This is a genomic window from Micromonospora sp. WMMB235 (assembly GCF_001855515.1).
In the GTDB taxonomy this organism is placed as follows: domain Bacteria; phylum Actinomycetota; class Actinomycetes; order Mycobacteriales; family Micromonosporaceae; genus Micromonospora; species Micromonospora aurantiaca.
In genome coordinates, this window is record NZ_MDRX01000001.1 from 4,128,808 (window position 1) to 4,238,222 (window position 109,415).

117 protein-coding genes, 4 tRNA genes and 1 pseudogene (2 of these 122 only partly in view) are annotated in these 109,415 nt (G+C 72.8%); 63 read left to right on the forward strand and 59 right to left on the reverse strand.

Translation table 11 applies throughout. The annotated features are described in order from the left end of the window. The 9 genes from BFV98_RS17905 to BFV98_RS17945 all read right to left on the reverse strand — a co-directional run. Positions 1-334: the beginning of an ABC transporter ATP-binding protein gene (locus BFV98_RS17905; RefSeq protein ID WP_013283530.1), read on the reverse strand. The gene continues 368 nt to the left of window position 1, outside the view; only the first 334 of its 702 coding nucleotides appear in the window; it begins with the start codon at positions 332-334; its stop codon lies beyond the left edge, outside the window. Next, positions 331-867 (reverse strand): PadR family transcriptional regulator, encoded by a 537-nt coding sequence (locus tag BFV98_RS17910; RefSeq protein ID WP_013283529.1) that lies wholly within the window; start codon positions 865-867, stop codon positions 331-333. The genes BFV98_RS17905 and BFV98_RS17910 overlap by 4 nt, the downstream gene beginning before the upstream one ends. Before the next feature lie 73 nt (positions 868-940). Then, entirely contained in the window at positions 941-1,507 is a 567-nt protein-coding gene (locus tag BFV98_RS17915; RefSeq protein ID WP_013283528.1) for a TIGR03086 family metal-binding protein, read from the reverse strand. Positions 1,508-1,561: 54 nt separating this feature from the next. Continuing rightward, entirely contained in the window at positions 1,562-3,100 is a 1,539-nt protein-coding gene (locus tag BFV98_RS17920) for a SpoIIE family protein phosphatase (protein WP_013473506.1), read from the reverse strand. 2 nt (positions 3,101-3,102) lie between these two features. Next, positions 3,103-4,449: a sensor histidine kinase gene (locus BFV98_RS17925; RefSeq protein ID WP_013283526.1), complete on the reverse strand. Its 1,347-nt coding sequence runs from the start codon at positions 4,447-4,449 to the stop codon at positions 3,103-3,105. Then, positions 4,446-5,459, reverse strand: a complete 1,014-nt coding sequence (locus tag BFV98_RS17930) for a SpoIIE family protein phosphatase (RefSeq protein WP_013283525.1) — start codon at positions 5,457-5,459, stop codon at positions 4,446-4,448. Before BFV98_RS17930 ends, BFV98_RS17925 begins: the two co-directional genes overlap by 4 nt. Beyond that, positions 5,456-5,875, reverse strand: a complete 420-nt coding sequence (locus tag BFV98_RS17935; RefSeq protein ID WP_013283524.1) for an ATP-binding protein — start codon at positions 5,873-5,875, stop codon at positions 5,456-5,458. Before BFV98_RS17935 ends, BFV98_RS17930 begins: the two co-directional genes overlap by 4 nt. Then, the gene (locus BFV98_RS17940; RefSeq protein ID WP_013283523.1) at positions 5,872-6,282 is read right to left on the reverse strand and encodes an STAS domain-containing protein; all 411 of its coding nucleotides are present in this window, start codon (positions 6,280-6,282) and stop codon (positions 5,872-5,874) included. Before BFV98_RS17940 ends, BFV98_RS17935 begins: the two co-directional genes overlap by 4 nt. Beyond that, a complete protein-coding gene (locus BFV98_RS17945) occupies positions 6,282-7,142 on the reverse strand; it encodes an STAS domain-containing protein (protein WP_030273512.1) in 861 nt (286 codons plus the stop codon). Before BFV98_RS17945 ends, BFV98_RS17940 begins: the two co-directional genes overlap by 1 nt. A gap of 159 nt (positions 7,143-7,301) precedes the next feature. Between BFV98_RS17945 and BFV98_RS17950 the strand changes: the two genes are divergently transcribed. Next, complete coding sequence (locus tag BFV98_RS17950; protein WP_018789120.1) at positions 7,302-7,658, forward strand: STAS domain-containing protein; 357 nt, start codon at positions 7,302-7,304, stop codon at positions 7,656-7,658. 10 nt (positions 7,659-7,668) lie between these two features. On the opposite strand, the gene BFV98_RS17955 is transcribed toward BFV98_RS17950, so the two are convergent. Beyond that, complete coding sequence (locus BFV98_RS17955; RefSeq protein WP_071097146.1) at positions 7,669-8,937, reverse strand: MFS transporter; 1,269 nt, start codon at positions 8,935-8,937, stop codon at positions 7,669-7,671. Between the two features lie 49 nt (positions 8,938-8,986). Here BFV98_RS17955 and BFV98_RS17960 point away from each other — a divergent pair, with 49 nt between their 5' ends. From BFV98_RS17960 to BFV98_RS17980, 5 genes are all read left to right on the forward strand, one after another. Further along, complete coding sequence (locus tag BFV98_RS17960) at positions 8,987-9,670, forward strand: FadR/GntR family transcriptional regulator (protein ID WP_030273509.1); 684 nt, start codon at positions 8,987-8,989, stop codon at positions 9,668-9,670. A gap of 40 nt (positions 9,671-9,710) precedes the next feature. Further along, positions 9,711-10,181: a large conductance mechanosensitive channel protein MscL gene (mscL, locus tag BFV98_RS17965; RefSeq protein WP_013283518.1), complete on the forward strand. Its 471-nt coding sequence runs from the start codon at positions 9,711-9,713 to the stop codon at positions 10,179-10,181. A gap of 77 nt (positions 10,182-10,258) precedes the next feature. Next, positions 10,259-10,507: a hypothetical protein gene (locus BFV98_RS17970; RefSeq protein ID WP_013283517.1), complete on the forward strand. Its 249-nt coding sequence runs from the start codon at positions 10,259-10,261 to the stop codon at positions 10,505-10,507. Between the two features lie 29 nt (positions 10,508-10,536). Then, positions 10,537-10,902 (forward strand): hypothetical protein, encoded by a 366-nt coding sequence (locus tag BFV98_RS17975; protein WP_013283516.1) that lies wholly within the window; start codon positions 10,537-10,539, stop codon positions 10,900-10,902. Positions 10,903-10,981: 79 nt separating this feature from the next. Then, positions 10,982-11,719, forward strand: coding sequence for a DUF3800 domain-containing protein (locus BFV98_RS17980; RefSeq protein WP_071097148.1), 738 nt, complete (start codon positions 10,982-10,984; stop codon positions 11,717-11,719). Positions 11,720-11,772: 53 nt separating this feature from the next. On the opposite strand, the gene BFV98_RS17985 is transcribed toward BFV98_RS17980, so the two are convergent. Further along, positions 11,773-12,987: a benzoate/H(+) symporter BenE family transporter gene (locus tag BFV98_RS17985; RefSeq protein ID WP_071097150.1), complete on the reverse strand. Its 1,215-nt coding sequence runs from the start codon at positions 12,985-12,987 to the stop codon at positions 11,773-11,775. A 58-nt stretch (positions 12,988-13,045) separates the two neighbouring features. Between BFV98_RS17985 and BFV98_RS17990 the strand changes: the two genes are divergently transcribed. From BFV98_RS17990 to BFV98_RS18010, 5 genes are all read left to right on the forward strand, one after another. After that, complete coding sequence (locus BFV98_RS17990; RefSeq protein WP_013283513.1) at positions 13,046-13,609, forward strand: helix-turn-helix domain-containing protein; 564 nt, start codon at positions 13,046-13,048, stop codon at positions 13,607-13,609. A 93-nt stretch (positions 13,610-13,702) separates the two neighbouring features. Next, the gene (locus BFV98_RS17995; protein WP_013283512.1) at positions 13,703-14,422 is read left to right on the forward strand and encodes a PP2C family serine/threonine-protein phosphatase; all 720 of its coding nucleotides are present in this window, start codon (positions 13,703-13,705) and stop codon (positions 14,420-14,422) included. Between the two features lie 52 nt (positions 14,423-14,474). Next, entirely contained in the window at positions 14,475-15,674 is a 1,200-nt protein-coding gene (eis, locus tag BFV98_RS18000) for an enhanced intracellular survival protein Eis (protein ID WP_071097152.1), read from the forward strand. Between the two features lie 39 nt (positions 15,675-15,713). After that, on the forward strand, positions 15,714-16,463 hold the full coding sequence (locus tag BFV98_RS18005) for a ZIP family metal transporter (RefSeq protein WP_047893435.1): 750 nt from the start codon (positions 15,714-15,716) through the stop codon (positions 16,461-16,463). Between the two features lie 193 nt (positions 16,464-16,656). After that, complete coding sequence (locus tag BFV98_RS18010; protein ID WP_083395295.1) at positions 16,657-17,805, forward strand: hypothetical protein; 1,149 nt, start codon at positions 16,657-16,659, stop codon at positions 17,803-17,805. A gap of 398 nt (positions 17,806-18,203) precedes the next feature. Here the strand turns inward: BFV98_RS18010 and BFV98_RS18015 are convergent, their stop codons facing one another. Together BFV98_RS18015 and BFV98_RS18020 are read right to left on the reverse strand one after the other, a co-directional pair. Continuing rightward, positions 18,204-19,286 carry an NAD-dependent epimerase/dehydratase family protein gene (locus BFV98_RS18015; RefSeq protein WP_071097154.1) on the reverse strand — a complete coding sequence of 361 codons (1,083 nt, stop codon included), beginning with the start codon at positions 19,284-19,286 and terminating at the stop codon, positions 18,204-18,206. 37 nt (positions 19,287-19,323) lie between these two features. Continuing rightward, on the reverse strand, positions 19,324-19,623 hold the full coding sequence (locus BFV98_RS18020; protein WP_030273491.1) for a hypothetical protein: 300 nt from the start codon (positions 19,621-19,623) through the stop codon (positions 19,324-19,326). A gap of 183 nt (positions 19,624-19,806) precedes the next feature. Here BFV98_RS18020 and BFV98_RS18025 point away from each other — a divergent pair, with 183 nt between their 5' ends. Continuing rightward, positions 19,807-20,190, forward strand: coding sequence for a DUF6223 family protein (locus tag BFV98_RS18025; protein WP_071097155.1), 384 nt, complete (start codon positions 19,807-19,809; stop codon positions 20,188-20,190). Positions 20,191-20,221: 31 nt separating this feature from the next. On the opposite strand, the gene BFV98_RS18030 is transcribed toward BFV98_RS18025, so the two are convergent. Beyond that, positions 20,222-20,884 carry a response regulator transcription factor gene (locus BFV98_RS18030; protein WP_047894542.1) on the reverse strand — a complete coding sequence of 221 codons (663 nt, stop codon included), beginning with the start codon at positions 20,882-20,884 and terminating at the stop codon, positions 20,222-20,224. Next, complete coding sequence (locus BFV98_RS18035; RefSeq protein WP_071097156.1) at positions 20,881-22,035, reverse strand: sensor histidine kinase; 1,155 nt, start codon at positions 22,033-22,035, stop codon at positions 20,881-20,883. Before BFV98_RS18035 ends, BFV98_RS18030 begins: the two co-directional genes overlap by 4 nt. Before the next feature lie 132 nt (positions 22,036-22,167). Between BFV98_RS18035 and BFV98_RS18040 the strand changes: the two genes are divergently transcribed. Together BFV98_RS18040 and BFV98_RS18045 are read left to right on the forward strand one after the other, a co-directional pair. Continuing rightward, a tRNA-Lys gene (locus BFV98_RS18040) sits at positions 22,168-22,239 on the forward strand. 127 nt (positions 22,240-22,366) lie between these two features. After that, on the forward strand, positions 22,367-22,738 hold the full coding sequence (locus BFV98_RS18045; RefSeq protein WP_143025343.1) for a hypothetical protein: 372 nt from the start codon (positions 22,367-22,369) through the stop codon (positions 22,736-22,738). A gap of 15 nt (positions 22,739-22,753) precedes the next feature. On the opposite strand, the pseudogene BFV98_RS18050 reads toward BFV98_RS18045, so the two are convergent. The 3 genes and pseudogenes from BFV98_RS18050 to BFV98_RS18060 form a co-directional block, all read right to left on the reverse strand. Continuing rightward, a pseudogene (locus BFV98_RS18050) lies at positions 22,754-23,119 on the reverse strand (tyrosine-type recombinase/integrase); the annotation flags it as partial. 132 nt (positions 23,120-23,251) lie between these two features. Continuing rightward, on the reverse strand, positions 23,252-23,776 hold the full coding sequence (locus BFV98_RS18055) for a pyridoxamine 5'-phosphate oxidase family protein (RefSeq protein ID WP_030273482.1): 525 nt from the start codon (positions 23,774-23,776) through the stop codon (positions 23,252-23,254). Beyond that, on the reverse strand, positions 23,773-24,441 hold the full coding sequence (locus tag BFV98_RS18060) for a DUF899 domain-containing protein (RefSeq protein WP_013473487.1): 669 nt from the start codon (positions 24,439-24,441) through the stop codon (positions 23,773-23,775). Before BFV98_RS18060 ends, BFV98_RS18055 begins: the two co-directional genes overlap by 4 nt. Before the next feature lie 119 nt (positions 24,442-24,560). Between BFV98_RS18060 and BFV98_RS18065 the strand changes: the two genes are divergently transcribed. Both BFV98_RS18065 and BFV98_RS18070 read left to right on the forward strand, forming a co-directional pair. Continuing rightward, positions 24,561-25,064, forward strand: coding sequence for a helix-turn-helix domain-containing protein (locus BFV98_RS18065; RefSeq protein WP_013473486.1), 504 nt, complete (start codon positions 24,561-24,563; stop codon positions 25,062-25,064). Positions 25,065-25,199: 135 nt separating this feature from the next. Further along, positions 25,200-25,937, forward strand: coding sequence for a bifunctional 2-polyprenyl-6-hydroxyphenol methylase/3-demethylubiquinol 3-O-methyltransferase UbiG (locus tag BFV98_RS18070; RefSeq protein WP_071097158.1), 738 nt, complete (start codon positions 25,200-25,202; stop codon positions 25,935-25,937). 123 nt (positions 25,938-26,060) lie between these two features. Here the strand turns inward: BFV98_RS18070 and BFV98_RS18075 are convergent, their stop codons facing one another. The 3 genes from BFV98_RS18075 to BFV98_RS18085 all read right to left on the reverse strand — a co-directional run bounded on the left by BFV98_RS18075 (position 26,061) and on the right by BFV98_RS18085 (position 28,719). Further along, complete coding sequence (locus BFV98_RS18075) at positions 26,061-26,357, reverse strand: hypothetical protein (protein WP_255368354.1); 297 nt, start codon at positions 26,355-26,357, stop codon at positions 26,061-26,063. 164 nt (positions 26,358-26,521) lie between these two features. Then, complete coding sequence (locus tag BFV98_RS18080) at positions 26,522-28,000, reverse strand: endo-1,4-beta-xylanase (protein ID WP_071097161.1); 1,479 nt, start codon at positions 27,998-28,000, stop codon at positions 26,522-26,524. A gap of 290 nt (positions 28,001-28,290) precedes the next feature. Further along, entirely contained in the window at positions 28,291-28,719 is a 429-nt protein-coding gene (locus BFV98_RS18085; RefSeq protein WP_013283488.1) for a helix-turn-helix domain-containing protein, read from the reverse strand. 118 nt (positions 28,720-28,837) lie between these two features. Between BFV98_RS18085 and BFV98_RS18090 the strand changes: the two genes are divergently transcribed. Next, positions 28,838-29,752: an NADP-dependent oxidoreductase gene (locus BFV98_RS18090; RefSeq protein WP_071097163.1), complete on the forward strand. Its 915-nt coding sequence runs from the start codon at positions 28,838-28,840 to the stop codon at positions 29,750-29,752. Here BFV98_RS18090 and BFV98_RS18095 read toward each other — a convergent pair whose 3' ends face one another. Together BFV98_RS18095 and BFV98_RS18100 are read right to left on the reverse strand one after the other, a co-directional pair. Then, a complete protein-coding gene (locus BFV98_RS18095) occupies positions 29,753-33,856 on the reverse strand; it encodes a trypsin-like peptidase domain-containing protein (protein WP_071097165.1) in 4,104 nt (1,367 codons plus the stop codon). Between the two features lie 15 nt (positions 33,857-33,871). After that, the gene (locus tag BFV98_RS18100; protein ID WP_013283485.1) at positions 33,872-34,201 is read right to left on the reverse strand and encodes a CU044_2847 family protein; all 330 of its coding nucleotides are present in this window, start codon (positions 34,199-34,201) and stop codon (positions 33,872-33,874) included. 227 nt (positions 34,202-34,428) lie between these two features. Here BFV98_RS18100 and BFV98_RS18105 point away from each other — a divergent pair, with 227 nt between their 5' ends. Together BFV98_RS18105 and BFV98_RS18110 are read left to right on the forward strand one after the other, a co-directional pair. Next, positions 34,429-35,235 (forward strand): hypothetical protein, encoded by an 807-nt coding sequence (locus tag BFV98_RS18105; protein WP_255368153.1) that lies wholly within the window; start codon positions 34,429-34,431, stop codon positions 35,233-35,235. After that, the gene (locus BFV98_RS18110; protein WP_071097169.1) at positions 35,232-38,477 is read left to right on the forward strand and encodes a helicase HerA domain-containing protein; all 3,246 of its coding nucleotides are present in this window, start codon (positions 35,232-35,234) and stop codon (positions 38,475-38,477) included. The genes BFV98_RS18105 and BFV98_RS18110 overlap by 4 nt, the downstream gene beginning before the upstream one ends. On the opposite strand, the gene BFV98_RS18115 is transcribed toward BFV98_RS18110, so the two are convergent. From BFV98_RS18115 to BFV98_RS18135, 5 genes are all read right to left on the reverse strand, one after another. Next, positions 38,470-39,264: an ABC transporter permease gene (locus tag BFV98_RS18115; protein ID WP_071097170.1), complete on the reverse strand. Its 795-nt coding sequence runs from the start codon at positions 39,262-39,264 to the stop codon at positions 38,470-38,472. The genes BFV98_RS18110 and BFV98_RS18115 overlap by 8 nt on opposite strands. Then, positions 39,261-40,166, reverse strand: coding sequence for an ABC transporter ATP-binding protein (locus BFV98_RS18120; RefSeq protein ID WP_013283481.1), 906 nt, complete (start codon positions 40,164-40,166; stop codon positions 39,261-39,263). Before BFV98_RS18120 ends, BFV98_RS18115 begins: the two co-directional genes overlap by 4 nt. After that, positions 40,163-40,534 (reverse strand): hypothetical protein, encoded by a 372-nt coding sequence (locus tag BFV98_RS18125; RefSeq protein WP_071097172.1) that lies wholly within the window; start codon positions 40,532-40,534, stop codon positions 40,163-40,165. Before BFV98_RS18125 ends, BFV98_RS18120 begins: the two co-directional genes overlap by 4 nt. Further along, positions 40,534-41,130, reverse strand: a complete 597-nt coding sequence (locus BFV98_RS18130) for a helix-turn-helix domain-containing protein (protein ID WP_047892886.1) — start codon at positions 41,128-41,130, stop codon at positions 40,534-40,536. Before BFV98_RS18130 ends, BFV98_RS18125 begins: the two co-directional genes overlap by 1 nt. A gap of 77 nt (positions 41,131-41,207) precedes the next feature. Continuing rightward, the gene (locus tag BFV98_RS18135) at positions 41,208-41,669 is read right to left on the reverse strand and encodes a MarR family winged helix-turn-helix transcriptional regulator (RefSeq protein WP_071097174.1); all 462 of its coding nucleotides are present in this window, start codon (positions 41,667-41,669) and stop codon (positions 41,208-41,210) included. A gap of 94 nt (positions 41,670-41,763) precedes the next feature. Here BFV98_RS18135 and BFV98_RS18140 point away from each other — a divergent pair, with 94 nt between their 5' ends. After that, on the forward strand, positions 41,764-42,855 hold the full coding sequence (locus BFV98_RS18140) for an epoxide hydrolase family protein (protein ID WP_071097176.1): 1,092 nt from the start codon (positions 41,764-41,766) through the stop codon (positions 42,853-42,855). A 9-nt stretch (positions 42,856-42,864) separates the two neighbouring features. On the opposite strand, the gene BFV98_RS18145 is transcribed toward BFV98_RS18140, so the two are convergent. Further along, entirely contained in the window at positions 42,865-43,350 is a 486-nt protein-coding gene (locus BFV98_RS18145) for a carboxymuconolactone decarboxylase family protein (RefSeq protein WP_013283476.1), read from the reverse strand. A gap of 167 nt (positions 43,351-43,517) precedes the next feature. On the opposite strand from BFV98_RS18145, the gene BFV98_RS18150 reads away from it, so the two are divergent. Together BFV98_RS18150 and BFV98_RS18155 are read left to right on the forward strand one after the other, a co-directional pair. Next, on the forward strand, positions 43,518-44,399 hold the full coding sequence (locus BFV98_RS18150) for an RNA polymerase sigma-70 factor (protein WP_013283475.1): 882 nt from the start codon (positions 43,518-43,520) through the stop codon (positions 44,397-44,399). Positions 44,400-44,455: 56 nt separating this feature from the next. Then, positions 44,456-44,749, forward strand: a complete 294-nt coding sequence (locus BFV98_RS18155; RefSeq protein ID WP_071097178.1) for a hypothetical protein — start codon at positions 44,456-44,458, stop codon at positions 44,747-44,749. Between the two features lie 6 nt (positions 44,750-44,755). On the opposite strand, the gene BFV98_RS18160 is transcribed toward BFV98_RS18155, so the two are convergent. Continuing rightward, positions 44,756-45,529, reverse strand: a complete 774-nt coding sequence (locus BFV98_RS18160) for an SAM-dependent methyltransferase (protein WP_071097179.1) — start codon at positions 45,527-45,529, stop codon at positions 44,756-44,758. 115 nt (positions 45,530-45,644) lie between these two features. On the opposite strand from BFV98_RS18160, the gene BFV98_RS18165 reads away from it, so the two are divergent. Further along, positions 45,645-46,121, forward strand: coding sequence for a hypothetical protein (locus tag BFV98_RS18165; protein ID WP_013283472.1), 477 nt, complete (start codon positions 45,645-45,647; stop codon positions 46,119-46,121). Here the strand turns inward: BFV98_RS18165 and BFV98_RS18170 are convergent. Next, on the reverse strand, positions 46,100-48,469 hold the full coding sequence (locus BFV98_RS18170) for a glycoside hydrolase family 65 protein (protein WP_071097181.1): 2,370 nt from the start codon (positions 48,467-48,469) through the stop codon (positions 46,100-46,102). The two genes, BFV98_RS18165 and BFV98_RS18170, sit on opposite strands and share 22 nt — an antisense overlap. Before the next feature lie 108 nt (positions 48,470-48,577). Next, positions 48,578-49,354 carry an A24 family peptidase gene (locus tag BFV98_RS18175; RefSeq protein ID WP_071097183.1) on the reverse strand — a complete coding sequence of 259 codons (777 nt, stop codon included), beginning with the start codon at positions 49,352-49,354 and terminating at the stop codon, positions 48,578-48,580. A 559-nt stretch (positions 49,355-49,913) separates the two neighbouring features. Here BFV98_RS18175 and BFV98_RS18180 point away from each other — a divergent pair. Genes BFV98_RS18180 through BFV98_RS18235 form a run of 12 tightly spaced genes read left to right on the forward strand, consistent with a single transcriptional unit; the run spans position 49,914 to position 58,859 of the window. After that, positions 49,914-50,480, forward strand: coding sequence for a hypothetical protein (locus tag BFV98_RS18180; protein WP_071097185.1), 567 nt, complete (start codon positions 49,914-49,916; stop codon positions 50,478-50,480). Next, positions 50,474-51,427 (forward strand): hypothetical protein, encoded by a 954-nt coding sequence (locus tag BFV98_RS18185; protein WP_013283468.1) that lies wholly within the window; start codon positions 50,474-50,476, stop codon positions 51,425-51,427. Before BFV98_RS18180 ends, BFV98_RS18185 begins: the two co-directional genes overlap by 7 nt. Further along, the gene (locus tag BFV98_RS18190; RefSeq protein WP_013283467.1) at positions 51,424-52,092 is read left to right on the forward strand and encodes an SAF domain-containing protein; all 669 of its coding nucleotides are present in this window, start codon (positions 51,424-51,426) and stop codon (positions 52,090-52,092) included. Before BFV98_RS18185 ends, BFV98_RS18190 begins: the two co-directional genes overlap by 4 nt. Then, the gene (locus tag BFV98_RS18195) at positions 52,092-52,925 is read left to right on the forward strand and encodes a hypothetical protein (protein WP_013283466.1); all 834 of its coding nucleotides are present in this window, start codon (positions 52,092-52,094) and stop codon (positions 52,923-52,925) included. The genes BFV98_RS18190 and BFV98_RS18195 overlap by 1 nt, the downstream gene beginning before the upstream one ends. Next, complete coding sequence (locus BFV98_RS18200) at positions 52,915-54,456, forward strand: CpaF family protein (RefSeq protein ID WP_013473468.1); 1,542 nt, start codon at positions 52,915-52,917, stop codon at positions 54,454-54,456. Before BFV98_RS18195 ends, BFV98_RS18200 begins: the two co-directional genes overlap by 11 nt. Next, the gene (locus BFV98_RS18205; protein WP_369752094.1) at positions 54,399-55,352 is read left to right on the forward strand and encodes a type II secretion system F family protein; all 954 of its coding nucleotides are present in this window, start codon (positions 54,399-54,401) and stop codon (positions 55,350-55,352) included. Before BFV98_RS18200 ends, BFV98_RS18205 begins: the two co-directional genes overlap by 58 nt. After that, positions 55,349-56,212, forward strand: a complete 864-nt coding sequence (locus BFV98_RS18210) for a type II secretion system F family protein (protein WP_083395297.1) — start codon at positions 55,349-55,351, stop codon at positions 56,210-56,212. Before BFV98_RS18205 ends, BFV98_RS18210 begins: the two co-directional genes overlap by 4 nt. Positions 56,213-56,237: 25 nt before the next feature. Beyond that, complete coding sequence (locus BFV98_RS18215; protein WP_013283462.1) at positions 56,238-56,447, forward strand: hypothetical protein; 210 nt, start codon at positions 56,238-56,240, stop codon at positions 56,445-56,447. Further along, the gene (locus BFV98_RS18220; RefSeq protein ID WP_071098924.1) at positions 56,447-56,929 is read left to right on the forward strand and encodes a TadE family protein; all 483 of its coding nucleotides are present in this window, start codon (positions 56,447-56,449) and stop codon (positions 56,927-56,929) included. The genes BFV98_RS18215 and BFV98_RS18220 overlap by 1 nt, the downstream gene beginning before the upstream one ends. After that, positions 56,926-57,399, forward strand: coding sequence for a TadE/TadG family type IV pilus assembly protein (locus BFV98_RS18225; RefSeq protein WP_013473466.1), 474 nt, complete (start codon positions 56,926-56,928; stop codon positions 57,397-57,399). Before BFV98_RS18220 ends, BFV98_RS18225 begins: the two co-directional genes overlap by 4 nt. Further along, the gene (locus BFV98_RS18230; RefSeq protein ID WP_013473465.1) at positions 57,396-57,827 is read left to right on the forward strand and encodes a pilus assembly protein TadG-related protein; all 432 of its coding nucleotides are present in this window, start codon (positions 57,396-57,398) and stop codon (positions 57,825-57,827) included. The genes BFV98_RS18225 and BFV98_RS18230 overlap by 4 nt, the downstream gene beginning before the upstream one ends. Before the next feature lie 15 nt (positions 57,828-57,842). After that, positions 57,843-58,859: a LysM peptidoglycan-binding domain-containing protein gene (locus BFV98_RS18235; protein ID WP_013283458.1), complete on the forward strand. Its 1,017-nt coding sequence runs from the start codon at positions 57,843-57,845 to the stop codon at positions 58,857-58,859. 1 nt (position 58,860) lies between these two features. Here the strand turns inward: BFV98_RS18235 and BFV98_RS18240 are convergent, their stop codons facing one another. Beyond that, positions 58,861-59,712: a Rieske 2Fe-2S domain-containing protein gene (locus BFV98_RS18240; RefSeq protein WP_071097187.1), complete on the reverse strand. Its 852-nt coding sequence runs from the start codon at positions 59,710-59,712 to the stop codon at positions 58,861-58,863. Positions 59,713-59,795: 83 nt separating this feature from the next. Here BFV98_RS18240 and BFV98_RS18245 point away from each other — a divergent pair, with 83 nt between their 5' ends. Further along, positions 59,796-60,560 (forward strand): crotonase/enoyl-CoA hydratase family protein, encoded by a 765-nt coding sequence (locus BFV98_RS18245; protein ID WP_071097188.1) that lies wholly within the window; start codon positions 59,796-59,798, stop codon positions 60,558-60,560. Between the two features lie 4 nt (positions 60,561-60,564). Here the strand turns inward: BFV98_RS18245 and BFV98_RS18250 are convergent, their stop codons facing one another. Beyond that, on the reverse strand, positions 60,565-62,049 hold the full coding sequence (locus tag BFV98_RS18250) for an NAD(P)/FAD-dependent oxidoreductase (protein WP_071097190.1): 1,485 nt from the start codon (positions 62,047-62,049) through the stop codon (positions 60,565-60,567). A gap of 92 nt (positions 62,050-62,141) precedes the next feature. Here BFV98_RS18250 and BFV98_RS18255 point away from each other — a divergent pair, with 92 nt between their 5' ends. Next, the gene (locus tag BFV98_RS18255) at positions 62,142-63,242 is read left to right on the forward strand and encodes a serine hydrolase (protein ID WP_071097192.1); all 1,101 of its coding nucleotides are present in this window, start codon (positions 62,142-62,144) and stop codon (positions 63,240-63,242) included. 370 nt (positions 63,243-63,612) lie between these two features. Here the strand turns inward: BFV98_RS18255 and BFV98_RS18260 are convergent, their stop codons facing one another. Beyond that, positions 63,613-64,935: a deoxyribodipyrimidine photo-lyase gene (locus tag BFV98_RS18260; protein WP_071097194.1), complete on the reverse strand. Its 1,323-nt coding sequence runs from the start codon at positions 64,933-64,935 to the stop codon at positions 63,613-63,615. Beyond that, complete coding sequence (locus BFV98_RS18265; protein ID WP_013283452.1) at positions 64,932-65,858, reverse strand: phytoene/squalene synthase family protein; 927 nt, start codon at positions 65,856-65,858, stop codon at positions 64,932-64,934. The genes BFV98_RS18260 and BFV98_RS18265 overlap by 4 nt, the downstream gene beginning before the upstream one ends. 64 nt (positions 65,859-65,922) lie before the next feature. Here BFV98_RS18265 and BFV98_RS18270 point away from each other — a divergent pair, with 64 nt between their 5' ends. From BFV98_RS18270 to BFV98_RS18305, 8 genes are all read left to right on the forward strand, one after another. Beyond that, entirely contained in the window at positions 65,923-67,077 is a 1,155-nt protein-coding gene (locus BFV98_RS18270) for a polyprenyl synthetase family protein (RefSeq protein WP_047891875.1), read from the forward strand. Positions 67,078-67,106: 29 nt separating this feature from the next. Further along, positions 67,107-68,588: a phytoene desaturase family protein gene (gene crtI / locus BFV98_RS18275; protein WP_030273421.1), complete on the forward strand. Its 1,482-nt coding sequence runs from the start codon at positions 67,107-67,109 to the stop codon at positions 68,586-68,588. Beyond that, a complete protein-coding gene (gene idi / locus BFV98_RS18280) occupies positions 68,585-69,178 on the forward strand; it encodes an isopentenyl-diphosphate Delta-isomerase (RefSeq protein ID WP_071097195.1) in 594 nt (197 codons plus the stop codon). The genes crtI and idi overlap by 4 nt, the downstream gene beginning before the upstream one ends. After that, a complete protein-coding gene (locus tag BFV98_RS18285) occupies positions 69,168-70,115 on the forward strand; it encodes a MerR family transcriptional regulator (RefSeq protein ID WP_013283448.1) in 948 nt (315 codons plus the stop codon). Before idi ends, BFV98_RS18285 begins: the two co-directional genes overlap by 11 nt. Before the next feature lie 76 nt (positions 70,116-70,191). After that, positions 70,192-70,980 carry a polysaccharide deacetylase family protein gene (locus BFV98_RS18290; protein WP_071097197.1) on the forward strand — a complete coding sequence of 263 codons (789 nt, stop codon included), beginning with the start codon at positions 70,192-70,194 and terminating at the stop codon, positions 70,978-70,980. Positions 70,981-71,123: 143 nt separating this feature from the next. Next, positions 71,124-71,196: transfer RNA gene (locus tag BFV98_RS18295), tRNA-Glu, on the forward strand. A gap of 33 nt (positions 71,197-71,229) precedes the next feature. Further along, positions 71,230-71,303: transfer RNA gene (locus BFV98_RS18300), tRNA-Asp, on the forward strand. 76 nt (positions 71,304-71,379) lie between these two features. Continuing rightward, positions 71,380-71,453, forward strand: a tRNA-Phe gene (locus BFV98_RS18305). A 96-nt stretch (positions 71,454-71,549) separates the two neighbouring features. On the opposite strand, the gene BFV98_RS18310 is transcribed toward BFV98_RS18305, so the two are convergent. Continuing rightward, entirely contained in the window at positions 71,550-72,077 is a 528-nt protein-coding gene (locus BFV98_RS18310) for a hypothetical protein (protein WP_071097200.1), read from the reverse strand. 202 nt (positions 72,078-72,279) lie between these two features. On the opposite strand from BFV98_RS18310, the gene BFV98_RS18315 reads away from it, so the two are divergent. Then, complete coding sequence (locus BFV98_RS18315) at positions 72,280-73,200, forward strand: hypothetical protein (RefSeq protein WP_255368156.1); 921 nt, start codon at positions 72,280-72,282, stop codon at positions 73,198-73,200. 64 nt (positions 73,201-73,264) lie between these two features. Here the strand turns inward: BFV98_RS18315 and BFV98_RS18320 are convergent, their stop codons facing one another. Further along, positions 73,265-73,702: an ArsI/CadI family heavy metal resistance metalloenzyme gene (locus BFV98_RS18320; protein ID WP_071097203.1), complete on the reverse strand. Its 438-nt coding sequence runs from the start codon at positions 73,700-73,702 to the stop codon at positions 73,265-73,267. Between the two features lie 181 nt (positions 73,703-73,883). Here BFV98_RS18320 and BFV98_RS18325 point away from each other — a divergent pair, with 181 nt between their 5' ends. Both BFV98_RS18325 and BFV98_RS18330 read left to right on the forward strand, forming a co-directional pair. Further along, a complete protein-coding gene (locus tag BFV98_RS18325; protein ID WP_013283443.1) occupies positions 73,884-74,636 on the forward strand; it encodes a hypothetical protein in 753 nt (250 codons plus the stop codon). Further along, on the forward strand, positions 74,633-75,013 hold the full coding sequence (locus BFV98_RS18330) for a transcriptional regulator (RefSeq protein WP_013283442.1): 381 nt from the start codon (positions 74,633-74,635) through the stop codon (positions 75,011-75,013). Before BFV98_RS18325 ends, BFV98_RS18330 begins: the two co-directional genes overlap by 4 nt. 57 nt (positions 75,014-75,070) lie before the next feature. Here BFV98_RS18330 and BFV98_RS18335 read toward each other — a convergent pair whose 3' ends face one another. Beyond that, positions 75,071-75,829, reverse strand: a complete 759-nt coding sequence (locus BFV98_RS18335) for a hypothetical protein (protein ID WP_071097205.1) — start codon at positions 75,827-75,829, stop codon at positions 75,071-75,073. A gap of 258 nt (positions 75,830-76,087) precedes the next feature. Here BFV98_RS18335 and BFV98_RS18340 point away from each other — a divergent pair, with 258 nt between their 5' ends. Then, on the forward strand, positions 76,088-76,603 hold the full coding sequence (locus BFV98_RS18340; protein WP_030273417.1) for an SRPBCC family protein: 516 nt from the start codon (positions 76,088-76,090) through the stop codon (positions 76,601-76,603). A 25-nt stretch (positions 76,604-76,628) separates the two neighbouring features. On the opposite strand, the gene BFV98_RS18345 is transcribed toward BFV98_RS18340, so the two are convergent. Both BFV98_RS18345 and BFV98_RS18350 read right to left on the reverse strand, forming a co-directional pair. Next, positions 76,629-77,333 (reverse strand): DUF2786 domain-containing protein, encoded by a 705-nt coding sequence (locus BFV98_RS18345; RefSeq protein WP_013473449.1) that lies wholly within the window; start codon positions 77,331-77,333, stop codon positions 76,629-76,631. Between the two features lie 45 nt (positions 77,334-77,378). Continuing rightward, a complete protein-coding gene (locus BFV98_RS18350; protein ID WP_013283438.1) occupies positions 77,379-77,768 on the reverse strand; it encodes a hypothetical protein in 390 nt (129 codons plus the stop codon). A 166-nt stretch (positions 77,769-77,934) separates the two neighbouring features. Here BFV98_RS18350 and BFV98_RS18355 point away from each other — a divergent pair, with 166 nt between their 5' ends. Then, positions 77,935-79,272: an ABC transporter substrate-binding protein gene (locus BFV98_RS18355; RefSeq protein WP_013283437.1), complete on the forward strand. Its 1,338-nt coding sequence runs from the start codon at positions 77,935-77,937 to the stop codon at positions 79,270-79,272. Between the two features lie 63 nt (positions 79,273-79,335). Here the strand turns inward: BFV98_RS18355 and BFV98_RS18360 are convergent, their stop codons facing one another. Next, positions 79,336-80,079, reverse strand: coding sequence for an enoyl-CoA hydratase/isomerase family protein (locus BFV98_RS18360; RefSeq protein ID WP_013283436.1), 744 nt, complete (start codon positions 80,077-80,079; stop codon positions 79,336-79,338). Between the two features lie 52 nt (positions 80,080-80,131). Beyond that, positions 80,132-80,989 (reverse strand): 3-hydroxyacyl-CoA dehydrogenase family protein, encoded by an 858-nt coding sequence (locus BFV98_RS18365; protein WP_013473447.1) that lies wholly within the window; start codon positions 80,987-80,989, stop codon positions 80,132-80,134. 162 nt (positions 80,990-81,151) lie between these two features. Here BFV98_RS18365 and BFV98_RS18370 point away from each other — a divergent pair, with 162 nt between their 5' ends. Further along, positions 81,152-81,439: a hypothetical protein gene (locus BFV98_RS18370; protein ID WP_013283434.1), complete on the forward strand. Its 288-nt coding sequence runs from the start codon at positions 81,152-81,154 to the stop codon at positions 81,437-81,439. A gap of 53 nt (positions 81,440-81,492) precedes the next feature. Here the strand turns inward: BFV98_RS18370 and BFV98_RS18375 are convergent, their stop codons facing one another. Beyond that, on the reverse strand, positions 81,493-82,272 hold the full coding sequence (locus BFV98_RS18375) for a bifunctional 2-polyprenyl-6-hydroxyphenol methylase/3-demethylubiquinol 3-O-methyltransferase UbiG (RefSeq protein WP_013283433.1): 780 nt from the start codon (positions 82,270-82,272) through the stop codon (positions 81,493-81,495). A gap of 55 nt (positions 82,273-82,327) precedes the next feature. On the opposite strand from BFV98_RS18375, the gene BFV98_RS18380 reads away from it, so the two are divergent. Then, on the forward strand, positions 82,328-82,720 hold the full coding sequence (locus BFV98_RS18380) for a PPOX class F420-dependent oxidoreductase (protein WP_071097207.1): 393 nt from the start codon (positions 82,328-82,330) through the stop codon (positions 82,718-82,720). 71 nt (positions 82,721-82,791) lie between these two features. Here the strand turns inward: BFV98_RS18380 and BFV98_RS18385 are convergent, their stop codons facing one another. Together BFV98_RS18385 and BFV98_RS18390 are read right to left on the reverse strand one after the other, a co-directional pair. Then, positions 82,792-83,001 carry a BldC family transcriptional regulator gene (locus BFV98_RS18385; RefSeq protein WP_007073996.1) on the reverse strand — a complete coding sequence of 70 codons (210 nt, stop codon included), beginning with the start codon at positions 82,999-83,001 and terminating at the stop codon, positions 82,792-82,794. A 256-nt stretch (positions 83,002-83,257) separates the two neighbouring features. After that, on the reverse strand, positions 83,258-84,097 hold the full coding sequence (locus BFV98_RS18390; RefSeq protein WP_013283431.1) for a hypothetical protein: 840 nt from the start codon (positions 84,095-84,097) through the stop codon (positions 83,258-83,260). A gap of 175 nt (positions 84,098-84,272) precedes the next feature. Here BFV98_RS18390 and BFV98_RS18395 point away from each other — a divergent pair, with 175 nt between their 5' ends. Both BFV98_RS18395 and BFV98_RS18400 read left to right on the forward strand, forming a co-directional pair. Next, positions 84,273-85,355, forward strand: a complete 1,083-nt coding sequence (locus tag BFV98_RS18395) for a Glu/Leu/Phe/Val dehydrogenase (protein ID WP_047891887.1) — start codon at positions 84,273-84,275, stop codon at positions 85,353-85,355. A gap of 291 nt (positions 85,356-85,646) precedes the next feature. Continuing rightward, the gene (locus BFV98_RS18400; RefSeq protein WP_013283429.1) at positions 85,647-85,862 is read left to right on the forward strand and encodes a DUF3073 domain-containing protein; all 216 of its coding nucleotides are present in this window, start codon (positions 85,647-85,649) and stop codon (positions 85,860-85,862) included. Positions 85,863-86,012: 150 nt separating this feature from the next. Here the strand turns inward: BFV98_RS18400 and amcA are convergent, their stop codons facing one another. The 5 genes from amcA to BFV98_RS31550 form a co-directional block, all read right to left on the reverse strand. Next, on the reverse strand, positions 86,013-86,225 hold the full coding sequence (gene amcA, locus BFV98_RS18405) for a multiple cyclophane-containing RiPP AmcA (protein WP_013283428.1): 213 nt from the start codon (positions 86,223-86,225) through the stop codon (positions 86,013-86,015). Continuing rightward, positions 86,206-87,297, reverse strand: coding sequence for a cyclophane-forming radical SAM peptide maturase AmcB (gene amcB / locus BFV98_RS18410; RefSeq protein WP_174361756.1), 1,092 nt, complete (start codon positions 87,295-87,297; stop codon positions 86,206-86,208). The genes amcA and amcB overlap by 20 nt, the downstream gene beginning before the upstream one ends. Positions 87,298-87,424: 127 nt before the next feature. Then, the gene (purM, locus tag BFV98_RS18415) at positions 87,425-88,579 is read right to left on the reverse strand and encodes a phosphoribosylformylglycinamidine cyclo-ligase (protein WP_013283426.1); all 1,155 of its coding nucleotides are present in this window, start codon (positions 88,577-88,579) and stop codon (positions 87,425-87,427) included. A gap of 57 nt (positions 88,580-88,636) precedes the next feature. After that, the gene (gene purF, locus BFV98_RS18420; protein ID WP_013283425.1) at positions 88,637-90,154 is read right to left on the reverse strand and encodes an amidophosphoribosyltransferase; all 1,518 of its coding nucleotides are present in this window, start codon (positions 90,152-90,154) and stop codon (positions 88,637-88,639) included. 168 nt (positions 90,155-90,322) lie between these two features. Further along, positions 90,323-90,676, reverse strand: a complete 354-nt coding sequence (locus BFV98_RS31550) for a sterol carrier family protein (RefSeq protein WP_041798746.1) — start codon at positions 90,674-90,676, stop codon at positions 90,323-90,325. 160 nt (positions 90,677-90,836) lie between these two features. Here BFV98_RS31550 and BFV98_RS18425 point away from each other — a divergent pair, with 160 nt between their 5' ends. Next, complete coding sequence (locus tag BFV98_RS18425; RefSeq protein WP_071098926.1) at positions 90,837-93,149, forward strand: carboxypeptidase-like regulatory domain-containing protein; 2,313 nt, start codon at positions 90,837-90,839, stop codon at positions 93,147-93,149. Positions 93,150-93,240: 91 nt separating this feature from the next. On the opposite strand, the gene BFV98_RS18430 is transcribed toward BFV98_RS18425, so the two are convergent. The 4 genes from BFV98_RS18430 to purS all read right to left on the reverse strand — a co-directional run bounded on the left by BFV98_RS18430 (position 93,241) and on the right by purS (position 97,720). Beyond that, positions 93,241-93,990: a 2-phosphosulfolactate phosphatase gene (locus BFV98_RS18430; protein WP_030273407.1), complete on the reverse strand. Its 750-nt coding sequence runs from the start codon at positions 93,988-93,990 to the stop codon at positions 93,241-93,243. A gap of 10 nt (positions 93,991-94,000) precedes the next feature. Further along, positions 94,001-96,712 carry a phosphoribosylformylglycinamidine synthase subunit PurL gene (gene purL / locus BFV98_RS18435; protein ID WP_071097209.1) on the reverse strand — a complete coding sequence of 904 codons (2,712 nt, stop codon included), beginning with the start codon at positions 96,710-96,712 and terminating at the stop codon, positions 94,001-94,003. 64 nt (positions 96,713-96,776) lie between these two features. Next, positions 96,777-97,460: a phosphoribosylformylglycinamidine synthase subunit PurQ gene (gene purQ, locus BFV98_RS18440; protein ID WP_030273403.1), complete on the reverse strand. Its 684-nt coding sequence runs from the start codon at positions 97,458-97,460 to the stop codon at positions 96,777-96,779. Further along, complete coding sequence (gene purS / locus BFV98_RS18445) at positions 97,457-97,720, reverse strand: phosphoribosylformylglycinamidine synthase subunit PurS (RefSeq protein WP_013473439.1); 264 nt, start codon at positions 97,718-97,720, stop codon at positions 97,457-97,459. Before purS ends, purQ begins: the two co-directional genes overlap by 4 nt. 470 nt (positions 97,721-98,190) lie before the next feature. On the opposite strand from purS, the gene BFV98_RS18450 reads away from it, so the two are divergent. Together BFV98_RS18450 and BFV98_RS18455 are read left to right on the forward strand one after the other, a co-directional pair. Then, complete coding sequence (locus BFV98_RS18450) at positions 98,191-98,874, forward strand: trypsin-like serine protease (RefSeq protein ID WP_013473438.1); 684 nt, start codon at positions 98,191-98,193, stop codon at positions 98,872-98,874. 12 nt (positions 98,875-98,886) lie between these two features. After that, complete coding sequence (locus BFV98_RS18455; protein ID WP_174361687.1) at positions 98,887-99,462, forward strand: YbjQ family protein; 576 nt, start codon at positions 98,887-98,889, stop codon at positions 99,460-99,462. 103 nt (positions 99,463-99,565) lie between these two features. Here BFV98_RS18455 and purB read toward each other — a convergent pair whose 3' ends face one another. From purB to BFV98_RS18475, 4 genes are all read right to left on the reverse strand, one after another. After that, positions 99,566-100,990, reverse strand: a complete 1,425-nt coding sequence (gene purB, locus BFV98_RS18460; RefSeq protein ID WP_013283417.1) for an adenylosuccinate lyase — start codon at positions 100,988-100,990, stop codon at positions 99,566-99,568. Positions 100,991-101,078: 88 nt separating this feature from the next. Then, positions 101,079-101,825, reverse strand: a complete 747-nt coding sequence (locus tag BFV98_RS18465) for a hypothetical protein (RefSeq protein WP_013283416.1) — start codon at positions 101,823-101,825, stop codon at positions 101,079-101,081. Next, the gene (locus tag BFV98_RS18470) at positions 101,822-102,337 is read right to left on the reverse strand and encodes a SigE family RNA polymerase sigma factor (protein ID WP_013283415.1); all 516 of its coding nucleotides are present in this window, start codon (positions 102,335-102,337) and stop codon (positions 101,822-101,824) included. The genes BFV98_RS18465 and BFV98_RS18470 overlap by 4 nt, the downstream gene beginning before the upstream one ends. Before the next feature lie 93 nt (positions 102,338-102,430). Then, complete coding sequence (locus BFV98_RS18475) at positions 102,431-103,723, reverse strand: acetyl-CoA C-acetyltransferase (RefSeq protein ID WP_071097210.1); 1,293 nt, start codon at positions 103,721-103,723, stop codon at positions 102,431-102,433. A gap of 55 nt (positions 103,724-103,778) precedes the next feature. Between BFV98_RS18475 and BFV98_RS18480 the strand changes: the two genes are divergently transcribed. The 6 genes from BFV98_RS18480 to BFV98_RS18505 form a co-directional block, all read left to right on the forward strand. Next, on the forward strand, positions 103,779-105,137 hold the full coding sequence (locus BFV98_RS18480) for a 3-oxoacyl-ACP reductase (RefSeq protein WP_071097212.1): 1,359 nt from the start codon (positions 103,779-103,781) through the stop codon (positions 105,135-105,137). After that, positions 105,137-106,225: a MaoC/PaaZ C-terminal domain-containing protein gene (locus BFV98_RS18485; protein ID WP_013283412.1), complete on the forward strand. Its 1,089-nt coding sequence runs from the start codon at positions 105,137-105,139 to the stop codon at positions 106,223-106,225. Before BFV98_RS18480 ends, BFV98_RS18485 begins: the two co-directional genes overlap by 1 nt. 80 nt (positions 106,226-106,305) lie before the next feature. After that, the gene (locus tag BFV98_RS18490) at positions 106,306-107,064 is read left to right on the forward strand and encodes an NUDIX domain-containing protein (protein ID WP_013283411.1); all 759 of its coding nucleotides are present in this window, start codon (positions 106,306-106,308) and stop codon (positions 107,062-107,064) included. After that, a complete protein-coding gene (locus BFV98_RS18495) occupies positions 107,061-108,044 on the forward strand; it encodes a serine/threonine protein kinase (RefSeq protein ID WP_071097213.1) in 984 nt (327 codons plus the stop codon). Before BFV98_RS18490 ends, BFV98_RS18495 begins: the two co-directional genes overlap by 4 nt. 10 nt (positions 108,045-108,054) lie before the next feature. Beyond that, positions 108,055-109,014, forward strand: a complete 960-nt coding sequence (locus BFV98_RS18500) for a hypothetical protein (RefSeq protein ID WP_013283409.1) — start codon at positions 108,055-108,057, stop codon at positions 109,012-109,014. After that, a protein-coding gene (locus BFV98_RS18505) for an adenylosuccinate synthetase (protein ID WP_071097215.1) crosses the window boundary here: on the forward strand, positions 109,011-109,415 show its beginning. 855 nt of this gene lie beyond the right edge of the window; the window shows 405 of its 1,260 coding nt (coding positions 1-405); its start codon is at positions 109,011-109,013; the stop codon falls past the right edge of the window. Before BFV98_RS18500 ends, BFV98_RS18505 begins: the two co-directional genes overlap by 4 nt.

Here is a 109,415-nt window from a genome sequence, read left to right on the forward strand (position 1 = left end):
CCGTGCCGGCGAGCAACAGCGGGAGCGCGACGTTCTCCGCGGCGGTCAGCTCGGCGACGAGCTGGCCGAACTGGAACAGCACCCCGAATTCGGTACGGCGCAGCCGCGAGCGGGCCGCCTCCGACCACGTGTCGATCCGTTCTCCGCGCCAGGTGACCTGACCGGCGTCGGGGCGCAGGATGCCGGCGAGACAGTGCAGCAGCGTGGACTTGCCGCAGCCGCTCGGGCCGGTGACCGCGACGATCTCGCCTTCGGCCACGTCGAGCGTCACACCGCGCAGCGCGGGGTTGTGACCGTAGGCGCGGACCACTCCGCGCGCTTGCAGGAACGTCACGTGCGCACCTCCCGGTGCCAGTCGGCGACCCGGTCGAGGGTGGTGTGCAGCCACCGGAGATCGGCGTCGAGGTGGGCGATGGCGAAGTCGGCGGCGACCACCTCGTCGAGGCGGGCGCCGGGGGCCGTCTTCAGCGCGGTCAGTTCGCGCAGGCGTTGCGTGTGCGCCTGCCGCTGCGCGATCAGGTAGACGCGGGCCTGGTCGACGTCGGCCACCAGGAGCGCGACCACCACCTTGGCGAAGAGCGTGCTGGCCACGTACGGCATCGGCGGCTCGACGGTGCCGAGCCAGTGGTCCAGCGCCGCCCGCCCGTCCTCGGTGAGCGCGTACGAGGTGCGGTCCGGTCCGCCCTCGCGGGTCTGCCCGGCCGTGGCCACGAGGCCGTCGCGGCACAGGCGGGCCAGTGTCGCGTAGACCTGCCCGAAGGCGAGCGGCCGGGCGCGGGGCAGCCGCTCGTCGTGCGCGCGCTTCAGCTCGTAGCCGTGGCGCGGGCCGGCGGCGAGCAGCCCGAGCAGGACGTGCGACGTGGACACGCCCCTACTATTCGCTGAGCGAATAGTGGTGTCAAGAACGGCCCGCGCGGCGCACCACGCGGGCCGTCGGAGTTCAGCGGGTCCAGGCCGGGTCGCGCCCGGCCCGGCCGAGCAGCGCGTCCATGCTGTCCGGTGCCGCGCCGGTGGGCACCGGCGGGCCGAACGCGCCCATCTTCTGCCCCGTGTCGCCCATCCGGTCCATGAACTCGTGCCCCGCGGCCACCACTGCCGGGTCCACGGTCAGCTCCTGGCCGGTGGCCCGCGCCAGGTCCCATCCGTGGACGGTGAGGTCGATCAGGGCCATCATGCCGACCGTCTCCTGCGGCAGTCCCATGCCGGGGGAGACCCCCTCCTGTGTGGCCGGGTCGGACCACGCCTCGGTCAGCCGGGCCGCCTCGGTCGCGAACCGGTCCCGCCAGCCGTCGGTCAGGTGGTCGGTCTTGCCGGACCAGTCGACCTCCTCCTGGCGGGCCAGCGCCTGGAAGTTGACCACCACGTCGAACAGGTGGCCCAGCAGGTCGCGCACTGTGTAGTCCGGGCAGGGGGTGGGCAGGACGAGTTGGTCGTCGGAGATGCCGCGCACCACAGCGGCCGTACGCGGCGCCGCGACGGCGAGCAGTTCACTGGTCTTGGTATTCATCGGGCCAGCGTATGAGGACGGCGTCGATCGGCCCCACTTCTCAGGACCAGGGGATCAGCGGCGACGGACCGCTACCACAGCGACGTCGTCGTGGATCTCCGGCGGCGCCAGCTCGACGAGCAGCCGCCGGCAGAAATCGTCCAGGTCGTCGTCCACCCGGGTGGCGGCCACGCCGAGCGCCGCCATGCCGTCGTCGATCGTGGCGTCCCGCCGTTCGATCAGCCCGTCGGTGTAGAGCACGAGCGTGGCCCCGGCGGGCAGCACGAACTCCAGGTCCGGCGGGCGCGGCGCGCGTACGCCGAGCAGGGGCGCGGACTGCGTCACGAACTCGACCCTCCCGTCCCGGCTGAGCAACGCCGGCAGGTGCCCGGCGCTGGCCAGCCGGACCAGCCCGGTCGGCGGGTGGAGCAGCAGCACGCAGATGGTGGCCAGCTCGGTCGGCAGCAGGTTGCGCATCAGCTCGTTGACCCGGTCCAGGATCACGCCCGGCTGGTGCCCCTCGACCGCGTACGCTCGTACCGCGTGCCGCAGCTCGGCCATCACCGTGGCGGCGTGCAGCGAGTGCCCGGCCACGTCACCGATCGCCACGAGCAGGTGGCCGTCGAGCATCACCAGCTCGTAGAAGTCGCCGCCCACCTCGGTCTGCGCGCTCGCCGGCTCGTACCGGACGGCCAGGTCCAGGCCGACGACGTCGGGCAGCCGCTGCGGCAGCAGGCTGCGCTGCAACGTCACAGCGATCCGGTGCTCCTCGTCGAAGGACCGCTGCGCCTCGACCGCCGAGGCGACCGCCTGGGCGAGCTGCACCAGCACCGGCGTGCGTACGGTCTGGGTGGCGGTCGGCACCACCACGTAGAGCGGGGCCCGGTCCTCGCGCAGCCGGGAGGCGGCGACGGTCACGGTGTCGCCGTCCGGCCAGCCGGCCAGCGCCCAGTTGGCCGGCTCGTCGACGCGTACCCGGGTGCCGATCGGCACTCCGGTGTCGTCCACCACCCACGGCACGATGGTGGCCGGTGTGTGCGGGTCGGCCGCCACGCCCGCCAGGCAGTCCCCGTCGAACGTCTCGGCGACCACCGCCGCCGGGGCATTGAAGATCCGCGCCGCGCCGCTCGCGGCGGCCTCCAGCAGCCGGACGAAGTTCGGCGTCGCGTGCATCTCCACAGTGGCGTCGGCGAGCGCGGCGAGCCGTTCGGCGAGCTGCTCGGCCCGCCGCCGGGCCTGGTAGTAGCGCAGCACCGCGTGGGCGGTGGCGACCAGTTCCTCCGGCTCGATCGGCTCGGCCAGGTAGGCGTCCGCGCCCCGGGTGAGACCCTGCGCCCGGTCGACCACGTCGACCGCGTGCGCGGAGACGTGGATGACCGGGATCGACGGGTGCGCCTCCTTGATCCGCTCGCACACCTCGAAGCCGCTCATGTCCGGCAGACGGACGTCGAGCACCACGAGGTCGATGTGTTCCCGGTCCACCCGCTCCAGCGCCGCCGTGCCGTTCTCGGCCTCGACGGTGACGAAGCCGGCCCGGGTCAGCCAGTTGACCAGCAGGTATCGCTTGGGGCCGCTGTCGTCGACCACAAGCACGGTCACCGGCCCGCCGTCCACCGTCACGCTCCGCCCGCGGGGAGGACCACTGTGAACGTGCTGCCCCGGCCGGGTTCGCTGGTCAGCTCCAGCGTCCCGCCGAGCAGCGTGATCAGCCGGCGCGCGTACGGCAGGCCGAGCCCGGTGCCACCGACCCGGGTCGTGCCGGGCACCTGGTAGAACTCCTCGAAGACCCGTTCGTGCAGCTCCGGCGGGATGCCCACGCCGGTGTCGGTGACCGACAGCGTCCACTGGCCGCCGCGGCGCTCGGCGCGCAGGCGTACCTCGCCGCGTTCGGTGAACTTCAGTCCGTTGTGCAGCAGGTTGCGCAGCACCTGGGCGAGCAGCACCTCGTCCGAGCGCACAGTGGCCGGGGCCGGCGGTTCCTCGACCACCAGCTCCACCTCGGGGCGCGCGGCGAGCGCCCGCAGCGTGCCGCGCAACTGCCCGAACACGGCGCGCAGATCGACGTCGGACCAGTCCGGCTCGATCCGGCCCGACTCCGCCTTGGCCAGGTCGAGCAGCTCGTTGACCAGCCCCAGCAGGTCGCCCGCCGAGGAGCGGATCAGCCCCACCTGACGGGCCTGCTCGCCGGTGAGCGGGTCGGAGGCGGAGTCGGCGAGCAGCCGGGCCAGGCCGATGATCGCGGTGACCGGGGCGCGCAGCTCGTGGCTGACGTTCGCCAGGAACCGGCTCTTCGACTCGCTCGCGGCCCGCAGCTGGGCGGACTTCTCGTCCAGCTCGGCGTAGAGCGCCACCACACCGCGGTTGGTCTCCTCCAGCTCCTCGGTGAGCTGGTTGTAGAGCGCCATCACTCCGTGGTTGGTCTCCTGGAGTTCGGAGTTCAGCACCGCCAGCTCGTCGCGCTGGCTGCGTACCTCGTCGAGGGCGGCGATGAGCTGCGCGTTCTGGGCGGCCAACTCGTCCAGCGCGGAACCCGGCGCGCGCTCGGCCAGCTCGGCGCGGAGCTCGGCGGCGCGCTCGGCCGTCAGCTCCTCGGCGTGGTCGGGCACTCGTCGGGACATCCTCACGACGGTATCGCCCTCGACGGCCACCACCCGCAACGTGTCCACCAGACGCGCGACGGCGCCGGACTGCGGCTCGTACCGTCCACCGGGGAGCGGACGCAGCGGCGACAGGTCCACCTGGAGGACCCGGCGGCCGACCGCGTCCCGGTCGAGGGCGAACGTCACGTCCGCGCCGTCGGCCCCGTGCAACAGTTCCCGGGCCACCTCGCTGAGGGCGGTGGCGATCCGTACCTGGTCCTGATGTTCCAGCCCGACCGCCGCGGCCACCTCCCGGCCACGCTGCCGGACCAGGAAGATGTCCTGCTCCACCCGGAGCGCGAGGTGCAGGAGGGGCTCGGTCATGCCGCCCCCCGGGCCACCAGGACGCAGGCGTCGTCACGGCGGACACCGGCGTCGCGCAGCAGGGTCGCGGCGGCCAGCAGCGGGTTGCGGCCGGCGAGCCCGGGATAGTCGTCCAGATCCCAGCGGTCCACCACTCCGTCACTGTGCATGACCAGGGTGGCGTCGCGCGAGAAGGGGTAGTCGTACCCGCGGATCGCCGGACGCTGGTGCCCGGCGATGCCCGGCAGCGAGACCAGCCCGCGCCGCCGCTCGCCCGGCGCGACGATCATCGCGGCGATGTTGCCCAGCCCGGCGTAGCGGAGCACTCCGGCGGCCGGATCCGGTTCGGCCACCGCGAGCGCGGCGCCCCGGGTGTGCGAGATGGCGGCGTGCAGGTGCCGCACCACGACGTCCGGCGGTCCGTCCGGCGCCGAGCGGAACGCGGACACGGCGGCACCTGTGGCGGCGGCGGCGAGCGGCCCGTGGCCCAGCCCGTCGGAGACCAGCACCTGCCGCCGGCCGCCGACCTGACGGACCGCGTACCCGTCGCCGCTTGTCTGCTCGCCGGTGATCGGCCGGGCCAGCCCGCCCGCCCAGTCCGGCTCCGGCGGTGCGGCGTCCCAGACCTGGACGACCAGGACCGTGCCCCGCCCCGGCGACGAGTAGCCGTCGAACCGGCTCGACTGCCGGGTGATCGCGCCGAGCCCGATGCCGAGCGTGCCGGCGGTGGAGTGGCCGTCGGCGGAGGAGAGCGTGAGGTCGGCCATGCCGGGGCCGGAGTCGATCGCGACCAGCTCCACACCGGCTCGCCCGCCCCGGCGTGCCGGACGCATCAGGAGCGTGCCCTCGCGGGCGTGCTTGACCAGGTTGCTGGTGATCTCGGCGGTGACGATGGCCAGGTCCGCGACGCGCGCCGCGCTCAGTTCGAGCTGCCGGCCGAGACGCTCGGCCGCCCGGCGTACGCTGCCGGCGGTCGCGCCGGTGTCGACCCGGAACCAGATGCCGTGGTCGGGCACCACGTCGGCGATCATCGCGACCACTTGGTGACGGTGATCCGCGTCCCCTCGCCGACAGCCGTCCGGATGTCGAAGTCGTCGACGAGCCGGCGGGCGCCGCTCAGTCCCAGGCCCAGCCCGCCGCCGGTGGTGTAGCCGTCGGTGAGCGCCAGGTCGAGGTCGGGGATGCCCGGGCCCTCGTCGGCGAAGACGATCCGCACGCCGCGCCGGCGGCCGTCGGACACGGTGCTCACCTCGGCGCTGCCCCCGCCACCGTAGATCAGCGTGTTGCGGGCCAGCTCGCTGGCGGCGGTGACGAGCTTCGTCTGGTCCACCAGGGAGAGGCGGACCGCGACGGCTGTGGTACGCGCCAACTGCCGGACCCGCACCACGTCCTCGTCGCTGCGGATCGCCTGGGTCGCCGGCACACCCAGGTCGACGCCCGTGGTCATGCCGTCGCCGTCGTCTCGGTGTCCTCGTCGTCGGCCGCCTCGTCCCACTCGTCGGCGCGGCTGGCCGCGATCAGCTCCATGCCGCGCTCGACGTTCAGCGCGGTACGGATGCCGTTGAGCGACAGCCCCAGCTCGACGAGCGTGATGGCGACGGCCGGGCGCATGCCGACCACCACCGTCTCGGCGTCCAGCACTTTCGAGATGGACGCGATGGTGGACAGCATCCGGCCGACGAAGGAGTCGACGATGTCCAGCGCCGTGATGTCGATGATCACGCCGTGGCAGCCGGTGGCGACGATCCGCTCGGCCAGGTCCTCCTGCAACTGGACCGCCGTCTGGTCGGACATGTCGACCTGGATGGAGACCAGCAGGATGTCGCCGATCTTGAGGATCGGCACCCGTTCCATCAGGACTCCCGGCGCGGGCGGCGAGCGGTGGTCTCGACCCCGGTCAGGCGCAGCACGTGGCGCAGCGCGTCGGCGAGGCTCGCCTTGGTGGCGATGTCACCGAACTCGATACCGAGGGCCACGATCGTCTGGGCGATCTGCGGGCGGATGCCGGAGATGATGCAGTCGGCGCCCATCAGCCGGGCGGCCACCACGGTCTTGAGGATGTGCTGCGCGACCTGCGTGTCCACCGCCGGTACGCCGGTGATGTCGATGATCGCGTACGGCGAGCCGGTGTCGACGAGCGTCTGGAGCAGCCGCTCCATCACCACCTGGGCGCGGGCCGAGTCCAGCGTCCCGACCAGCGGGACGGCGACCACGCCCTCCCAGAGCTTCACCACCGGGGTGGACAGCTCCAGGAGCTGCTCCGCCTGGTCGGCGATCAGGCTCTCGCGGGCCCGGACGAACGTCTCGAACGTGAACAGGCCCATCTGGTCGATGAGCGCGGAGAAGGAGACGAAGTCGCGCAGGGTCTCGTCGCCCTTCTCCTCCTCCATCAGCTCCAGCAGGGTGTCCTTGAGCGCGAACACGCTGATCGCGGTCTCGGTGGCGGAGAATCCCTGGCGGGCCCGGTTGGTGGACAGCTCGGACAGCACCGCCCGCAGCTCACCACCGTGCTCGTCGGCCAGGTCGGAGACGCCCTGCCGGCCGGCGTCGACCAGCGCGCGGTGCAGCTCCTGGACCTGCCGCGCCAGCTCGGCCCGGCTCAGACGACCGCGCAGCGAACTGCCGACGATCTCCGTCCAGCGGTTGGTCAACCGGTCCGCGTGCTGACTGAGCAGGTGGGCGAGCCGACCACCCTGTTCGGCGCTCAACGCCATGGTGACCTCCCTGATTTGGACGGGCGGACTCTATCACCGGAGGCCGGGGCGCTACTTGTCACGGAGCAAAGAATGATCGACCGCACCCGTGACCGCTCCCGTTCTGCGCGTCGCGCCCATCGTGGGATACCGTTTCCCCCGAACACAGGAGGTCGACGAATGTCCTTGACGGTGCACACGGAACAGCGCGGCGACGTGGTCGTCGTGTCGGTCGCGGGCGAGCTCGACATGGCCACGGCACCGCAGCTCCAGGACCAGATCACGGATCTGCTGGACAAGGGGCGCAGTCGCCTCGTCTTCGACCTGGCCGAGGTGTCGTTCTGCGACTCCACCGGCCTGTCGGTGTTCGTCCGGGCGAAGAACAACTGCGACGAGGCGGGCGGCGTGGTCCGGCTGGCCGCCCCGCAGCGCGGCGTGCTGCGCATCCTCGAGGTCAGCGGCCTGGTCGAGGTGCTGCACACGTACCCGACGGTCGAGCAGGCCGTCGCGGGCGATCCCACCCCGGCCTCCTCCTGACCGATCCCGCTCAGCGCTCGTCCTCGATGTAGCGGGGACGGGCGATCACCATGCCCGCCGCCGTCTGCACGGCCAGCGCCACCAGCAGGAAGCCGATCGGGGCGGTCCAGCCGCCTGTCGCCTCGTAGAGGATGCCCACCAGCAGCGGCCCGAGCGCCGCGATCACGTACCCGGTGCTCTGCGCGAACGCGGACAGCGCCACGGTGCCCTCGGCGGTCCGGGCGCGCAGCCCGATCGTGGTCAGGATGAGCGGGAACGCGCCCTGGCCGAGCGCCAGCAGCAACACCCACAGCGGCGCCAGGCCGTGCGGGGCGAGCGCCAGACCGGCGTACGCGGCGGCGGAGAACACGGTCAGCGACAGCACCAGCGGGCGGAGCGTGGCCAGCCGTCCGGCGAGCGCCGGCATCATCAGCGCCACCGGCACGCCCAGCGCGGTCACCCCGGCGAGCAGCAGCCCGGCCGTCTCCGGCCGGTATCCGGCGTCCCGGAAGAGCTGGGCCAGCCAGCCCATGATCGCGTACCCGCTGAGCGACTGCGCCCCGAAGTAGACCGCCATGGCCCAGCCGAGCCGGGTCCGCCCCGGCTGCACGCGGGCCGGGGCGGCGACCGCCACCGCCGGGGGCGCGGCCCGTCGCGCGGCGCGGGCGCGCAGCGCCAGCGGCACCCACGGGAGTACGGCCAGCGCGGCCAGCCCGGCCCAGATGCCGAGTCCGGCCCGCCAGGAGCCGAACGCGTGCGCGACCGGCACGGCGGAGGCGGCGGCCACCGTCGTGCCCACAGTCAGGGCCATCGTGTACGCCCCGGTGACCAGTCCGGTGCGGTGCGGGAAGTGCTGCTTGACGAGCATCGGCAGCAGGATGTTCGCCACCGCGATGCCGGCCAGCGCGAGCGCGCTGGTGAGCACGAAGACCGCCGCCGAGCCGGTGACCGCGCGCAGCACCTGCCCGGCGGTGAGCGCCACCATGGCCACCACCAGCACCCGAGGCGCGGCCCAGCGGCGGACCAGCCACGGGGTGAGCGCGCCGAGTCCGGCGAACGCGATGGTGGGCAGCGTGGTGACCAGGCCGGCCATCGCGCCCGAGAGGCCCAGACCGACCCGGATCTCGTCGAGCAGGGCGCCGAGGCTGGTCACCGCGGCCCGCAGGTTCAGCGCGACCAGCAGCATCCCGGCGAGCACGAGCAGACCGCCCCGGACCGGGCCGGCCGCCGGGGCGGGGCCCGCCGCGGGTGTGACGCCGGGGGCGGGCACTGTCGCGGCGGGCGCAGGTGGCGGAGTCATGACCTCGAACCTACAATCATGGGATGAATTTCGGCACGAGGTGTAACCGGTGACACCCGCCGTGGATTCCGTCGCCGTGCCTCCGCGCGGTCACCGGGTCCGGCAGACGATCGAGCAGCTCCGGGAACGGATCCTCGGCGGCGAGTGGCCGGTGGGCGGGCGCATCCCCACCGAGCCGCAACTGGTCGCCGCGCTCGGCGTCGGGCGGAACACGGTCCGTGAGGCGGTCCGCGCGCTCGTGCACGCCGGGGTGCTGGAGTGCCGACAGGGCTCCGGCACCTACGTGGTGTCGACCGACGAGCTGGCGCCGGTGGTGGCCCGCCGGCTCACCGACGACCGGATGACCGAGGTGATCGAGGTCCGGCGCGCGTTCGAGGTGGAGGCCGCCCGGCTCGCCGCGCTGAGGCGTACCCCCGAGGACCTGGCGGCGCTCGACGGCGCGCTCGCGGCCCGCGAGGCCGCGTGGTGCGGCGGCCGGGTGGACGAGTTCGTGGAGGCGGACGCCGCGCTGCACACGGTCGTGGTGGCGGCCGCGCACAACGCCATGCTCGCCGAGCTGTACGCCTCGGTCGGCGCCGCGCTGCGCAGCACGGTGGCCCAGGCGATGGGTGAGGCGCTCACTCCGGAGCGGTACGTGGACCACGGCCGGCTGGTCGAGGCGATCCGGGCCGGCGACCCGCAGCGGGCGGCGATCGAAGCCGGTGCTTTTCTCGAAGGGCCCGCCGGGGCATAGGTTGTCCCCGACGCAGACTCATCAGGGCACGGGAGTACGGATGCTCAAGGGCTTCAAAGACTTCATCATGCGCGGCAACGTCGTCGACCTGGCGGTCGGTGTCGTCATCGGCGCCGCGTTCACCGGCGTGGTTACCCAGCTCACCAAGTCGTTCCTGGAACCGCTGGTACGCGTGTTCATCGCGCTGATCACCGGCAGCAAGGACGGCCTCAGCGGCTCGACCCCGAAGTTCCGGGGCATCCCGTTCGACTGGGTGGCCTTCGTCAACGCGGCGATCACGTTCGTGCTCACCGCGGCGGCGCTCTACTTCCTCGTCGTCTACCCGATGAACAGACTCGCCGAGCGGCGCAAGCGCGGCGAGGAGCCGCCGCCCTCGGCCCCCAGCGAGGAGGTCAAGCTGCTCACCGAGATCCGGGACGCGCTGCTCGCCGGCAACCACGGCACGCCCGGCCAGCGCAGCGCCCTGGACGACGTGCTCGGCCGCCGGCAGGAGCCGCCCGCGCCGCGCTGACGCCATAGCCAATCGGCCCCCGCGACGATCTCGCGGGGGCCGACGTGTATCGAACACATGTTCGATAGAGTCCGGGCATGGAGCAGCGTAGGCACTGGTGGAACGGGAAATGGGGACGCCTCGCCCGGCGTGACGTCTTCCTCCGGGTGGACGGCGACCGCTGGCACGTCGAGCAGCGGGCCGGCGGTGCCGAGGGGATCTCCCGCTTCTACGAGCACGCCAGCGTCGAGGAGGCCGAGGAGACGATCCGGGCGCTGCTGGACGGCACCGACACCTGGCGCGAGCTGTCCCCCCGCCCGCCGGGCGGCTGGGCCCCCTCCGTTTAGCTCCCGCGCGCCCCGGGAACCGCTTCTGCATGAGCCAGCAGCAGGACACCGTCTCCCGGGTCACCACCGGCATGCGGGTGGTCGACTCCGCAGGCGTCGAGGTGGGCACAGTCGATCTCGTGCAGCGCGGCGACCCGGCCGCGGTGACCGTGCAGGCGCCCGCCCCGGTCGACCCGGGCAGCAGCCTGGACGAGCTGATCGAGTCGGCGGCGGCCGAGGAGCCGGACGTACCGGCCGACCTGGCCGCCCGGCTGCTCCGCGACGGCTACCTCAAGGTCTCCACCGAGCTGGTCCGCACCGGCGCGGTCTACGTGCTGGCCGACCGGATCGCCGCGGTGGGCGACGGCGCGGTACGCCTCACCGTCCCGGCCGCGGAGCTGCCCGCCGAGGAGTGACACCCGGGGTCGAATGCGCCGATTCGGCGGCCCTGCGCGTCGAGGCGGCCACGCCCGGAAAGCGGCCTACGCTCGTCGGGTGCTCCTGACCTATGTGGACGAGTCGTACACCGATCGCTGGTACTGGATCGGCGCACTTCTGGTCCCGGAGGCCGTGGCCATCCCGCTCAGCACCGCACTCGACGAGGTGATGACGGACGCGGCCAAGGCGTACGGCATCGACCGAGCCGCCGAACTCCACGGGTACGACCTGTTCCAGGGGCGGACGGCCTGGGCGAGGGTGCCGCCACGCGCCCGGATCGCCGTCTACAACGCGGCGCTCAAGGCGGTCGGCACGTACGACGTCACAGTCATCCTGCGCGGCGTCGACCGGCACGGCCTCACCCGGCGCTACGGGCTCACCCGCCCCGCTCACGAGGTGGTGCTGTCACACCTTCTGGAACGGGTGGACGGATACGCGGCGATGCGGGACGAACTGGCCCTGGTGATCGCGGACGAGGTCGACAACCCCGCAAGCCACCGCTCGGACCTGACCCGTTACCGGGTCGACGGAACCGGGGGCTACCGTTCCCGGCGGCTCAGCCGGATCGTGGACACCCTGCACTTCGCCCCGTCGCACGCCTCCCGGCTGGTGCAGGCCGTCGACCTGGTCACCTTCCTGTTCCGCAGGATGGCGAGCGGGGCGGGCGCGGATCCTCGGGAGGCGACGACGAACACGCGGCTGTGGTCCTGGGTCGAGCCGCGCCGGTACCACTCGTGGTGCTGGCATCCGGCCGGCGGCCGACGCACGAAGGGCCCGCCTGAAAGCGGGCCCTAAGGCGGTTGCGGGAACCCTGACGGGCCTCCTGCGCACTCCAGGTTAACAGTTCGTCACCCGGTCCGGCCGGAAAGCGACGGGGCGGATTCGGTCCGGGGCGGCTCGACCGGCGGGGATGCGACCGCCCGGCGGCGGAACAGCAGCAGCATCAGCCAGCCCGCGACCAGTCCCCAGAACGCGCCACCCACCCCGAGCAGGCTCACCCCGGAGGCGGTGACCACGAACGTCACCACTGCTGCCTCCCGCGCGTCCGGCTGGGCGACCGCCGCCGTGACGGCCCCGGCGAGCGCGCCGAGCAGGGCGAGCCCGGCGACGGCCTCGACCAGCACCGGCGGGGAGAGCAGCACCAGGGCAGTGGCCACGCCGGCGCCCAGGCCCAGCAGAGCCAGGCCGATCCCGGCGGTGACCGAGGCGATCCAGCGCCGCTCCGGGTCCGGGTGGGCGTCCGGGCCGGCGGCCAGGGCCGCGGTGATCGCCGCCAGGTTCACCGCGTGGCCGCCCGCCGGGGCGCCGAGGGCGGTGGCGAGGCCTGTCACCCGCAACGCCGAGCCCAGCGGGGCCCGGTAGCCGTACCCGGCGAGCACCGCGGTTCCGGGCACGTTCTGGGCGGCCATGGTGACCAGGAACAGCGGCAGCGCGAGCCCGACGACTGCGGGCAGCGTCCAGGACGGCGCGGTGAACGCGACGACCGGTGCGACGTCCAGCCGGGCCGGCCCGGAGGTGGTCAGGGCGATCGCGACCACCGCCACGGCGAGCGCGCCCGGTACCGCCCAGCGGCGGGCGAACCGGTGCAGCAGCAGCCAGACCAGCACCACCGGCCCGGCGAGCCGGGGCACCTCGACCAGGGCGCGTACCGGGGCCGTACACAGCGGCAGCAGCACCCCGGCGAGCATGGCGGAGGCGATCGGGGCGGGGATCGCGGCGACCGCGCGGCCGAGTGCGGGGATCAGCCCGGCCGCGATGATCAGCAGCCCGGCGAGCAGGAAGGCGCCGACCGCTGCGGGCCAGCCGCCGGCGACCGGTCCGGTGGCCACGAGCAGCGCCGCACCCGGCGTGGACCAGGCGATCGACAGCGGCAGCCGGTGCCGCAGGCCGAGCCAGACCGCGCAGGCGCCGCTGGCGACGCAGAGCGCGAGCAGGCCGGAAGCGGCCTGGTCCGGATCGGCGCCGACCGCGCGCAGCCCGGCCAGGACGACTGTGAACGAGCTGGCGAAGCCGACCAGAGCGGTCACCACGCCGGCCAGGACGGGCTGGAGCCGACCGCCCATGCTCTCCTCCTCCGACCGTTCCGTTTACGGAACGGCACGGTGTAGCACGATAGCCCCCATGACAGCCGCCGCACCAGCCGATGACCGGGGCGCCCGGGAGGTCGGCAGGCGCATCCGCTCGCTCCGCACCGAGCGGGGCATCTCCCTGTCCGAGCTGGCCCGCCTCGCGGGCGTCGGCAAGGCCACGCTCTCCGGCCTGGAGAACGGCGTGCGTAACCCCCGGCTGGAGACCCTGTACGCGATCACCGCGCAGCTCGGCGTACCGCTGACCGCCGTGCTCGCCACGCCCGACCAGGCGCCGACCCTGCGCGGGGCCGCGGTGGGAGGCACGCTGCTGGAGGTCTTCAGCGACCGGGAGGCGACCTACGAGCTGTACCGGATGTGGGTCACCCCGGGTCCGGCGCAGCTCTCCCCCGCCCACTCCAGCGGCGTGACCGAACACGTGACGGTCTTCTCCGGCGTGCTCCGCGCCGGCCCGGCCGACGCCCCGCTGACCGCCGGTCCCGGGGGCTACCTGCGGTGGACCTCCGACGTGCCGCACACCTACGCGGCGGTGGGCGAGGAGGAGGTTCATGCGAGCCTCCTGCTGCGCTATCCTCGTCCGTCCACACCGGACAGTTGACGCATACCCAGGATGCAAGCTGATGACATTTCTTTCAGCAGACCCGCCAGCGCGTGCAGACGCGGACCCGTTCTTCTTGGCAAGCTTGTCGTCATGACGCTCATCCTCCGCTCGGCCATCCTCAACGACGTCGGCCTCGTCCGGACCAACAACGAGGACTCCGCCCTCGCCGGTGACCGCCTCGTGGCGGTGGCCGACGGCATGGGCGGGCTCCCCGCCGGCGAGGTGGCCAGCGAGATCGTCATCCGGATCCTGGACGAGCTGACGCCGCCCACCGGCGCCGACGAGGCGGCCGACGCGCTGCGCGCCGTCGTCAGCACCGCGAACCAGCGCATCCGCGCGGCCATCACGGTGGACCCGGCCCGCGACGGCATGGGTACGACGCTCACCGCCGCCCTGCTCGCCGGGGACACCCTGGTCCTGGCCCAGGTCGGCGATTCCCGCTGCTACCTGCTGCGTGACCACGAGCTGACCCAGCTCACCCGCGACGACACGTTCGTCCAGGCGCTCGTCGACCAGGGCGCGCTCTCCCGCGACCAGGCCCGGCACCACCCGCAGCGCTCGCTCGTCACCCGGGCGGTGCAGGGCTCGGACGCGCCGCCCGCCGTCGGGGCGCTCACCGTCTTCCCCGGCGACCGGCTGCTGCTGTGCAGCGACGGCCTCTCCGACTACGTGGAGGACGCCGCCATCGCGGCGGCGCTCGCCACCTACGGGGACCGCCAGCAGTGCGGCGAGCAACTGGTGAAACTGGCCCACCAGGCCGGCGCGCCGGACAACGTGACTGTGGTCATCTCGGACGTCACCGAGGCGTGAGCGGGCGCCCTTTCCGGTTGCGGACCACGGCGGGTGCGGTTGGGATGAACGGATGCACATTCGCCGGCTGGCCGCCGATGAACGACTGACCACCAGCTTCCCGCTCCAGGCGTACGCGTTCGAGGCCTCGCCGATGGGCGCCACCCGGACCGACCAGTTCCGCGCGTACCTGCCGTACAACGCCGGGAACACGACGCTGGTGGCCGAGGAGGACGGGGTCACCGCGGCGGCCGTGTCGGCGATACCGATGCGGCAGAACCTGCGCGGCGCGGTGCTGCCGATGGCCGGTGTCGCGGGCGTGGCCACCCATCCGCTGGCCCGCCGGCGCGGGCACGTCCGCACGCTCATGCAGCAGCTCCTCGACGGCGTGCGCGACGAGGGCCACCAGCTCACCGCGCTGCACCCGTTCCGCGCCTCGTTCTACGAGCGCTTCGGCTACATCGGGCTGCCCCGGCGGCGTACCGCGATCTTCAACCCGGCGGACCTGGCGCCGCTGCTGCGCGCCGACCTGCCGGACGAGCTGGTCTGGGAGCGGATCGGCGCGGGGTACGCGCGGTGGCGCGCGTACACCGAGCGGTGCCTGCGCGAGCGCCACGGCTTCGCCGTCTTCCCGGACTTCCGGGCGGTCGGGCTGCGCGACCGCGACGACCGCTGGCTGGTCAGCGTGGTGCGCGGCGGCGAGACGGTCGGCGCTGTCACCTACCGCATCGACGACCACGCCGGCACGCTGTTCGCCGACGACCTGCTGGTCGACGACGCGTACGCCCGCGCGTCGGTGCTCCAGTTCTTCGCCCGGCACGTCGACCAGGTGGCCCGGATCAGCGTCCAGGTGACCCCCGACGAACTGCCCGAGCTGTGGCTCACCGACCTCGACGTGCAGGTGGAGGCGCGGGTGGCCCGGCCCGACCCGACCGCGCCGATGGCCCGGCTGCTCAGCCTGGACGCGCTCGCCGAGCAGCCGGTCGGGGTCGGCCGGGTACTGATCGAGGTAGTCGGCGACCGCTGGCTCGCCGGTCGCCACCTGCTCGACGGCACCACGGGCAAGCTCGCGGTGCTGCCCGCGCAGACCGCCGCCGAGGGCAGCGTGCCGGCCGCGCGGCTCACCGCCGCCGGGCTGTCCGCCCTGGCGTACGGGGTGCTCGACCCGGCCGAGGTGGTCGTACGCGGGCTGGGCGAGGTGCCGGTGGACGCGGCCGGTGAGCTGCGCCGCCTCTTCCCCCGGGAACTGCCGCACCTGTTCGCCGACTTCTGACCCGGTTGACGGCGCACGCCCCGGGGTAGGGTCCAGCGCGTGCCGGAGTGGCTGGAAGCGGGATTCTGGGGCCTGCTCGCCGGGTCGGCCCTGCTGATCGGGGCGGCCGTCGGGTTCTTCGCGCGCGTACCGCGCCGGGTGACCGCCTCGGTGATGGCGTTCGGGGCGGGCGTGCTGCTGTCCGCCGTCTCGTTCGAGTTGATCGACGAGGCGCACGAGCAAGGTGGGCTGCTGCCGGTGGCGATCGGCGCCGCGGCCGGTGCACTGCTGTACACCGCGGCGAACGTGCTGCTGGCCCGGCACGGCGCGCGGCACCGCAAGCGCTCCGGCGACGAGCAGCCCTCCGAGCGGGAACAGCCCGGCTCGGGTACGGCCATAGCGGTCGGCGCGCTGCTCGACGGCGTACCCGAATCGGTGGTGATCGGCGCGAGCCTGCTGGCCGGCGGCCCGGTCAGCCTGGTCACCGTCATCGCGGTGTTCCTCAGCAACGTGCCGGAAGGTCTGTCCAGCGCGGCGGGCATGCGGCAGGCCGGACGTACCCGGCGTTACGTGTTCGGGCTGTGGACGGCCATCGCGTTGATCTCCGGCGCGGCGGCGCTGGCCGGGTACACGCTGCTCGGCGGCGCGCCCCCCGAGGTGCTGGCGACGATCACCGCGCTCGCCGCGGGCGCGATCCTGGCGATGATCACCGACACCATGGTCCCGGAGGCGTTCGCGGACGCGCACCTGCTGGTCGGGCTGATCACCGTGCTCGGTTTCCTGGTCGCGTTCGCACTCTCGCACGCCTGACCGTCCCGCTCGGTGCTGCCGGCTGCCGGCTGCCGCGCGGTCGCAGGCTCAGGTGCCGGCTTGGGCTGCGGCTCCGGCTTGGGCTGCGGCTCCCGGTGCCGGCTGCGGCTGCGGCTGCGGCTTAGCGGCGGGTTAAGGATCGGCTGTGGAGTCGTGCCGGGGCGGCCGGTCCTCCTAGCATCGGGCGGTGCGCGTGAAGTCGGCTGTCACTCTGCTCGCCCTCGCCCTGACGACGGCGATGCTCCCCGCCTGCGGTGACGATCCGGCCCCCGCGCCCGACGCCGGCGTCGCCGGCTCGTCGGCCAGTCCGGCAGCCGCCCCGGCGGCTTCCCCGAGCGGGCGTTCGGGTCTCGGCAGCGCCCGGCCGAGCCCCAGCGCGGCCACCGTCACGTTCCGCGCCGGCAACCCGAACGGCCGGGCCGCCGTACCGGCCGAGGCGCGGCCGGTGGACACCTCGCGCCCGACCCGTACCGTCGGCAGCGGCACCCCGGCGAGCTGCACCTCGGAGGCGGTGGTGAAGGCCGTCGCGGCCGGTGGCGTCATCACGTTCGACTGCGGACCTGCGCCGGTGACCATCACCATGAAGGCCACAGCCAAGGTGGTGAACTCGCACGGCCCGCGCGTCGTGCTGGACGGCGGCGGCACTGTCACGCTGAGCGGCGGCGGCAAGCGCCGGATCCTCTACATGAACACGTGCGACGAGGCACAGGGCTGGACCACCTCGCACTGCCAGAACCAGGACCACCCCCGGCTCACCGTGCAGAACCTGACGTTCGCCGACGGGGACGCCACCGGCGAGCGGACCGAGGGCGGTGGGGGCGGCGCCATCTTCGTGCGCGGCGGGCGGTTCACCGTGATCAACTCACGGTTCGTCGGCAACCGCTGTGACCGCACCGGCCCGGACCTCGGAGGCGCCGCGCTGCGGGTGCTGAGCCAGTTCGAGAACAAACCGGTGTACGTGGTGAGCAGCACCTTCACCGGCGGGGTGTGCGCCAACGGCGGGGCGTTGAGCAGTATCGGCGTCTCCTGGACGGTGTTGAACAGCGTCTTCCGCGACAACCGTGCGGTCGGTACGGGAGCGAACCCGGCCCGGGGCGGCACGCCGGGTGGCGGTAGCGGCGGCGCGATCTACTGCGACGGCAACGAGTTCGCGGTACGGATCGCCGGCACGGTGATCGAGGACAACAGCGCAAACGAGGGCGGCGGCGCGATCTTCTTCGTCAGCAACAACCGCACCGGCACCCTGAAGATCGACAGCAGCACCTTGCGAAGAAACCCCAGCAGAGGCTTCGAGACAAAGGGCCACCCCGGCATCTTCTTCCTGGGCGCCCAGATCTCCTGACCGTCCTGCCCGCTCCTGCCCGCCCCGTCCCGTCCCGTCCCGTCCCGTCCCGTCCCGTCCCGTCGATCATGAAGTTGACGGCCTCCCCGTCGGCGTGTCGCACCGTCAACCTCATGATCGCCGCCTGACCAGCCCGGCTCGCGCACGCCACTCTCGCCCCGCCTCGTCGATCATGAAGTTGACGGTCCCGTCGTCGGCGTGTCGCCCCGCCAACTTCATGATCACCGGCCAACTCCCGACCCGACGGCACCCACCCCGCCCGCCTCACCTCGCGCCTGCCCTCTCAACTCCGTGATCAAGGAGTTCGCGTCCTAGTTGATCTATGGGAGGGACACAAACTCCTTGATCAACAGGGCGAGGTGGGGCGGGGCGGGCGGGGTCAGGCGGAGACGGCCGGGTCAGTAGGGGTTGGGGTGGCCCGGGAGTTGGCCTCTGGTCAGGGCTGCGGGCCGCCCTGGGAGCGCCGGATCCGGGGACAGCGGCGGGGAGCCGGTCCCGGCACGAGTGGCCATGCCGGCGAACAACTCCTTCAGGGCGGTCACCGTGTCGATCTGAGGAGTCCACCCGAGTTCGGTCTCGGCACGGTGGCTGGACATCAACGGCACGTTCAGCGCCAGATCGACCCACCCGGTGTCGACCGGTTGCAGCCGCGCCCGCCAGGTCAGCGCCGCCGCAGCACGCAGCACCGGCACCGCCACCGGCAACGTCCAGCCGTGGAAGTGCCGGGCCACCAGCTCCGGCGTCAGCACCGGGTCGGCCGCCACGTTGAAGGCGCCGCTCGCATCACCCACGACCGCCCGGGCGTACGCGTCCGCGACGTCGTCGGCGTGCACCGCCTGCATCCGGAGTCGCCGGTTCGACGGCACCAGCGGAATCCGGCCGTACCGCAGCAGGCGCACCGGCACCAGTGGGCCGAGGAAGTACCGGCTGATCTCCGTACCGGCCTCCCGCTGGAAGATCAGTCCCGGCCGCAGCCGTACGACGCGCAGCTTCGGGTGCTCCCGCTGCACGCCGTCGAGTAGTGCCTCCACCTCCGCCTTGTCCCGGCTGTACGACGACGTCTCCACACCGGTCGCCGGCCAGTTCTCGCTGACCGGCTGGTTCTTCGGGCCGGGCGCGTAGGTGCCGACAGATGAGGCGTACACCAGGGCCGGAACGCCGACCCGGACGGCGGCCTCGATCACCGCGCGGCTGCCGCCGACGTTGGTCCGGTGGAGCGTGCGGCGGTCGTGGCTGGGCTGGATCTGCCAGGCCAGGTGCACGACCGCCCGCGCCCCGGCGAAGATCCGCACGAGTTGGTCGGCGGCACCGGGTGCGCCGATGTCGCAGGAGTGCCACTCCACGTCGCCGTACGGTTCACCGGCGTCCGGTCCGGGCAACCGGCGGGCCACGCCGACCAGTTCGGTGCCCGCCTCCCGCCGCAGCCGGCGCAGCACTGCCGTCCCCACGTTGCCGGTCGCCCCCACGATCACGATGCGCATGACGGGTGCGGTACCCGCTGAACCGGGCAGCAACCGCTCACGGACGGGGGTTCGTCCGCACCCAGCCCCTCTCGCGGTCGCGGCGACCGGCGGTGGCGGCCAGGCAGCGCGGGCAGAGCCAGCCCTCCGGGTCGGCCTCGGTGAGCACGTCGGTGCCGGAGTAGTCGAACGGCACGTGCGGGAAGCGGCGCAGCCGGGTCCGGCTCAGCGGCAGCCCGCACAGCGTCTGGTTCCGGCCCGGCAGCCAGGCGTGCACCTCACCGCCGGGCCGGCGTACGCCGTCGTCGCCCGGCACCTCGCGGGACGCCGCCACGGCGGCGGTGCTCGTGACTCGCATGGTCGCCCAGGTTCCCCGGCCGCCGCCGTTCACGCCTGGCGGCGACAACCCCTGGGGTACGCGGGCGCAGCGCGTACTCCCGTGGTGGTAGCCCGATCGACGACTCCGGGGCGACGACCGGCGGCGATGCGCGTCCATACGCTGCCGCCGTCACCACTTGCCGCGACCCGAGGGAGTCCCAGAATGTCGATCCGTCACCTGCTCGCCACCACTGTCGTCGGAGAGTTCGCCCCGGCCGCGCACACCTCGCTCGCCGCCGGGGGCATCGGCGGCTCCGGGCGGGCCGGCGCCACTGTCATCGCCCTGGTGGGCCTGGCCAGCGTGGTCGTCGGCGGGCTGGCACTCAGCCGCTCTCGCCGGGGGCCGGGCGAGGGGCCGGTTCAGGCCCTGGTGGCTGCTGCGTCCGGGCTGGTCAGCATGGTCCTCAGCGCGTGGCATCTGGCGCTGACCACCGAAGGACTCGGCAGCGGTCAGGGGCGTGCCGGTGCGGTCGCCGGTGTGGCGTTGGGCCTGATCGGGGCGGTGCTGGGCGGGCTGGCGCTGGCCCGTTCCCGTCGCACCGCCTGACCGGGTCGCTCGGTCTGTCCCGGCGGCTCGCTCAGGAGGCGGTGAGCCAGCCGGGGACGGTGAGCCCCGACTCGTATGCGAGCACCACCAGCTGGGCCCGGTCCCGTACCCGCGTCTTGGTCATGATCCGGCTGACGTGCGTCTTCGCGGTGGCCGGGCTCAGCACCAGCCGGGCCGCGATCTCGTCGTTGGACAGGCCGGCGGCGACCAGGGCGAGCACCTCCCGCTCCCGCTCGGTGAGCGCGTTCAGCCGGGGGCCCGGGTCCGGATGCCGGGTCCGGGCGGCGAACTCGGCGATCAGTCGGCGCGTGACGGCCGGGGCGATCAACGCGTCGCCCCGCGCCACCACCCGTACGCCGTGGATCAGCTCCGCCGGCTCGGTGTCCTTGACCAGGAAGCCGCTCGCGCCGGCCCGCAACGCGCCGTAGACGTAGTCGTCCAGGTCGAACGTGGTCAGGATGATCACGCGGGCGTCGGTGCTGGCGACGATCTCCCGGGTAGCGGCCAGCCCGTCCAGCAGCGGCATCCGGATGTCCATGAGGACGACGTCCGGCCGTAGTTCCCGCGTCAGCCGTACCGCAGTGGTGCCGTCGGCGGCCTCGCCGACCACCTCGATGCCGTCCTCGCCGTCGAGGATGGAGCGGAAGCCCGCGCGTACCAGAGTCTGGTCGTCGGCCAGCAGCAACCGGATCATGTCGTCTCCCCCTGTGCCGTGCGTGGCGCCGGGACCGGCAGCGGGGCGGGCCGCAGCGGAAGGCGGGCCCGCACCAGGAAGCCGCCGTCCGGGCCTGGCCCGGTGGTGAGCGAGCCGCCCAGCGCCCGGGCCCGCTCGCCCATGCCGAGGATCCCGTTCCCGGGCGGGCCGGCGGGACCGGCGCCGTCGTCCGCCACCTCCACCAGCACCTCGTCGCCGTCCGGCACGACCCGGACCACCGCCGTGGTCGCGCCCGCGTGACGGCTCACGTTGGTGAGCGCCTCCTGGACGATCCGGTACGCGGACAGATCCACCTCCGGCGGAAGCGGCCCGGCCTCCGTCACCTCGGTACGCACAGTCAGCCCGCGCCGCCCGGCCGCCGTGACCAGCTCGTCGAGGCGGTCGAGACCGGGCGCGGGCCGGTTCGGCGTCGTACCCTCCTGCCGGAGCACGCCCAGCGCAGCCCGCAGCTCGCGCAGCGTCTCCCGGCTCGTCTGCTTGATCACGGTGAGTGCCTCCGCCGACCGCTCCGGATCGGGCCGGTGCAACGCCGCGCTCGCCTGCACGCTGATCAGCGACAGGTGATGGCCGAGCAGGTCGTGCAGCTCGCGGGCGATCCGCAGCCGCTCCTCGGTGGCCCGGTGGCGGGCCTCCTCCTCCTTGCGCTGCTCCGCGGCGAGCACCCGGGCCTGCACCTCGGCGAGATAGGCCCGCCGGTTGCGGGTCACGCCGACGATGACCGCGACCAGCCACCCGGCGTGCAGCAGCGTCGCGCCGTTCCCGCTGACACCGGTCCGGGTGTAGCTGTCGGCGACGGCGAAGGAGACGACCGAGGCCAGGCCGAGCCCCACCGCGACAGCGAGGTACCCCTCGTCGACGACCGTGTAAAGCGCCACGACGAACACCAGCATGATCGGCCCGGGCCGGTGCAGCAGAGCCCCGTACGCGGCGACAGCGGCCAGCGCCACCAGCCCCACGGCCACCGGGTGTCGCCGGCGCAGGTAGAGCGCTGCGGAGGAGGCGAGGACGACGAGCAGCGCCACGAGTTCGGCGGTGGTGTCGATGCCCTCCGACTGCACCACCAGGCCGAGCAGGGCCACCAGGGCGACGGCAGGCACGAGAGCGGTCCGCGCCCAGTGCCAGCTCGACATTGCCGAAGCGTAGCGGTCCGTGGACGCAGCGGAGGGCCCCGAAGCGGCGCCGTGGCGGTGTCGTGGCGTGGTCGGGAGGGTCGATGCGCGACGCACGCCGGGCTGATCGGCTTCGGGTAACCTGTGCCGTGCGGGCCGCTAGCTCAATGGCAGAGCTGTGGACTTTTAATCCATAGGTTCAGGGTTCGAGTCCCTGGCGGCCCACTCCCCCGCAGGTCAACGCCCCGTCCGGGGTGTTTTCTGCCGTGATCGAGGCCGGTACAGCAGCAAAGTACAGCGGTAGACCAGCCAGGGTCGCAGCGGCGTGAGCGACACAGCGAAGGGGCGGACGATGGCTGACGAGTCGCTCGTGCGCAACTCACGGCTACTCGGCTTGTTCACCGAGATCGTCCAAGGCCCGGAGGGAACCCTGCGGGCCGTTGAGGCCGCCGGGCGCGGCATCGCTGCCGAGGCGCGCTGCACACTCGCCGTACTCGCCGACAAGCTGACCATCAGGTCCGGCAGCCGGGACGAGCTGATTGAGAGCGCTCCTGCATCCGCCGATCGACTCATGGAGCTAGGGGCCATCGAGGACGATCTGAGCGAGCTGTGGTCCCGTCGCCGAGAGCGCGGTCTTGGCGACGAGGCTTTTGAGGCAAGCCTCCAGCAGATCGTCCTTCGCCTGGAGGCATGGCCCCTGTCCTGGTCACGCCAGCCCGAATGATCGGCGGCCCGTCTTTCATCGGTCGAGTGCGCGGCCGAGCCGCTTGAGCACGTCGAGGGTGGCCGCCGAGGACACCACCGTGTAGATCTCCATCGTGATGGCGAACTGCGCGTGCCGGAGGATCTGCATAGCCACCCGAGGGTGCACGTCCAGGTCGGCCAGGAGCGAGGCGCAGGTCCGCCGGGCGTCTCGGACGGTGATCCGCCGGACCCCAGCCGCGTCGCAACGTCGGTCCCAGAAGCGGTTGAAGTTGCGTGGCTCGACCGGCCAGCCATACCGCGTGGTGAAGATCAGCTCGGAGAGCTGCCAGGCCGGGCCCGCGGTGTCCCGGGCGGCGGTCTGCGCGGCCCGCCGACGGTCGAGCGCCACGGTGCAGATGTCGGCACGTCTCAATCAACCCGGACAAAACGATTTGCTCGCTGCCTGAGGTTGACACAGGGGGTGTCATCGGTCGAGCGCGTTGCCGAGCCGCTTGAGAGCGTCAACGCCAAGTGACCGTCGCGGGTTGGCCCGTCAGTGGTGGAACCGCCAGCGGGTCGCGGTCAGTCCGTCCGAGCCGTAGCCGAAGGCCCGGACCAGAGAGATCTCGTAGAAGGCGTACCGGGGTGATCCGGGCAGACTCTCGTCGTGGGCTCGACCGTCGCGGATGTCGAATGCCCAGCCGTACTTCGTGGCGAAGGCGGCGGCCACCCCGCGCAGCGCGGCATCGCCTGCGACCTGGTGGGCCTTGCCCTCCACCACCAGGTCGAGGTCTTCGCCGCCGACGGTGAGGACGGTGTGCGGGTTGCGGGCCAGGTTCCGGCCCTTGCGGGAGGCCGGGCGGCTCGCGACGCACGGTGCGCCGTCCACCAGTACCAGCATCACCGGGGCGGCATGCGGGCGACCGTCCGGCCGCACCGTCGACAGCCAGCCCCGGTGCGCCGATCGGAGGCATGACAACGCCTGGCTCCAGGGCTTGATGGTTGCCACGTCGGTGTCGAACGGTGTCGCGTCCTTCGGCTGGAAGAGCAGCTCGGCGATCGGCGTACTGACGGTCATGACGGATCCGTGGAGTCGTCGTACTCGTCGTGCAGCCGCCACCACTGGTAGGGCTGGGTCTGCGGCCAACCCTCGGGTGAGTCTTCCCAGGTCTCCTGCCGGCCGTACGGCGTCAGGTCGAGGAAGGTCCAGTTGCTGCCGAGCCGTTCCACGCCGCGGGCGGTGGTGGAGTAGGTACGAAAGATCCGGTCGTCGGCGCGGAGGAAGACGTTCAGCGCGAACCCGTCGCCGGCTCCCATGTCGGCGTTGAAGCTGTTGTGCAGCGACGAGTACCAGGGCAGGGTCCAGCCCATCCGGTGCCGTAGCGCCATGAGGTCGGCAAGTGGGCCACCGGAGATCAGCGCGAGGGTGACGTCGCGGGCGTTGAGGTGGGCCGGGTGGCCGACGTTGTCGGTGAACATCGAGCAGCCCGAGCAGATGTCATCGGCCCCGTGCCACATGAAGGTGTACACGATGAGCTGGCGGCGGCCCTGGAACAGGTCGGCCAGACCGACCGGCCCGTCCGGGCCCTCGAACACGTACTCCTGCTCGACCAGCGTCATCGGCAGCCGGCGACGCGCCGCGGCAAGCGCGTCGAGCTGGCGGGTGAGCATCTTCTCGCGGCTGCGCAGGGTGTCCAGCGCGGTCTGCCAGTCCTCGGTCGGCACGATCGGTGGATGGTTCATGCGGCCTCTTCCCCGTGTCGTCAGCGGCATCAGGTCAGCCCGTTCCCTTAAGGAACGATGCCGATGTGACGTTAACAGAGTCCGTTCCCTGAAGGAACCATCATGAGTATCGTGGGGCCATGCAGCGAACGCAGTTCGGCGCGATGGCGTGCTCGATCGCCCGCACCCTCGACGTCATCGGTGAACCGTGGTCGCCGCTGATCCTGCGCGACGTCTACGCCGGCACACACCGCTTCGAGCAACTCCAGCGGGGCCTCGGCGTGTCCCGCAAGGTGCTCGCCGAGCGCCTGAACTGGCTGGTCACCCAGGGCGTGCTGACCCGGCGTGAGTACTCCACCCGGCCGGTCCGCCACGAATACCTGCTCACCGACAAGGGCATGGAACTGTGCGATCTGCTCCTGGTCATGGTGCGGTGGGGCGACCGGTGGACGGCGGGCGAAGCCGGCCCGCCGGTGCTCTACCGCCACCACGCCTGCGGCCGGACCAGCCAGGTGGAACTGCGGTGCTCGGCGTGCGGACAACCCATGCACGCCACGGACATCGACCTACTACCCGGCCCCGGCGCAGACTCGCGCGACGAAGATGGACTACCCGACCGAGACGAACGCCGGCAGCCCGGATGAGCGCCTGTCTCCGCGAGGCCACGCCGGAAGCCGGCCGAGCTTCGTCACCCGGTCGACCATCGACCGCCCTCAGCGGTCGTCGCATCGAAAACGGTGCCCCCACATAAACGCTCGTTAGGCCTAAGGTCAGCGGCTATGGCGAATACGAGTCGCAACCTGGGACTGGGGCACGGCAGCGCGTTCGGCGAGCGTGGGGTGGCGAAGAGGCTGGGCACATTGAGCCGGCACACATCGCTGACCGGCCGGCGATTACTGGAGATCGGCTGCGGGGACGGCACGTACACGATGCGGCTGGTCGGCGCGTTCGAGCAGATCGAGGCCGTGGACATCCAGCAGGATCGGCTGGAGCTGTTCCGGGAGCGGCTGGCCGGCGATCCGGCGGCGGCCCAGAAGATCAACGTGCGGGAGTTGTCGGCTACCGAGCTGGACTACCCGGACGAGAGCTTCGACCTGGTCACCGCCATCGAGGTGGTGGAGCACATCGACGACCTCGATGCCGCCCTGCGGCAGGTCCGTCGCGTGCTCGTGCCCGGCGGCTGCTTCGCGCTGACGACGCCCAACCGGTGGTTTCCGTTCGAGACGCACGGGTTCCTGATCCGCGGTAAGCGTTACCGGCCAGCGCGGGGTCCGTTCCTGCCGTGGATCGTGCCGCTGCACCGGCGGCTGGCCGATGCCCGTTGCTTCACCGCCCGTGGCTTGTCCGCGCAGCTCCGGCGGGCCGGGCTGGAGCCGGTAGCGGTGGACTACATCATGCCGCCGTTCGACCGGTCCCATTTCGGGCGTCGTATCCGGCCGGTGACCGACGCGGTCGAGCGATCGCCGTTGAGGTTCTTCGGCATGGCCCTGGCGGTGGTCGCCCGCCGACCGGCATGACGGTCCCACCGAAACCACAGGGGTACGGCCGGACGCCGCGCACCTGCCCCATCCGTGACGAAGGGCCTCGCGCGCTGGCGGCCGAGTACCGCACCGAGTTGCTCGTCCCCTGACAGGTACGGATCAGCCGTGCCGAGCGGCGACATCCAGCAGACCTTCGTAGAACTCGACGAGCTCGGTGTCGCTCGGGTCGATCGTTTGTAGGCAGCGGGCCACACCCTCGGTGAGCGCGGCGGCGATTCGCTCGGCTCGGTCCGGTTCCAGGCGCGGCAGCCTCAGCAGGCTCATCGACCGGGCGGGCCACAGATACATGTCCAGGTCGTCGTCCTGAAGCATCCCGGCGGGCACCGCCCTGACGATGTCCGCGTAGACGCGGCCCTGGATGTACCACTCCCGGTCGGCGTCGAAGATCACGATCATCATTGCCGTCTCCGCTCCCCCCGCGCGCCGGCTGTCTCACACAATTCGATCCAGCCTAGTTCTCATCCTGCGTGGACTCGGGTCGCGATCGCAGAGACACGACGGACGGGCCCGGTGTTCGCGTTCACATCGGGCCCGTCCGTCGCGCGCCTTCCGGAAGTGGGTCAGCTCGTCGCGACGAGCTGGAACCGCTGGTTGGCCTGGCCGTTGCAGTCGTAGATCTGCACCTGCTGGCCGTTGCCGGTGCCCCAGACGTCGAGGCAGCGGCCGGACTGGACTCCGGTGATGGTGCCGTTGGAGTTGACGTTCCACTGCTGGTTCGTCTGCCCGTTGCAGCTGTAGATCTGGACGGCGGAGCCGTTGCCGGAGCCAGCGGCGTCCAGGCACATCGAGCCGTACACGGTCAGCTGCCGGCTGGAGGTGTACGTCCACCGCTGGTTGGTCAGGCCGTGGCAGTCGTAGAGCTGCACCCGAGTGCCGTTGCTCTGCGAAGAGTTGGGTACGTCGATGCACCGGCCGGACTGGTTGCCGACGATCCGGCTCGCGCCGTTGGTCGGCGGCGGCGTGGTCGGCCCGGCGGTCGGGGTCGGCCCGGCGGTCGGCGACGCGGTCCCGGTCGGCGTGGGGTTGGGCGTCGCGGCGTTGAGGGCGTTGAGGACCGAGTTGTACGCGGCCTTCTTGTTGCCTCCGCCGTCGAACAGCAGCGGGTTCTCGTTGGAACGCCACGAGTCGCTGTCGCGGACGCCCCAGACGGTGATGCCGATGCAGCGCGGCACGTTCAGACACGCCTGCGTCAGACCCGCGTACTGGCTGGTCGACGAGTTGGTGACGTCGACCTCGGTCAGCGCCACGTCGACGCCGAGGGCGGCGAAGCTGGACAGCGTGGTCTGGAAGTTGCCCGGCAGCGAGCTGCCGCCGGTGAAGTGGGTCTGCAACCCGACGCAGTCGATCGGCACACCGCGGGACTTGAAGTCCCGGATCATGTTGTAGACGCCCTGCGTCTTGCCGTACGACCAGTTCTCGATGTTGTAGTCGTTGTAGCAGAGCTTCACCGACGGATCCGCCGCCCGAGCGGTACGGAACGCCACCTCGATCCAGTCGTTACCGGTGCCCTGAAGGTTCGACTGGCGGCGACTGCCGTCCTCGTTGAACGCCTCGTTCACCACGTCCCACGCGGCCAGCTTGCCCCGGTAGTGGGCCATCACGCCGTTGATGTGGTTGATCATGGCGGTGCGCAGCGAGCTGCCACTCAGGCGCTGCATCCAGGCCGGCTGCTGGGCGTGCCACGCCAGCGTGTGGCCGCGGACCTGGAGGCCACGCTGAGTCGCCCAGTTGTAGATCTGGTCGCCGGAGGAGAAGTTGAACTGGCCCTGGTTGGGCTGGAGCGCGTCCGGCTTCATCTCGTTCTCGGCCGTGATCATGTTGAACTCACGGGCCGCGATGGTGCTGTAGGTGGAGTCGCCGAGCCGGCTCGCCGCGATGGCGGTGCCGAAGTACCGTCCCGACTGTGCCGCGGCGGCGCCGAGCGTGCTCGCCGCCGCCTGGGCCAGGCTGGGCACCACGAGCGCGGCACCGGCCAGTGCCAGCGCGCTGGTGACGGCGGCCAGCACCACACGGTGACTGCGCCTCGGTAGATGTTTCATGACACTCCTCTGCATATCGGACGATGATGCGCTGGCGATGCCCGGCTGGACGCGGATGAGAGCCGGCGGTGCGCCCACTTCCCGCGTCACTGCCCTGAAACTTTTCGAAGATGTACCGGTAACTTCCCTGGGAAGATATCCGCGACGGCATGATCGGTCAATGTCGATGTCAACGCGAACATGGACTCGACCGGCTGATCAGCGCGGGAGTCCATGCATGGCCATGAGAGCGAAGCGCAACGAGAACCGGGACGCGGACCGAAAGTTTCGGAGATTCCCGGCCCGGCCGGTCAGCGATCGGCGGCGTCGTACCGCTCGCGGTTGGCGTGCACCTCGTCCATGTGCGCCTCGGCCCACAGCTTCATGCCGTACATCAGCCGGTGCAGCGACTGACCGAGGTCGGTCAGCTCGTAGGTGACTGTGACCGGCACGCTCGGCGTCACGGTGCGGGTGACCAGGCCGTCGCGTTCCAGGGACCGCAACGTCTGGGTGAGCATCTTCTGGCTGACCCCGGCCAGCCGCCGGGACAGCTCGGAGTAGCGCATGACCTGCGGCTCCGCGTTGCGGTCCGGGCCGTCGCGGCCGAGCGCGGCCAGGATCAGCGCCACCCACTTGTCGGAGATCCGGTCCAGGAGTTGCCGGCTCGGGCAGCCGGCGAGGAACGCGTCGTACTCCTCACGCGCCTGCGCCCGCTTCTCCGCCGCCGTCTGCGTCGGCATCGTCCGCACCTCCTCCTACCCGGGGGTACCCAACGCACTCCGAAGTGCGTACTTCCCGAAAGAAAGTTACCCCTCCATCGTGGAGCAGGGCATTCCTCAAGAACAAGGAGACACCATCATGGGTACGCGTACCTTCCGCGCCGCCGTCGTCCGCGCTCCGGGCGGACGGGACACGATCGAGATCATCGACGTTCCGGAGCGCGAGCCGGGGCCCGGCGAGGTCCGGGTGGACGTCGCGGCGGCACCGGTCAACCCGGCCGACCTCGGGGTCGTCGGCGGTTTCTTCCACTCGCTGGGGCTCATCCACCAGCCGCACCACACCGGCCTGGGCTGGGACTTCGCCGGTGTCGTCGCCGCGGCCGGGCCGGGCGTCGACCTCGCCGTGGGCACCCGGGTCGCCGGGCTGGTCGGCGGGTTCGACCGCGACTTCGGCACGTACGCCGAGCAGCTCGTCGTAGCCGCGGCCGACGTCGCCGTCGTACCCGATGATCTGGATCTGGTGGCGGCGGCGACAGTGCCGCTCAACGGCCAGACCGCGGCGCAGATCGTCGACCTGCTCGGCGACCCTCCCGCCGACGGCCGGCTGCTCGTCACCGGCGCGGCCGGCGCGGTGGGCGGCTACGTCGTGCCGCTCGCCCGGGACCGGGGATGGCGGGTGACCGGCCTGGCGCGGGCCGGGGACGAGAAGTTCGTCCGCGGACTCGGTGCGGACTTCATCATGGCGGCCGAGCCGGGCTGGGACGCTGTCGCCGACGCCGCCGGATGGCAGGACCAGGGGCTCGCGCTGGTAGGCGACGGCGGCGTGTTCGTCGGCGTGCGGCCGAACGCCCACCCGGCCGCCGAGCGCGGTGTCACGGTGCGCGCGGTCGACGTGCGCCCCGACGGGGTACGCCTCGCCGACCTGCTCGCCCGCACCGCAGCCGGTGAGCTGCCGGCCCGGGTGCACACGGTCCTGCCGCTGGACCGGGTGGCGGACGCGCACCGGGCGGTGGCCGAGGGCGGGGTACGCGGACGCTACGTGCTGCGCCCCTGATCAGCAGCGCACCGCCACCCGAGCGACCGCACGGTCCGCGGCTTCGGGTGGCACGTCGCTCCGGCCGCCGACGTCCAACGCCAGCAAGCCCTGGTCCAGGCCGACGAGCAACGTTCCGCCGACCGTGCAGCAGGTGAGCGCCGGGTGGTAGACGGGGATGGTATGCAACACCCGGCCGGTGGACGGATCCCAGATCCGTACCGTCCGGTCCCGGCTGGTCGAGGCGAGCAGATCCCGTCCGCCGACGCGCACCAGGCTCAGCCCGGTGACGGCGGCCGTGTGGCCGGTGAACACGCCCACGGGCTGGCCCCACTCGGCGTCCCACACACGGATCGTGTGGTCGGCGCTGGCCGACGCCAGCATCCGGCGACCCGCAACGACGAGCCCGCAGAGCGCGGTGACCGCGTCCTGGTGTCCCTGCCGGGTCCAGACCGGTGTGTCACCACCGCCCCACAGCATCACCGTGCCGCTCTTGTCGGCCGAGGCGAGCGCCTCCACACTGGGCCACCGGACCGTCGCGAGGGCGGTCACCCAGGCACGGGTGACGTGCCCGAGCAGGACCGCCCGCACGGCGCCGGTCTGCGGGTGCCAGAGCCGGATGGCCTGGTCGTCGCCGGCCGACGCGACGAGCGTCTCACCGCCGATGACGATCGGACAGACCGCCGCCACCGGGGCGTGGTGCTCGGTCATCGACCCCATCTGCGCGCCGTGCCGCACACTCCACGTCCCGACCGTGTTGTCGTCCTGCGCGGTGACGAGCAATGGCTCCTCGACGTCGGCGACCGCGCACATCGCGTTGACCGGCCCGCCGGGTGTCGGAATCTCCCGCAACCGCTCGCCGGTGGCGGCGTCCCAGACGCCCACGCGCCCGTCGGCGCCGCCGGAGGCGACGAGACCCGGCCGCTCGCCGGGGACCGCGCAGAGGCTGTGCACGGGCCCGAGCCGGTCCCGCTCGGCGACCGTGTCCGGTCGGCCGCCCGCCGGATCCCACAGCCGCACAGTGCCGTCGTCACCCGCCGTCGCCAGCATCCGGTCCTTCGCCGTACGCAGCTCGCAGACCGCGCGGATCCAGCTCGCATGTCCCCGCAGGCTCGGCCGAATGGTCCAGGTCGAAACGTCCCAGATCCGGATGAGCCCGTCCTCACCTGTCGACACGAGCAGACAGCCCTCGTCGACCTCGACCGTGCAGAGATCCGTGACAGGTCCGCCGGTGGCGAGGATGTGGACGCATTCGCCGCTCTGCGGATCCCAGAGCCGGACCGTACCGTCGTAGCCGGCCGAGGCGAGCAACGTGCCGCCAGGCGCACGGACGGCGTAGAGGGTGGTCACCCAGCCGACGTGTCCGGTGAGAGTCAGCGCCGGGCGCGTGTCACATGTCGGCTCCCAGACCCGGACCACGCCGTCGAAACCGGTGGAGGCGAGCAGGTGCCGGCCGCCCGCCGGAACGTACGTCACAGCGGTCACCCAGCCCGAGTGGCCGGTCAGCGCGTAGCGCTGCGTCCCGGTCACCGGATCCCAGATCCGAACCGTCCGATCGTCGCCGGCCGAGGCGAGCAGGTCGCCGTCCGGCAACGGGATGACGCAGATGTTGCGGACCCAGTCGTCGTGCCCGCGCAGTTCGTGCCGGCGCTGACCGGTTCGCGGATCCCACAGGCCGACAGTCCCGTCGTGACTTGCGGTGGCGATCAGCGTCTCGCCGGCGCCGGTACGGACGGCGCACAACCCGCGGATCGTGTCGCCGTGACAGGTGAAGACCGCCACGGCCTGGTTGGTCAACGGATCCCAGAGCCGGACCGTGCCGTCGTCACCGGCGGAGGCGAGCAACCACCGATCGTCCAGCTCGACGGCTGCCACGTCGTAGACGGCCTGCGAATGCCCGTCCAGCACACTGCGCTCCTGCCGGGGCGGGGTGTGCGCCCAGCGCGCGCGGTACGGCGCGGCGTCGGCCTCGATCCCGCTGCCCAGCCCGTCGAGTCGGTCGACCACCGAGAAGAGGGCGGCGCGCTCGGCCGGCGCCGCCGCGACCGCGAGCGGCGTGCGGCGCAGCAGCCGTACCCGTGATCGGGACAACGGTTCCAACGGTCTCTCCATGTCGACGACCGAGAGCAACCGCTCCAGGTGCGCGTGCAGGAGGTAGTCCTCGTCGGCGAGGAGCCGTTCCACGAGCCCGGCGCGGGAGGCGTGCTGCGGCAGGGAGCGCCGTAGGTAGTCGGGCACCGAGGCCCATCCCACCTCAGCCGCCAGGTCCGTCCAGGCCGCGACGAGCCGTCGCTGGTCGTCCCGCCGGGATGCCCCGGCCAGCAACGCGTCGTTGAGGGCCTGGTGGAACAGGCGGTACGCGGGCTGGCTACCGCCGCCGGTCTCGACCAGGAAGTTCGCCGCCGACGTACGGGCGAACGCGAGGAGTTCGTCCTCGGTGACCGTACCGCCGAGCGCGGTCACCGCGATTCGCCAGAGCGACAGCGGCAGACCCGGCGTCTCGGCGTACGCCAGGGCGGTGAGGGCGAGCCGGGCGGAGGCCGAGCCGGCAGCCGGCAGCCCGGCCAGGTAGGAGTCGAGCGCATGGGCCACTGTCGCGGTGAACGACACCGAGGCCGGGTCGACCGGCTCGATGTCGCGCAGCGCGTGTGCCCGGGCGACGAGACCGGCCACCAGGAAGTTCCCCTTCGCCAGCCCGGCGATGCGGCGGGCCAGCGGGGCGGCCGCCGCCGGGTCGGTGTACGGATTGCCCGGCCGTTCCGCGCCCAGCAGCCGCAGGGTCGCCAGGGCGTAGTTCATCAGATCGGCCTCGGCGAAGTACTCGGGCGTGTCCAGATCCACCAGCTCGACCGGATCACCGAAGCAGGAGATCAGGTCACCCCGGTCGTCGCCGCGCCGGGTGCCGACGACCACCCGGACGCCGTACCGGCCGCACTCCCGGGCCAGCGGTAGCAGGACGTCGTCGATGACCTGCCGCGCCTGACCGGGGGCGGCCGTCTCGTCCAGCGCGTCGATGACGAGCGCGAAACGAGCCGGACGACGCGCCAGCCGGTCCCGCACCGCCGGCATCAGGTCAGCCGGCGCACCGGGCAGGTCGACGGCGGCGGCCCGTGCGATCTCGACCGCCACCTCGAGCGCGGTCTTGCCCTTGGCGTGCACGGCGCAGGACACCGAGCCGACAGTGGCCCGCACGGCGTTGTCGCCGCCCGGCAGGCCGGCCCGGATCTGCTGGTCGGCCGTGGTCACGACACGGCCCAGGACGGCGGACTTACCGACCCCGGGTGAGCCCGTGACGATCAGCGGCCGGGTGGCGGGCGCCTCCCCGTCGATGAAGTCGACGATCCGCCGGAGCGCGGCCGTACGACCCCGGAACCGCGCGCCACCCTCGGTGTCCACGGCGACGCCCCGCGCTCGGGGCAGCCAGTGCCGGCCGGCCTCACCGTCGGTGCTCAACGTCCACCCCCAGGCCGAGAGGGCGGCGTCGTCGGCGTCCTCGACCCGCCAGGCCGACAACGCGCCCAACGTCATCGCCGGCACCTGTTCGTCGGCGTGGTGCAGGGTCACCGCCTGACCCTTGCCCTTGCCGTCGGCCGTGACGACGACGCCGACCACCGCCTCGTACTCCGGGGACCACAGGGCGCCCCCGCTGAACCCTTTGCTGAGCGGCCCGGAGGCTCCGCTGTCGATGGTGACGTGGCCGTACCCGCCGGTCTCGACGACGGAACCGGTCGCCTGGAGGCCACCGACCACTCCCGTCGGGAAGCCGTACGCCCAGAAGGGACGGTCGAGCAGCGGCTCGGGGGCGAGGCAGCGCAGCCGCGCCGGGGTGACGGTGGCCGGCACCGGCTCGACGAGTTCGAGCACGACCAGATCGACGTACGCCTCCCGCATGCCGTCGTGCCGGCACTGCCGGACCTTGCGCCGATCGAAGTAGGCGACCTTGGGTGCGCGTGGAAAGGCGACCATGAGATCAGGGCGGAGGGTGCCATCGGCGGCGAACGCCACGTGGTGGCAGGTGAGCACCAGGTTGGTGGCGATCACGATGCCGGTGCCGAGCGCCGTGTGCGGGTCCGCCTCGCGGTGCAGAGCAACCGCCCACGAGCTCTCGTCCGGGGCCGCTGTCACGGGCCGACCCGGCCGTCAGCGCCGTGGGCCGGCACCGCGATCGGTGGGGCCGTCCGGCTGCCAGGCGAGCGTGACCTCGAAGTTCGCCTCTCCGGTCGCCTTCGCCACCACCCAGCTCGCCGTGCCGGTGGCCTTGATCCCGAAGCGCACCTCCACCGCGTCTGGAGAAACGGTCTTGACCTGTTCCAGCAATTCCCGGGCGGCGGCGACCGCCGGCGCCGCGGATTCGCGTACCCAGCCGGCGACATCGCCGAAGCCGGCGGGCTGGAAACCGGGCGTCGGCTCGACTTCGATCAAGGCAACCGTTTCGTCATCGACCTGGTAGCGGACCACCTCAGACTGCACGGTCACCTCCGTGACGTATTTCAGGAGAACAGGCAGGAGGGCTCGCGGCGGAGCAGAACTCCGGCCCTCTCACCGGTCTGCCATGCTGCCCGCTGTCCTTGTCACTTCGCAATGGTCGGGACGGCGAACCGCGCCGAAGCCGCCGAACAGGCGTTTCAATCGAGCCGTCCACGCAGGACCGTTGGAGATCCACTACGCGGCCCTGTCGGCTTTCGTCAGCGAGATCGGTGACCTTGCGCGAGTCCGGCACCGTCGGCAGAATCGGCCCGTGCGCCCGGGGCCAGCCCTCGTTGCCCACCTCGATCATGGCCACCCCTTCCGAGCCTTCGATCACACCGTCGACGCGGTGGGAGCTCGTGCCGCAGAGGAGCATCCGCATGCCGGAAAAGGAACTGACCCTCGTCGACCGGTGCATTCTTGTCACGCTGATGGTGAAGGCGGCGCCTTTGCCGCAGACCTACTTCACCAATGTCGCCGGAATCGGGCTGAAGGCGGATCACCGCCGTCGACTTCAGTCACTCGGCCTGATCGAGGTTACGGAGAAGCCCATCACCCTGGCGCTCACCGACAGAGGATGGGATCGGGCCACGGAGGAGCTGGGCGCGGAGCCACCCAAGGGTGCCGGTACCGCCGGCGGCACGCTCTACGTGGCGCTCGACTTCCTGCGCCGGCTGATCGACCACTCCGGGACCCGCGCCGACGACCTCTTCCGGATGCAGATCAACCGGAGCGAGGTCGTCGCGCCGCCGGTGACGTCGTCGGGGGCACCAGCCGTCGACGCGGTCGCGCTGATCCGGCAGGCGTACCACGAGCTGGCCGCCAAGCCCGGTGACTACGTGATGCTGGCCGACCTTCGCGGCGCTCTCATCGACCTGTCCCGCCCCGAGTTCGACGCCGCACTCATGACGCTCAATCGGGAGCGTGGCGTACACCTGGTGCCCGAGTCCAACCAGAAGGTCCTCAAGCCGCAGGAGCGGGCGGCGGCGGTGACCATCGGCAATCAGGACAAGCATCTGGTCGCCATCTCGTCATGATCGGTGACGAGCAACGCCGTGCCCTCGCAGCGCTGAGGTTCAACTGGGCTCCGACCCCGGACGACGTCTGGAAACCCACGCCGTTCCACGTGGAGGGCCTGCACCACGACGTCGTCACGACGGTCCTGGACAGCTTCGCGGAGGCTCAGGCCAGCACCGACTCCAGTCCGGTGGGGGTGGCCATCCTCGGCCAGCGCGGCACCGGCAAGACCCACCTCATCGGCACGGTCCGCCAGCAGGTGCAGGCACGCGGCGGGTTCTTCTTCCTGGTCGAGCTGCTCGAGGCCCGGACGTTCTGGCAACGCACCGCGATCTCGATGCTGGAGGGCCTTGTCCGGCCGATGTCGGACGAGACGACCCAGCTGCGGACGTTCCTGCGCCGGCTGGCCGACGAGGTGGGGGCGCCTCGGGCGGTACGGCGCGCGGTCGCCGGCGAGACCGAACTCAGCCGGTCGACGCTCGACGCGTTCGCCGACCTGATCCGCAAGAAGGACCGCCAGATCGGCACGGAGTGCCAGGACACCGCGCGGGCCCTGGTGCTCTACGCGGCCGAGCAGTCCGCGGTGCAGGACATCGGCTACGACTTCCTGTCCTCGATGGACGAGGAGGAGCCCGGCCAACGGGCCGGGTGGGGGCTGCGGCGCAACCGACGGGCTCCCCAGGAGGTGGTCCGGGACATCTCCCGGCTGCTCGCCGTCGTCGGCCCGACCGTGATCGCGGTGGACCAGATCGACCTGATGATCGCCCAGTCCGTGAAGGCCACGAACCAGGACGCCCGGGGCGAGGCGGACTGGCAGACGTCGCTCCTGCTCGAACAGGTCGCCAGCGGCCTGATGGCGCTGCGCGAGACCACTCGCCGGACCCTGTCCGTCGTCTCGTGCCTGCCGCAGACGTGGCGCAGCATCCAGCAGCAGGCGACGGACACCGTCCAGGACCGGTTCCGGGAAGCCGCCCCGCTCAAGGAGATCCCGTCCGTCGAGGTGGGTCGCGAGCTGGTCGAGAAGCGGTTCGCGGTGCTCTTCGAGGGCCTCGGGTTCACACCGCCCCACCCCACCTGGCCGGTCCACCCGGACGCGTTCCAGGAAGTAGTCGGCTTCACCCCCCGTGAGCTGCTGCGACGGATCGACGCACACGTCCGGGCCTGCCTGGCCGACGGTGAGGCGCGGGAACTGCGGCACCTGCTGCACACGACCGGCGATCGCGCCGCCGACGGACTCGCCCACGCCCCGGTCACCGGGCCGCCGCCGGAAGACCGGACGAACGGATTCGGCAAGATCGACGCCCGGTATGCGGAGCTGGTCGCCGCCGCCGACACCACCTCCGCCCTGTCCCCGCAGTCGGAGGACGCCCGCGTCCCGCGCCTGCTCGAAGCCGGCCTGACCGCGTGGATCGCCGCGCAGGGCACGGCCGTCGACGCGTTCAGCCTCGACCCGATCCCCGCCGGCACCAAGCCGGCGCTGCACGCCCGGCTACGGCACAGCCTGAGCGAGGACAGCGAGGACGAGGAGCACTGGTCGTTCCGGGCGATCTCCGCGCCGCACCACATCGCCGTGCTCAACCGGATCCGCAACGCGATCACGACCGCCGGGCTCACCGAGGGGGTCGCCAAACGCCGGCTCTTCCTGCTGCGAAGCGCGGAGTGGTCGGCCGGTGCCCGTACCCGCGAGGTGCTTGACGCGTTCGAGCGGGCCGGCGGCCGGCGGCTTCCCCTGAACGCGCCGGACGTCGCCCGGCTGGCCGCGCTCGAACAACTCATCCAGGACTACGGGCGGGAGACGCTGCGGCCGTGGTTCGCCGATCGCCGGCCGGCGTCCGACATCACCTGCCTGCGGGAGGCGCTGGGCGACTGGCCGGGCGAGCCGGCAGCCGTCCGGGCCGAAGAGGGACCGAAGGAGGCGCCGGACCGGCCCTCGGTCGGGAAGCCACCGCCGGTCACCGCCGCACCGCGCTCTGCCGATCCCGTCCCGGTGTCGCCGGTGGTCGCTCCCCTGCCGCCGGTTGCGGGCATCGACCCGGAGCGGATGGAGATCGGCACTGTCACCGGACGGCCCGACCCGGTCGGCATCGACCTGGAGGCGCTGCGTCGACACACAGTCATCTTCGCCGGCTCCGGTTCCGGCAAGACCGTCCTGATCCGCCGCCTGGTCGAGGAGTGCGCCCTGCGCGGCGTGTCGGCCATCGTGCTCGACCCCAACAACGACCTGGCCCGGCTCGGTGAGGACTGGCCGGCGCCGCCGCCGGGCTGGGGCGCCGACGACGCCCGCCGCGCGACGGAATACCTGGCCGGCACCGACGTGGTCGTCTGGACGCCGGGACGGCAGGCCGGCCGGCCGTTGAGCTTCCAGCCGCTGCCGGCCTTCGCCGACGTGCTCGACGACCCGGACGGGTTCACCTCGGCCGTCAACGCCGCCGTCGCCACGCTCGCCCCGCACGCCCGGGTGGACGGCGGCACCGACAAGGCCCGGCTCGGCCGGGCCGTGCTGCGCGAGGCGCTGATCGGCTACGCGCGCAGCGGCGCGAGTGACCTGCGTGAGTTCACCGACGTCCTCAACGACCTACCGGACGGGGTGAGTCAGCTCGAAAGCGCGCCCAAACTGGCCGCTGGCATGGCACAGCTGCTCAAGGCCGCCCTGATCAACGATCCGCTCCTGGGCGGCGTCGGAACCCCTGTCGACCCGGGCGAACTGCTCACCCCGCCACCCGGTCGCCGCGCCCGGGTCTCGGTGATCAACCTCGCCGGCCTGCCCGAGGAGAATCAGCGGCAGAGCTTCGTCAACCAGTTGCAACTCGCCCTGTTCACCTGGATCAAGCGTCATCCGGCCGGGGACCGGCCACTCGGTGGACTCTTCGTCATGGACGAGGCGCAGACGTTGGCTCCGTCCGGCGCCGTCACCGCCTGCACCCAGAGCACGCTCGCGCTGACCTCGCAGGCCCGCAAGTACGGGCTGGGGCTGGTCTTCGCCACCCAGGCGCCGAAGGCGTTGCACAACCAGATCCCCGGCAACGCCGCCACGCAGTTCTTCGGCCTGCTCACCGTGCCGGTGCAGATCGAGGCGGCCCGGGACGTGGCCAGGGCGAAGGGTACCGACGTCCCGGACATCGGCAAACTGCGTACCGGCCAGTTCTACGTCGCGGTGGAGGGTGCCCGGTTCGTCAAGATGCAGGCGCCGATGTGCCTGACCCACCACCCCCGCAGCCCGCTGACCGCCGAGGAGATCGTCCGGCTCGCGACGCTCAGGTGATGTCGCGGCGCATCGGGACGACAACGGCGATCGCGGCGGCGGCGATCGCGTACCCGGTCAGCAGCAGCGCGCCGGCCGCCGGTGGCAGGAGCGCGACGGCGTCGCTGCCGAGCTGCGCGGACATCGCGTCGGCGACGTACGTGAAGTCGGTGAGTGCGGCGGTGGCGCCGCCGGGCAGGAGCGGGTAGAGCGCGTTGACGCCGGGGATCATCATCAGTACGGGCTCGGCCAGGTACAGGTAGCCGACCACGACGCACACGGCAGCGACCTGGTTGCGGAGCAGCGCGCCCACGCCGGTGCCGACGAGCAGGTACACCGCCATCGCGACGCCGATGCGGGCGAGCAGCGCCAGCACTGTGGGAGCGGGCAGGCCCAGCGACACGCCACGCGCGGCGGCGACTGTGAACAGGGCCGCCGCGGCGGAGCCGGCCAGGGCGATCCCGTAGCCGAGGCCGACGATCGCGTGGGTGGCGAGTTTGGCGGCGAGCACCCGTCCCCGGCGCGGCGCGAACATGAACGTGACGGCGGCGGTGCCGTGCCGGTACTCGGACGTGGCCGCGAGGGCCCCGGCGGCGGCCGGCACGAAGGCGGTGAAACCGAGGATGCCGAGGATCGACCGCAGGCCCTCCTCGGTGTGCAGGCCGGGCATCGGCGGGTCGAAGTTCTCCGGTCCGACGAGCGCCATGAGCCCGACCAGGCCGCCGCCGAGCGCGAGGGCGGCGAGCAGCAGCCCGGTACACATGCGGGTGGCCAGGATCCGGCGTAGTTCCGCTCTGACCAGGTTCATCGGGCCTCCGCCGTATCGGTGGTCAGGTCGAGGAAGAGCTGTTCGAGGCTCGTGGTCTCGGTGACCAGCTCGTGGATCCGCAGCCGGTGGTCCGCGGCCAGGTCGGCGACGCGCGGCGCGTCCAGTCCGCGTACCCGCAGTCGGCCGGGCCCGGCCGGTTCGACGGACCCGGCGCCCGCCGTCAGGGCGGCGGCCAGGTCGGTGGCGTCCGGCGAGGTGACGAGCACCGTGGGTGGGCCGGTGAGCCGGGACCACGGCCCGGCGGCGACGAGTTCACCGCGCCGGATCACCACCACGTCGTCCACCACCTGCTGGACCTCGTGCAGGACGTGGCTGGAGACGAGCACGGTGCGGCCCTCGTCGGCGAGCCGGCGCAGCAGGCCGCGCAGCCACGACATGCCTTCCGGGTCCAGGCCGTTCGACGGTTCGTCGAGCAGCAGGACGCGGGGGTCGCCGAGCAGCGCCGTGGCGAGGCTGAGCCGCTGCCGCATGCCGGTGGAGAATTCCCGGGTACGACGGTCGGCGGCCTGCGCGAGGCCCAGCAGATCCAGCAGTTCCGCGACGCGACCGTCCGGGCAGCCGGCCATCGCGGCGTAGACGCCCAGGTGGTCACGGGCGGTGTGGCCGGGGTGGAACGCGTTGCCGTCGAACACCGCGCCGACGGTCCGCGACGGCTGGGCCAGCCGGCCGTACGGCTGCCCGCCGATCGTGGCGGCGCCGCTGGTCGGCGTCACCAGTCCGGTCAGCATGCGCATCGTGGTGGTCTTGCCGGCGCCGTTCGGGCCGAGAAAGCCGGTGACCGCGCCGGGTCGTACGGTGAACGTCAGGTCGCGGACGGCGGTGACGTCGCCGTAGCGCTTGGTCAGGCCCGACGCCTCGATCGCCAGCCGGTCGCCGGTCATGGCCGGCTCCCCGACGCACGCCCGATCGTTTCGGCGAGGCGCGACGCGGCCGGGTCGGAGACGACGACCTCGTCGAACTCCCCGCCGGCCGCCGCGCGGTCCAGCACCAGGTGCAGACCGGGCTCACCGCGCCGGGCCGCCACGAGCTGCCGGGGACCGCCGAAGATGCCCCAGACGCCGACCTTGGCGAAGCCGGACACCGCGTACCCGCGCCGGGCGCCACGGGCCAGCCGGATCGGCTCGTCCACCGGGGCGGCGTGCCGCACGGCGGCCAGGCGCAGCGTGAACCGCTCCCGGCCGACCCACATTCGTTCCCATCCGGTGAACCGGATGTCGATCACGTCGCGGTCAAGCGTTACCGATGCCATCAGTCGTCGCCCTTCGTCGTGTCGGAGTCGTGCGCTGACGTGTGCGTGTCGCCGGGGGTCGCCGGGCGGTCGGCGGGCATGAGGACGGTCGCCAGCAGCCGGGGGGTCCGTCCGCCGCCGGGCCCTCTGGCGAGCAACGGGCCGACCAGCGCGTTGAGCCCGGCCGCGAACTCGTGCAGTTCCGCGTCGGTCAGGTGCAGGACGAGCTGCTGGTATCCGACGCCGTCGGCGACGAAGTCGACGGACTCCCGGGCGAGGTAACGGGAGAACTCCGACAGCAGACTCGACACGAACGCGGTGAAGTAGCGCGCGTGGTCCTCCGGCGTCGCCGTCGCCAGTGCTGCGGGGTCCAGCGCCGCGCCGTGCGCGGGCAGTGCGTACACCCGCTCGACGGCCCCGCGGACCTTGCGCTCCTGCACCACGTCGAGCATCCCGGTCTTCACGAGCGTCGCCAGGTGCCGGTAGAGGGTGGCCTGCGGGACGTCGGGCAGCAGCTCGACCAGGTCGTGCGTGGTCACCCGGGCACCGGCGACCGCGCGCAGGATGCGGATCCGCACCGGGTGCAGCGCGATCTCCGCCCACCGCTCCATCGACATCGTCACGCCGCAGACGTTATCACTATCGAGAACGATAATGGCAGGCGGTGAATGAGGACGGTGCCGGAGGGCAGCCGTCAGGCGGGCGGGCGGTTGTGGTGGGCGAGCACCCGTGACAGCAGCCGGGTCAGCTCCGCGCGCTCGTCCGGTGACAGCGGAGCGAGCAGCTCGTCCTGCACGGCGGCGAGTCGCTTCTCCAGCCGCCGCAACTGCCGCCGCCCGGCTGCGGTGATGGTGACGACGTTGCGCCGCCGGTCGGCCGGGTCCGGGCTGCGGGTGACGAACTCCCGCTCGGCGAGTTCGTTGAGTGCGGCCACCACGTCACTGACGTGGATGCCGCTGCGCCGGCCGAGCGCCGCCTGACTGGCCGGCCCGAACTCGTCGAGCGTGGCGAGCAGCCGGAAGTGGTAGCCGCGCGCGTCGACAGCCGCGAGCCCGTCGCTCACCAGCCGCCCGGCGCGTACGGCGGTCCGGGTGATGAGCCAGCTCGGCAGGCCGGCCAGGCAGGTCGGTACGAGATCCGGCTCCGGGTTGTCCACGAACCCAGCCTAACCGAAACCGTTGGCGCCCCCAACGATCTGCGATACCGTTGGTCGCACCAACGTTAGTGTGACCAACGATCGGAGAGCGACAGTGATCGAGCCGTTCCGTATCCACGTCCCCCAGGCCGACCTCGACGACCTGGCCGACCGCCTGGCCCGCACCCGCTGGCCCGACGAGCTGCCGGACGCCGGGTGGGACTACGGCATCCCGCTGACCCGGGTACGCGAGCTGGCCGAGCACTGGCGCACCGCGTACGACTGGCGGGAGGCCGAGGCCGAGCTGAACCGGTATCCGCAGTTCACCACCACAATCGACGGGCAGAACATCCACTTCCTGCACGTACGCTCCGCCGACCCGGACGCGCTGCCGCTGATCCTCACCCACGGCTGGCCCGGCTCGGTCGTGGAGTTCCTCGACGTGATCGGCCCGCTGTCCGAACAGTTCCACCTGGTCGTACCGTCGATCCCCGGGTTCGGCTTCTCCGGGCCGACCCGGGAGCGCGGCTGGGACGTCGACCGCGTCGCCCGCGCCTGGGCCGAACTGATGCGCCGGCTCGGCTACCGGCGGTACGGCGCACAGGGCGGCGACTGGGGTTCGGTCATCTCCACCCGGCTCGGCGGCATCGACCCGGAGCACGTCGTCGGCGTACACCTCAACTACCTGCCCACGCCCCCGCCACCCGGCTGGACCGGGGAAGCCGGACTATCAGGCGAGGACCGGGACCGGCTCGACCGGATCAGGCGGCTCAAGACGCAACGGCACCCTCATCAGGTGCTCTATGCCAGCCGGCCGCAGACCGTGTCGTACGCGCTCAACGACTCACCCGTCGGGCAGCTCGCGTGGATCGCGGAGAAGTTCACCGAGTGGACCGACCCGGGATCGGCCGTCAGCGTGGACCGCGTCCTCACCGACGTCTCGGTCTACTGGTTCACCGGCACTGCCGCCTCGTCCGCGCGGCTGGTGCGGGAGAGCGCGTTCGGTGGCCCGCCCGCGCCCTGCCCGCCCCCGCTCGGGGTCGCCGTGTTCGCGCACGACATCACCCGGTCCGTGCGGCCGATCGCCGAACTGACGTACACGATCCGGCAGTGGAGCGAGTTCGACCGGGGTGGTCACTTCGCCGCGCTGGAGGTGCCGGAGCTGTTCGTCGACGACGTCCGGTCCTTCTTCTGGAACCTGCGGTGACGGCGACGCTCAGCCCATGGCCGCCGCGAACATCCCGGGCTCGTACGAGCCGCCGCGCTGGTGCACGAGCACCGCGAACCGGTTCGCCGCGTTGATCAGCCCGAGCAGGCAGACCAGCGCGGCGATCTGGTCGTCGTCGTAGTGCTTGCGCACCTGCTCCCACGTCTCGTCGGACACGCCCTGGTGGGCGTCGGCGAGCCGGGTGCCCTCCTCGGCGAACGCCAGCGCCGCGCACTCGGCCTCGGTGAACACAGTCGACTCGCGCCAGGCGGCGACCAGGTTCAGCCGGACCGCGCTCTCGCCCCCGGCCACCGCCTCCTTGGTGTGCATGTCGATGCACCAGCCGCAGCCGTTGATCTGGCTGGCCCGCAGCGACACCAGCTCCTGGACGGTGCGGGGCAACGACGACTGGTGGATCATCAGGCCCGCACCGGCGAAGCGCTTCATGAACGTCGCCGAGACCGGGTTCTCGAACAGGTTGAATCGGGTCTGCATGGTTGCGCCCTCTCTGCTGGGGTGGACGTCGGACGAACACGAGATGCCGGGGACCGCCCCGGCGTGACGGCGGCGCCGGGTGAGGACCACCACAGCGACCGGCTGTCACACGACGACAGCGGCCGGCGTCTGGTGGGGAACGCAACCGAGCAGCGAAGGAGCCAGTCATGGCGGACCGCGCCACCGAGGACTTCCTCGCGCACCGGAACCTGCTCTTCACCGTCGCGTACGAGATGCTCGGCTCGGCGGCCGACGCGGAGGACGTGGTGCAGGAGACCTGGCTGCGCTGGGCCGGCGTCGACCTGGAGGCGGTCCGGGACCGGCGCGCCTACCTGGTCCGGATCGCCACCCGGCAGGCGTTGTCCCGGCTGCGCACGCTGGGGCGGCGCAAGGAGTCGTACGTCGGCTCGTGGCTGCCCGAACCGCTGCTCACCGCGCCCGACGTCGCAGACGACGTGACGCTTGCGGAGAGCGTGTCGATGGCGATGCTGCTGGTGCTGGAGACGCTCACGCCGACCGAGCGGGCCGTGTTCGTCCTGCGGGAGGTGTTCGACGTCGGCTACGACGAGATCGCCGAGACGGTCGAGCGGACCCCGGTCGCCGTGCGGCAGATCGCGCACCGGGCGCGGGCCCACGTCGCGGCGCGCCGCCCCCGGCGTACCGTCCCGGCGGCCGAGGCCCGCGACGCGCTCGACGCGTTCCGGCGGGCGGTCGAGACCGGCGACCTGGACGGGCTGCTCCGCGTCCTGGCCGCGGACGCGGTGCTGGTCGGCGACGGCGGCGGGATCAAGCAGGCGATCGCCCGCCCGGTCACCGGCGGCGACAAGGTGGCCCGCCTGCTCGCGGGCGGCTGGCGCCGGATCGCCGCCGTGGCGTCGATGGAACCGGTGCAGGTCAACGGCTACCCGGCGCTGCTGGTACGCCTCGACGGCGAGCTGGACACGGTCGTCGCGGTACGCCTCGACGACGGCCGGATCAGCGGCCTCTACGCGGTGCGCAACCCGGAGAAGCTGTCCCACATGACCCGCGAGACGACGCTGCGCCGGTGACCGGCGGAAAGGCACGGCGGGAGGGCACAGCGGGCGGACCGTGCGACGATCGCCGGATGAGCAGCGCCGCCTCCCCCGACGTCAGCGCCCTCGCCATCAACGTCACAGTGCCGGAGGAGTTGCGCTGGGCCGACACCCGGCGCGGCGAGGAGTTCACGCTGACCACGCTCAACATCCGGCTGCTGCCGGACGGGCGCCTCGCCGCGAAGGCGTACGGCCGGCCCACTGCCGGTGGACGCGGCGCGTACGTGTCGTTCCGGGTGCCCGACCGGCCGGAGCTGGCCGCGCTCGTGGCCGCGGCGGCCGACCGCGCCGCCGCGCTCTGGGCCGCGCACGGCGGCCTGGACTGACCGCGCTCAGCGGCGGACGCCCACCCCGCCGTAGCCGTGCGACACCGCCGCCTGCGGCTCGCCGTCGGGCCGCCAGTCCGCCACCTTGACCAGGCCCGGCTCGACCAGCTCGTACCCGTCGAGGAACCGGGCCACCTCGTCGCGGGTGCGGGGCACGAGCGGGGAGCTGCTGCGGCGGTAGATCGCTGTGCCCTGCTCGGTGGGCAGCGTCGGCAGGCCGTCCAGGGTGAGGTGGGACAGCGCGAGCACGCTGCCCGGGACTGTCGCGTCGCGCAGCGTCGCCACCGCCGTGTACGGGTCGTCGGCGTCCGGCACGAAGTGCAGCACCGCGAGCAGCAGCACCGCCACCGGCTCGCTCAGGTCGATGGTGTCCCGCAGCGCCGGGTCGGCCAGCAGGTCGCCGGGACGCCGCAGGTCGCCCTGGAGCACGACGGTGCGGCCGTCGGTGGGGAGCAACCGCCGGGCGTACGCGACGGCGACCTCGTCGTGGTCGACGTAGACCACCCGGGCGTCGGGGCGTACGGCGCGGACCACCTCGTGCACGTTGCCCTGGGTGGGCAGGCCGGCGCCGATGTCGAGGAACTGGCGTACGCCCTGCCCGGCCGCCCAGCGCACGACCCGGCGCAGGAACGCGCGGTTGCTCTGCGCGGCGACGCCGGTGTCCGGGAAGATCTTCAGGACCTCCTCGGCGGCGGCGCGGTCGGCCGCGAAGTTGTGGCAGCCGCCGAGGTAGTAGTCGTACATCCGGGCGACATTGGGTCGGTTCTCAGCCTCCGTCACGCCTCGATGTGTAGCACTCTGGGCGACACACCGCTGACCCGTCGTGTCGGTGGTCCGGCCGATCCCGCCGTCCACCTGGTACGACGGTGGGACACGCCGGCGCGAGGAGGTACCGATGACAGGTGGACGGGAGACAGTGGAGGTCGAGCCGGTGGTGTTCCGCGCCGTCTACGACTCGCCCGCGTCGCTGCCCGGGCGGCACCGGTGGACCACCCCGGAGGCGGACGTGCGACGGCTGGAGAAGCTGCTGAACATGCCGGCGCGCAGCATCGGCGCGCCGCTGTGGGTCAGCGGCGACGAGCCGGACTGCCCGAAGTGCGGGCGGCGGGTCACCTGGTACGACATCGTCGCGTCCGCGCTGCACGGCGTACACGACCACACGATGATCGCGCGGGTGATCCTCGGCGAGCGCAAGTACGTGAACACCGAGGTGCCGGACGCGATCCCGGGTGTCCACTGTGCCGACTGCCGCACCCCGATCACCGGGTTGCGCAGCTTCAAGTGCCACAACTGGGCGTACGCGTTCGAGGCGCTGGAGGAAGTCGTCGCCCGGATGTCCGGCCTGCCGGCTCAGTCGCCGCCCGCCTCCTGAGCGCGCCGTTCGGGACGGCGGCCGGGCGGGGCCTGCGGCTCGGGACCGGGGTCGGGCACTGGCGGCATCGGCCGGGTGACCGGCCCGTCGCCGGTGACGCGGAGCTGTTCGCCGTGGTGCCACAGCTCCACCGCGTCACCAGGCCCGGCGTCCGGCAGCTCGTAGCGGGCCTCCCGCCCGGTGAGCGTGACCCGCAGCCGGTGCCCGTGCCGGCGCAGGTGGAACGCGAGCCGGGTGATCGGCCGGGGTAGCCGCGGCTCGAACGCGAGCACGCCCCGGTCGTCGCGCAGCCCGCCGAAGCCCTGCGCCACCACCAGCCAGGCGCCGGCCAGGGACGCCAGGTGCAGCCCGTCGGCGGTCTTGTCGCCCAGGTCGGCGAGGTCCTGGAACGCCGTCTCGGCGAACAGGTCGTACGCCAGGTCGAGGTGCCCGACCTCGGCGGCGAGGATCGCCTGCGCGGACGCCGACAGCGACGAGTCCCGGACGGTCCGGGCCTCGTAGTAGGCGACGTTGCGCGTCTTCTCCTCGGCGGTGAACTCCCCCGGGCAGCGCAGCATGGCCAGCACCAGGTCGGCCTGCTTGACCACCTGCTTGCGGTACAGCTCCAGGTAGGGGAAGTGCAGCAGCAGCGGGTAGTCGTCCTCGCCGGTGCCGGCGAAGTCCCACTCCGGCTGCGCGGTGAATCCGGCCGACTGCTCGTGCACACCGCGCTTGCCGTCGTACGGGACGAACATGGCGTCGGCGGCGGCCCGCCAGCCGGCCACCTCGGCGGCGTCGACGCCGAGCCGCGCGGCCACCTCCGGGCAGCCCTCGGCGGCGTCGGCGGCACCGCGCAGGTTGCGCCGCGCCATCAGGTTGGTGAAGACGTTGTCGTCGACCAGCGCGGAGTACTCGTCCGGGCCGGTGACACCGGTCAGGTGGAACGCGCCACCGTCGTCGAAGTGGCCGTAGCCGTGCCACAGCCGGGCGGTCTCGATCAGCACCTCGGCACCGCACTCGGCGAGGAACGCGGTGTCGCCGGTGGCCGCCACGTACCGCAGCACCGCGTCGGCGATGTCGGCGTTGACGTGCAGGCCCGCGCTGCCGGCCGGCCAGTAGCCGGAGCACTCCCGGCCGCTGAGCGTCCGCCACGGGTAGGTGGCGCCGGTCAGGCGCAGCTCGGCCGCCCGGTCGCGGGCCTCGGGCAGGTGGGCGTGCCGCCAGCGCAGCGCCGAGCGGGCCAGCTCCGGCGCCAGGTACGTCAGCACCGGCAGCACGTAGCCCTCGGTGTCCCAGAGCACGTGCCCGTCGTAGCCGTTGCCGGTCAGCCCCTTGGCCGGGATGGTCCGGTCGCCGTCGGCGCGGCCGGACTGGAGCAGGTGGAACACCGAGAACCGCACCGCGAGCTGCAGCTCCGGGTCGCCCTCCAGCTCGACGTCGGCGGTGTCCCACGCCGCGTCGAGCGCGGCGCGCTGCTCGGTGAGCAGGGCGTCGAACCCGTCGTCCCGGGCCGCGGCCGCCTCCGCGACGACCAGGTCGGCCAGCTCACCGGCCGGGGTGCCGTCGACGTCGGCGCACTCGTACGCGGCGAACCGGGTGACCCGGATGCGCTCGCCGGGGCGTACCGGACCGGACAGCGCCAGCCGGAACCGGTCGGCGGTCAGCTCGGTGTCGGTGGCGATCTCGTCGGGCGCTTCGACCCGGTGCGCGACGGCGACGGCGACCCGCTGGCCGCTGCGCCCGGTCCGGTGCACGAGCACCCCGTCGAGGCCGTCTTCGCGGCGGATCTCGCCGGTGAGCGGGTCGTGGATCACCGAGGCGGCCCGGGGGTCGTCGGCGCGTTCCGGCACCCGCTGGTTGGCGAGCAGGTCGGCGCCGACCCGCAGCCGGACCGGCTCGTCCAGCGGCTCGACCGCCCAGTCGACGGCGGCGACCGGACGGCGGGTCAGCGAGACCAGGCGGGTGCTGCGGATCCGGACACCCCGGCCGCCAGGCGAGACCCACTCGGTCTCCCGGCGGACCACCCCGGCGCGCAGGTCCAGTTCCTGGTGGTGCCGCCGGATCGTGCCGGTGCTCAGGTCCAGCGGCTCGTCGTCGACCCAGAGCCGGATCAGGGCGGCGTTCGGTGCGCTGATGACGGTGTCGCTGCGTTCCGGGAACGCGTACCCGCTCTCCGGGTAGGTCAGCTCGTGCTGCTCGTGGAACCCGTTGAGGTAGCTGCCGGGCATGCCGCAGGGCTCGCCCTCGTCGAGCGTCCCGCGCCAGCCCACCCAGCCGTTGGCGAGCGCGAAGACGGACTCGGTCTCGCCCAGCCGGTCCAGGTCCGCGCTCGTGCGCCGGATCCGCCAACCGTCGTCGCCGTGCGGCACGTGCCCTCCCGAGTCCGAAGCCTGGACCGCCACCGAACCAGACCCGGCTGGGAGGTGGCTGGGACTCCGATACCCGTGGCGAACCCGCCCGCACCTGCGGGTGGCCGATCACACGGTGACGAGCACCAGCGTGGCGGCGGTGCCGAGCACCAGGAACGGACCGAACGGCAGGTGCCCGGACCAGCGGACCCGCCGGGCGGCGAGCAGCGCCACCCCGGCCGACCCGGCGAGGAGGAGCGCGAGCACCAGCCCGGCCACCAGCACCGGCCAGCCGTACCAGCCGAGCAGCGCGCCCGCGCCGAGCGCCAGCTTGGCGTCGCCGAGACCGAAGCCGCGCCGTCCGAACAGCAGCGTGGTCGCGGCGAAGCCGCCGCCGAGCGCCAGGGCGGCCAGGACGGCGCGTACCAGCGGGTCGACGCCCGGACCGGTCAGCGCGGCCACCCCGAGCAGCGCCCACACGCCGGCGGCGGCCGGCCAGGTGAGCCGGTCGGGCAGGCGGTGCGCCATCGCGTCCACGATCGTCATCGGCACCGCCCAGACCAGCCACCACGCCAGCGCCAGCCGCGCGGCGGGCGCGCCGTCGGCGAACACCGGCACGGCCACCGCGAGCAGCAACGCCACCTCCACCACCGCGGGCGGCGCGCCGACCCGGGCCCGACAGGCCGGGCACCGGGCCACGGGGCCGAGCGCCGGCAGCGGCCGGTCCAGCCCGATCGGGGCGCCGCAGCCGTCGCACGCCGTCCGGTCCGGGCACCCCGGCGGTACGGCGTAGCGCGCCACCGCCAGCCGGAGCAGGGGTACGACCGTCAGGGCGGCGGTCAGCCGGGTGCTCGGACGGCGGGCGTCGGCCACCGGTCCGGTACGCCGCACCCGTTCAGCCGTCATGCCGGATCCCCCGTCCGGTCGCCGTGCGTTCCATCGTGAAGCACGCAGAGTGATTTATCGCTTGCGCGGATGTGACGGCCGAGGCGCACAGGAACGGGTGGTGCGACGCGGCGACGGCCAGAACGAGCGGTGGCGTGAGCCCCGCCGGACCGGTGGGACGGATCGGACGAGCGGCATGCTCCCCACCCATACCGGCGGCCCGTCGCCACCGCCGCGGCGCGTACGGGTGAGCACACACCAGCCGGCCCGGAGCCCTGCCGAAGCCCGCTCGTCATCGTGGTGACACACACCGGCCACCACCTCCCGTCTTCACTCACCGTGTTCACGTGAATTGCCTCTGTTGCATCGGCGGACGTGAGCCTATGCTCGCCCCTTGGGTACGACGCAACCCCCGATCAATTGGCGTCGGAGGCACCAGGGCACAGAATCCGCAGCGATCAGTACAGGTCAATACAAGTGGCGGCGACGGGGGCCCGGAGTGACAGTTCCGGGCGCGCTTCCGCATGCCCGGAGCGGGTCGGCGTGATCGCCCCGGGCCGGCACCGAGGAGGGATCGGCGTTGCGCACACGGCAATCCCGCCGATGGGAAATCTTCCTGCTCAGCATCGTTCTGGTGGTCGGCTCGGCCGGCTGCGGCACCGAGCCGGAGGCGGTCACCCGTCCGCTGACCGGCCGCGCCGCCGCACCCGCCGCCCATTCCAGCGCCGAGGAGAACGCGGCCGGAAAAGCGGCTCTGGCCGCCTATTCCGGCTATCTCGACGCGTCCCGGGCAGCCAGTGCGCGCAGCGATCCGTCCCATCCCGCTCTGACCCGTTTTCTGGCTGATCCGCTGCTGACCCGGGTGCGAATGGCGATTCTCGACGCGAAGGAGCACGGCGCGATGCGTACCGGGAAACTGGTCTCCGACCCCGAGGTCGTGTCGGTCGACCTGGCCGCCCGCCCGCCCACAGTCGAGATCCAGGACTGCCTGGACGCGAGCGGCTACCGGCTCGTCTACGCCAAGGACCGCAAGGCCGTGCCCGGCACGCGCGGCGGGCGCTACCTGGCCACCGTCACGGCGGTCCGGTACCCGGACGGCCGGTGGCTGATCAACGGCGGCGCCGCGCACCAGGACCAGCCGTGCTGACCTGGGGAGGAAGGGGTGTCCCGGCCCGGCCGGCCCGGGCCGGGACGCTCCGCCGGCTGCTGCTCGCCGCCGGCCTGGCCGCGCTGCTGACGCTCACCGGCGCACCCGCCCGCGCCGCCGACCCCGGTGGGTCCTGCCCGCCGGAACAGACCGACTGCGACGTCTGGGACGACGACCCCGGCACCCCGGGCGGACCGGGTGGGCCGGGTGGGCCGGGTGGCGGCGGGGACAACGGCGGCGGGGGCGGCAGCACCCCGAAGTGCCAGTGGAACGGCCGGGCCATCCCCTGCTACCACCCGATTCTCGGCTGGTTCAACAACGCCGACGGCTGCTACTACAAGCTCGAAGAGCCGCAGGACGAGGCCCCTCCCGGCAAGCAGTGGTACCAGCTCACCTGCAACGGTGGCGACCTCGGCAGCCTGCGCCGGGCGCTTCTCGACGCGCCGCCGCCCGGCTACGGCGCGCCGCCGGACCCGGAGGAATTGGCCCGCCGCGCGCTGGCCTCGATCTCGCTGCTCCCGCCCCGCGCCGCCGTGGCGCCCCGGCGCAGCCAGGGCCCCGGCCTGGTCGGGCTGCCCGTCTGGATGTGGGCCAGCCCGGGCGCGGCGTACTTCGGGCCGCTGTCCGCGTCCGCCTCCGACCGGGGACTGACCGTGGAGATCACCGCGAAGGTGGACCGGATCGTCTGGCACATGTCCGACGACATCGACGTCACCTGCGACGGGCCGGGCACGCCCTACCGGGCCGACGGGCCGAGGGCCGGCTCCACCTCACCCGACTGCGGCCTCGACCAGGGCTATCCGAAGGCCGGCACCTACCAGGTGAGCGCCACGACGTTCTGGACCGTCGAGTGGTCCGGCGGCGGCGAGAGCGGCGTCATCGCCCAGAGCCGGTCCAGCGGCGTCGTCCTGGTACAGATCAACGAGCTTCAGGTGGTGACCCGATGAGTGTCGTGGCAGCCCGCAACGGAACCCCGGTGGAGGCGCCGGTCGCGCCGCCGAAGGTGGTCCGGCAACGACGCGTCCGCCCCGGCCTGCTCGGCCTGGCGGTCCTGCTGATCGCCCTCGGCGGTCTGGGCGCCGCGTTCGCGGTCACCTCGGTCCGCTCCACCGGCACGTACCTCGCAGTGGCCCGGCAGGTCGACGTGGGGCACCAACTGACCGCCGACGACCTGGTGCCGGTACGCGTCTCCGGCGGGCGGGAACTCCAGCCGGTGCCCGCCGACCGGATGGACGAGGTGCTGGGGTTGCGGGCGGCCGTCCGGCTCACCCCGGGCACGCTGCTCACCCCGGCGCAGCTCACCGAGGCCCCGCTGCTCGGCCCCGGTCAGCAGCAGATCGCGCTGGGGCTGGAACCCGAGCAGGTGCCGGCGCGCAAGCTGCACCCCGGCGACAAGGTGCTGCTGGTCAGCACCCCCTCGAACGCCACCGGCGGCGGCTCGGAGGCGTCCCGCGGCGGCGGCACCCGGTTCGAGGGCACCGTGATCGACACCGCCGCGCCGCAGAACGGCGACGTGGTGGTCTACCTGGCGCTGGCCGTACGGGACGTACCAGCTGTCGTGGCGCTCGCCGCCGACGACCGGATCGCGCTCGTGCTCACCGAGGCGGCCTGATGGCGATCATCGCCCTGGTCTCGGCGAAGGGTTCGCCGGGCGTCACCACCGCCGCGCTCGCCGCCGCGCTGAGCTGGCACCGGCGGCTCGTGCTGGCCGAGTGCGACCCGGCGGGCGGCTCGATCCTCGCCGGTTACCTCGGCGGGGCGCTGGACGGCCCGCGCGGTATCGGTGAGCTGGCGGTGGGTGAGCTGCGGGACGGCAGCCTGGAGCACGCGTTCTGGTCCCAGCTGGTCGACCTGGACGCGCCCCGCCGCGAGCGGCTGCTGCTGCCCGGCGTCGTGGACCCGGCCCAGGCCGGCAGCGTGATCCCGCTCTGGCAGCGCTTCGCCGACTACTTCACCGGGCTGGAGCGGGGCGAACCGCCGTACGACGTGCTCGTCGACTGTGGCCGGCTGGCAGTGGGCGGTCCACCGTGGCCGCTGCTGCGGGCCGCCGCGGTGGTACTGCTGGTGACCCGCGCGCACCTGCCCGACCTCTCCGCCACCCGGGCCACCGCCCGCGCGATCGAGCGGGACCTCACCGAGCACCGCGTACCGCCCGGCACGCTGCGCCTCCTCGTCGTCGGGGACGGGCACGGCACCAGCGAGATCAGCAAGGCGCTACGGCTGCCGGTGATCGCCCGCCTGCCGCACGACCCGCGTACCGCCGAGGTGCTCGCCCACGGCGGCACCGTACGGGCCAACCGGCCGCTGATGCGCGCGGCCGGCGCCCTGGAGGTGCCGGTACGGGCGCTGCTGGACCGGCGGCGCGCCCGGCTGGCCTGGCCCGGGGCGACCACACCGCGCGCGGTGACCGCGCCGAGCGTGCCGGGGGTGTCCGGTGCGGTTTGAGCCGGTCTCCCACGACCCACGCGCGCAGCAGCCGGGCGTCGTCTCCACTGTGCCACCGCTCGCCCCGCCGAACGGGCGGCACCACGTCCCCGGCCCGGCGCCCGCCGCGCCACCGGCGCCACCGCCACGCCCCCGGGTCGACTTCGCCGTGGTCCGCGAGCTGCGCCGGGAACTGAGCGAACGACTCACCCACTGGCAGCGCGGACGCGAGTTCGACGCCGACGCCGAGGAGGTCGAGCGCGCCCGGCTGGCGGTAGCCGTGGTGTCCGCGTACGCCGACTCGGTACGCCGGGCCGGCACGCCGATGGCCGCGGACTCGGAACGCCTGCTGCTCGACCAGGTCACAGCCGAACTCGTCGGGCTGGGCCGGCTCCAGACGCTGCTCGTCGACGACAGCATCGAGGAGGTGCACATCCTCGGCTGCGACCAGGTACGCATCACCCGGCACGGCGGCGGCGTCGACTGGGCCGAGCCGATCGCCGAGACCGACGACGAGCTGGTGGAGATCCTCCAGGCGGCGGCCCGCCGGGCCGGTGCCACCGAGCGGTCACTGTCCACCTCGAAGCCCACGCTCGACCTGCAACTACCGGACGGCAGCCGGCTCGCCGCCGTGTTCCTGGTCAGCCACCGCCCGTACGCGGTGATCCGCAAGCACAACACGCTCGAAGTGAGCCTGGAGGACATCGCGGGCGGCCGGCCCGACCTGGACGAGATGATCGACCCGCTGCTGCGCGACTTCCTCCGCGCGTCCATGCGGGCCGGGCTGAACATCATGGTCGCCGGGCTCGCCGGTGCCGGGAAGACCACTGTCATCCGCGCGCTGATGGACGAGATCCCGGCCGACGAGCCGTACGTGCTGCTGGAGGAGAGCCGGGAGCTGCTGCCGGCCCGGCGCGGGCACAAGCACCGGGCGGTGATGAGCTTCGAGTCCCGGGAGGGCCACGGCGAGCGCGGCGCGGACGGGCGGCCGGCGGGTGAGGTCAGCATCGCCGACCTGATCCCGGTGTCACTGCGCATGGGCGTGCTGCGGATCATCGTCGGCGAGGTGCGGTCCCGGGAGATCGTGCCGATGCTCCAGGCGATGACCACCAGCCGCGGGTCGATGTGCACCATCCACGCGCGTACCCCCTCGGGGGTGAGCGAACGCATCATCGAGCTGGCGCTGTCGCACGGCCGGGAGATGACAGTCGACCAGGCCCGCCGGATGGCCGGTAACGCGCTCGACCTGATCGTCTACGTGACGGTCGAGGACGAGACAGCGATCGGCGGGCGCAAGCACCGTTTCGTCTCGCACGTCGAGGAGGTCATCGGCGTCGGCGAGGGCAACCGGATCACCACCACGACCGTCTTCGGCCCCGGACCGGACGGCCGTGCGGTCCCCCGCCACCTGCCCGAACGCATCCGCGACCAACTGCTGCGCGTCGGCTACGACGCCCGCCTGCTCACCCGGTTCGTCGAGGCCGGCGTGGGCGCGTGGCGGCGGCCCCGGCACACCCGCCTCGGGGCGCGGCCGAGCGGAGGCCCGGCGTGACGCAGATCGAACTGATCGCCCTGGTCTCCGGCGCGGCCTGCGTGGCCGGGCTGGTGCTGACAGTGGTCGCGCTCGTCGGCACCCGTCGCCCGCCCGGTCCGGCGCCCGGTGCCGGGCCGGGCCTGAGCCGGCTCTGGACCGGTTCCGGCGCGAGCCGCGCCGACCAGCGCCGCTACCAGCTCCTGCTCGGCGCCGCTGTGGTCGCCGGGGCGGCGGCGTTCCTGCTCACCGGGCTGCCGGTGGTCGGCCTGCTGGTGGCGCTCGCGGTACCGGGCGTGCCGTGGCTGTTCGCGGTCGGCCGGGCCGAGCAGCGGGCCATCGCCCGGGTCGAAGCCGTAGGCGAGTGGACCCGCCGGCTCAAGGACATCTCGGCCACCGGCCAGGGACTCCAGCAGGCGATCATCGGCACCATCGCCACCGCGCCGGAGGAGATCCAGGAGGAGGTACGCACGCTCGCCGCCCGCCTCCAGGCCGGCTGGCTGGCCCGCTCCGCGCTGCTCGCCTTCGCCGACGAGATCGCCGACCCGGTCGCCGACCAGGTGGTGGCCGCGCTGATCCTGCACCTCACCGACCGGGGCGAGCGCCTCGGCGACGTGCTCGGGTCGATCGCCACCGCCGCCTCGGCCGAGGTGGCGACCCGGCGCGAGGTCGAGGCGAAGCGCACGCAGCCCCGGTTCGCGGTCCGCTTCCTCACCGGCATGACGCTGGCGACGCTCGCGTACGGGCTGGTGAACAGCGACTACATCCGTCCCTACGGGACGCTGACCGGTCAGCTCGTGATGGCGGTGCTCGGCGCGGCGTTCGTCGGCCTGCTGGTCTGGGTGCGCTCGATGAGCCAGCCGCCCCGGCCGGCGCGGTTCCTGCCCGCGCCCGACCTGGATGAGGCGATCGCATGATCCTCAACTGGCAGATGGCGATCGCGGTGCTCGGCGGGTGCGCGGTCGGACTCGGGCTGTTCCTGGTCGTACGCGAGGCGCTGCCGGCCACCCCGGCGCTCGGCCCGGCGCTGCGCCGGCTGCACCAGCCGCCCGGCCGAGCCCCGGCCGCCGGCGCCGGGCCGGACTGGCTCGGCGGGTTCGCCCGCTGGCTGCGCCCGCCGCACCGGCAACTCGCCCTGCTCGACCGCACCCCGGAGCAGTACGCGCTGTCGGTGCTGCTCTCCGCGCTCGTCGGCTTCGCCACCCCGGCGGTCGCGTCGGCGGTGCTCTTCGTCGGCGGGGTGGCGCTGCCGGTGGCCGTACCGGTGGTGGCCAGCCTGGGCCTGGCGCTCGGCGCCGGACTGCTCGCGCACCGCACGGTCCTGGCCAAGGCGGACGCCGCCCGGGACGAGTTCCGGCAGGCGGTCTGCACCTACCTCGACCTGGTGGCGTTGCAGCTGTCCGCCGCGCACGGCCCGGTGCAGTCGCTGGAACGCGCGGCGGCGGTCTGCGACGGCTGGGTCTTCGACCGGATCCGGGAGGCGCTGCGGCTCGCGCAGCTCCAGATGCACTCGCCCTGGGACGAGTTGCAGGAGCTGGCCGAGCGCATCGGCATCCCGGAGCTGGGTGATGTGGGCGCCATCATGCGCTCCTCCGGCAGTGAGGGCGCCCAGGTGCACGAGACGTTGCGGTCCCGCGCCGACTCGCTGCGCGACCAGATCCGCACCGACAACCTGGCCCGGGCCGAGGGGGTCACCAGCAAGTTGGACATCCCCGGCTCGCTGCTGGTGTTCGTCCTGCTCGGCTTCGCCGTCTATCCGTTCCTCGCCCGCCTGTGAACCCACCTTCGAGAAGGAGACGACCATGCACCTCTACGCCTACCTGTACGTGGCGGTGAGCACCCGCCTCGCCGAGCTGCGCCGGGACTCCGAGCGCGGCGACAGCCCGGTGCCGACCGCGGTGATCATCTTCGGCCTGGTCGCGGTGGCCATGGCGGTCACCGGGCTCGCCCTGGCCAAGGCGAACAACTGGATGAACGCCATCCCGAACAACACGGCGCCGCAGGCCCCGTGATGCCCCGCCCCGCCCGTACGGTCCGGAGCCGGCCGGCGTCTGCCGGCCGGCCCGTCGGCCCGCCCGGTCCGGGGCGGTTCGCCGCCGCCCTGCGCGCCCGCCTGGCCGAGGGCGAGCGGGGCGCCAACCCGGTCGAGCTGGCCGTGGTGATGCCGGTGATCCTGGTGATGCTGTTCGGCTCGATCCAGGTCGCCGTCTGGTTCGTGGCCCGGTCCACAGCGCTGAACGCCGCGCAGACCGCTGTGAACGCCCAGCGCACGATCGACGCCGGGCCGGACGCCGGACGGCAGCGGGCGATCAGCTTCCTGCAACAGTCCGGCGACTGGCTGGTCGGCTGGGAGCAGACCGGCCCGACCTGCGTCGAGACAGCCACAGCTGTCACCTGCACGGTGCAGGGACGCTCCCTGTCGGTCATCCCGGGCGTCTCGTTCGAGGTCACGCAGACCGCGCACGGCCCGGCCGAACACTGGACCACCGGATGAACGCCGGGCCACGGCGGGACCGGGGTTCCGTCTCGATCGAGGTGGCGGTGCTCGCGCCCGCCTTCATCGGGCTGATGGTGCTGGCCGGGGTCGCCGGGCGGACCGCGATCGCGGACGAGGCGGTGGAGTCGGCCGCCCACGACGCCGCCCGGGCCGCCTCGCTCGCCCGCACCGCCGACGACGGCGCGGAGGCCGCCGAGGTGGCGGCCCAGGACCAGCTCGGCTGGGCAGGGCTGAACTGCACCGGCCCACCCCAGATCGATCTCGCGGGCTCGGTGGCCGGGACGACGACGAGCTTCGCCGCCGCGTACCAGAGCGCCGCAGGCGTGCCGGCGACAGTGACCGTCACGGTGACCTGCACCGTCTCCTTCGACGACCTGAGCGCGCCCGGCCTGCCCGGCGTGCCGGGCGGCAAGACCGTCTCGGCGAGCTTCACCTCGCCGCTGGACACCTACCGGAGTCGCGGATGACCGGGCGGCGCGAGGCGGAAAACGGCCGGGTGAGCCTGTTCCTGGCCGTGGCGATGACGGGCGTACTCGCGATCATCGGCCTCGCCTACGACGGCGCCGGTCAACTGCGCACGCTCCAGCGCGCGGACAACCTGGCCGCCGAGGCGGCCCGCGCCGGCGGCCAGATGATCGACCGCGCGCGGGCCATCGAGGGCGGCCCGAAGCGGATCGACCAGGTCGCCGCCCGCGCCGCTGTCGCCGCCTACCTCGACGCCGCGGGCGGCGTCCAGGACCACGACGTCGACTTCCCCGTGGTCGGCACCGAGACCCAGATCCGGGTACGCGTGCAGATCACCTACAGCCGGGACCTGCTGAGTCTGTTCGGCGTGCAAGAGAACGCCACCGTCACCGGTGAGGCCACCGCTCGGGCGCTCACCGGACCACCGTAGGAAGGGAAGGCCGCCATGGGCGCACCCCGACGCTCCCCCGTCCGCCGCGCCGGCCAGGTTCTCACCGGCCTCGGCGCCCTCGTCGTGCTCGTCGGCGTGCTGGCCGGCGGGCCGGTCGCGTTGCTGGCGTTCGCCGGCAACCCGCTGCCGGATCATCTGCCCACGCTGGCCGAGGTCGGTACGGCGTTGACCAGCCGCGACGACGGCCGGCTGTTCCTGCGCGCGCTGGCGGTGGTGGGCTGGTTCGGCTGGGCCACGTTCGCGTTCTCCGTACTGGTGGAGCTGCTCGCGGCGGCGGTACGCCGGCCGGCGCCGAAGCTGCCCGGCATGCACCGCCAGCAGAAGGCCGCAGCCGCCCTCGTCGGTTCGGTCGCGCTGATCCTGGTCGCGAGCCCGGCCGCGGCGAGCGCCGCCGCGCTGACCGCCCCGCAACCGGCGGTCGCCGCCGTCACCTCACCGGCCGTGGCCGCGAGCCAGGTCACCCCGCCGGCGCCGATCGCGTCGAAGGCGGACGACCCGGCCGTGTACCGGGTGGCGAAGGGCGACTACCTGGGCGAGGTGGCGGATCGCTACCTGGACGACTTCGACAGGTACAAGGAGCTGGCCCGGCTGAACCGGCTCGCCGACCCGGACCGGATCCGCCCGGGTCAGCTCATCACGCTGCCGGAGGGCGCGACGGATTCGGGTGCCCGGCGGCACGCCACCGGACGGATCGTGGTCACCAAGCCGGCCGAGACGGCACCGGTCAAGCCGGGTGGCGGCGGCGCCTCGTCGACCACCCCGAAGGCGAAGCCCAAGCCCACGCCGCGGGACGCGACGCCCACCGTGGAGGCGCCTGTCGGTCAGCCGCCGGCCATGTCGGCGGGCGCGTCCCGCGCCACCGCCGAGGAGGGCATCAACCGTCCGCTCGCCATCTCGGCGGTGCTTGCCGTGGCGAGCATCGTGGGTGCGCAGATCGGCGCGCTGCTCGGGTTGCGCAAGCGGCCGGTACCCGCCCGCGCGTTGTCCAGCGGACGGCACCGGCGGGACTGAGTCAGGGCAGCCGGGCCTCGACCCGGCCGGACACGACGCGGCTGGGCAGCACGACCTGGTCGTTCGCGGCGGGGCCGTGCACCACCTCGCCGCCGTCGAGCCGGAACGTGCTGCCGTGCCAGGGGCAGACCACGCAGGCGTGGCCGTCGATCTGCTCCACCGTGCCCTCGCCGAGCGGGCCGCTCTGGTGCGGGCAGCGCTCCAGCATCACGCTGACGTCGTCGCCGTCCCGGTAGAGGATCACCGGGACGTCGTCGATCTTCTTGGTGACCAGCTCGTGCCGGGGCAGGCTGCTCAGGTCACCGACCCGGTGCCAGCCGTCGCTGATCAGGTGCAGCTCGGAAACGCTCTGGCTGGCCTGGGCGCCCTGCTTGTACGCGAGGTGCCCACCCAGGTACGCCCCACCGCTCGCGGCGGACAGCCCCAGATAGGACAGCGTCCGGCCGAGTCCGTGCCGCCCGTTGAGCCGAGCCGCCAGCGAGCCGGCGAACAACGCCAGGCCGACGGTGTTGGCGGCGGCGTGCACCAGCCCGACCCGGCGCTGGTCGCGGGTGAGCGTGGCCCAGTCGTTGAGCCCGGCGACGGCCGCGGGCACCGCGCTGACCGTACCGAGGCCCACCAGGGCGGTGGCGGCCCGGCGCTGGCCGGGCAGCAGGTCCACCACGGCGGCGGAGATCCATGCGCCGACCGGCACCTGCACCATCGCGGGGTGCAGCGGATGGCCGAGCCACACGCCGTGCAGCGCGTCGCGTACCCGCTGGGAACGCAGAGTGCCCTGGACGGCGCGCTGCAGCCGGTCACCCACCCGGTCGAGACCGGTGGCCTGTTCGAGTTTCGTCAGTAGTTCGCGCACCCGTTCCGACTTCCCGGCAGGAGAGCCCCCAAACCGGACGCCCCGGAATTCCCTCCCAGGTGCGTCGCGGGCATGCTGAGCCCATGGGGGTACGCGTCGAGCACGCCGGTGCCGTGACCACTGTGATCCTGGACCGGCCCGAGGCACGTAACGCCGTGGACGGCCCGACCGCGCGAGCCCTGGCCGACGCGTTCCGCGCGTTCGACGCCGACCCGGACGCGGCGGTCGCCGTGCTCTGGGGCGCGGGCGGCACGTTCTGCTCCGGCGCCGACCTCAAGGCCGTCGGCACGCCGCGCGGCAACCGCGTCGAGCCCGGCGGCGACGGGCCGATGGGCCCCACCCGGATGCGGCTGTCCAAGCCGGTGATCGCCGCGATCTCCGGGTACGCGGTGGCCGGCGGGCTGGAGCTGGCACTCTGGTGCGACCTGCGGGTCGCCGAGTCGGACGCCACGCTCGGCGTGTTCTGCCGCCGGTGGGGCGTACCGCTGATCGACGGCGGGACGGTCCGGCTGCCCCGGCTGATCGGGGAGAGCCGCGCGATGGACCTGATCCTCACCGGCCGTGCGGTGGGCGCCGACGAGGCGTACGCGATGGGTCTGGTCAACCGGCTGGTCGCGCCGGGTGAGGCCCGCACGGCGGCGGAGGAGCTGGCCGCCGCTATCGCCCGGTCGCCGCAGACGTGCCTGCGCAACGACCGGGCGGCGGTGCGGGACGGCGCGGGGCAGCCGGAGCCGGAGGCGATGGCGACCGAGCTGGCCTACGGCCTGGAGTCGCTGGCTGTGGACGGGGTACGCGGCGCCGGCCGGTTCGCCGACGGGGCCGGCCGGCACGGTGCGCCGGCCGGCTGAGGCGTCACTTCAGCGCGCGTAGCGCGTCCTCGATGGCCCTGTGGAACGTCGGGTACGCGTAGATCATGTGCCGGAGCTGGCTGATCGGCACCGCCGCGTGCACCGCCACGACGAGCGCGGAGAGCACCTCGCCGCCGGCCGGTCCGGCCGAGGTGGCGCCGACGAGGACGCCCTGGTCGGCGTCGGCGATCAGCTTGATGAACCCGGCGTTGCCGGTCTTGTGGATCCAGCCCCGGGCCGACGAGGTGAGGTCCGCGTACCCGACCTGGACGTTGACGCCCCGCTCGCGGGCCTGCTGCTCGGTGAGGCCGACCGCGCCGACCTCGGGGTCGGTGAACGTGACCCGGGGCAGCGCCCGGTAGTCGGCCACCGGGACGCTGCCGGGCGCGGCAGTCGAGCCGCCCGCGCTCATCGCGCCGCCGACCGCGCTGACCACCCCGGCCGCGCCGCCGACGACACTCGCGGTGCCGCTGGCGTCCGGGCCGCCCTTGGTACGCCGCATGTGGTCGAGCACGTCGGCCACCACGATGCCGGCCTGGTACATGGCGATGTGGGTGAACGCGCCCTCGCCGGTGAGGTCGCCGACCGCCCAGATCCCGTCGGTGACGTGCATCCGGTCGTTCACCGGCAGGTACCGCTGCCCGGCGTCCACACCGACCGTGTCCAGGCCCAGCTCCTCCAGGTGCGCCTTGCGGCCGGTCACCACGAGCAGCTTCTCGCCGGTGAACTCGGCGCCGTCGGCGTGCACGGTGAACGTGGTGCCGTCGTGGCTCACCCGGCCGGCCTTGACCCCGGTGTGGATCTCCACCCCGTCGGCGCGCAGCGCGTCGGCGGCGAGCGCCGACGCCTCCGGCTCCTCGACCGCGAGCACCCGGTCGGCCGCCTCGATGACAGTCACCCGCACGCCGAACCGGGCGAAGACCTGGGCGAGTTCCAGCCCGATCGCGCCGCCGCCGAGCACCAGCAGCGACGCGGGCAGTTCCTCGACCTCGATGGCCTGGTGATTCGTCCAGTACGGCGTGTCGGCCAGCCCGTCGATCGGCGGGACCGAGGGCCGGGTACCGGTGCCGAGGACCACGCCGTAGCGGGCCTGGAAAACCTGGTCGCCGACGCGTACCCGGTTCGGGCCGTCGAGCCGCCCACTGCCCCGGACGAACCGGCCGCCCTTGCCGGTGAACCGGTCCACTGCCACCTTGTCGTCCCAGGTGTCGGTGGCCTCGGCACGGATGCGCTTCGCCACCGGCGCCCAGTCGGGCCGCACCTGGGCGGACCCGGCCAGCTCGTTGACCCGGTGCGCCTCGGCCAGCGCGTTCGCCGCCCGGATCATCATCTTGCTCGGCACGCACCCCCAGTAGGGGCACTCGCCACCGACCAGGTCCCGTTCGATGCCGACCACGGTGAGGCCGGCCTCGGCGAGCCGCCCGGCCACCTCCTCGCCGCCGACGCCGAGCCCGACCACTACTACGTCCACCAGTTCCGGCTCCGCCATTCCGCAAGCATTCCGCACCTTCGGGACACCGACCACCGCACCGGGCCGGAATTCCCGCGCCGGTAACGAACGCGACCGCCTACCGTGGCCGCATGCACGCGCGCTTCACCCCGGTCCGGGACTGCTTCCGCGACCTGTTCACGACCGGCCGGGAGACCGGTGCGTCGCTGTCGGTGTGGCACGACGGCGTACCGGTGGTGAAGTTGGTGGGCGGCACCACCGCGGCGGTCCCGCCCGGCACTGTCGTACCGGCCGCCGGGGCGGACCAGCCGTGGCGACCGGACACGCTCGTCGACGTCTACTCGGTCGGCAAGCCGGTGGTCGCGCTGTGCCTGCTGCTGCTCGTCGACCGGGGCCGGGTCGATCTGGACGCGCCGGTGTCCGCGTACTGGCCGGGTTTCCGCGCCCCGGCCACCGTGCGGCAGGTGCTCACCCACACCGCCGGGCTGCCCGCCTTCCCGGTGCCCCGGCCCGCCGCCGCCATCGCCGACTGGGACCTGCTCTGCGCCGATCTGGCGGCGGCCGAGCCCGAGTGGATGCCGGGCGCCGTCGCGGCCGAGCACGCCTGGACGTACGGGCACCTGGTGGGCGAGCTGGTCCGCCGGGTGGACGGACGCCCGGTGGGCCGGTTCCTGGCCGAGGAGATCGCCGGACCGTGGCGCCTGGATCTGGCCTTCGGGCTCGGTGAGGCCGACCGGCGGCGGTGCGCCGATCTGTCGTACGCGGATCCGGCCTGGCCGGACGCGATGCGCGGCGAGCCGGGCTCGTTGCGGGCGCGGGCGCTGGACAACCCGCCGGGCGGGCGCGACGTCGCGATGGTGAACAGCGACCTGTGGCGGGCCGCCGAGATCCCGGCGGTGAACCTGCACGCCACCGCCGCCGGGCTCGCCCGGCTCTACGCGGGCCTCCTCGCCGGCGGCACCCTGGACGGGGTACGCCTGTTCAGCTCGGAACTGGTGACCGAGGCGACGCGGGTGCAGTACAGCGGACCGGACCTGCTGCTGGACCGTCCGGTGGACTGGACGCTCGGCATGCAGTGGGAGCCGGACGGCAGCTGGGGCATGGGCGGGATCGGCGGCAGCAGCGCCTGGGCCGACCCGGAGCGCGGCTACACCTTCGCGTACGCGACAGCCCGGCTGGCCGACCACGACCGGGTGGAGGAGCTGGTCGAGGCGTTGCACTCCTGCCTCTGACAGTCGGTCACCCTCGGTGATCCCGAGCCATCGTCACGCAGCGCATTCGGCCGGCCGGGCGGCCCCGTGTTCCCTTTTCCGACTTTGCTCTGCAGCCATCGGCGCAGCACCGTGCTGAGCAGGGATTTCCTCGCAGGTCCGAAAACCGCGCGAGGCCCAGGTGGTGACGTTCCGCAACCGGTGCGGATATGGCTGCAGAGCAAAGGGGACGAGAGGCACACGGTCCCGGCGGGCGAGAGGTCACTTGGAGTGACCTATTCTGCCGAGCCCACACTGCCACGGGAGCGGTGCGCCGGCGTGTCCGGACACGTTCGTGCGCCGGTGATGCGCGGTGCCGGCGGGACGCACGAGCCGGCGGCAGCGGGCGGCGTCAGCGCAGCCAGACCGGGTCGGCGCCGGGCACCTCCAGCGGCGGCGGGTAGTCGAGTGTGCGGCGTACCTCGTCGGGCAGCCGCCACGGCTGGTGCACCGCCTTGCCCGCCACCGACGCCAGATCGGGCACCCAGCGCCGCACGTACGCGCCGTCGGGGTCGTAGCGTTCGGCCTGCCGTACCGGGTTGAAGCCGCGGTACGGCCGGGTGTCGTTGCCGGTGCCGGCCACCCACTGCCAGTTGCCCGAGTTGTTGACCCGGTCGCCGTCGAGCAGCCACCGGAAGAAGATTTCCAGGCCGGGCCGCCAGTCCAGCCCGAGGTGCTTGGTCAGGTAGCCGGCGGTGATCAGCCGCGCCCGGTTGTGCATCCAGCCCTCGGCGCGCAACTGACGCATGCCCGCGTCCACGATCGGCATGCCGGTCCGCCCCTCGGCCCAGGCGTCGAACGCGTGCGGGTCGTCGCGCCAGTCCTCCCGTGCGCCGCGCCGGTAGGCAACAGTGGACAGGTCGGGGAAACCGGCCACCACCTGGTGGTAGAAGTCGCGCCAGCAGAGCTGCCTGACGAACGGCCCGTCCCGGTCGCCGGCCCGGTTCGCCACCGCCAGCGGCGAGACACAACCGAACCGCAGGTACGGGCTGAGCCGCGAGGTCTCGTCGCCGGCCATGTCGTCGTGGATGTCGTCGTACCGGTCGAGGGTGGGCAGCCAGGCGGTGAGCCGGCGCCTGCCGACGGCCTCGCCACCGACGGCGGCATCCGGGCTCTCGCCCTTCGGCGGGTCCGGCAGCCGGCCCGGGTCGACGCCGTCGGGCAGCCGGACCCGCTTCGGCGCGGCCAGCTCGTCCCGCCACCGCACGCCCTGCCAGGCCCGGAAGTAGGGGCTGAAGACCCGGTAGTGGTCGCCGCCGCCCGGACGCAGCGCGCCCGGCTCGACGATCGTCAGGCCGGGGAACAGGCGCAGGAACATCCGGTGCCTGTCGCACTCGGCGCGCAGCCGGCGTTCCCGGCGGTGGGCGTAGCGGCTCACGTCGGCGGAGAGCCCGACGCCCTCGGCGCCCACCTTCCGGGCCAGTTTCACCGTCTCGGCCACCGGGTCGCCACGCCTGATCACCAGGTCACCGCCGCGCTTGCGCAGCGCCTCACGCAGGTCGGCCAGGCTCTGGTGCAGGAAGCGGGTGCGGTTCGGCGAGAGCTTCTGCAGCGCCGGGTCGAGCACGTAGAGCGGCACCACCCGGTCGAACGCGGAGCAGGCGGCGGCGAGCGCCGGGTGATCGTGCACCCGCAGGTCACGGGTGAACAGCACGACCGCCGTACGGCCGGTCATCCGGCCAGGGCCGGTTCCAGTGCCGGGCCGGGCACCCGCACCGGCGTACCGGGCGGGGTGAGCAGCGCCCGCGCGGCCACCGCCATCCGGCGCCGCTGCGGCACCAGGGCACGGCGCACGAAGACGTCGTAGTCCTGCGCGGCCACCTCGTCGAGGATGCCGCCGTAGAGCGCGTACGCGGTGCGCATGCACGCCTGCGAGGCCGGGTCGAGCAGCGGGATGCCCGGTGCGGCGGCGACGTAGTGGGCCTGGGCGCGGGTCACCTCGTACTCGATCAGCTCGCGGATGCGCGGCGTGGTGCGGCCGGCGGCCTTGGCCGCGAGCAGGTCGTCGCGGGTGAGGTCGAACTTGGCCATGTCCTCGTCGGGCAGGTAGGTCCGGCCCCGGTCGAGGTCCTCGGCGACGTCCCGGATGAAGTTGGTGAGCTGGAACGCGAAGCCGAGCTGACGGGCGGGCTCGCGGGCGGCGGCCGGGTCGGAACTGCCCAGGATCGGCAGCATCATGGTGCCGATGACAGCGGCCGAGCCCTCCATGTAGTCGAGCAGGTCGTCGTAGGTCGGGTACGACATGACAGTCAGATCCATCGCCATGCTGCGCAGGAACGACGCGAAGTCGTCGCGGTCCAGGTCGAACACGGCGATGGTGTGCAGCACCGCGGGGAGCAGCGGGTCGTCGACCGACGCACCGTGCAGCCCGGCGACGAATCGATCCGACCACTCGCGCAGCCGGGCGGCGCGCTCGGCCGGCGGCAGGTCCTCGGTGCGGTCGACGATCTCGTCCGCGTACCGGGTGAAGCCGTACAAGGCGTGCACATGTCGCCGTTTCCAGGCGGGAAGCAGCCGGGTGGCGAGATAGTAGGTACGGCCGTGACGGCGGTGCAGCTCGCGGCAACGGTCATAGGCAGCGGTCAGATCCGTGTCCATCGGCCCTCCTCAGTTTCGACGCAGCAATCGACGCAACTCGTAACCCTAGGGTACGCTCGCCCACATGGCCAACGACGCAGTTGCGGGTAATGCGCTCCGCGTCGCGCCGGCTCAGCCCGGGGCGACGGACGATCCGGTCCGCGGCGTACTGGCCGCGTTCACGAAAGACCTGATCAAAGGGGTCGATGAGACGCTCGCGGCGTTCCTGGCCGCGGAAGTCGAATCGCTCACCGAGATCGACGCAGCGATGGGTGGTTTCGCGGCCACGGCACGCGACTGCGTGCTGGCCGGCGGCAAGCGGGTCCGCCCCACGTTCGCGTACTGGGGATGGCGGGGTGTGGTCGGCGGGGAGGAACCGCTGTGCTCGGTGCTCCCCGCCCTGTCCGCGCTCGAACTGCTGCACACGTTCGCGCTGGTGCACGACGACGTGATGGACGCCTCCGACACCCGGCGAGGACTGCCCACCGCGCACCGGGCCGCCGCCGCCCGGCACCGGGCCGCCGGACACACCGGCGACCCCGACCGGTACGGCGAAGCCGTCGCCGTCCTCATCGGTGACCTCTGCATGGTCTGGGCCGACCGCCTGATGGCGCACGCGGCGGTCCCGGCGGAGCGGCTGCTCGACGTGCGCCGCTGCTACGACCAGATGCGGGTGGAGACGGTCGCCGGGCAGTTCCTGGACGTGCTCGGCGAGAACGACTCGGCGAGCTGGACCGTCGACCGGGCGCTGCGGGTGGCCCGGTACAAGACCGCCAGCTACACCGTCCAGCGTCCGCTGCTGTTCGGCGCCTGTCTGGCGGGCGCCGACGCGGACGACCCGCTCATCGCCGCGTACACCCGGTACGGGCTGGCCGTCGGCGAGGCGTTCCAGCTCCGCGACGACCTACTGGGCGTCTACGGCGACCCGGAGACCACCGGCAAACCGGCCGGGGACGACCTGCGTACCGGCAAGCCGACCGCCCTGCTGATGCTGGCCCGGCAGCTCGCCGACCCGGCGCAGCGCCGGGTCCTGGAGCGGGCCGGCTCGGTCACCTCGGCAACTGAGGTGGACCGGCTGGCCGACGTGGTCCGGGACACCGGGGCCACGGCCCGGGTGGAGCGGATGATCTCCGACCGGGTGACCGAGGCGCTCGCCGCGCTCGGCACCGCACCGATCGACGAGACCGCGCGCACCGCGCTGACCGGCCTCGCCACCGCCGCCACGGCGCGGCGGGCATGATGAGCAACTTCGTGAGCAAGGGGGCCGGAATGCGTACCGTCAAGGGACGGACCGACCGGGTGGTCGTGGTCGGCGCCGGGCTGGGTGGGCTGGCCTGCGCGCTGCACCTGGCCGGCAGCGGCCGGCAGGTGACAGTGCTGGAACGCGAGCCGGTGCCGGGCGGGCGCGCCGGGCGGCTCAGCGTCGACGGGTACGAGTTCGACACCGGCCCGACAGTCCTCACCATGCCCGACCTGATCGCCGAGGCGCTCGGCGCGGTGGGCGAGGAGCTGACCGACTGGCTCGACCTGACCCCGCTCGACCCGGCGTACCGCGCCTACTACCCGGACGGGTCGACGCTCGACGTCATCACCGACACCACCCGGATGGCCGCCGAGATCGCCCGCGTCTGCGGCCCCCGGGAGGCCGACGGCTACCTGCGTTTCGTCGAGTACGCCCGCAACCTGTGGCAGTGGGAACGGGCCGACTTCATCGAGCGCAACCTGGACGCGCCGACCGACCTGCTCACCGGCAACCTGCTGAAGCTGTTCGCCAGCGGAGCCTTCCGGCGGCTCCAGACGAAGATCAACCAGTTCTTCCGCGACCCGCGTACCCAGCGGATCTTCTCCTTCCAGGCCATGTACGCGGGCCTGTCGCCGCACGACGCGCTGGCGATCTACGCGGTCATCGCGTACCTCGACTCGGTGGCCGGCGTGTGCTTCCCGCGCGGCGGCATCCACGCGGTCTCGCGTGGGATGGCCGGCGCGGCCGAGAAGCACGGCGTGCAGATCCGCTACGGCACCACGGTGACCCGGGTGGAGACCGCCAACGGCCGCGCCACCGGCGTCGTCACCGCCGACGGCGACTTCATCCCCGCCGACACGGTCGTGCTCAACCCGGACCTGCCGGTCGCCTACCAGGACCTGCTGCCGCCCAGCCGGCAGCGCAAGCTCACCTACTCGCCGTCCTGCGTGGTGCTGCACATCGGTTCGACGCAGGGCTATGGCAAGATCGCCCACCACAACATCCACTTCGGGCGGTCCTGGAAGGGCACGTTCGACGAGGTGATCCGCCGAGGCGAGCTGATGACCGACCCGTCGCTGCTGGTGACGAACCCGAGCCGCACCGACCCGTCGGTGGCGCCGGCCGGCAGGCACACCTACTACGTGCTGGCCCCGGTGCCGAACCTGGAACGGGCGCCGTTCGACTGGACGGGCGACCTCACGCAGCGGTACGCCGACCAGCTCGTCACCACTCTTGAGGAGCGCGGCTACGTCGGCTTCGGCGACGGCATCGAGGTGATGCGGGCCGTCACCCCGGCCGACTGGGCGGCGCAGGGCATGGCCGCCGGCACCCCGTTCGCCGCCTCGCACAGCCTCTTCCAGACCGGCCCGTTCCGCCCCTCCAACCTGCACCGGACGCTGGAGAACGTGGTGTTCGTCGGCTCCGGCACCCAGCCGGGCGTGGGGGTGCCGATGGTGCTGATCAGCGGCAAGATCGCCGCGGCCCGGATCACCGGGGCGATGTCGTGAGCGAGCGGGAGACGCACCTGGTCGAGCTGGTCGACGACGACGGGCTGGTGATCGGCGAGACCACGGTGGCGGCCGCCCACCAGCCGCCCGGGCGGCTGCACCGTGCCTTCTCGGTGCTCCTCGTCGATCCCGACGGGCGGGTGCTGTTGCAGCAGCGGGCCGCGGTCAAGACGCGGTTCCCGCTGCGCTGGGCGAACTCCTGCTGCGGGCACCCGCTGCCCGGTCAGTCGCTGACCGAGGCCGCCAACCGGCGGCTCGCCGAGGAACTCGGCGTCGACCCGGTCGACCTCACCGAGGTGGGCGTCTACCTCTACTACGCCGAGGACCCGGCGACCGGACGGGTCGAGTTCGAGTACGACCACGTGCTGCGCGCCGACGTACCCGCCGACCTGGTCACGCGGCCCGACCCGGACGAGGTGGCCGACCTGCGCTGGGTCGACCCCGGCGCGGTGGTGGCCGACCTGGACGCCCACCCCCGCGAGTACGCGCCGTGGCTCGGCGGCGTGGTCAACCGGCTGCTGCACCCCACCGACGCGTCCCGGCCGGGCGTACCGGCCACCGAGGCACCGGAGCGGTCGGGTGGCCGATGAGGCGCTGAGCGCGGGGGCCGTCGCACGCCGACTGGGCGTGGCGGTCACCACGCTGCGTACCTGGCACCAGCGCTACGGTCTCGGCCCCAGCGAGCACGTACCGGGCCACCACCGGCGGTACACACCGGCCGACCTCGCCCGCCTGGAGATCATGCGCCGGCTGACCACCGAGGGGGTCGCGCCCGCCGAGGCCGCCCGCTGGGCCCGGCAGGCGCCGGCCGTGCTGCCTCCGGAGCGGCTCGGCCTCAAGGCACGGGCCTCGACGGTACGCGACGGCGGCGGCACCACCATCCCGGTCGGCCGGGCCGGGCCGGCGGCGCGCGGGCTGGCCCGTGCCGCCATGCGACTGGACTCGGTGACCATCGGCCGGACCATCGCCGACGCACTGGCCGCCGACGGGGTGGTGGCGACCTGGGAGGGGCTGCTGCGGCCGGTGCTCGCCGGCATCGGGGAGCGGCACGCCGCCACCTCCGCGCTGATCGAGGTGGAACACCTCATGTCCCGGTGCGTCTCCGAGGCGTTCGCCACAGTGGCGCGGACGTACCCGATGACCGGCCCGCCCCGGATCCTGCTCTCCTGCGCCGACGAGGAGCAGCACTCGCTGCCGCTGGAGGCACTCGCCGCCGCGCTGGCCGAGGTCGGTGTGAGTTACCGCATGCTCGGTGCCCGCGTACCGGTGCCGGCCCTGGTCGAGGCCGTCAACCGGACCGGTCCGGCGGCCGTGGTGCTCTGGTCGCACATCCGCGCCACAGCCGACCCGTGCCAGCTCACCGCGCTGCTGGCGGTGCCACGCCGGCCGCTGCTGGTGCTCGCCGCCGGGCCCGGCTGGCGGGCCGACTCGCTGCCGGCCGGGGTGGTCCGGCCGGTGGACCTGGCCGAGGCGTTGTCGCTGGCCGTGGCGGTACGGGACTCGCTGGACCAGTCCACGACAAGCTGAGCCCCTCTCCCGTTCCGGGTCGGCGTCCACTACGGTCGGAAAGTCCGTCTGACCCCGACCCCTCCGGGAGCGACGAATGCGTCCACGCGCCCTGTCGGCGCTCGCCCTGGGCCTGGTGCTGCTCGTCACCGGCTGCGGCGAAGCCGGCAAGTCACCCGAGAAGGCCGCCGCGCCGCCGTCGGCCTCGGCGTCCCCGTCACCGACGCCGGTGACGAAGCCCTCACCGACCCCCACCACCCCCGCGAAGCCCAAGCTGCGCCCGCTGCCGAAGAAACTGCCGGCGGGCCTGCACCGGGCCAGCGGGAGCAACGGGGTGGCGCTCACCTTCGACGACGGGCCGGATCCCCGCTACACCCCGCAGATCCTGGCCCAGCTCCGGGCGGCCCACGTGAAGGCCACCTTCTGCGTCGTCGGCAAGCAGGCCAAGCGCTACCCGGAACTGGTGGCCCGGATCGTCCGGGAGGGGCACCAGCTCTGCAATCACAGCTGGCACCACGACGTGAACCTGGGCCGGCGCTCCGCCGCCGAGATCCGATCCGACCTGGAACGGACGAACGAGGCCATCCACGCCGCCGCGCCCAAGGCGCCGATCACCTGGTTCCGCCAGCCCGGTGGCCGCTGGACGGCCGAGGAGGTCACGATCGCCAAGCAGATGGGCCTGCGCCCGCTGCACTGGAGCGTGGACCCGCAGGACTGGGACCACCCACCGGCGAAGACGATCATCAAGCGGGTGAAGGGCGCCACCCGGCATGGCTCGGTCGTGCTGATGCACGACGCGGGCGGCGACCGGGCCCAGACGATGGCCGCCTGCCGGCACCTGATCCCGGACCTCAAGCGGCGGTACGGCATCGCCCTGCCGCACTGACCTGCGTTTTTGCCCGGCTCCACGGCCATGCCCATACCGGTTTTGTCGTCCGCGCAGGCATGACATATGCTTCTCCTGCCTCCGGCGGGGCCGGATGGGAGCAAGTCCGCTTGAAGTTGCGAGTGTGCAATGATGGCGGGGCCGCCCTCATCGTCTAGCGGCCCAGGACGCCGCCCTTTCAAGGCGGTAGCACGGGTTCGAATCCCGTTGGGGGCACGGTCCGGCTCGCGCCGGATGCAACACCAGCCAGGTCCTGTGGAGCAGTTGGAGTGCTCGCCGCCCTGTCAAGGCGGAGGTCGCGGGTTCAAGTCCCGTCAGGACCGCAAGCGCTGACGCCGCGCAGCTCGATGCGCGGCGTTCTGCGTATCGGCCCGTGCGGTAGCATGTGCCGAGCACCACGGCCAGGTAGCTCAGTTGGTACGAGCGTCCGACTGAAAATCGGAAGGTCGGCGGTTCGACCCCGCCCCTGGCCACATAGCCTTTCGCCGGGCTACAGGAGCGCCGACCAGCGGGAACGCAGGTCGGCGTTCTGCTTTGTGCGCTAGAAGCCTGCCAGTCCGGTCTGCCCGTTACCTTTTTGCTTCGATCCGGCGCCGTCGCATGGACACAGCGACCAGTCCGGCGGCGAGAACTGTCAGCACGGCACCGCCCACGAGCCACAGACGGCCCGGCACCTGTGCAGGTGCCGGTAAGGCCGTGACGAGCGTCGGGGCGGCTGCGGGCGCGGACGGTGTGGTCGGCACCTGCGCAGGTGCGGCGGTGATTCCCGCGCACAGCCCGGTGACGCCGTCGCGGGAGTTCACGCGGTACCGGGTGCCGGTGCGGAAGTCGTAGCCGCAGTTCTCCTCCTGGCGGCCCACCCTCAGCCGGAGCGTGGCCCCTGCCCGGAGGCTGCCCTTCTCGACCGATTCCACCGCGAGCTGGACCCCGGTGTCGGTCACCTCGGTGATCGTCCCGACGACGATGAGGTCGGCACGCTCGTCCGCGCCGGTGCGCGCGCAACTGCACGCCCAGGCCGGCTCCGCCGGTGAGGCGACCACGACGAGGCCGAGGCTGAGGGCGGTCAGGGCGAGCAGAATCGCGGCGCGCAGCTTCACACCGATACCGACGCTCGGACGGCCCCGGTGGTTCCATCTGCCGGGTGCGTCGCGACGGAGGCACCGCGGCGTGGAGCGGGCACTCGCGCGACGCGTCCCGCGTCTACGGTGAGCGGGCCCGCCGAGTGGCGGACAGGATGCCACCGGAAGGCCATATGTGCGTGCGCTGCGTACGGCTCTGACGCCGGTCCTCGTACTGGCCGTGATCCTGCTCGGCGGGTGTGGCCGGGTCTCGGGGCTCCTGGACCGAGTCTCCCTGTTCCATCCGGTCTGGGCCGCCGACGGCTGGGTCTACTACCTGCGGGAGGTGACCTCGACCTCGGGCTCGGGAGTAGCCGAGGTGTGGCGGCAGCGACCCGATGGGAGCGCCGAGGAACCCGTTCTCAAGCGCGCGCCAGCGGTATCCACCTGCGAAGCGGGCTTGTTCAGCTTCCTGTTCGCCGGCCCCGGCGGCGACCTCGGGGTGGCCCTCGAATGCGGCTGGGACGAAACCGAGCTGCTCAGCTACTCGCCCGCCGACAAGACGTTCGAGCCTCTGGCGTCGACGCGTTTCCTCGCCGAAGCCGCACTCGTGAACCGTGGCGGCGGGGGATATGTGGAGGCGCCCCGGGAGTGCGGTCCGGGGGGAGTCCAGTTGCTCGCCGACGGGAAGGCGTACGAGTTCGGCTCTCCGGTGACGGTGGGCGGAGTGACCTTCAACCTGAGCGGCGGTGACACGGATTGCGAGTCGACGGTGCTGGCGCGGTCGCCTGCGGCGCTGGATGAACGGCTGTTCTTCATCACCGCACCCGACTCCCTCGGCAGGTTGCCGCTGCCGCCCGAGGTGAGTCCGGACGATCTCACCTGGCACCTGACGGAGTGGGCCGTCGGATCGGCCACAGCCAGGTTCATCACGGAGCTTCCCGGCCTCGCCGACCTGGCGGTGTCGCCGGACGGCCGGTCGGTGATCGCCGCCGTCGCGTCGGACCACGTGGGCGGGGTCTGGTCGGTCGACGTCCGCACCGGGAAGAAGACGAGGATCGCCGGCGGCGCCCGCGCCTACCACCCGAGCTTCTCGCCGGACGGGAAGCGGTTCGTCTACGTCGAAAAGCTCGAACGGCTGAAATTCGCCGAGGCACGGTAGCCGCCGGCGCACGAAAGAGGTCCCCACCGGCGTGCAGGCCGGTGGGGACCTCGTGGCATCCGGCTCAGACAGCGGCGGGCTGCGCCGCCGCGTCCGAGGCGCAACAGGCGCTCTCGGTCGCCTTCGCCAGCTGCGGCGAGTCGGCCTTGACCGTGTAGACCTCCCACGGCTCGTCGCCGGGGCCGCGTACCCAGACCTTGTCCTGGAGCGCGTAGCAGCACTCGGTGTCGTTCTCCTCCAGCGTGATCAGGCCGGACTCGGTGAGGCGGTTGGTCGCGGCGTTGACCTCCTCGGTGGTGGACACCTCGACCCCGAGGTGGTCCATCACCGTCGGCAGGCCGGGCTCACCTTCGAGGAGTACGAGCTTCAGCGGCGGGTTCTCCACCGCGAAGTTGGCGTAGCCGGGGCGGCGCTTGGCCGGCTCGACGCCGAACAGCTTGCTGTAGAAGGCCACGGAGCCTTCGAGGTCGGACACGCGCAGGGCGAGCTGGACGCGGGACATGGGAACCCCCTGTCTAGATGTTTATCGAAGCAGTCTCCACCCTGCCTCTTGATTCGAAGTCTGTCAACCTAGAGAAATGTCGAAACAGGCGCCGGCGGTCGAGACCCCTCGACCTCTTGCGCGAACAGGTTTGCGATGCAAACCTATTTGGGTTACAGCGCTACGGCTGCCGGGAGGAACCATGCCGTCCGAGTCACCCCGCGAGGACGATGCCCAGGAACTGCTCGCCTCGATGACCACCCTCCGCCGGCAGGCGCGGGCGGCCCGTCAGGCGTACTGGCTTCCGCTCCTGCTCTTCGGGGTGCTCATCGCGGCGGCCGCGCCGCTGTACGTGGAGTCGGCGGAGCCACCCGCGCTGCGCGCCGGGTCCGACGGTCCTGTCCTGACCGGTCTCGGCGGCGGCTTCCTGGAGAAGTCGACCGCTCTGGGCTGGTACTGGCTGGCCGCGCTCGTCGGCGGCTACCTGGCCGGCCTGGCCTGGTACCGCTGGCACGGCCGGCGAGCGGGCGTTCAGACCCCTACCCGTGCGTACGTCATCGCCGGCATCGCGGGCACACTCGTCGGCCTCACCCTTCCGGTCGTCCTGGAGTTCCTGCTGTTCAACACCAGCGCACCCGTGTCGGGCGGCACCAGTTGGCTGACCGGTCCGCTGCTCGGCCTCGCCAACCGGGGCATGCTGCCGCACCTCGTGATCGCCGTGGGCCTGGCGGTCCTCGCCCACCTCGAACGCAGCCGTAGCCTGTGGGTCGTGGTCGGGCTCTACACCGTCGTGCTCGTCGCCGTGAACGCCTGGTTCCAGGTCTCCGACCTGCAACCGGGTGATCTGACCCGGTTCAGCTTCATGCTTGCGGCAATGCTCCCGGCACCGGTCCTGCTGATCGGCGGGGGTCTGACGCTCGCCGCCGCGAAGAAGCAGCACAATGGGTACGCGTGAGCACCGTGGACGACCCTCGCGCGGGCGGGCCGTTCCCGACGAACGGTCTCGACGACACGGTCCACCAGCGGCACCGGCTCGGCATCCTGACCATCGCCGCCGAAGGCGAGCGGGTGGAGGTGGCCTATCTCCGGGAGGCCCTCGAACTCACCGCGGGCAACCTGTCCCGGCACCTCACCGTGCTGGAGGAGGCACGCCTGATCCAGGTGGAGAAGGGTTACCACGGCCGTCGTCCGCGGACGTGGATCCGGATCACCAGGGAGGGACGTCAGGCCCTGCAGTCCGAGATCGCCGCCCTCCAGGAACTCCTCCGCCGCCACCAGCAGGCCGCACAGCCCTCCACCTCGGCCGGTCCGGACGACTTCCCACCCGCGTGACGCCCTCCCCGGTTACCCGATCCCGGACGGACGGGCGGCGGGACCGGCGGCGGGCGGTCAGGTCTTTGGGGGGCGGCGGTTCTGGGTGGGGCTGCCCTGGATCGCCTCCCAGACGCTCCGGCCGGCCTGCCGGAGTGCCTGTCCGGCCTGTCCCGCCAACTGTGCCGCCTCGGCGGCGGCGCTCGCCGGCTGGCCGGTCCCGCCCGGGCGCTCCGAACCGCGCTTCTTCTCGGTGGGACGTTCCGCCGACGGGCCCGCACCGGCGCCCTGCCCCGATCCGGCGGCACGCTCGGACTCCGTCCGCGCCGGGCGCCGGGGCGGCTCGGGTGCCTCGATCGGGCCGGACACCGCCGGAGCGGTGCGCTCGACCACCTCGCCGGCCGCGGCCACCGTACGACCGGTCTGGTCCACCACCGGCGCGGCGAGCCGGTGCACGTCGTCCAGGGTGACACCGGCCGAGCGGGCCAGCGCGTCGATCAGCTGCGGGTTCCGGTCGATCGTGGTCAGCGCCCGGTCCAGGATCTGCACCAGCTTCTCCAGCCGTACCTTGAGCAGCGCCTCGGCGCTCACCCCGGTGATGTCCAGTTCGACGCCCTCCAGGTGCACCCGGACTCCGGCGTCGAGCTGGAGCAGGTTGGCCAGCCGGGCGCGCAGCGACAGGTCGGCGTCGAGCCCGTCCACCGCGAGCCGGATCTCGTCGACTGTCAGCTCAGGCACGTCGAGCAGGACGTCCGGCTCCGACTCGGGACCGGCCGGCGAGCCGGTCAGTTCGTCACCGGGGTCCGGCACTGGTTCGGTGGCTCGGCTGTCGGTCATGCTCCCCGCTCTCCCATCGGTCCGATCGGCCGCGGTTACCCGCTTTCCGGTACGGCATCCGTCGCCCACCCCCACCTCGCGGACGCCCGCCCTGACCTCCCGGAAGCCCCGCCGGGGTACCTCCCGGAAGCGCCGCCGCGCCTTGCGCAGAGCGCCTGTCCCACCACTCAGCGCTGTCGGGAACCGGTGTTCCCGGTGTCCGGAAGCGGGCGGAACGGAAGCTGCACACCGAGACATGAGCCGGTATGGTCCGGACCTATGGGACAGGAGATGGCCGATCCGGATGAGGTCCGGCAGGAATCCGACCGCTTCTCCCTCCGCAGCAGCCTGCTCGTCCCGGCGTCCGCCGAGCGGGCGTACGCCGTCTTCACCGGCGCGCTCGCCGACTGGTGGGTGCGCGAATACACCTGGTCCGGCCCGGAGGCGCTCGCCGCGATCGGCATCGAGCCGCGGGCCGGCGGCATGCTCTACGAGATCGGCCCGTACGGCTTCCGCAACGACTGGGGCCGCGTGCTGACCTGGGATCCGCCCCGGCGCCTGGTGTTCACCTGGCAGATCGGCCCGGACCGGGTGCCGGTGCCGGATCCGGCGCGGGCCAGCGAGGTGGAGGTCCTGTTCCACGCCGACGGTCCGGAGCGGACCCGGGTGGACGTCGAGCACCGCTACTTCGACCGGCACGGCACGGCGGCCGAGGGCTACCGCGAGGCGCTCACCGCGGGCTGGCACGAACTGCTCTGCCGCTACCTGGCGACCGTCGCCCGCACCAGCGCCTGACCCGCACCGACCGGACAGCAGCCCGTCAGCCGGCGATACCGGGCGCCGCGCCGGTCCCGGCCACGCCGGTGCCACCGAGGTCGGCCCGGCGGCCGGCGTCCGCGCCGGAACCGAAGCCACCGCCCGCCAGCCGCCGTCGCGGGGCGGTGCGCAACCGGGGGTACGCCTCGGCGACCCGGCGCTGGACCCGATCGGAGCGGTCGGCGAGCACCAGAGCCGTGGAGGTTCCACCCGACTCCGCCACCGCCTTGCTCTCGGCCGCGCGCAGTCGTTCCGCGACGACGTACGCGAACCCGGCCAGCCAGGTACGCCGGAACGCCGCCGGGTGCTCCCCGGCCGGTACGGCAGCACCGGCGAGCCCGTGCGCGGCCTGCACCAGCAGTGAGGTGAACAGCAGCTCGACCCGTTCCAGGTCGCTGGCGAAGCCGAACAGGTGCATGACGAAGCCGTTGCCCTGCCGGCGGCGTACGCATCGGCACCGCAGCGGTTCGGCGACCGCCGCGAGCAGGCCGGCCTTGTCCCGGGCGTACGGCGCGATCACGTCGACGGTCCGGTCACCGACCGGGTCGGCGGCCGGGTCGCGGGCGGCGAGCAGCGCCCGGTCGACGCCGTAGCGGGCGATCAGCTCGGTGGCCTTGGCCATGAAGGCGGCCGACTCGGCGGGCGTGCAGGCCGGGTCCTCGGCCTGGGCGAGCAGCTTGCGCACCTTGCTGAGCATCGCCTCGGACATGCACCCAGAGCTATCACAGCCGAGGGGCCGGGCCGCGCGCCGGGCTCAGTCCGACCGGCTGCGCAGCGTGGCGATGGTCGACCCGGCGAGCGTGAGCAGGCAGTCGGGCAGCAGCCCGTCGGCGGCCGCCGCCCCGAACAGCGCCTCGCCGGTGTCCGCGTCGTCGTTGGCGCACGCGCTGACGAAGCGGGCCACCCAGCGGGTGTCGTAGTCGGCCTGGTCGATGCCGGGGAAGTCGAGGGCGGCGCCGCCGCCCGGGGTGTCGTCGCCGAGCATGGTGGCGGCGAGGCACCACGCCACTCCGTACGCCCCGGCGAGGCCGGAGCGGTCCACCACCGCGTCGAACGTGCCCACCACGCCGGCGCCGTCACCGGCGAGGGCGGAACGGAGCACGGCGGTCGCGTCGTCGAGCGTCTGCTGTGCTTCGTCGTTCACCCGCGGAACAGTATCGCCGGGGGTCAAGCCGTGACCCGGAAACGGCTCGTCGACCACGCAGAGTGATACCCGCAGTCGGGGTGCCGACGGAGCCGACTCCACAGTCCCGCATGCCGCGCGAGCACGCTAAGGTGCGCAGCGGACCTTCGCCGGAGGAAGGACGACCATGCTGAGAACACGCACGTCGCGCGCGGCCCTGTCCATGGCCTGCGCGGCGCTTCTGCTCGCCACGAGCGCCTGCGGGAGCGACGAGCCGGAGGAAACGCCTGCCACCCAGGTACGCCTCTACGGCACCGACGGCAACATGCTCAATTCGTACGCCGCGGAACTCAAGGACCGCGCGGACCTGGTGAACGGGATGAAGGGCACCACGCCCCTCACTCCGCTTGCCGAGAGCTTCAAGGAGCGACTACTCGCCGTAGACCCGAAGCTGGGTGACTTCCTCTACTCCGCCGAGTCGTACGACGCGGTGGTGATCAGCGCGCTGGCCGCCCAGCTCGCCGGCACCACCGCTCCGGCCGAGATCGCCAAGCAGATCGTCGGGGTGACCACCGGCGGTGAACGCTGCGACGACGTGACGGCCTGCCTCCAGCTCGCCCGCGCGGGCCGGGACATCGAGTACCGGGGCGTGTCGCTGACCCGCGCCGGGTTCACCGACACCGGCGAGCCGGCCACCGCGAGCTACGGCACCATGCACTTCGACAACCAGAAGATCGACGACAGCAAGACCGAGTTCGTCGGCGCCGGTGAGGAGTCGGGGGCGAGCACGAAGGCCCCGCCGCGCGGGCGCAAGCCGCGCGACGGCAAGGCGAAGGACGCCCCGCTGGTCCTCGGCGGGCTGCTGCCGAAGACCGGTGACCTGGCGCTGGCGAACCCGCCGCTGGCGGCCGGCGCGGCGCTCGCGATCCGTGAGGTCAACGCCGCCGGTGGTGTGCTCGGCGAGCCGGTGAAGTGGATCGAGGGTGACGACGGCACCAACCCGGAGGTCGCCAAGGCCACCGTCGCCTCGCACGTCAGCAAGGGCGTCCAGGTCATCATCGGCGCGGGCGGCTCCGGCATCTCCCGGGCCGTACTGCCGGACGTGGTGGCCGCCGGCCGGATCCTGTTCTCCCCGTCGAACACCGACGCGGGGCTGAGCGCTGTGGACGACAAGGGCCTCTACTTCCGTACCGCGCCGCCGGACAGCCTCCAGGGCCGTGCGCTGGCCGACGTGATGCTCCGGGACGGGCCGCGCAAGATCGCGATCCTGGCCCGTAAGGACTCGTACGGCGAGGGCCTCCAGGAGAACGTCCGCTCGGAGCTGGAGAAGGCCGGGATCGGCGCGGACCGGATCAAGCTGCTGACCTACGAGCCGCCGGCCGACCCGAAGACGCCTGTCGACTTCAGCGGCACCGCCAAGGAGATCAAGGCGTTCGGCCCGGAGGCGCTGCTGCTCATCGGCTTCGCCGAGTCCGCGCCGGCGATCACCGCGCTGGACGACGCGGGAGTCGACATCAAGCACTGACGCGTACCGACGCGGAGGGCCGCACCGGGGACACCGGTGCGGCCCTCGTCGTCTCTCCCGGGCTCAGCGGGCCCGGCGCCGGTCCAGGAACTCCGTCATCCGCCGGTGCTTCTCCTCGTCCTCGAAGAGCACCGCCTGGCTCAGCAGGTCCAGCTGCGGGTGCGCGGCCGCCGGGGCGTCCACCGCCATCTTGGTCAGCCGCAGCGCCAGCGCGGAGCCCTTCGCCATCTCGTCGAGCAGGCCGTGCGCGGTGGGCAGCAGCTCCGCCGGGTCGGCCACCACCCGGTTCACCAGCCCGATCCGCAGCGCCTCCTCGGCGTCCACCCGCCGGCCGGTGAACAGCAGCTCCTTGGCCCGGGCCTCACCGATCAGCGCCGGCAGCCGGTAGGTCGCGCCCGCGCCGGCCAGGATGCCCAGCCGCACCTCGGGCTGGCCGAACACCGCTCGGTCCGTGCACACCCGGAGATCGCAGGCGTACGCCAGCTCGGCGCCGCCGCCCAGCGCCGGCCCGTCGACTGCGGCCACGGTGGGCATCGGCAGCGCCCGGATGCGGGCGAAGACGCCCTGGTTGATGGCGGCCAGCGCGTCCAGCCGGCCACGCTCCCGGAGCTGGGCGATGTCGGCGCCCCCGGCGAAGATGCCCGCCGTCCCGCCGGTGAGCAGCAGCAGCCGGGGACGCGCCTCCAGGTCGGCGCAGACCGCATGCAGCTCACCCACCAGGTCGGCGTCGATGGCGTTGCGCTTCTCCGGCCGGTCCAGCGTGACCACGAGCCGGTCCGGCAGTTCCTCGATCCGCAGCCCGCTCACTGTGCCGGCCTTTCGTTCGCGACTGCGGGGCTCGCAAGCTCACTCCTCGCGCTCACTGCTTCACGCCGTCCTTCCACGTGTAGAAGCCCTGCCCCGACTTCTTGCCCAGCTTCCCGGCGGCCACCATCTCGACGAGCAGCGGCGGCGGCGCGAAGCGGTCCCCGTACGCGGCCTGGAGCGTGCGCGCGATGTCGAGCCGCACGTCCAGGCCGACCAGGTCGGTCAGCTCCAGCGGGCCGATCGGGTGCCGGTAGCCGAGCACCATCGCCTTGTCGATGTCGGCCGGGCTCGCCACCTCGTCGGCCACCATCCGGATCGCCTCCAGGCCGAGCGTGACGCCCAGCCGGGAGGTGGCGAAGCCGGGCATGTCGCGTACGACGACGGGGTCCTTGCCGAGCCGGGCGGCGAGCGCGACGGCCGCCTCGGTCGTCTCCGGCGCGGTGGCCGGGCCGACCACGACCTCGAGCAGCGCCATCGCCCACACCGGATTGAAGAAGTGCAACCCGACGAAGTCGGCGGGGCGGTCCAGCCCGGCGGCCAGTTCGGCGATCGGGATGCTGGAGGTGTTGCTGCCCAGCAGCGCCGGCCGGCGACTCTCCGCCTCGCGCAGGACGGCACGCTTGAGGTCGAGCCGCTCGGGCACCGCCTCCACGATCACGTCGGCGCCCTCGGCCACCTCGGCGAGCCCGGCCCGGAGCGTGACGCGCTCACGGTTGGCGGTGGCGGCCTCCTCGGTCAGCTTGCCGCGCTGCACGCCCCGGTCCCACAGTTCGCCGAGCCGGCGCAGGGCCTCGGCGCCCCGGGCGGGGTCGACCTCGACCAGTTCGACCGCGTACCCGGCGCCGGCCGCCACGTACGCGATGCCGAGGCCCATGGTGCCGGCCCCGACGACCACAAAACGACCACTCATCGACGTCCCCTCGCCGCGGCGGGGGCGCGCGGGGTCTCCGCCGCCGGGCCCGTCCGCTCGCTCGTTCCTGCATGCGACCCTATGCATGGCCGGGCCGCCGGGATGCGTGGGGGCGGAGCGGACGGGGTAAGGACGGCCCTCAACGCCGAAGGAAGGAACGAGATGAGCCAGGCACCGGAGAGCGCGGAGAGCACCGAGACGGTCGAGACCCGCGGCGACGAGCGGGTGGACCTGCTCCGTGCGGACACCAACAACGACGGCAAGACCGACGTCTGGGTGGTGGACACCGACGGCGACGGCAAGGCCGACCTGTTCCAGTTCGACACCGACGGTGACGGCAAGGTGGACATCACCATGGTGGACATCGACGAGGACGGCACGCCGGACGAGGTGGTCGACGGCGACGGCGGGCTGCCCCCGGAGCAGACCACCCCCACCGTCCAGGTCTGAGCATGTAAGGAAGGGCCCCTTCTTAACGCCTAGGCGCTTGAAAGGGGCCCTTCCTAACGCCGCAGCTCCAAGGTGGCGAGGTAGTAGGGGTGGTCGGTGTCGTCCACGTCGGTCAGTCGCCACTGTGAGCCGTGGACCAGCTCGGCGAACTCCTCGGGCGAGCAGACCAGGTAGTCGAACCAGTCGGTGCCGAGCAGCCGGTAGCGCAGCCGCAGCCGTAGTTGCCCGCCGATCCGGCCCCGCCGGCGGTTGCGCTCGTGGTAGGCGGTGTGCACCGGGTCGGTGGTCCCGTACGGGTCGGTGCCGTGGGCGATCACCCGGGCGCCGGGACGGGCCAGCGCGGCGAGCGCCGCCAGCATCGCCGGGGCGCGTTCCCGCCCCTCGAACAGTCCCAGGTTGTTGCCGAGCAGCAGGAACGTGTCGTACCGGCGGCCGTCGGCGGCGTGCTCGTCGACTGTGCCGTGCACCAGGTCGCGTACGCCCCGGTGCCGGCTGACCCGCAGCGCCCCGAGCGAGGTGTCCAGTCCGGTGACCGGTACGCCCCGGTCCTGGAGATGCAGCGCGATCCGGCCGGCGCCGACGCCGACGTCGAGCACATGTCCGCGTACCCGGTCCACGGCCCGGTGGTCGTGCGGCTGCCACCGCTGCGGCGGGTCCAGGTAGTGCTCGGCGGGCGCGCCGTTGACCAGCCCGTCGTCGCGCTCGATGATCTCGATGACCGGGCGGGGTAGGCGACCGCCGGCCATCGGGCGCGGTCCGATCCCGGTGGCGACCGCGTACGCGTCGCGGATCATCTCGCCGAACACGTCGCCGATCTCGGGTTCCCCGGTCATGCCCGCAACGCTATCCGGGGGTCGGCGGCGCCGTCGCCGCCGTATCCTTGGCGGCGTGACCGACCTGGACCGCCTGGCGGCGGAGAAGTACGTCCTGCTCACCACGTTCCGCAAGGACGGCCGGGCGGTGCCGACTCCGGTGTGGGCGGTGCGCGACGGCGACGGGCTGGCGGTGTGGACGGTGGCCGACTCCGGCAAGGTGAAGCGCATCCGGCGCGACGGCCGGGTGACGGTGGCCCCGTGCGACGTGCGCGGCCGGCCGCACGGCGAGGCGGTGCCGGGTCACGCGACGATCGCCGACCCGGAGAGCACGAACCGGGTCCGAGGGCTGCTCAAGCAGAAGTACCGGCTGATCGGGCGGCTGAGCCTGCTGGGCAGCCGGCTGCGCCGGGGTGAGCGCGGCACTGTGGGGCTGCGGATCGTGCTGGACGGTCCGAGGCGCGACTGAGTCCGGACACGATCAAGGGCGGCGCCGCGACGGCACCGCCCTTGATCGGAACGCCGGAGAACGCCGGTTCGTCAGTCTCCCTGGCGCTGCTGGGGGATCTGCCCCTGCAGCAGGGCCCGAACCTCCGACTCGCGGTAGCGGCGATGGCCGCCCAGGGTCCGGATGGCACTGAGCTTGCCAGCCTTGGCCCACCGGGTCACCGTCTTCGGGTCGACACGGAACATCGACGCCACCTCGGCCGGTGTGAGTAGCGGCTCAGGTTCGTGCGTTCGCGATGCCATCGGGGTCACTCCTCCACATGTATAGACATCGGCCGGGGTCCCGCCGGCCGACGCGTCTCCCATGGTCCGGCTAGTCCCCGATGTCCGACATGGGCCGAACGGCTGAAGGTCCCTAGACGGACGGATGAAGCATGCCCGATTTTTACGACTTTTATGCCGCAGAAACTACCTTATTCGGACTCATGATCACGGTTCGTGACGCATCAACTACGAGACACTCTCGTGTCTAAGGCCACTTAGCAGGGCAAACCGGGCGTCAGTTGCACCGTTCGAGCAGCTGCACCGCGCGCCAGCGGGCGACCAGCTTGTCGTACGCGGCGGACGCCTCCTCGGCCTCGCCCCGGCCCAGTCCGGACAGTCCGGTGGCCACCAGCTCGGTCGAGTCGTCGGCTTCGAGCGTCTCGTCCGGCAGCAGTTGCACCAGGCCGCCGTAGTCCAGCTCGACCACCGAGCGGGGGTGGAACTCCTCCAGCCACCGGGCCGCCTCCTCGACCGCCTCGGTGATGGGCGCCTCGCCGATCGACTTGCGCAGCACCGACAGCGCCCGGGACGCCCGGCGGCGCGCCTTGGAGATCTCGGTGCGGTAGCGCAGCGCCCGCCGCTCCGGCTCGGTGACCAGGTGCCGCTCGCCGGCCTCGAACAGCACGAACCAGCGCAGGGGCACGCCCCAGGTGGCGATCTGCTCGTGCACCCGGGGCACCCCGTGCTCCAGCACCCGGGCGCCGCTGCGCCAGTCCTCCACCACGGCCTTCGCCTGCCCGGCGAGCACCGGCGGCACGAACGCGTCGGCCAGCACCGAGGGCACGCCGTCGCGGGCGCTCAGCGCCGCCTCGGCGACCCGGATACGCAGGTTCCAGGGGCAGACCAGCAGCGCGTCGTCGGACTCCAGGACGTACGCCTCGTCGGGCAGGTCGGGCAGCCGGGTCCAGCCGGCGCCGAGCGCCTCGATCACCGCCGTCCGCTGCCGTACCGGCCCCTCCAACGGGGCGATCGCGCGGCCCTCGCTGACGTACCGGCGCCAGTACGACTGCCGGTCCCGGTCGAAGGCGGTCAGCGGCTCGTACACGCGCAGGTATGAAGCGAAGAGCGACGGCACGGCGCGATCCTCCCACGAGACGGGACCGCCCGTCGCCGCCCTCGGGCCCGTGGCGTGACATGCGCGACAGTACGGTTCGGGCCGATATTAGGCTCAACGACACCGGCAGCATCCCGCCGGCGTGCCACCCGGGTTCCGCGCCCCACAAGGGCGCACACCGACACAGGAGTCAGCCATGGGCGTATTCGCCAGTACCGACGACCCCGTCTCCACGGGGCATGAGCAGGTCGTGTTCTGCCAGGACAAGCAGTCCGGCCTGAAGGCGATCATCGGGATCTACTCGACCGCGCTGGGCCCCGCGCTCGGCGGCACCCGGTTCTACCCGTACGCCAGCGAGGCCGAGGCCCTCGCCGACGTGCTCGACCTCTCCCGCGGCATGGCCTACAAGAACGCCCTGGCGAACCTCGACCTCGGTGGCGGCAAGGCGGTCATCTGGGGTGACCCCGAGCAGATCAAGAGCGAGGCGCTGCTGCGGGCGTACGGCCGCTTCGTCGAGTCGCTGAACGGCCGCTACTACACCGCCTGCGACGTGGGCACCTACGTGGCGGACATGGACGTGATCGCCCGGGAGACCCGCTACGTGACCGGCCGCAGCGTGGAGCACGGCGGCGCGGGCGACTCCTCGATCCTCACCGCCTGGGGCGTGTTCCAGGGCATGCGGGCCGCCGCCGAGCACGTCTGGGGCAGCCCGACGCTGGCCGGCCGCCGGGTCGGCGTGGCCGGGCTGGGCAAGGTCGGCAAGTACCTGACCGCCCACCTGCTCGACGACGGCGCCGAGGTCGTGGCGACCGATGTCAGCCCGCGCGCCCTGGAGTGGGCGCGCACCACCCACCCGCAGGTCACCCTGGTCGACGACACCGAGGCGCTGGTCACCTCCGACATCGACGTGTACGCCCCGTGCGCGCTCGGCGGCGCGCTGAACGACGACACCGTGCCGGTGCTGCGGGCGAAGGTGGTCACCGGGGCGGCGAACAACCAGCTCGCCCACCCGGGCATCGAGAAGGTGCTCGCGGACCGGGGCATCCTCTACACGCCGGACTACGTGGTGAACGCCGGTGGCGTGATCCAGGTGGCCGACGAGATCGAGGGCTTCAACTTCGACCGGGCCAAGCTGCGCGCGACCCGGATCTTCGACACCACCCGGCAGATCCTCCAGCTCGCGGACGACGAGGGCGTGCCGCCGGCGGTCGCCGCGGACCGGCTCGCCGAGCGGCGGATGGCCGAGGTCGGCCGGCTGCGCACGATCCATCTGCGGTGAAGCTCACCTCCGGGGGCGGGGCGGCGCTCCACCCCCGGAGGCGGCGCGCGTTAAGCTGATTCTCGGGCTCGTTAGTACCGGTATGTCCGGTGTCATGGCCAGCCCCGGGGCTTACCCCTTACCCGGTACACTTTGTGACGGCTGGACCACTGCGACGCGCAGGTCCGGTCGACGGTGACCCGAGGTGCCGAACGATGGCATCCCCATGTACCGTAAGAGCCACGAGAGATGCCTGACGTCATCGGGGCCCGCCTTCGGGCTGCCCCGCATTCTGTGCGAGGGGGTCGAGCCATGGGGCGCGGCCGTGCTAAGGCCAAGCAGACGAAGGTGGCCCGGGAGTTGAAGTACCACTCCCCGAACACCGACCTAACCGCCTTGCAGCGCGAACTGGCGGGTAGTGGAAAGTCTGAGCACAACTTCGACGACGACTACAAAGAGTATGTCGACGACGATGACGAGGACCACGCGGACGACGACCCGGACACCTGGGCTCGTCCGACCCGCTGACCTCCGGTCACATCTGAGCACGCGGTAACCCCCGCGTGCTCACGCATGTGCTCTGCTGAGCCGGCGTACGACCGACGATCAGGGACCTGCCGGCGCTCCGGGGCGCCCGCTCCGACGCGCCGGCAGGTCCTTGATCGCGGAACCGTTCCCTCAGCGTGGCCGGTTGTTCCAGTTGTAGAACGTCGGGATGTTCTCGAAGTGGTTCCACGCGCACACCGCGTCGGCGCCGTCGCCGCCCGACACCTCCGCCCGCAGCAGCCGCGCCGCCTCCGCCTCCCGAAGCAGAGCGGTAAGCCCCGCAGCGGCGTCCCGCACCCGGTCGGCGACCGCCTCCCGGTCGGTGTCACTGATGGTCTCGGGCATGCTCCAACACTCCCTCCAGTAGGCGGATCTTGCTGTTACGGCAGTGCTCGGTCTCCGTACCGTCGAAACGCCCCAGCTCGAAGTAGCGGTTGGCGGCGTGCCCGCCGCCACAGAACCCGAAGTACGCGCAGGACGCCCGGCACGCCTCCACGCCGGTGAGGAACTCGCCCACCCACGGCGTACCGGCCGCGCCCGCGAGGATGTCGCCCAGCGGCGTGGTCAGCACGTTCCCGCTGGCGAAGTCGCCGTACCGGGGGTCGGTGAAGCCGGCCAGCTCCGGCGAGAGCACCACCACCGAGCCGTCGTGCCCGACCGTCGGGATCGGGTCGAGGCTCCGGGGCAGCAGGTCGTCGGCGGTGCCGGCCAGGACCGCGCCCGCGTACCGCAGCGACCACTCCACCTCACGCAGGTGGATCCGGGGATCCCGGCGCCAGGCCGCCACCAGCTCCGCCCAGAACCCGGTGACCGCGCCCTCGTCGCGCGCGTTCGTCCGGGTGTTGACGCCCTCGGTCTCCTCGATGTTGACGCCGAGCACGTCGCAGCCCAGGTCGAGGAAGTAGTCGTACAGCTCGGTCGCCAGGCCCGGTTCCGGCCGCGAGACCACCGCGAGCGCCGAGAACGGCAGGCCGTGGCGGCGCAGCGCCGCCACACCCGCCACGATCCGGTCGTACGCGGGCCGCCCGCCCCGGGTGACCCGCTCGCCGTTGCGCGCCCGCGGCCCGTCCACGCTGATGCTGACCCGCACCCGGTGCTCGGCGAAGAACGCGCACCAGGCGTCGTCGATCAGGGTGGCGTTCGTCTGCACGTGGTGCTCGACGTCGGGCCCGAACGGCGCCAGCAGCGCGGCCAGGTGCTCCCGGCCCGCAGCGAGCGGCTCCCCGCCGTGCCAGACCACGGAGAAGCGACCGCCCGCCGCCCACGGGTTCACCGACGCCGCCACCGCCTCGGCGACGGCCACCGGCATCCGCCTGTCGACCGCCCGGAAGGGGAGGTAGCAGTAGGCGCAGTCGAGGTTGCACAGCGTCGTCGGCTGCATCACCACGTACGACGGGACGGCAGAGATGCCCCGCATCCCTCCGGGCGTGCGCGCAGCCATCAGCACCTCCCCCGCCTGCCTGAAAACCGAACCTCCAGGCTAGGCCGCGGCGACCGCTCGGGTGAACCCCCGATAAAGTGCCCGGCCGATCGGCGCAGGGTGATCAGCCTCGGGTGTGCTGCCCGACCATCTGCACGTTGCCGGACCCCTCGATGATCTCGCCGGCCTGCCAGGCGTCCACGCCCCGGCCGGTCAGGGTGGCCAGCGCGCGGTCGGCGTCCTCGGCGGAGACGATCGCGAACATGCCGACGCCCATGTTGAAGGTCGCCTCCATCTCCGGGTCCTCGATCCGGCCCTTGGACTGGATCAGGTCGAAGATCGGCTGCGGCTTCCAGGTGGAGCGGTTCACCACGGCGTCGACGTGCTCGGGCAGCACCCGGACCAGGTTGCCGGGGATGCCGCCGCCGGTGACGTGGGCCAGCGCCCGCACCTCGGCCTCGGCGATCAGCTTGAGGCAGTCCTGTGCGTAGATCTTGGTCGGGGTGAGCAGCTCCTCGCCGAGCGTCCGCTGGCGGCCGAAGTCGTCGATCACCACGTCCAGCCGCATCCGGCCGGCGCCGAGCAGCACGTGCCGGACCAGGGAGTAGCCGTTGGAGTGCAGGCCGGACGAGCGCATGGCGATCACCACGTCGCCCACCTCGACCCGCTCCGGGCTGAGGATCTCGCTCTCCTCCACCACGCCGACGCCGGTGGCCGAGATGTCGTACTCGTCGGGGCGCAGCACGCCCGGGTGCTCGGCGGTCTCGCCACCCAGCAGCGCGCAGCCGGCGTACCGGCAGCCGTCCGCGATGCCCGCGCCGATCTCGGCGACCTTGTCCGGCACGACCTCGCCGGTGGCGATGTAGTCGAGCAGGAACAGCGGCTCGGCGCCGCAGGCCACCAGGTCGTCGACGACCATGGCGACCAGGTCGATGCCGACCGTGTCGTGGATGTCGAGCTGCTGGGCGATCACCAGCTTGGTGCCCACGCCGTCGGTCGAGGAGGCCAGGATCGGGTTCTTGTACTTCTTCGTGTCCAGCCGGAACAGGCCGGCGAAGCCGCCCAGGTCACCCATGACCTCGGGGCGCCGGGTCTCCTTGACCTTCGACTTGAGCAGCTCGACCGCGCGGTCGCCCGCCTCGATCGACACCCCGGCGTCGGCGTACGAGACCGAGCGTTTGCGCTGCGTCCGGCCGGAACCCGCCGACCAGGGCTGGCGGTCGCCGCCGGCGCCCGTCGGGCTGGATCCTGCGCCGCTGCGCTCGGACACGTGCGTCACGGTTCTCCCCTTTGTGGTTCCCGCGGGCCCGGAGCGGCCGGACCCGCGTCGGTGGTGCTACGGGTGGTGGGTCGGTGTGGCGACGAGCGGACCGGTCGGCCCGGCCGCCTCGGCGGCGACCCGGCGTCCCACTCCTTCGAGCACGTGCTTGCCGATCAGGTTCCCGGCCGGCAGTTCGATCGGGTACTCCCCATCGAAGCACGCCCGGCAGAGCCGGCTCTTCGGCTGCTCGGTCGCGGCGATGAGACCGGGCAGCGATACGTAACCGAGCGAGTCGGCGCCGATGGACCGCCGGATGCCGTCGTTGTCGAGCCCGTTGGCGAGCAGCTCGGCGCGGGTGGCGAAGTCGATGCCGTAGAAACAGGGCCAGCTCACCGGCGGCGAGGAGATCCGGACGTGGACCTCCAGCGCGCCCGCCTCGCGCAGCAGCCGGACGATCGCCCGCTGGGTGGTGCCCCGCACGATCGAGTCGTCCACCACCACCAGGCGCTTGCCGCGTACGTTCTGCCGCAGCGGGTTCAGCTTCAGCCGGACGCCGAGCGCGCGCAGCGTCTGCGAGGGCTGGATGAACGTGCGACCGACGTACGGGTTCTTCATCAGGCCCTGGCCGTACGTGATGCCTGATTCCTCGGCGTAGCCGATCGCGGCCGGCGTGCCGGACTCCGGCACCGGGATCACCAGGTCGGCCTCGACCGGATGCTCCTTGGCGAGCTGGCGGCCGATCTGCACCCGCGCGGCGTGCACGTTGCGGCCGGCGATGGTGGCGTCCGGCCGGGCGATGTACACGTACTCGAAGAGACAGCCCTTGGGCTCGGGCGAGGCGAACCGGCTGGAACGCAGCCCGTTCTCGTCGATGGCGATCAGCTCGCCCGGCTCGACCTCGCGCACCACGCTCGCGCCGACGATGTCCAGCGCGGCGGTCTCGCTCGCCACCACCCAGCCGCGTTCGAGCCGGCCGAGCACCAGCGGGCGTACGCCGTGCGCGTCGCGCGCCGCGTAGAGCGTCGACTCGTCCATGAAGACGAAGCTGAACGCGCCGCGCAGCTGCGGCAGCACCTCCAGCGCGGCCGCCTCGACCGACAGGTCGGGCCGGCTCGCCAGCAGCATGGTGACCAGCGAGGTGTCGTTCGTCGAGCCGTCCGAGTCGAGCCCTCGCACGGCGGCCTCGCGCTGCAACTCGGCGGTGTTGACCAGGTTGCCGTTGTGCGCCAGCGCGATCGTGGTGCCGGCGGTCGTGGCACGGATGGTCGGCTGGGCGTTCTCCCAGGTCGAGCCGCCGGTGGTGGAGTAGCGCGCGTGCCCGATCGCGACGTGCCCGCGCAGGCTCGCCAGCGTCGGCTCGTCGAACACCTGGGCGACCAGGCCGAGATCCTTGTAGACCACGACACCGGAGCCGTCACTCACCGCGATGCCCGCGGCCTCCTGACCGCGGTGCTGGAGGGCGTAGAGCCCGAAGTAGGTGAGGTTGGCGACCTCTTCACCCGGCGCCCAGACGCCGAAGACGCCGCACGCGTCCTGTGGGCCGGGTCGCTGGGGGTCAAGGTCGTGGCTCAGCCGGCCATCGCCTCGGGGCACCTGCCGCTCCCTCGCAGTGGGGTCTGGACTGGCCTGGCGGAGTCAGGGGGGCAGCTCCGCACGCATGGGCCGGGACCGTCGTCGGCTCTCAGTGTACGCGACCAGCAGTCGACACCGACAGTCACGAAGCGTCCGCTCAGCGTGAGCAGAGTTTGCCCTGCTCGACGCCTAAATCGGGAGGTACGGGGAGAGGTCAGCCCGGTTCCCGGAAACCCGGATGCGACCCTCAGTGACCGTTTCCGCCCATCCCTGGCGCCCGGTGGCGACCGCCAGCCAGGTCGGCGGGTCCATCTCCACCACGTTCGGCGGCGTACCACGGGTGTGTCGTGGACCACTCACGCACTGGACCGCACCGTAGGGTGGGACGCGCACCTCCACCGATCGGCCGGGGGCGCGATCCGCGAGGGCAGCCAAGAGCGTCCGGACCGCCTCCCGGAGCACCGGCCGTTCGGGCGTACGCCCCTCGTCCAGCGCCACCAGTGCGGCGCGTACCGCTTCGGAATAAGCGTGCGGAGAGGACACGACGGGACGATACGACCCGGCAGAAGGCCGCCCGACGGCGGCCCTGGGTAGAGATGATCCGGTCAGACAAGGCATAGTTGCCGACGGCGTTATTCGTACCGTGAGTGATCAACCTCGGCCGAGCGGCCGACGGGGGGATCAGACCCGGAAGGCGGTGGACGTGTCAACACACCGACGTGCCTGGAAGCAGCGGGCCGGTGTGGTCGTAGCGCTGGTCTTCGGCGCCCTGCTCACCGTCCCCGCAGCTCCCGCCTTCGCGGAACCCCCCGAAGTCAGCGTCAACCCGAGCTCCCTGACGATCAGCGCCGACAGCGATGCCTCCATTCAGGTGAGGGTCAAGGTCACCGACTCCGGTCCGACCCAGGTCACGATCAGGGTGGCCGGACTGCCATCAGGCGTCACCTGCAGCGCTGGCTGCAATGCGCCAGTTGCTGTGGTCGGACAGCGCAACGTGCCTGTAACGCTGAAGGCCAGCTCTGGTGCGTCGGCGACCGATGGCGCAAACGTTCAGTTCACTGCAGAAACGCCGACTGACTCGAACAGCGCCGCACTTTCGCTGACGGTGCGGGCTGCTGCACCGCCGTCGCAGCAGCCGCAGACCGTCAAGACGGTGTCGGGCAAGGTGGTCAACGCCGACGGCGATCCGATCGAGGGCGCCCTCGTCATGCTCCGCGACAGCGCGGGCAAGGAACGCCGCACCAACACCAGTGGTAACGGCAACTTCAGCTTCAGCGGCTCCGAGTCCAACCCGATCGCGCCCGGCCGGATCGACCTCGGCGCCTCCACCGACGGCGCCTCGCCGGTCGCCCGGTCGATCAACGCGAACGCCGGCCAGTCGGTCACCGGCGTCCGGCTCAGCATCCAGGTGAAGGCGTCGGCGAGCCCGAGCGCCACCCCGTCGGCGAGTGAGTCCGCCCCGCCGTCCGAGGAGCCGCTCGACGAGGAGGCGACCGACACCCCGTCGGCCGAGGCGCCCGCCGCGCAGCAGCCGGCCGCGAACGAGGACTCCGGCGGCTTCGGTTCCTGGCTGCTCATCCTGCTCGGCGGCCTGTTCGTCGCCGTCGGCGTGGGCACCATCGTGCTGCTCTACATGCGCCGCAAGAACGAGGGCGACGACGGCGACGGCGACGGTCCGGGTGGACCGACCGGTCCGGGTGGTCCCGGCGCGGCCGGTGCGATCCCGGCGGCCCGGGGCGCGTACCACGGCACCGACGACCAGACCCGCGTGGTGAACGGCATGGGCGCCCCGGCCGCGACGATGGTCGGCGGCCCCTCGATCAGCGACGCCCCCACCATGCTCCAGCGGCCGGTCGTGGACGACGTCCCGCCGGACCCGTACGGCGCGCCGCCCGGCCCGGCGTACGGCGCGGGCGGCGGCCAGGGCGGCTACGGCTATGGCGACGACGCAGCGGGCCAGGGCGGTTACGGCGGCGCGGGCGGCTACGGCAACGCGCCCTCCTCGGGCGGCGGCTACGGCAACGGACCCTCCTCCGGTGCCGGCTACGGCAACCCGGACTACGCCGCAGGTGCCGCGGCTGGCGCGGCCGGCTACGCGGCCCAGGGCGGTGGCTACGGCAACGAGCGCTTCGACGAGCCCACCGGCCGCTACACCGGTGACAGCACGCAGTACGCACCGGCGGCCGACCCGTACCCGACCAGCACCTACCAGCCGGAGCAGGACCGCGGCTACGACCAGGCCGGCTCGGCCCCGTACGGCCGTGGCCCGGAGCAGGGCGACGCTTACGGCGCGGCCGGTGGCTACGGCGCCGCGTCGGGCGGCTACGACAACGGCGCGACCGGCGGCTACGACAGCACCCGCCAGCAGGGCGGGTACGGCGAGCCCACCGGCGCCTACGGCAACGCCGCGGGCGGTGGCTACGGCGACAACCCGACCGGCGGGTACGGCGACGCCCCGGCCTACGGCGGCGGTCGCGCGGCGGGCGGCGGCTACGGCGACGCGCCGGCCGGCGGGTACGACAACGCGCCCGCCGGTGGCTACGGCGACGCCCCGGCCGGCGGCTACGACAGCACCCGCCAGCAGGGCGGATACGGCGACGCGCCCGCGGGCGGCTACGACAACCCCGCCGGCGGCTACGACAGCCGGTCCCAGGGCGGCTACGACAAGGGCGCCGGGGGTTACGACAGCGGCGCGACAGGTGGCTACGACAGCACTCGTCAGCAGGGCGGATACGGCGACGCGCCGGCCGGCGGCTACGGCAAAGCCGGTGGCGGCTACGACGGCGGTCACCAGGCGGGCGGATACGGCCAGCAGGGCGGCGGATACGGCGAGGGCTACGGTCAGAACCCGCAGGGCGGTTACGGCCAGCAGGGCGGTTACGGCCAGGAGCCGCCGCAGCAGCGCGGGGGCGGCTACGACAACGGCTACCCCAACGACCCGGCGCAGGCCGGTCGCGCTCGACCGGACGGGCAGGCGGACCGGAGCGGACGACGCCTCGACTGGCTGGACGACTGACAGACACCAGATGTGAGAACTGTGGCCGCCCGCGAACAGCGGGCGGCCACAGTCGTCAGCGGGCCCCGCAGGTCGGGAGCAGAAGCGGTGCTCAGGCGGGGGCGAAGTAGCCCTGGCGGAGCACCGGCACCACGTCGGAGACGCCCACCTCGGTCGCGACCGTGACGTCCTCGGCGAAGCCGCCCTCGGCGAGTTCCCGCCCGGAGACGCATCCCCGGACCGCTGCCGGCACGTCCGGCGTGCTCGCCAGCGCGGCGAGCGCCATCGCGGCCTCCACCGAGAGCCCGCCGGGCACATCGGCGAGCGCGTCGAGCACGCAGGCCGCACCGAGCTGGTCCTCCACGCACGGCCGGAGCGACCCGTCGGGCCAGCGCTCCCCGGCCGCCACCACGCCTACCGGGGCGTCCTTCGAGCCGTACCCCTCGGCGCGCAGCCAGCGCCCGACGGCGGGTGCGTTACGCAGGCACGCCGCGACCACCGGCACTCCGGTGGCGCTCGCAGCGGCGCTGATCGCCGAACCGTTGGGTGACGGCAGCACCAGGTCGGCGACGACCGGCGCGGCCCGCAGCGCCGCCGGGGACAGCGACCACGGGTGTTCGGTCGTCGTCTTCCGGCGGCCCACAGCGGCCACGGCCCCCACCCGGCGGGCGTAGTCGGCGGCCTGCTCGCCCCACGGGAACGGGTGCACCCGCATGCCGCGGCTCACCGCCACCTCCACGGCGGTGGTGAACGACAGCACGTCCACCACCACCAGGGCGGCACAGACCCGGCCGAGTTCCGCCGCCCCGGTCAGTCCCCAGTCGAACCGGGCACCGGCGCCGGGTTGGGCGAAGACGGCCAAGGCCAGCGCCTCAGCGCTGACCCGGCGCCGGCTCACCGGGAGCCGGACCGTCGGACCCGTCGGCGGGCGCCGACTCGTCCTGGGTCGGGGTTCCGTCGACTGCCGGCGTCGCCGTACCCTCTGCCGGCTCGGCCTCGTCGGACGCCGCAGCGGACGCCTCGGGCTCCGCCGCGGCGGCGGGTGCGGACGCCTCGGCGTCGGCCGCCGGAGCGTCCCGGCCGGCCTTGGCGATCGGCTCGGCGTCGACAGCGGCCGGGTCCACGCCGACCGGCTGCTCGGCGGTGGCCGGAAGCACAGTGGTGGTCCCGGTACGGGTCGCCTCCACCTCCACGCGGGCCGCCTCGGCGGCACCGAACAGGCGCGGGAGCGTACCGGTGTGCGCCTCGCGCAGCTCGTCCAGGCCGATCCGGAACTGGCCGTGCACCTCAAGCCCGCCGGAGGCCGGGTCGGTGACGCCGATGAACTCCCACGGCACGCCGCGCTCGGCGCAGAGGGCGGTGAACGCCTTCTCGTGGCCGCGCGGCACCGACACCAGCACGCGGCCGGCGGACTCGCTGAACAGGAACACGAACGGCATCGAGCCACCGGCGAAGTGCTCCGGCACCACGACCCGGGCGCCCACGCCGCGGCGCAGAGCCGACTCGACCAGGCTCTGCGCCAGGCCGCCGTCGGACAGGTCGTGCGCGGAGCTGAGGTGCCCGACCCGGGCCGCCTCGGCCAGCAGTTCGGCGAGCTGCCGCTCGCGGGCCAGGTCGACCTGCGGCGGGATGCCGCCCAGGTGCTCGTGCGTCACCCAGGCCCACTCCGAGCCGGACAGCTCGACGTGCGTCTCGCCCAGCAGGAAGAGCTGGTCGTGGTCGCCGGCCGGGCGCGGCACGAAGCCCATCGGCACCCGGTTTGCGACGTCGTCGAGCACGCCGAGCACGCCGACCACCGGGGTCGGGTGGATGGCGGCGGCGCCGGTCTGGTTGTAGAAGCTGACGTTGCCGCCGGTCACCGGGATGCCCAGCTCCAGGCAGCCGTCCGCCAGGCCGCGCACGGCCTCGGCGAACTGCCACATCACGCCCGGGTCCTCCGGCGAGCCGAAGTTCAGGCAGTTGGTCACCGCGATCGGCTTCGCGCCGGTCACCGCCACGTTCCGGTACGCCTCGGCCAGCGCCAGCTTCGTCCCGTGGTACGGGTCGAGGCGGGCGTACCGGCCGTTGCCGTCGACGGAGAGCGCGACACCCAGGCCGCTGCGCTCGTCGATACGGATCACGCCGGAGTCCTCCGGCTGGGCGAGCACGGTGTTGCCGAGCACGTACCTGTCGTACTGCTCGGTCACCCAGGTCTTGTCGGCCAGGTTCGGCGACGCGATCATGCGCAGCACGGTCTCCCGGAGCGCCTCCGGGGTGCTCGGCCGGGGCAGCGTCTCGGCGCGGTCGGCCTGGAGCAGGATCAGGTCGGCCGGCTCGCGCATCGGCCGGGCGTACACCGGGCCGTCGTCGACGAGCGAGCCCGGCGGCACGTCCACCACGAGCTGGTCGCGCCAGGTGACGACCAGGCGGCCCGGCTGGCCGTCCGCCGACGGCGCGGTGACCTCGCCGATGGCGGTGGCCCAGACGCCCCACTTCTCGGCGGTCTTCAGCACGGCGTCGAGCTTGTCCGGCGAGACGACGAGCAGCATCCGCTCCTGGGACTCGCTGGCCAGGATCTCGTGCGGCTCCATCGACGGCTCGCGCAGCGGCACGCGCTCCAGCCAGACCCGCATGCCGGTGCCGGCGGAGGCGGCGGTCTCGGTGAGGGCGCAGGTCAGGCCGGCGCCGCCGAGGTCCTGGATGCCGACGACCAGTTCGGCGTCGTACAGCTCCAGGCACGCCTCGATGAGCAGCTTCTCCATGAAGGGGTCGCCCACCTGCACGGACGGGCGGCGCTGCTCGCTGCCCTCGTCGAAGGTGGCGCTGGCGAGCACGGACACTCCGCCGATGCCGTCGCGGCCGGTCTTGGCGCCCATCAGCACCACGATGTTGCCGGGGCCGGTGGCGTCCTTCTTCTGCAGCCGGTCGACCGGCAGCACGCCCAGGCAGAGCGCGTTGACCAGCGGGTTGCCCTGGTAGCAGGGGTCGAAGACGACCTCGCCGCCGATGTTGGGCAGGCCCAGGCAGTTGCCGTAGCCGCCGACGCCGGCGACCACGCCGGGCAGTACCCGGGCGGTGTCCGGGTGGTCGGCCGCGCCGAAGCGCAGCGGGTCCATCACGGCGACCGGGCGGGCGCCCATGGCGAGGATGTCGCGGACGATGCCACCGACGCCGGTCGCCGCGCCCTGGTACGGCTCGACAAAGCTCGGGTGGTTGTGCGACTCGACCTTGAAGGTCACCGCCAGCTCGTCGGAGACCCGGACCACGCCGGCGTTCTCCCCGATGCCGGCGAGCAGCCGGTCACTCGGCGGCGCCTTCTCGCCGAACTGGCGCAGGTGCACCTTGCTCGACTTGTAGGAGCAGTGCTCACTCCACATGATCGAGTACATGGCCAGCTCGGCCTGGGTGGGCCGGCGGCCGAGGATGTGCCGGATCCGGTCGTACTCGTCGTCGCGGAGGCCCAGCTCGGCGTACGGCTGAAGCTCCTCCGGCGAGTCGGCGGCCCGGGGAACGGTGTCCACGCCCAGCGCCCAGTCGTCGGTCGGGCCGGCCTGCGGCACCACGCCCTGCGGCTCGCGCAGGGCCGGGTCCGGATGGGTGGTCATGACGTCTCCTTGCTGCGCTCGCCGCCGGTGCGGCGGGTGGGCCGACCGATGTTCCCGGCCACCATCACGCCGGCGCTCCCACCAGATGCTTGAGCACCGAGGTGAAGAAGCCGAGGCCGTCCAGGGAGGGGCCGGTGAGCGCCTCCACCGCGTGCTCGGGGTGCGGCATGATGCCGACGACGTTGCCGGCCTCGTTGGTGATCGCGGCGATGTCGCGCTGCGATCCGTTGGGGTTGCCGCCGACGTAGCGGGCGACGACGCGGCCCTCGCCCTCCAGCCGATCGAGCGTCGCGGGGTCGGCGACGTAGCAGCCCTCGCCGTTCTTGACCGGGACGAGCACCTCCTGGCCCGGCTGGAACGTGTTCGTCCAGGCAGTGCCGGTGCTCTCGATCCGCAGGACCTGGTCCCGGTTGCGGAAGTGCAGGTGCTGGTTGCGGGTGAGCGCCCCGGGCAGCAGATGGGCCTCGCAGAGGATCTGGAAGCCGTTGCAGATGCCGAGCACCGGCAGGCCACCGCGCGCGGCCTGGACGATCGTCTCCATCACCGGGGCGAACCGGGCGATGGCGCCGCAGCGCAGGTAGTCGCCGTAGGAGAAGCCGCCGGGCAGGACGACAGCGTCCACCCCGTGCAGGTCCGGGTCGCCGTGCCAGAGCCGGACCGCCTCGGCGCCGGCGATCCGTACGGCCCGGGCCGCGTCCCCGTCGTCGAGCGAGCCGGGGAAGGTGACCACACCGACCCGGGCGGTCACGACTGCGCGCCCGCGGTCTCGTCGGCGGTGACCACGCGGACGGTGAAGTCCTCGATGACCGGGTTGGCCAGCAGCTTGTCGGCGATCTCCCGGGCCCGGTCCAGGTCCGGTTCGCCGGTGAACTCGATCTCGATCCGCCTGCCGATCCGAACCGAGGCGACGTCACTGACGCCGAGGCGGGGCAGCGCGTTTGCGACGGCCTGGCCCTGCGGATCGAGGATCTCGGGCTTGAGCATGACGTCGACTACGACGCGAGGCACTGGGCACTCCTGACTGTGTACGCAGTTGGGTGCCGGCCCAACAATCGGGCGAGCGGAGCCAGCCTACCTGGCAGATACCGCCCGGCCCGCACCGGCCGGGGGCAGTTCCGGCACCGATCGGCCCCACCGGCGGCACCGGACGGGCACCGTTGCCCGTTCGTTGCGGCGCCGATGCGAATTCGTTGCGCTCCGTGCTTGTGGACGCCCCCTGGCACCACCTCCTACCAGGCATTCTGCCGCGAAACACCCCACCTTCGACCGGTATCCGACAGCGCGCCCGCGCGGCACGCGGCGCGCGTCACGCCATCGGCGCGATTCGATCCGCACCTTGTGACAGAGGGTGTCACGGCCGTAGCATGCATCGTCAGATGTCGATGAGTTAGATCGACGTCCCTCGCCGGCCCACCCCATCCGGCGGGTGTCACCCCCTGCCCGGCAACCCCGGGCGTCCGCGCAGAAGGAGCCCCGACATGCGCCTCCGTCCCCTGCTCGCCGTGCTGACCACCGCGCTGGCCGGCGTCCTGGCCACCGCCTCCGGCGCCACCGCCGCGCCGGCCGGCCCCCAGCCGATCATCGGCGGCGGCACCGTCTCGTCGGCGCCGTGGGCCGCCGCCGTCTTCAGCAACGGCTCGTTCACGTGCTCCGGCAGCGTGATCGCGCCCCAGTGGGTGCTCACCGCCCGGCACTGCGTCAGCGGCACCATGTCCGTCCGGGTCGGCAGCGTCTACTACGCCTCGGGCGGCGTGACCCGCACCGTGAGCGCCTCCTACACCCGCTACGACCTGGCCCTGCTGCGCCTGTCCAGCACGGTCAGCACCTCCGCCGTCTCGCTGGCCAGCAGCAACCCGCCGGTCGGCTCGACCAACACCATCTACGGCTGGGGCATGACCTGCTACAGCGGCTGCGGCGCGTCGCCCCAGCTCAAGACCGCCAGCGTCCGGGTGACCAGCACCAGCGTCACCGACGCGTACGGCGGCCAGGCGATCCGGAGCACCCGGGTCAACGGCAACGCGTGGCGGGGCGACTCGGGCGGCCCGCAGTTCTACAACGGCCGGCAGGTCGGCGTCGCCTCCACCGCCGACGGCCAGAGCATCCAGAACTACGGCAGTGTTGCGTACAACCGGGCCTGGATCACCTCGACGGCCGGTGTCTGACGGTTGATGCCGATGCGGCGCGGATCGGTCGGGTGCGGCCCGGCCGTCCGCGCCGCGCCGTTTTTCAGCATCCGATCAGCTGAACACGGCTCGCGAACCACCCGGCCGGGGACTGACAGCATCGGAAGCGTGCTGGTCGTGACGACGGATCAACTGCCCGGCTACGAGATCCGCCAGATCCTCGGCGAAGTGGTCTCCTCGATGGCGAGGACCCGCAACCCGTACCGCGAGGGGGTCAAGAACCTGCGCGGTGGCGCCTACGACCCGATGGCGCCGGACAACCTGACCCGGTGGCGTACCGACTCGGTGGCCCGCCTCGGCGAGGAGGCACGCCGCCTGGGCGCGAACGCGGTGATCGGCATGCGCTTCGACAGCCGCGACTGCGGCGAGATGTGGATGGAGATCTGCGCGTACGGCACGGCGGTGATCGTCGCGCCGAAGATGCCGGACGTCATGCCGCCGGACCAGCCGGCGATCGCGGCCGAGACCGCTCACGAGCCGGAGATCGCCTCCGCGCCCGGCGGCATCGCCGAGCCCGCGAGCGCCCCCAACCTGAGTTCCGCGGCCGAAACCCCCACCGGCCCCTGACCGGCGCTGTCTGCAGCCTCTGCCGCGTCGATCATGAAGTTGACGGCAGGAATGATCTCCTTGAGTGCCGCCAACTTCATGATCGACCAGAAGGACAGGGCCGTCAGAGGATGGGGGGCGGGGAGTAGGCCGCCGCCTGGGGGTGGGACTCCACGACCCTGGTGATTCTTGCGGTCACGCGGGCGACCTGGTCGGTGGCGGCGCCTACGAAGGCGTTGCGGTCGGCCACCAGCGTGTCGATCTCGGCCCGGGTCAGGCCCAGCCGGCCGTCCGCGGCCAGGCGGTCGAACAGGTCGTTCTCGGCCGCGCCCTTCTCCCGCATCGCCAGCGCCACGGCGACCGCGTGCTCCTTGATCACCTCGTGCGCGACCTCCCGGCCCACACCCCGGCGCACGGCCGCCACCAGGATCTTCGTGGTGGCGAGGAAAGGCAGGAAGCGCTCCAGCTCCCGGTTGATCACCGCCGGGTACGGGCCGAACTCGTCCAGCACGGTGAGGAACGTCTGGAACAGCCCGTCGGCGGCGAAGAACGCATCAGGCAGCGCTACCCGGCGCACCACCGAGCAGGAGACGTCGCCCTCGTTCCACTGGTCGCCGGCCAGCTCGCCGACCATCGACAGGTAGCCCCGGATGATCACCGCGAAGCCGTTCACCCGCTCCGACGAGCGCGTGTTCATCTTGTGCGGCATCGCGCTGGAGCCGACCTGGCCCGGCTTGAAGCCCTCGGTGACCAGCTCCTGGCCCACCATGAGCCGGATCGTGGTGGCGAGCGACGACGGCGCGGCGGCCACCTGGGCCAGCGCGGAGAGCACGTCGAAGTCGAGCGAGCGCGGGTAGACCTGGCCGACGCTGTCCAGCACCCGGCGGAAGCCCAGGTGCCCGGCCACCCGCTGCTCCAGCTCGGCCACCTTGGCGGCGTCGCCGTCGAACAGGTCGAGCTGGTCGGCGGCGGTGCCCACCGGCCCCTTGATCCCGCGCAGCGGGTAGCGGCCGATCAGATCCTCCAGCCGCTCGTACGCGATGAGCAGCTCCTCAGCCGCCGACGCGAAGCGCTTGCCGAGCGTGGTGGCCTGCGCGGCGACGTTGTGCGACCGGCCGGTCATCACCAGGGCCGAGTACTCCCCCGCGTGCCAGCCCAGCCGGGCCAGCGTGGCGACCACCCGGTCCCGGATCAGCTCCAGCGAGGCACGGATCTGGAGCTGCTCGACGTTCTCGGTGAGGTCGCGGGAGGTCATCCCCTTGTGCACGTGCTCGTGCCCGGCGAGCGCGCTGAACTCCTCGATCCGGGCCTTCACGTCGTGCCGGGTGACCCGCTCCCGCGCCGCGATCGAGGCCAGGTCGACTTGGTCGACCACCCGCTCGTACGCCTCGACCACCCCGTCCGGCACCGGCACGCCGAGATCACGCTGGGCCTTGAGCACCGCCAGCCAGAGCCGGCGCTCCATCCGGACCTTCTCCTCCGGTGACCAGAGGGCGACCAGTTCGGGCGAGGCGTACCGGTTGGCGAGCACGTTCGGGATCGTCGTCACGTACCTCAGTCTTTCATGAGGCCCGGGCCGGTCCCGGCGACGCCGGTACCCGGTCCGGCCTGTGGGCGGGCCGGACCGGGACACACCGTCAGCCCAGCCGGATCTCCGGGTCCAGCGCGACCGCTGCCATCTCCTCGACTGTCATCAGGTGTCGGTCGGTGGACGAGACCGTCTGCACCGACACGAACGCGCCGTCGGCCCGCTTGACGGTCACGGTACGCAGGACCGTGCGCTTGGTCACCGGCTTCGCCAGGTTCCTGCCCTCCGCGTCGTGCGCCACCACCAGCTCGCCCCCGGGGCCGGTGAAGGACCGGCACGTGACCTCGCCGGGGCGGCACCGGTCCGGGCCCGACGTGTGGCCGGGGCGTACCCGGCCCACGTTGATGTTCAGGTACGACCGGACCTCGCCCCGAGCGGCGACACCCACAGCCAACCAGCCGGTCGCGGACTCCCACTGCAACCGCTGCACCCACCACGGCGGCTCGTCGGTGACCGGGCCGTCCCAGGTCTCGCGGTCCCCGGTCGACGCGCCCTGCACCCACCGCAGGTCCGGCGCCTCCCGGTGGAACGCGGCGAGCATCGCCGCGCGCAGGCGCTCCGGCTCGGTCCGTGCGGCGGCGGACGCGGCCGAGTGGGCGGGCGCCGGACCACCGGACGCCCCCGGCTGCACGACCACGCCGACGCCGAGCGCCAGTGCCAGCACCGCGGTCGCCGAGGCGTACGCCCCCACCGTTCGCCGCCGACGCCGGCCCTCCCGCGCCACCAGGGCGTCCACGTCCACCGTCGTCGGCGGCGCATCGCCGATCGCCTCGTCGAAGATCTGCCGGTACGTCATCTCTGCCTCCCGCTCTCCGCTGCCGAATGGTGCGAGGCGAGCAGCCGCAGCGTCTCCAGCGCACGGGCGGCCTGACTCTTCACGGTTCCGGTGCTGACGCCCAGGATCTGCGCGGTCTCCTCGACCGACAGGTCGCAGTAGAAGCGGAGCACCACCACCGCCCGTCGGCGCGGCGCGAGCCGGCCCAGCAGCTCCAGCAGCATCTCCCGCTCACCGACCGACGGCTCCCCGGCTGCCAGGTCGGCCCGGTCCGGCACCTCGTCGGTGCTGCGCTCCCGCCGCCACGGCCGGCGCCGCTCGTCCAGCCACGCGTTGGTGAGCATCCCCCGGACGTACGCGTCGAGGTTGTCCGCGCCGAGCGCCCGCCGCCAGTTGCGGTAGAGCTTGCTCAACGTGATCGACACCAGGTCGTCCGCCGTGTGCCAGTCCCGGCAGAGCAGGTACGCCGTCCGGCGCAGCGGCTCCAGCCGGGCGGTCACGTAGTCGCGGAACTCCTCGTCGCGCCCGGTCACGAAGTGCCACCCCTCGCTCGCCTCATGCCCAGGGGACGGAACGAGCCGGCACGCGGGTTGCCCGCCCGGCGCAGAACCGGGCGGGCGTCCTCGTCAGCGCTCCAGGATCGCTGTCACGCCCTGCCCGCCGGCCGCGCAGATGGAGATCAGGCCGCGCCCGCTCCCCTTCTGATCCAGCAGCTTGGCCAGCGTGGCGACGATCCGGCCACCGGTGGCGGCGAACGGGTGTCCGGCCGCCAGCGACGAGCCGTTGACGTTGAGCTTGTCCCGATCGATCGAGCCGAGCGGGGCGTCCAGGCCGAGGCGCTCCTTGCAGAACTCCGGCGACTCCCAGGCGGCGAGGGTGGCCAGCACCTGGGAGGCGAACGCCTCGTGGATCTCGTAGAAGTCGAAGTCCTGGAGGCTCAGCCCGGCCCGGGCCAGCATCCGGGGCACCGCGTACGTGGGGGCCATCAGCAGGCCCTCGTCGCCGTGCACGAAGTCGACGGCGGCGGCCTCCGACCAGGAGAACCAGGCCAGCACCGGCAGGTTGTGCGCCTTGGCCCACTCCTCGGAGGCGAGCAGCACAGTGGACGCGCCGTCGGTGAGCGGCGAGGAGTTGCCGGCGGTCATGGTGGCCCGCTCGGCGTCCGCGCCGGAGGCGCCGAAGACCGGCTTGAGCGAGCCGAGCTTCTCCAGGCTGGTGTCCGGGCGCAGGTTCTGGTCGCGGGTCAGCCCCAGGTAGGGGGTCATCAGGTCGTCGAAGAACCCCTTGTCGTACGCGGCGGCGAGCCGCTGGTGCGAGCGCAGCGCGAGTTCGTCCTGCGCGGCCCGGTCGACGTTCCAGCGCAGCGCGGTGCGGGCCGCGTGCTCACCCATCGACAGCCCGGTACGCGGCTCGGCGTTGCGCGGGATCTCCGGCTTGAACGGCTGGTGCGGGCGCAGCTTCGCCGCGATCTTGAGCCGTTCGCCGAGCGTACGGGCCGAGTTGAGCTGGATCAGGGTGCGCCGCATGTCCTCGTTGACGGCGAGCGGCGCGTCCGAGGTGGTGTCGACGCCGCCGGCGATGCCGACCTCGATCTGCCCGAGGGCGATCTTGTTGGCGACCAGGATGGCCGCTTCCAGCCCGGTGCCGCAGGCCTGCTGGATGTCGTACGCGGGGGTGTGCGGGTCGAGCCGGGAGCCGAGCACGACCTCACGGGTGAGGTTGAAGTCGCGGGAGTGCTTGAGCACCGCGCCGGCCACCATCTCGCCGACCCGCTCGCCGGCCAGCCCGAACCGGGCGATCAGCCCGTCGAGCGCCGCACCGAGCATGTCCGCGTTCGACGCGTGCGCGTAGCGCGAGTTGGACCGGGCGAAGGGGATGCGGTTGCCCCCGATGACCGCGACCCGCCGGACACTCTGCACGATCGGCCTCCCTCGAAACTGTTGCCCGAACCCTACTCGCCAGTAGGCTACGCCTATGACCGACAGGTACGCGAGCTTCGTCCAGACGGGGGCCGGTCGCGCGCTGGTCAAGCGCCTCGGGCTGCCCGACCCGCCCCGACTGCGCCGGCACACGCCGGGCGACCCGCTCGTTCCCGGGCCGGTCCTGCTCGGCTCCTCGGCCGGCGGCCGGATCGCCGAGCCGGCCGGCAAGATCCTGACCGCCGCCGGGGTCGAGCTGGCCGACCCGGTCGCCGCCCACGACGCCGACCGCCGCTTCGCGGCCCTGGTGTACGACGCCAGCGGCATCACCGACTCCGCCGGGCTGCGCCAGCTCTACGACTTCTTCCACCCGCAGGCCCGCTCGCTGCTGCCCAGCGGCCGGGTGATCGTGCTGGGCACCCCGCCGGCCGAGTGCGGCTCCCCCCGGGAGGCTACCGCCCAGCGCGCACTGGAGGGCCTGACCCGCAGCATCGGCAAGGAGTTCGGCCGGGGCGTGACCGCCCAGCTCGTCTACGTGACACGCGAGGGTGACGCCGGCACCCCGGTGAGCCTGGAGTCCACGCTCCGGTTCCTGCTCTCCGGCCGGTCCGCGTACGTCTCGGGCCAGGTCGTCCGCGTCGGCACCGGCACCGCCGTGGCGCCGGCCGACTGGGACCGGCCGCTTTCCGGGCAGGTGGTGCTGGTGACCGGCGCGGCCCGGGGCATCGGCGCGGCACTGGCGAAGGTGCTGGCCCGCGACGGCGCCCAGGTGGTGGCGCTGGACATCCCGGCGGCCGGGGACGAGCTGGCCGCTGTCGCGAACGACATCGGCGGCAGCGCGGTGCAGCTCGACCTGACCGCGCCTGATGCGCCGACGCGGCTGGCGGAGCATCTGGCGTCCCGGCACGGCCGGGTCGACGTGGTGGTGCACAACGCGGGCATCACCCGGGACAAGACGCTGGGCCGGATGGACGCCGACCGGTGGGACTCGGTGATCGACGTGAACCTGTCCAGCCAGGAGCGGATCAACGACGTACTGCTGGAACGCGACCTGATCCCGGCCGGCGGCCGGATCGTGTCGGTCTCGTCGATCGCCGGGATCGCCGGCAACCGGGGGCAGACCAACTACGCGACGAGCAAGGCCGGCGTGATCGGCCTGGTCGACTCGCTCTCGCCGGTGCTGCGCGAGCGCGGGATCAGCCTGAACGCCGTGGCGCCGGGCTTCATCGAGACCCGGCTGACCGCGCGCATCCCGCTGACGATCCGCGAGGCGGGACGGCGGATGAACAGCATGGCCCAGGGCGGCCTGCCGGTGGACGTGGCCGAGACGATCGGCTGGCTCTCCTGGCCGGCGACCGGCGCGGTGAGCGGCAACGTGGTCCGGGTCTGCGGCCAGAGCCTGCTGGGGGCGTGATGGCACCCCGTGACCACGAGGACGACGACCTGACCCTGCACGACCTGATCGAGGGCCCCACCCGGGACCTGACCGCAGCCCGAGCCGCCGCCCAGGCCCAGTCCCACCCCACCCAGGCCCACCCCTCCTCCGACGATCATGAAGTTGACGGCACTTCTGGAGATCCACAAGGCAGCCAACCTCATGATCGACGGGGTGAAGGGGAGAGGGAAGAGGCGGGGTCGGAGGGGCGGCGGCGCGTGGCACTGTCGCGGCTGCCTGCGAGTGGGGCGCTCTACCGGCGGGCGCTGCTGGGAGTGGTGCCGGGGGTCGGGGGGCGTCGCGGGGCGGACGTGCCGGGACTTGAACTGGGCGTCTCGGGGGTCGCTGTGGATCAGCGGCACCTGGCGGACTACGACCGGGTGTGCGGGTTCCGGCTGACCGACCGGCTGCCGGCGACGTATCTGCACGTGCTCGGATTCCCGCTGTCGCTGCGGCTGATGACGGGTCCGGGCTTCCCCATCCCGCTCACCGGCGTGGTGCACGTGGCCAACCGGATCACCGTGCACCGCCCGGTCGAGGTCGGCGAGAGCGTCGACTTCCACACGTACGCGGAGAACCTGCGCCCGCACGAGCGGGGCCGCCAGCTCGACGTGGTGCTGGTCGGCTCGATCGGCGGCGAGGAGGTGTGGCGCGGCGTGTCCACGTACCTCGGGAAGGAGCGCGCCGCAGGCGGCGGCCCGCGGCGCGACCGGGGTGACCGCCCGGCGCCGCCGGCCGCCTCGGCGCGGTGGCGGGTGACGCCCCGGGTGGGTACGGACTACGCGCGCGTCTCCGGCGACCACAACCCGATCCACACCTCGAAGCTGGGCGCGCGGCTGTTCGGCTTCCCGCGCCCGATCGCGCACGGCATGTGGAGCAAGGCCCGCTGCCTGGCCGCGCTGGAGCCCCGGCTGCCCGAGGCGTACACGGTGGACGTGTCGTTCAAGCTGCCGGTGCCGTTGCCGTCCACTGTCGCGTTCAGCGCCTCGCCGACCGGCGAGGGCTGGGACTTCGCGCTGCACAGCGCCCGGGACGGAAGGCCGCATCTGGTCGGTTCGGTGCGCTGAGCGAAAGAGGGGACTTGCCGTCCCCTCTTTTCGGCGCTAAGTTGTTCTCAGATTGAGTTGTTCTCAACCTGAGAGAGTGAGTGGCCGTGAACGAGCAGGAGTTCCTCGCCGGGTACGACCCCCGGGACTACCCGGCGGTCGCGGTCACCGTCGACGTGGTCGCCCTGACCATCCGCGAGGGCGCGCTGCACCTGCTGCTGATCCGCCGCGGCGCGCCGCCCTACGAGGGGCACTGGGCGCTGCCCGGCGGCTTCGTCCAGCCGGACGAGGACCTCGCCGCGGGCGCCCGGCGCGAGCTGGCCGAGGAGACCGGCCTGGGCGGTGAGCGGCTGCGCCGGGTGCACCTGGAACAGCTCGGCAGCTACGGCGCCCCGGACCGCGACCCCCGCATGCGCGTGGTCTCGGTCGCGCACCTGGCGTTCGCCCCCGACCTGCCCGACCCGGTCGCCGACACCGACGCCGACGAGGCGATCTGGCTGCCGGTCACCGCGCTGACCAGCCGGCAGCTCGCCTTCGACCACGGCCGGATCATCGACGACGGTCTGGAGCGCGCCCGCTCCAAGCTGGAGTACACGCCTCTCGCCACCCGGTTCCTCGCCCCCGAGTTCACAGTCACCGAGCTGCGGGAGGTCTACGAGACGGTCTGGGGCCACCCGCTGCACGCCGGCAACTTCCACCGCAAGGTGCTCTCGGTGCCCGGCTTCGTGGAGAGCACCGGCGCCAGCACCGAACGCGGCGGCGCGCGCGGCGGCCCCCGGGCCAAGCTCTACCGCGCCGGAGACGCCCGGCTGCTGCACCCGGCGCTGCTGCGCCCCGCCCGGGAGGAGACGGTTCGGTGAGGACCGAGGAGGCGATCCGGCTGGTCACGGCCGCGCGCACCGACGCCGACCTGTTCGGCACGCAGGAGCCGGCCCGCCGCTACCGCGAGCTGGTCGGCGCGCTGCACCCCGACCGGCTGGGCGCGGCCGACCCGGGGGTACGCGCCGCCGCCGCCGACGCGCTCGTCACAGTCACCACCCGGTGGCGTACTCCCGCCCCCACGTACACCGGCGACGTCGCCACCCTGCACGAACGGAAGGAAGGGCCCCTTGTTAACGCCTCCGGTAGAGGAGGGGCCCCTTCTTATCACCTGGCCAAGGTGTGCCGGCACCCGAGCGACAACGACCTGATGGCCCGCGAGGCACGCGCGTTGCGGCGGATCGCCGAGCGCGGCGACGCCAAGCACCTCGCGTACGTGCCCCGGCTCGTCGACTCCTACCCGGCGCGCGACCCGTCGACCGGCGTGCAACGGCAGGTCAACGAGCTAATGACCGTACCCGGACTGCGAAGCCTGGACGACGTGCGCCGCGCGTACCCGGACGGGCTGGACCCGCGCGACGCGGCCTGGATGTGGCGGCGGCTGCTCGTGGCGCTCGGCCTGGCCCACCGGGCCGGCGTCGTGCACGGCGCGGTGCTGCCCCGGCACGTGCTGATCGAGCCGGACGCACACGGCCTGGTGCTCGTCGACTGGTGCTTCTCGGCCGAGCCGGGCGGGCTCGTGCCGGCGCTCGTGCCCGGCCACGAGGACTGGTATCCGCCGGAGGTCGCCGCGAAGCGGCAGTGCGGGCCGGGCACCGACATCGCGCTCGCCGCCCGCTGCATGACCTGGCTGATGGGCGACCGCGCGCCGCGCGAGCTGCGCGCCTTCGCCGATGGCTGCCAGGGCACCGCGCTCGCCACCCGGCCGGACGACGCCTGGCGGCTGCTGCGCGAACTGGACGAGGTGCTGCACCGGCTGTACGGGCCGCGCACCTTCCGACCCTTCACCCTCAACCCGTAGGGAGGCTGCCATGGGCAGTGGAATCTGGTCCACCGACGTGTACGACGCCGCCGACCGTTACCGGCGCCGCACCGGCAAGAGCGCGTTCTCCTACAGCGACAGCGGCGCCCGCAAGGTGCACCCCGCGCTCGACCCGCGCGACGCGCTGCGGGAGAGCCGCGACTCCGCCGAGCACCCCCAGTCGACGCCGATCGCCGTGCTGTTCGACGTCACCGGCTCGATGGGCCACGTGCCCCGGGTGCTGCAGAGCAAGCTGCCGCAGCTGCTCGGCCTGCTGCTGCGCCAGGGGTACGCGAAGGACCCGCAGGTCATGTTCGGCGCGATCGGCGACGCCACCTGCGACCGGGTGCCGTTGCAGGTCGGGCAGTTCGAGTCCGACAACCGGATGGACGACGACCTCGGCCGGATCGTGCTGGAGGGCGGCGGAGGCGGCCAGATGATGGAGTCGTACGAGCTGGCGCTCTACTTCATGGCCCGGCACACGGCCACCGACAGCTGGGACAAGCGTGGCCGGCGCGGCTACCTGTTCATCATCGGCGACGAGCTGGCGTACCCGGCGGTGAAGACCGCTGAGGTGAGCCGGCTGATCGGGGACGGCCTGGGCGAGGACATGCCGGTCCGGCAGATGGTGGACGAGGTGACCGCGCGCTGGGACACCTACTACCTGCTGCCCGCCGGCAGCCACTACGCGGGCAACCGCAAGGTGCTGGACTTCTGGCGCGGCCTGCTCGGGCAGAACGCGGTCGAGCTGGACGACCTGGACGCGGTCTGCGAGACGATCGCGCTCACCGTCGGCCTCGGCGAGCAGGCCATCGACCTCGACGCCGGGCTGCGCGACCTGGACCGGGCCGGCTCGACGGCCACCCGGACCGTCTCGAAGGCCCTCGCCCAGGTCGGCTCGGGCCGGCGCGCGGTGGCGACGCTGCCGTTCAGCCCGGCCGACGGCGGAAGCGGGGTCACCCGGCTGTGAACCACGTGACGGTGGTCGACCTCGGCTACGGCGACGCCGGCAAGGGCACAGTGGTGGACCTGCTCTGCGCCACCCGGCAGGTCCACACGGTGGTCCGGTTCAACGGGGGCGCGCAGGCGGCGCACAACGTCGTCCTGCGCGACGGGAGGCACCACACGTTCGCGCAGTTCGGCGCCGGGACGTTCCGTCCCGGGGTGCGCACACACCTGGCGCGGCACGTGGTGGTGGACCCGCTGGCGCTGGCCGCCGAGGCCGACCACCTCGCGTCGGTCGGCGTGCCCGACGCGCTCGACCGTCTGACTGTGGACGGGGAGGCGCTGCTCGCCACCCCGTACCACCGGGCCGCGAACCGCGCCCGGGAGATCGCCCGGGGAGCCGACCGGCACGGCTCCTGCGGGCTC

Excerpts from the sequence above, each read along its gene's own strand:
- BFV98_RS17915 (WP_013283528.1), bottom strand. The coding sequence starts at position 1,507 with ATGAATACCAAGACCAGTGAACTGCTCGCCGTCGCGGCGCCGCGTACG.
- BFV98_RS17925 (WP_013283526.1), bottom strand. The coding sequence starts at position 4,449 with ATGACCGAGCCCCTCCTGCACCTCGCGCTCCGGGTGGAGCAGGACATC.
- BFV98_RS17930 (WP_013283525.1), bottom strand. The coding sequence starts at position 5,459 with ATGATCGCCGACGTGGTGCCCGACCACGGCATCTGGTTCCGGGTCGAC.
- BFV98_RS17935 (WP_013283524.1), bottom strand. The coding sequence starts at position 5,875 with ATGACCACGGGCGTCGACCTGGGTGTGCCGGCGACCCAGGCGATCCGC.
- BFV98_RS17940 (WP_013283523.1), bottom strand. The coding sequence starts at position 6,282 with ATGGAACGGGTGCCGATCCTCAAGATCGGCGACATCCTGCTGGTCTCC.
- BFV98_RS17945 (WP_030273512.1), bottom strand. The coding sequence starts at position 7,142 with ATGGCGTTGAGCGCCGAACAGGGTGGTCGGCTCGCCCACCTGCTCAGT.
- BFV98_RS17950 (WP_018789120.1), top strand. The coding sequence starts at position 7,302 with ATGTCCTTGACGGTGCACACGGAACAGCGCGGCGACGTGGTCGTCGTG.
- BFV98_RS17955 (WP_071097146.1), bottom strand. The coding sequence starts at position 8,937 with ATGACTCCGCCACCTGCGCCCGCCGCGACAGTGCCCGCCCCCGGCGTC.
- mscL (WP_013283518.1), top strand. The coding sequence starts at position 9,711 with ATGCTCAAGGGCTTCAAAGACTTCATCATGCGCGGCAACGTCGTCGAC.
- BFV98_RS17970 (WP_013283517.1), top strand. The coding sequence starts at position 10,259 with ATGGAGCAGCGTAGGCACTGGTGGAACGGGAAATGGGGACGCCTCGCC.
- BFV98_RS17975 (WP_013283516.1), top strand. The coding sequence starts at position 10,537 with ATGAGCCAGCAGCAGGACACCGTCTCCCGGGTCACCACCGGCATGCGG.
- BFV98_RS17985 (WP_071097150.1), bottom strand. The coding sequence starts at position 12,987 with ATGGGCGGTCGGCTCCAGCCCGTCCTGGCCGGCGTGGTGACCGCTCTG.
- BFV98_RS17990 (WP_013283513.1), top strand. The coding sequence starts at position 13,046 with ATGACAGCCGCCGCACCAGCCGATGACCGGGGCGCCCGGGAGGTCGGC.
- BFV98_RS17995 (WP_013283512.1), top strand. The coding sequence starts at position 13,703 with ATGACGCTCATCCTCCGCTCGGCCATCCTCAACGACGTCGGCCTCGTC.
- eis (WP_071097152.1), top strand. The coding sequence starts at position 14,475 with ATGCACATTCGCCGGCTGGCCGCCGATGAACGACTGACCACCAGCTTC.
- BFV98_RS18015 (WP_071097154.1), bottom strand. The coding sequence starts at position 19,286 with ATGCGCATCGTGATCGTGGGGGCGACCGGCAACGTGGGGACGGCAGTG.
- BFV98_RS18020 (WP_030273491.1), bottom strand. The coding sequence starts at position 19,623 with ATGCGAGTCACGAGCACCGCCGCCGTGGCGGCGTCCCGCGAGGTGCCG.
- BFV98_RS18025 (WP_071097155.1), top strand. The coding sequence starts at position 19,807 with ATGTCGATCCGTCACCTGCTCGCCACCACTGTCGTCGGAGAGTTCGCC.
- BFV98_RS18030 (WP_047894542.1), bottom strand. The coding sequence starts at position 20,884 with ATGATCCGGTTGCTGCTGGCCGACGACCAGACTCTGGTACGCGCGGGC.
- BFV98_RS18035 (WP_071097156.1), bottom strand. The coding sequence starts at position 22,035 with ATGTCGAGCTGGCACTGGGCGCGGACCGCTCTCGTGCCTGCCGTCGCC.
- BFV98_RS18045 (WP_143025343.1), top strand. The coding sequence starts at position 22,367 with ATGGCTGACGAGTCGCTCGTGCGCAACTCACGGCTACTCGGCTTGTTC.
- BFV98_RS18055 (WP_030273482.1), bottom strand. The coding sequence starts at position 23,776 with ATGACCGTCAGTACGCCGATCGCCGAGCTGCTCTTCCAGCCGAAGGAC.
- BFV98_RS18060 (WP_013473487.1), bottom strand. The coding sequence starts at position 24,441 with ATGAACCATCCACCGATCGTGCCGACCGAGGACTGGCAGACCGCGCTG.
- BFV98_RS18065 (WP_013473486.1), top strand. The coding sequence starts at position 24,561 with ATGCAGCGAACGCAGTTCGGCGCGATGGCGTGCTCGATCGCCCGCACC.
- BFV98_RS18070 (WP_071097158.1), top strand. The coding sequence starts at position 25,200 with ATGGCGAATACGAGTCGCAACCTGGGACTGGGGCACGGCAGCGCGTTC.
- BFV98_RS18075 (WP_255368354.1), bottom strand. The coding sequence starts at position 26,357 with ATGATCGTGATCTTCGACGCCGACCGGGAGTGGTACATCCAGGGCCGC.
- BFV98_RS18080 (WP_071097161.1), bottom strand. The coding sequence starts at position 28,000 with ATGAAACATCTACCGAGGCGCAGTCACCGTGTGGTGCTGGCCGCCGTC.
- BFV98_RS18085 (WP_013283488.1), bottom strand. The coding sequence starts at position 28,719 with ATGCCGACGCAGACGGCGGCGGAGAAGCGGGCGCAGGCGCGTGAGGAG.
- BFV98_RS18090 (WP_071097163.1), top strand. The coding sequence starts at position 28,838 with ATGGGTACGCGTACCTTCCGCGCCGCCGTCGTCCGCGCTCCGGGCGGA.
- BFV98_RS18110 (WP_071097169.1), top strand. The coding sequence starts at position 35,232 with ATGATCGGTGACGAGCAACGCCGTGCCCTCGCAGCGCTGAGGTTCAAC.
- BFV98_RS18115 (WP_071097170.1), bottom strand. The coding sequence starts at position 39,264 with ATGAACCTGGTCAGAGCGGAACTACGCCGGATCCTGGCCACCCGCATG.
- BFV98_RS18120 (WP_013283481.1), bottom strand. The coding sequence starts at position 40,166 with ATGACCGGCGACCGGCTGGCGATCGAGGCGTCGGGCCTGACCAAGCGC.
- BFV98_RS18125 (WP_071097172.1), bottom strand. The coding sequence starts at position 40,534 with ATGGCATCGGTAACGCTTGACCGCGACGTGATCGACATCCGGTTCACC.
- BFV98_RS18130 (WP_047892886.1), bottom strand. The coding sequence starts at position 41,130 with ATGTCGATGGAGCGGTGGGCGGAGATCGCGCTGCACCCGGTGCGGATC.
- BFV98_RS18145 (WP_013283476.1), bottom strand. The coding sequence starts at position 43,350 with ATGCAGACCCGATTCAACCTGTTCGAGAACCCGGTCTCGGCGACGTTC.
- BFV98_RS18150 (WP_013283475.1), top strand. The coding sequence starts at position 43,518 with ATGGCGGACCGCGCCACCGAGGACTTCCTCGCGCACCGGAACCTGCTC.
- BFV98_RS18155 (WP_071097178.1), top strand. The coding sequence starts at position 44,456 with ATGAGCAGCGCCGCCTCCCCCGACGTCAGCGCCCTCGCCATCAACGTC.
- BFV98_RS18165 (WP_013283472.1), top strand. The coding sequence starts at position 45,645 with ATGACAGGTGGACGGGAGACAGTGGAGGTCGAGCCGGTGGTGTTCCGC.
- BFV98_RS18175 (WP_071097183.1), bottom strand. The coding sequence starts at position 49,354 with ATGACGGCTGAACGGGTGCGGCGTACCGGACCGGTGGCCGACGCCCGC.
- BFV98_RS18190 (WP_013283467.1), top strand. The coding sequence starts at position 51,424 with ATGAGTGTCGTGGCAGCCCGCAACGGAACCCCGGTGGAGGCGCCGGTC.
- BFV98_RS18195 (WP_013283466.1), top strand. The coding sequence starts at position 52,092 with ATGGCGATCATCGCCCTGGTCTCGGCGAAGGGTTCGCCGGGCGTCACC.
- BFV98_RS18210 (WP_083395297.1), top strand. The coding sequence starts at position 55,349 with ATGATCCTCAACTGGCAGATGGCGATCGCGGTGCTCGGCGGGTGCGCG.
- BFV98_RS18215 (WP_013283462.1), top strand. The coding sequence starts at position 56,238 with ATGCACCTCTACGCCTACCTGTACGTGGCGGTGAGCACCCGCCTCGCC.
- BFV98_RS18220 (WP_071098924.1), top strand. The coding sequence starts at position 56,447 with ATGCCCCGCCCCGCCCGTACGGTCCGGAGCCGGCCGGCGTCTGCCGGC.
- BFV98_RS18225 (WP_013473466.1), top strand. The coding sequence starts at position 56,926 with ATGAACGCCGGGCCACGGCGGGACCGGGGTTCCGTCTCGATCGAGGTG.
- BFV98_RS18230 (WP_013473465.1), top strand. The coding sequence starts at position 57,396 with ATGACCGGGCGGCGCGAGGCGGAAAACGGCCGGGTGAGCCTGTTCCTG.
- BFV98_RS18235 (WP_013283458.1), top strand. The coding sequence starts at position 57,843 with ATGGGCGCACCCCGACGCTCCCCCGTCCGCCGCGCCGGCCAGGTTCTC.
- BFV98_RS18245 (WP_071097188.1), top strand. The coding sequence starts at position 59,796 with ATGGGGGTACGCGTCGAGCACGCCGGTGCCGTGACCACTGTGATCCTG.
- BFV98_RS18250 (WP_071097190.1), bottom strand. The coding sequence starts at position 62,049 with ATGGCGGAGCCGGAACTGGTGGACGTAGTAGTGGTCGGGCTCGGCGTC.
- BFV98_RS18255 (WP_071097192.1), top strand. The coding sequence starts at position 62,142 with ATGCACGCGCGCTTCACCCCGGTCCGGGACTGCTTCCGCGACCTGTTC.
- BFV98_RS18260 (WP_071097194.1), bottom strand. The coding sequence starts at position 64,935 with ATGACCGGCCGTACGGCGGTCGTGCTGTTCACCCGTGACCTGCGGGTG.
- BFV98_RS18265 (WP_013283452.1), bottom strand. The coding sequence starts at position 65,858 with ATGGACACGGATCTGACCGCTGCCTATGACCGTTGCCGCGAGCTGCAC.
- BFV98_RS18270 (WP_047891875.1), top strand. The coding sequence starts at position 65,923 with ATGGCCAACGACGCAGTTGCGGGTAATGCGCTCCGCGTCGCGCCGGCT.
- crtI (WP_030273421.1), top strand. The coding sequence starts at position 67,107 with ATGCGTACCGTCAAGGGACGGACCGACCGGGTGGTCGTGGTCGGCGCC.
- BFV98_RS18290 (WP_071097197.1), top strand. The coding sequence starts at position 70,192 with ATGCGTCCACGCGCCCTGTCGGCGCTCGCCCTGGGCCTGGTGCTGCTC.
- BFV98_RS18320 (WP_071097203.1), bottom strand. The coding sequence starts at position 73,702 with ATGTCCCGCGTCCAGCTCGCCCTGCGCGTGTCCGACCTCGAAGGCTCC.
- BFV98_RS18325 (WP_013283443.1), top strand. The coding sequence starts at position 73,884 with ATGCCGTCCGAGTCACCCCGCGAGGACGATGCCCAGGAACTGCTCGCC.
- BFV98_RS18335 (WP_071097205.1), bottom strand. The coding sequence starts at position 75,829 with ATGACCGACAGCCGAGCCACCGAACCAGTGCCGGACCCCGGTGACGAA.
- BFV98_RS18340 (WP_030273417.1), top strand. The coding sequence starts at position 76,088 with ATGGGACAGGAGATGGCCGATCCGGATGAGGTCCGGCAGGAATCCGAC.
- BFV98_RS18345 (WP_013473449.1), bottom strand. The coding sequence starts at position 77,333 with ATGTCCGAGGCGATGCTCAGCAAGGTGCGCAAGCTGCTCGCCCAGGCC.
- BFV98_RS18355 (WP_013283437.1), top strand. The coding sequence starts at position 77,935 with ATGCTGAGAACACGCACGTCGCGCGCGGCCCTGTCCATGGCCTGCGCG.
- BFV98_RS18365 (WP_013473447.1), bottom strand. The coding sequence starts at position 80,989 with ATGAGTGGTCGTTTTGTGGTCGTCGGGGCCGGCACCATGGGCCTCGGC.
- BFV98_RS18370 (WP_013283434.1), top strand. The coding sequence starts at position 81,152 with ATGAGCCAGGCACCGGAGAGCGCGGAGAGCACCGAGACGGTCGAGACC.
- BFV98_RS18375 (WP_013283433.1), bottom strand. The coding sequence starts at position 82,272 with ATGACCGGGGAACCCGAGATCGGCGACGTGTTCGGCGAGATGATCCGC.
- BFV98_RS18385 (WP_007073996.1), bottom strand. The coding sequence starts at position 83,001 with ATGGCATCGCGAACGCACGAACCTGAGCCGCTACTCACACCGGCCGAG.
- BFV98_RS18395 (WP_047891887.1), top strand. The coding sequence starts at position 84,273 with ATGGGCGTATTCGCCAGTACCGACGACCCCGTCTCCACGGGGCATGAG.
- BFV98_RS18400 (WP_013283429.1), top strand. The coding sequence starts at position 85,647 with ATGGGGCGCGGCCGTGCTAAGGCCAAGCAGACGAAGGTGGCCCGGGAG.
- amcA (WP_013283428.1), bottom strand. The coding sequence starts at position 86,225 with ATGCCCGAGACCATCAGTGACACCGACCGGGAGGCGGTCGCCGACCGG.
- amcB (WP_174361756.1), bottom strand. The coding sequence starts at position 87,297 with ATGCGGGGCATCTCTGCCGTCCCGTCGTACGTGGTGATGCAGCCGACG.
- purL (WP_071097209.1), bottom strand. The coding sequence starts at position 96,712 with ATGACCACCCATCCGGACCCGGCCCTGCGCGAGCCGCAGGGCGTGGTG.
- BFV98_RS18450 (WP_013473438.1), top strand. The coding sequence starts at position 98,191 with ATGCGCCTCCGTCCCCTGCTCGCCGTGCTGACCACCGCGCTGGCCGGC.
- BFV98_RS18455 (WP_174361687.1), top strand. The coding sequence starts at position 98,887 with ATGCGGCGCGGATCGGTCGGGTGCGGCCCGGCCGTCCGCGCCGCGCCG.
- BFV98_RS18465 (WP_013283416.1), bottom strand. The coding sequence starts at position 101,825 with ATGACGTACCGGCAGATCTTCGACGAGGCGATCGGCGATGCGCCGCCG.
- BFV98_RS18480 (WP_071097212.1), top strand. The coding sequence starts at position 103,779 with ATGACCGACAGGTACGCGAGCTTCGTCCAGACGGGGGCCGGTCGCGCG.
- BFV98_RS18485 (WP_013283412.1), top strand. The coding sequence starts at position 105,137 with ATGGCACCCCGTGACCACGAGGACGACGACCTGACCCTGCACGACCTG.
- BFV98_RS18500 (WP_013283409.1), top strand. The coding sequence starts at position 108,055 with ATGGGCAGTGGAATCTGGTCCACCGACGTGTACGACGCCGCCGACCGT.